The 114,151-nt window shown below is 68.7% G+C and carries 108 protein-coding genes and 5 tRNA genes (1 of these 113 cut by a window edge); 31 read left to right on the top strand and 82 right to left on the bottom strand.

The genetic code is table 11. From position 1 onward, the window contains the following. The 6 genes from KEC56_RS05825 to lnt all read left to right on the top strand — a co-directional run. On the top strand, positions 1–332 hold the 3' portion of the coding sequence (locus KEC56_RS05825) for a helix-turn-helix transcriptional regulator (RefSeq protein ID WP_227530212.1). Its footprint begins 655 nt before the window's first position; 332 of the gene's 987 nt are visible here — the last part of the coding sequence; its start codon lies off the left edge, out of view; its stop codon occupies positions 330–332. Further along, on the top strand, positions 332–1,294 hold the full coding sequence (locus KEC56_RS05820) for a helix-turn-helix transcriptional regulator (protein WP_227530211.1): 963 nt from the start codon (positions 332–334) through the stop codon (positions 1,292–1,294). Before KEC56_RS05825 ends, KEC56_RS05820 begins: the two co-directional genes overlap by 1 nt. A gap of 59 nt (positions 1,295–1,353) precedes the next feature. Beyond that, positions 1,354–1,611 carry a Sec-independent protein translocase subunit TatA gene (gene tatA, locus KEC56_RS05815; RefSeq protein WP_175986353.1) on the top strand — a complete coding sequence of 86 codons (258 nt, stop codon included), beginning with the start codon at positions 1,354–1,356 and terminating at the stop codon, positions 1,609–1,611. Between the two features lie 62 nt (positions 1,612–1,673). Then, positions 1,674–2,435 (top strand): twin-arginine translocase subunit TatC, encoded by a 762-nt coding sequence (tatC, locus tag KEC56_RS05810; RefSeq protein ID WP_175986627.1) that lies wholly within the window; start codon positions 1,674–1,676, stop codon positions 2,433–2,435. Next, positions 2,432–4,906: a DEAD/DEAH box helicase gene (locus tag KEC56_RS05805; RefSeq protein WP_227530210.1), complete on the top strand. Its 2,475-nt coding sequence runs from the start codon at positions 2,432–2,434 to the stop codon at positions 4,904–4,906. The genes tatC and KEC56_RS05805 overlap by 4 nt, the downstream gene beginning before the upstream one ends. An 11-nt stretch (positions 4,907–4,917) precedes the next feature. After that, positions 4,918–6,453 carry an apolipoprotein N-acyltransferase gene (gene lnt, locus KEC56_RS05800; RefSeq protein WP_227530209.1) on the top strand — a complete coding sequence of 512 codons (1,536 nt, stop codon included), beginning with the start codon at positions 4,918–4,920 and terminating at the stop codon, positions 6,451–6,453. Here the strand turns inward: lnt and KEC56_RS05795 are convergent. The 4 genes from KEC56_RS05795 to KEC56_RS05780 form a co-directional block, all read right to left on the bottom strand. After that, a complete protein-coding gene (locus KEC56_RS05795; RefSeq protein WP_175986347.1) occupies positions 6,450–6,833 on the bottom strand; it encodes an RNA polymerase-binding protein RbpA in 384 nt (127 codons plus the stop codon). The genes lnt and KEC56_RS05795 overlap by 4 nt on opposite strands. Before the next feature lie 113 nt (positions 6,834–6,946). After that, the gene (locus KEC56_RS05790) at positions 6,947–7,717 is read right to left on the bottom strand and encodes a glycerophosphodiester phosphodiesterase family protein (protein WP_175986345.1); all 771 of its coding nucleotides are present in this window, start codon (positions 7,715–7,717) and stop codon (positions 6,947–6,949) included. Then, positions 7,714–8,637, bottom strand: a complete 924-nt coding sequence (locus KEC56_RS05785) for an SPFH domain-containing protein (protein ID WP_175986343.1) — start codon at positions 8,635–8,637, stop codon at positions 7,714–7,716. The genes KEC56_RS05790 and KEC56_RS05785 overlap by 4 nt, the downstream gene beginning before the upstream one ends. Before the next feature lie 25 nt (positions 8,638–8,662). Next, positions 8,663–9,136, bottom strand: coding sequence for an NfeD family protein (locus tag KEC56_RS05780; RefSeq protein WP_175986340.1), 474 nt, complete (start codon positions 9,134–9,136; stop codon positions 8,663–8,665). A 121-nt stretch (positions 9,137–9,257) separates the two neighbouring features. Between KEC56_RS05780 and KEC56_RS05775 the strand changes: the two genes are divergently transcribed. Next, positions 9,258–10,022 carry an SDR family oxidoreductase gene (locus KEC56_RS05775; protein ID WP_175986337.1) on the top strand — a complete coding sequence of 255 codons (765 nt, stop codon included), beginning with the start codon at positions 9,258–9,260 and terminating at the stop codon, positions 10,020–10,022. A gap of 61 nt (positions 10,023–10,083) precedes the next feature. On the opposite strand, the gene KEC56_RS05770 is transcribed toward KEC56_RS05775, so the two are convergent. Next, a complete protein-coding gene (locus KEC56_RS05770) occupies positions 10,084–10,695 on the bottom strand; it encodes an HdeD family acid-resistance protein (RefSeq protein WP_175986334.1) in 612 nt (203 codons plus the stop codon). 95 nt (positions 10,696–10,790) lie between these two features. Between KEC56_RS05770 and KEC56_RS05765 the strand changes: the two genes are divergently transcribed. The 3 genes from KEC56_RS05765 (at position 10,791) to KEC56_RS05755 (ending at position 15,009) form a co-directional block, all read left to right on the top strand. Next, on the top strand, positions 10,791–13,148 hold the full coding sequence (locus KEC56_RS05765; RefSeq protein WP_227530208.1) for an ATP-binding cassette domain-containing protein: 2,358 nt from the start codon (positions 10,791–10,793) through the stop codon (positions 13,146–13,148). A 238-nt stretch (positions 13,149–13,386) separates the two neighbouring features. Continuing rightward, the gene (locus KEC56_RS05760) at positions 13,387–13,665 is read left to right on the top strand and encodes a hypothetical protein (protein WP_227530207.1); all 279 of its coding nucleotides are present in this window, start codon (positions 13,387–13,389) and stop codon (positions 13,663–13,665) included. Between the two features lie 9 nt (positions 13,666–13,674). Next, a complete protein-coding gene (locus KEC56_RS05755) occupies positions 13,675–15,009 on the top strand; it encodes an MFS transporter (RefSeq protein ID WP_227530206.1) in 1,335 nt (444 codons plus the stop codon). A 6-nt stretch (positions 15,010–15,015) separates the two neighbouring features. Here KEC56_RS05755 and KEC56_RS05750 read toward each other — a convergent pair whose 3' ends face one another. The 8 genes from KEC56_RS05750 to polA form a co-directional block, all read right to left on the bottom strand. Further along, positions 15,016–15,279, bottom strand: coding sequence for a DUF6458 family protein (locus tag KEC56_RS05750; protein WP_175986327.1), 264 nt, complete (start codon positions 15,277–15,279; stop codon positions 15,016–15,018). 118 nt (positions 15,280–15,397) lie between these two features. Next, positions 15,398–16,207: an arginase family protein gene (locus KEC56_RS05745; protein WP_227530205.1), complete on the bottom strand. Its 810-nt coding sequence runs from the start codon at positions 16,205–16,207 to the stop codon at positions 15,398–15,400. A 24-nt stretch (positions 16,208–16,231) separates the two neighbouring features. Next, positions 16,232–16,978, bottom strand: a complete 747-nt coding sequence (locus tag KEC56_RS05740) for a formylglycine-generating enzyme family protein (RefSeq protein WP_227530204.1) — start codon at positions 16,976–16,978, stop codon at positions 16,232–16,234. Continuing rightward, a complete protein-coding gene (gene yczE, locus KEC56_RS05735) occupies positions 16,975–17,598 on the bottom strand; it encodes a membrane protein YczE (protein WP_227530698.1) in 624 nt (207 codons plus the stop codon). Before yczE ends, KEC56_RS05740 begins: the two co-directional genes overlap by 4 nt. Then, positions 17,598–18,350 (bottom strand): SGNH/GDSL hydrolase family protein, encoded by a 753-nt coding sequence (locus tag KEC56_RS05730; protein WP_227530203.1) that lies wholly within the window; start codon positions 18,348–18,350, stop codon positions 17,598–17,600. Before KEC56_RS05730 ends, yczE begins: the two co-directional genes overlap by 1 nt. Before the next feature lie 34 nt (positions 18,351–18,384). After that, positions 18,385–19,731: an MFS transporter gene (locus KEC56_RS05725; protein ID WP_227530202.1), complete on the bottom strand. Its 1,347-nt coding sequence runs from the start codon at positions 19,729–19,731 to the stop codon at positions 18,385–18,387. Between the two features lie 3 nt (positions 19,732–19,734). Next, positions 19,735–21,411, bottom strand: coding sequence for a DUF885 domain-containing protein (locus KEC56_RS05720; RefSeq protein WP_227530201.1), 1,677 nt, complete (start codon positions 21,409–21,411; stop codon positions 19,735–19,737). Positions 21,412–21,443: 32 nt separating this feature from the next. Further along, positions 21,444–24,095, bottom strand: a complete 2,652-nt coding sequence (gene polA, locus KEC56_RS05715) for a DNA polymerase I (protein WP_227530200.1) — start codon at positions 24,093–24,095, stop codon at positions 21,444–21,446. 60 nt (positions 24,096–24,155) lie between these two features. Here polA and KEC56_RS05710 point away from each other — a divergent pair, with 60 nt between their 5' ends. After that, the gene (locus KEC56_RS05710; protein ID WP_227530697.1) at positions 24,156–24,563 is read left to right on the top strand and encodes a hotdog fold thioesterase; all 408 of its coding nucleotides are present in this window, start codon (positions 24,156–24,158) and stop codon (positions 24,561–24,563) included. A 31-nt stretch (positions 24,564–24,594) separates the two neighbouring features. On the opposite strand, the gene KEC56_RS05705 is transcribed toward KEC56_RS05710, so the two are convergent. Beyond that, the gene (locus KEC56_RS05705) at positions 24,595–25,221 is read right to left on the bottom strand and encodes an ANTAR domain-containing response regulator (RefSeq protein WP_175986310.1); all 627 of its coding nucleotides are present in this window, start codon (positions 25,219–25,221) and stop codon (positions 24,595–24,597) included. A gap of 95 nt (positions 25,222–25,316) precedes the next feature. Between KEC56_RS05705 and KEC56_RS05700 the strand changes: the two genes are divergently transcribed. Further along, a tRNA-Leu gene (locus KEC56_RS05700) sits at positions 25,317–25,399 on the top strand. A gap of 69 nt (positions 25,400–25,468) precedes the next feature. Next, entirely contained in the window at positions 25,469–26,572 is a 1,104-nt protein-coding gene (locus tag KEC56_RS05695) for a magnesium and cobalt transport protein CorA (RefSeq protein ID WP_227530199.1), read from the top strand. A gap of 45 nt (positions 26,573–26,617) precedes the next feature. On the opposite strand, the gene pyk is transcribed toward KEC56_RS05695, so the two are convergent. The 42 genes from pyk to KEC56_RS05485 all read right to left on the bottom strand — a co-directional run bounded on the left by pyk (position 26,618) and on the right by KEC56_RS05485 (position 74,325). Then, entirely contained in the window at positions 26,618–28,066 is a 1,449-nt protein-coding gene (gene pyk / locus KEC56_RS05690) for a pyruvate kinase (protein ID WP_175986306.1), read from the bottom strand. A gap of 58 nt (positions 28,067–28,124) precedes the next feature. Beyond that, positions 28,125–29,591, bottom strand: a complete 1,467-nt coding sequence (locus tag KEC56_RS05685; protein WP_175986303.1) for a glutamate synthase subunit beta — start codon at positions 29,589–29,591, stop codon at positions 28,125–28,127. After that, complete coding sequence (gene gltB, locus KEC56_RS05680; protein WP_227530198.1) at positions 29,584–34,149, bottom strand: glutamate synthase large subunit; 4,566 nt, start codon at positions 34,147–34,149, stop codon at positions 29,584–29,586. Before gltB ends, KEC56_RS05685 begins: the two co-directional genes overlap by 8 nt. 87 nt (positions 34,150–34,236) lie before the next feature. Then, the gene (lgt, locus tag KEC56_RS05675; protein WP_227530197.1) at positions 34,237–35,256 is read right to left on the bottom strand and encodes a prolipoprotein diacylglyceryl transferase; all 1,020 of its coding nucleotides are present in this window, start codon (positions 35,254–35,256) and stop codon (positions 34,237–34,239) included. Between the two features lie 10 nt (positions 35,257–35,266). Further along, positions 35,267–36,070: a tryptophan synthase subunit alpha gene (gene trpA, locus KEC56_RS05670; protein WP_175986299.1), complete on the bottom strand. Its 804-nt coding sequence runs from the start codon at positions 36,068–36,070 to the stop codon at positions 35,267–35,269. Beyond that, positions 36,067–37,287, bottom strand: coding sequence for a tryptophan synthase subunit beta (gene trpB / locus KEC56_RS05665; protein ID WP_227530696.1), 1,221 nt, complete (start codon positions 37,285–37,287; stop codon positions 36,067–36,069). Before trpB ends, trpA begins: the two co-directional genes overlap by 4 nt. Then, entirely contained in the window at positions 37,281–38,075 is a 795-nt protein-coding gene (gene trpC, locus KEC56_RS05660) for an indole-3-glycerol phosphate synthase TrpC (RefSeq protein WP_175986297.1), read from the bottom strand. The genes trpB and trpC overlap by 7 nt, the downstream gene beginning before the upstream one ends. Beyond that, positions 38,075–38,305: an HGxxPAAW family protein gene (locus KEC56_RS05655; RefSeq protein WP_175986296.1), complete on the bottom strand. Its 231-nt coding sequence runs from the start codon at positions 38,303–38,305 to the stop codon at positions 38,075–38,077. The genes trpC and KEC56_RS05655 overlap by 1 nt, the downstream gene beginning before the upstream one ends. Positions 38,306–38,351: 46 nt before the next feature. After that, the gene (locus KEC56_RS05650; RefSeq protein ID WP_175986295.1) at positions 38,352–38,957 is read right to left on the bottom strand and encodes a Trp biosynthesis-associated membrane protein; all 606 of its coding nucleotides are present in this window, start codon (positions 38,955–38,957) and stop codon (positions 38,352–38,354) included. Next, entirely contained in the window at positions 38,954–39,310 is a 357-nt protein-coding gene (gene hisI, locus KEC56_RS05645) for a phosphoribosyl-AMP cyclohydrolase (RefSeq protein WP_175986294.1), read from the bottom strand. The genes KEC56_RS05650 and hisI overlap by 4 nt, the downstream gene beginning before the upstream one ends. Beyond that, entirely contained in the window at positions 39,307–40,068 is a 762-nt protein-coding gene (hisF, locus tag KEC56_RS05640; protein WP_175986293.1) for an imidazole glycerol phosphate synthase subunit HisF, read from the bottom strand. The genes hisI and hisF overlap by 4 nt, the downstream gene beginning before the upstream one ends. A gap of 14 nt (positions 40,069–40,082) precedes the next feature. Beyond that, the gene (hisG, locus tag KEC56_RS05635) at positions 40,083–40,922 is read right to left on the bottom strand and encodes an ATP phosphoribosyltransferase (protein ID WP_175986292.1); all 840 of its coding nucleotides are present in this window, start codon (positions 40,920–40,922) and stop codon (positions 40,083–40,085) included. 37 nt (positions 40,923–40,959) lie between these two features. Continuing rightward, positions 40,960–41,223, bottom strand: coding sequence for a phosphoribosyl-ATP diphosphatase (locus KEC56_RS05630; RefSeq protein ID WP_175986291.1), 264 nt, complete (start codon positions 41,221–41,223; stop codon positions 40,960–40,962). After that, entirely contained in the window at positions 41,220–41,900 is a 681-nt protein-coding gene (rpe, locus tag KEC56_RS05625) for a ribulose-phosphate 3-epimerase (RefSeq protein ID WP_227530196.1), read from the bottom strand. The genes KEC56_RS05630 and rpe overlap by 4 nt, the downstream gene beginning before the upstream one ends. Next, on the bottom strand, positions 41,897–43,366 hold the full coding sequence (locus KEC56_RS05620; RefSeq protein WP_227530195.1) for an RsmB/NOP family class I SAM-dependent RNA methyltransferase: 1,470 nt from the start codon (positions 43,364–43,366) through the stop codon (positions 41,897–41,899). The genes rpe and KEC56_RS05620 overlap by 4 nt, the downstream gene beginning before the upstream one ends. Next, a complete protein-coding gene (gene fmt / locus KEC56_RS05615) occupies positions 43,363–44,283 on the bottom strand; it encodes a methionyl-tRNA formyltransferase (protein WP_227530194.1) in 921 nt (306 codons plus the stop codon). Before fmt ends, KEC56_RS05620 begins: the two co-directional genes overlap by 4 nt. 51 nt (positions 44,284–44,334) lie before the next feature. Continuing rightward, entirely contained in the window at positions 44,335–46,275 is a 1,941-nt protein-coding gene (locus KEC56_RS05610; protein ID WP_227530193.1) for a primosomal protein N' family DNA-binding protein, read from the bottom strand. A 43-nt stretch (positions 46,276–46,318) separates the two neighbouring features. Continuing rightward, entirely contained in the window at positions 46,319–47,515 is a 1,197-nt protein-coding gene (metK, locus tag KEC56_RS05605; RefSeq protein ID WP_227530192.1) for a methionine adenosyltransferase, read from the bottom strand. Positions 47,516–47,529: 14 nt separating this feature from the next. Continuing rightward, complete coding sequence (rpoZ, locus tag KEC56_RS05600) at positions 47,530–47,787, bottom strand: DNA-directed RNA polymerase subunit omega (RefSeq protein ID WP_033107065.1); 258 nt, start codon at positions 47,785–47,787, stop codon at positions 47,530–47,532. A 66-nt stretch (positions 47,788–47,853) separates the two neighbouring features. Further along, a complete protein-coding gene (gene gmk / locus KEC56_RS05595; RefSeq protein ID WP_227530191.1) occupies positions 47,854–48,759 on the bottom strand; it encodes a guanylate kinase in 906 nt (301 codons plus the stop codon). Beyond that, entirely contained in the window at positions 48,752–49,597 is an 846-nt protein-coding gene (gene pyrF, locus KEC56_RS05590; protein ID WP_227530190.1) for an orotidine-5'-phosphate decarboxylase, read from the bottom strand. Before pyrF ends, gmk begins: the two co-directional genes overlap by 8 nt. Continuing rightward, the gene (carB, locus tag KEC56_RS05585; RefSeq protein WP_227530189.1) at positions 49,594–52,881 is read right to left on the bottom strand and encodes a carbamoyl-phosphate synthase large subunit; all 3,288 of its coding nucleotides are present in this window, start codon (positions 52,879–52,881) and stop codon (positions 49,594–49,596) included. Before carB ends, pyrF begins: the two co-directional genes overlap by 4 nt. Then, positions 52,881–54,017 carry a glutamine-hydrolyzing carbamoyl-phosphate synthase small subunit gene (carA, locus tag KEC56_RS05580; RefSeq protein WP_227530695.1) on the bottom strand — a complete coding sequence of 379 codons (1,137 nt, stop codon included), beginning with the start codon at positions 54,015–54,017 and terminating at the stop codon, positions 52,881–52,883. The genes carB and carA overlap by 1 nt, the downstream gene beginning before the upstream one ends. A gap of 26 nt (positions 54,018–54,043) precedes the next feature. Further along, positions 54,044–54,553, bottom strand: coding sequence for a PH-like domain-containing protein (locus KEC56_RS05575; RefSeq protein ID WP_227530188.1), 510 nt, complete (start codon positions 54,551–54,553; stop codon positions 54,044–54,046). Beyond that, positions 54,550–55,854, bottom strand: coding sequence for a dihydroorotase (locus KEC56_RS05570; RefSeq protein WP_227530187.1), 1,305 nt, complete (start codon positions 55,852–55,854; stop codon positions 54,550–54,552). Before KEC56_RS05570 ends, KEC56_RS05575 begins: the two co-directional genes overlap by 4 nt. Then, the gene (locus tag KEC56_RS05565) at positions 55,851–56,816 is read right to left on the bottom strand and encodes an aspartate carbamoyltransferase catalytic subunit (RefSeq protein WP_175986281.1); all 966 of its coding nucleotides are present in this window, start codon (positions 56,814–56,816) and stop codon (positions 55,851–55,853) included. Before KEC56_RS05565 ends, KEC56_RS05570 begins: the two co-directional genes overlap by 4 nt. Further along, on the bottom strand, positions 56,813–57,343 hold the full coding sequence (gene pyrR, locus KEC56_RS05560) for a bifunctional pyr operon transcriptional regulator/uracil phosphoribosyltransferase PyrR (protein WP_175986280.1): 531 nt from the start codon (positions 57,341–57,343) through the stop codon (positions 56,813–56,815). The genes KEC56_RS05565 and pyrR overlap by 4 nt, the downstream gene beginning before the upstream one ends. A gap of 64 nt (positions 57,344–57,407) precedes the next feature. Continuing rightward, entirely contained in the window at positions 57,408–58,982 is a 1,575-nt protein-coding gene (locus KEC56_RS05555; protein ID WP_227530186.1) for a Rieske 2Fe-2S domain-containing protein, read from the bottom strand. Between the two features lie 85 nt (positions 58,983–59,067). Then, positions 59,068–61,995, bottom strand: a complete 2,928-nt coding sequence (locus KEC56_RS05550; protein ID WP_227530185.1) for a DEAD/DEAH box helicase — start codon at positions 61,993–61,995, stop codon at positions 59,068–59,070. Then, complete coding sequence (gene nusB, locus KEC56_RS05545; RefSeq protein ID WP_175986277.1) at positions 61,995–62,405, bottom strand: transcription antitermination factor NusB; 411 nt, start codon at positions 62,403–62,405, stop codon at positions 61,995–61,997. The genes KEC56_RS05550 and nusB overlap by 1 nt, the downstream gene beginning before the upstream one ends. Positions 62,406–62,408: 3 nt before the next feature. Then, positions 62,409–62,969, bottom strand: a complete 561-nt coding sequence (gene efp / locus KEC56_RS05540; protein WP_175986276.1) for an elongation factor P — start codon at positions 62,967–62,969, stop codon at positions 62,409–62,411. A 75-nt stretch (positions 62,970–63,044) separates the two neighbouring features. Beyond that, complete coding sequence (locus tag KEC56_RS05535; protein WP_227530184.1) at positions 63,045–63,482, bottom strand: type II 3-dehydroquinate dehydratase; 438 nt, start codon at positions 63,480–63,482, stop codon at positions 63,045–63,047. After that, positions 63,479–64,567 (bottom strand): 3-dehydroquinate synthase, encoded by a 1,089-nt coding sequence (gene aroB, locus KEC56_RS05530; protein ID WP_175986274.1) that lies wholly within the window; start codon positions 64,565–64,567, stop codon positions 63,479–63,481. Before aroB ends, KEC56_RS05535 begins: the two co-directional genes overlap by 4 nt. Then, on the bottom strand, positions 64,564–65,082 hold the full coding sequence (locus KEC56_RS05525; RefSeq protein ID WP_227530183.1) for a shikimate kinase: 519 nt from the start codon (positions 65,080–65,082) through the stop codon (positions 64,564–64,566). Before KEC56_RS05525 ends, aroB begins: the two co-directional genes overlap by 4 nt. Beyond that, on the bottom strand, positions 65,069–66,298 hold the full coding sequence (aroC, locus tag KEC56_RS05520) for a chorismate synthase (RefSeq protein ID WP_227530182.1): 1,230 nt from the start codon (positions 66,296–66,298) through the stop codon (positions 65,069–65,071). Before aroC ends, KEC56_RS05525 begins: the two co-directional genes overlap by 14 nt. A gap of 58 nt (positions 66,299–66,356) precedes the next feature. Beyond that, entirely contained in the window at positions 66,357–67,202 is an 846-nt protein-coding gene (locus KEC56_RS05515) for a shikimate dehydrogenase family protein (RefSeq protein ID WP_227530181.1), read from the bottom strand. Further along, entirely contained in the window at positions 67,177–68,430 is a 1,254-nt protein-coding gene (gene mltG / locus KEC56_RS05510; RefSeq protein WP_227530180.1) for an endolytic transglycosylase MltG, read from the bottom strand. The genes KEC56_RS05515 and mltG overlap by 26 nt, the downstream gene beginning before the upstream one ends. Before the next feature lie 224 nt (positions 68,431–68,654). Next, complete coding sequence (ruvX, locus tag KEC56_RS05505) at positions 68,655–69,128, bottom strand: Holliday junction resolvase RuvX (RefSeq protein WP_175986269.1); 474 nt, start codon at positions 69,126–69,128, stop codon at positions 68,655–68,657. Beyond that, positions 69,125–71,785, bottom strand: coding sequence for an alanine--tRNA ligase (gene alaS, locus KEC56_RS05500; protein WP_227530179.1), 2,661 nt, complete (start codon positions 71,783–71,785; stop codon positions 69,125–69,127). Before alaS ends, ruvX begins: the two co-directional genes overlap by 4 nt. Before the next feature lie 19 nt (positions 71,786–71,804). Further along, the gene (locus KEC56_RS05495; protein WP_175986267.1) at positions 71,805–71,993 is read right to left on the bottom strand and encodes a hypothetical protein; all 189 of its coding nucleotides are present in this window, start codon (positions 71,991–71,993) and stop codon (positions 71,805–71,807) included. Positions 71,994–72,193: 200 nt separating this feature from the next. Continuing rightward, positions 72,194–72,823: a 30S ribosomal protein S4 gene (gene rpsD / locus KEC56_RS05490; protein ID WP_175986266.1), complete on the bottom strand. Its 630-nt coding sequence runs from the start codon at positions 72,821–72,823 to the stop codon at positions 72,194–72,196. A 170-nt stretch (positions 72,824–72,993) separates the two neighbouring features. After that, positions 72,994–74,325, bottom strand: a complete 1,332-nt coding sequence (locus KEC56_RS05485; protein ID WP_227530178.1) for a replication-associated recombination protein A — start codon at positions 74,323–74,325, stop codon at positions 72,994–72,996. Positions 74,326–74,375: 50 nt separating this feature from the next. On the opposite strand from KEC56_RS05485, the gene KEC56_RS05480 reads away from it, so the two are divergent. From KEC56_RS05480 to KEC56_RS05470, 3 genes are read left to right on the top strand one after another with little or no spacing between them, the layout of a single operon-like run. After that, positions 74,376–74,693, top strand: a complete 318-nt coding sequence (locus KEC56_RS05480) for a hypothetical protein (protein WP_175986265.1) — start codon at positions 74,376–74,378, stop codon at positions 74,691–74,693. A gap of 54 nt (positions 74,694–74,747) precedes the next feature. Next, entirely contained in the window at positions 74,748–76,100 is a 1,353-nt protein-coding gene (locus KEC56_RS05475) for a DUF349 domain-containing protein (RefSeq protein WP_227530177.1), read from the top strand. Positions 76,101–76,150: 50 nt separating this feature from the next. Beyond that, complete coding sequence (locus tag KEC56_RS05470; RefSeq protein ID WP_227530176.1) at positions 76,151–76,717, top strand: type IV toxin-antitoxin system AbiEi family antitoxin; 567 nt, start codon at positions 76,151–76,153, stop codon at positions 76,715–76,717. On the opposite strand, the gene KEC56_RS05465 is transcribed toward KEC56_RS05470, so the two are convergent. The 11 genes from KEC56_RS05465 to pdxS all read right to left on the bottom strand — a co-directional run bounded on the left by KEC56_RS05465 (position 76,696) and on the right by pdxS (position 87,201). Beyond that, complete coding sequence (locus tag KEC56_RS05465; protein ID WP_227530175.1) at positions 76,696–78,945, bottom strand: RelA/SpoT family protein; 2,250 nt, start codon at positions 78,943–78,945, stop codon at positions 76,696–76,698. The two genes, KEC56_RS05470 and KEC56_RS05465, sit on opposite strands and share 22 nt — an antisense overlap. A 64-nt stretch (positions 78,946–79,009) precedes the next feature. Next, a complete protein-coding gene (secF, locus tag KEC56_RS05460; RefSeq protein WP_227530174.1) occupies positions 79,010–79,999 on the bottom strand; it encodes a protein translocase subunit SecF in 990 nt (329 codons plus the stop codon). Next, the gene (gene secD, locus KEC56_RS05455; RefSeq protein WP_227530173.1) at positions 79,999–81,729 is read right to left on the bottom strand and encodes a protein translocase subunit SecD; all 1,731 of its coding nucleotides are present in this window, start codon (positions 81,727–81,729) and stop codon (positions 79,999–80,001) included. The genes secF and secD overlap by 1 nt, the downstream gene beginning before the upstream one ends. Positions 81,730–81,781: 52 nt before the next feature. After that, positions 81,782–82,183: a preprotein translocase subunit YajC gene (locus tag KEC56_RS05450; protein ID WP_227530172.1), complete on the bottom strand. Its 402-nt coding sequence runs from the start codon at positions 82,181–82,183 to the stop codon at positions 81,782–81,784. 73 nt (positions 82,184–82,256) lie between these two features. Next, a complete protein-coding gene (gene ruvB, locus KEC56_RS05445) occupies positions 82,257–83,387 on the bottom strand; it encodes a Holliday junction branch migration DNA helicase RuvB (protein WP_175986259.1) in 1,131 nt (376 codons plus the stop codon). After that, on the bottom strand, positions 83,290–83,913 hold the full coding sequence (ruvA, locus tag KEC56_RS05440) for a Holliday junction branch migration protein RuvA (protein ID WP_227530170.1): 624 nt from the start codon (positions 83,911–83,913) through the stop codon (positions 83,290–83,292). The genes ruvB and ruvA overlap by 98 nt, the downstream gene beginning before the upstream one ends. A 9-nt stretch (positions 83,914–83,922) precedes the next feature. Further along, a complete protein-coding gene (ruvC, locus tag KEC56_RS05435; protein WP_227530169.1) occupies positions 83,923–84,507 on the bottom strand; it encodes a crossover junction endodeoxyribonuclease RuvC in 585 nt (194 codons plus the stop codon). Between the two features lie 61 nt (positions 84,508–84,568). Next, entirely contained in the window at positions 84,569–85,327 is a 759-nt protein-coding gene (locus KEC56_RS05430) for a YebC/PmpR family DNA-binding transcriptional regulator (protein ID WP_227530694.1), read from the bottom strand. 93 nt (positions 85,328–85,420) lie between these two features. Continuing rightward, positions 85,421–85,717: a hypothetical protein gene (locus KEC56_RS05425; RefSeq protein WP_227530168.1), complete on the bottom strand. Its 297-nt coding sequence runs from the start codon at positions 85,715–85,717 to the stop codon at positions 85,421–85,423. A gap of 10 nt (positions 85,718–85,727) precedes the next feature. Then, a complete protein-coding gene (pdxT, locus tag KEC56_RS05420) occupies positions 85,728–86,312 on the bottom strand; it encodes a pyridoxal 5'-phosphate synthase glutaminase subunit PdxT (protein ID WP_227530167.1) in 585 nt (194 codons plus the stop codon). Next, positions 86,302–87,201, bottom strand: a complete 900-nt coding sequence (gene pdxS / locus KEC56_RS05415; protein ID WP_227530166.1) for a pyridoxal 5'-phosphate synthase lyase subunit PdxS — start codon at positions 87,199–87,201, stop codon at positions 86,302–86,304. The genes pdxT and pdxS overlap by 11 nt, the downstream gene beginning before the upstream one ends. Before the next feature lie 79 nt (positions 87,202–87,280). Here pdxS and KEC56_RS05410 point away from each other — a divergent pair, with 79 nt between their 5' ends. Further along, positions 87,281–88,603 (top strand): aminotransferase class I/II-fold pyridoxal phosphate-dependent enzyme, encoded by a 1,323-nt coding sequence (locus tag KEC56_RS05410; RefSeq protein WP_175986254.1) that lies wholly within the window; start codon positions 87,281–87,283, stop codon positions 88,601–88,603. 29 nt (positions 88,604–88,632) lie between these two features. Further along, positions 88,633–89,484 (top strand): pyridoxal kinase PdxY, encoded by an 852-nt coding sequence (pdxY, locus tag KEC56_RS05405; RefSeq protein ID WP_227530165.1) that lies wholly within the window; start codon positions 88,633–88,635, stop codon positions 89,482–89,484. Here the strand turns inward: pdxY and KEC56_RS05400 are convergent. Both KEC56_RS05400 and thrS read right to left on the bottom strand, forming a co-directional pair. Continuing rightward, positions 89,477–90,013, bottom strand: coding sequence for an HIT family protein (locus KEC56_RS05400; protein WP_227530164.1), 537 nt, complete (start codon positions 90,011–90,013; stop codon positions 89,477–89,479). The genes pdxY and KEC56_RS05400 overlap by 8 nt on opposite strands. A 27-nt stretch (positions 90,014–90,040) precedes the next feature. Next, entirely contained in the window at positions 90,041–91,978 is a 1,938-nt protein-coding gene (gene thrS / locus KEC56_RS05395; protein WP_227530693.1) for a threonine--tRNA ligase, read from the bottom strand. A gap of 218 nt (positions 91,979–92,196) precedes the next feature. Here thrS and KEC56_RS05390 point away from each other — a divergent pair, with 218 nt between their 5' ends. Beyond that, entirely contained in the window at positions 92,197–93,552 is a 1,356-nt protein-coding gene (locus KEC56_RS05390) for a cryptochrome/photolyase family protein (RefSeq protein WP_227530163.1), read from the top strand. Between the two features lie 81 nt (positions 93,553–93,633). Here the strand turns inward: KEC56_RS05390 and KEC56_RS05385 are convergent. From KEC56_RS05385 to KEC56_RS05375, 3 genes are all read right to left on the bottom strand, one after another. After that, a tRNA-Val gene (locus tag KEC56_RS05385) sits at positions 93,634–93,705 on the bottom strand. Positions 93,706–93,732: 27 nt separating this feature from the next. Continuing rightward, a tRNA-Cys gene (locus KEC56_RS05380) sits at positions 93,733–93,803 on the bottom strand. A 57-nt stretch (positions 93,804–93,860) separates the two neighbouring features. Further along, positions 93,861–93,932, bottom strand: a tRNA-Gly gene (locus KEC56_RS05375). A gap of 150 nt (positions 93,933–94,082) precedes the next feature. On the opposite strand from KEC56_RS05375, the gene KEC56_RS05370 reads away from it, so the two are divergent. The 3 genes from KEC56_RS05370 (at position 94,083) to KEC56_RS05360 (ending at position 95,452) form a co-directional block, all read left to right on the top strand. After that, positions 94,083–94,158, top strand: a tRNA-Val gene (locus tag KEC56_RS05370). 353 nt (positions 94,159–94,511) lie between these two features. Then, on the top strand, positions 94,512–94,883 hold the full coding sequence (locus KEC56_RS05365) for a hypothetical protein (protein WP_308013000.1): 372 nt from the start codon (positions 94,512–94,514) through the stop codon (positions 94,881–94,883). Between the two features lie 152 nt (positions 94,884–95,035). Continuing rightward, on the top strand, positions 95,036–95,452 hold the full coding sequence (locus tag KEC56_RS05360; RefSeq protein WP_227530162.1) for a hypothetical protein: 417 nt from the start codon (positions 95,036–95,038) through the stop codon (positions 95,450–95,452). 76 nt (positions 95,453–95,528) lie between these two features. Here the strand turns inward: KEC56_RS05360 and KEC56_RS05355 are convergent, their stop codons facing one another. From KEC56_RS05355 to KEC56_RS05335, 5 genes are all read right to left on the bottom strand, one after another. Then, positions 95,529–97,862 (bottom strand): SIR2 family protein, encoded by a 2,334-nt coding sequence (locus KEC56_RS05355; protein ID WP_227530161.1) that lies wholly within the window; start codon positions 97,860–97,862, stop codon positions 95,529–95,531. A gap of 144 nt (positions 97,863–98,006) precedes the next feature. Next, the gene (locus KEC56_RS05350; protein ID WP_227530160.1) at positions 98,007–98,417 is read right to left on the bottom strand and encodes a hypothetical protein; all 411 of its coding nucleotides are present in this window, start codon (positions 98,415–98,417) and stop codon (positions 98,007–98,009) included. Between the two features lie 108 nt (positions 98,418–98,525). Continuing rightward, a complete protein-coding gene (locus tag KEC56_RS05345; RefSeq protein WP_227530159.1) occupies positions 98,526–99,482 on the bottom strand; it encodes a hypothetical protein in 957 nt (318 codons plus the stop codon). After that, positions 99,479–99,970, bottom strand: a complete 492-nt coding sequence (locus KEC56_RS05340; RefSeq protein WP_227530158.1) for a DUF6932 family protein — start codon at positions 99,968–99,970, stop codon at positions 99,479–99,481. The genes KEC56_RS05345 and KEC56_RS05340 overlap by 4 nt, the downstream gene beginning before the upstream one ends. A 306-nt stretch (positions 99,971–100,276) precedes the next feature. Further along, a complete protein-coding gene (locus KEC56_RS05335) occupies positions 100,277–100,906 on the bottom strand; it encodes a hypothetical protein (protein WP_227530157.1) in 630 nt (209 codons plus the stop codon). A gap of 315 nt (positions 100,907–101,221) precedes the next feature. On the opposite strand from KEC56_RS05335, the gene KEC56_RS05330 reads away from it, so the two are divergent. Together KEC56_RS05330 and KEC56_RS05325 are read left to right on the top strand one after the other, a co-directional pair. Continuing rightward, positions 101,222–101,662 (top strand): GIY-YIG nuclease family protein, encoded by a 441-nt coding sequence (locus tag KEC56_RS05330; protein ID WP_227530156.1) that lies wholly within the window; start codon positions 101,222–101,224, stop codon positions 101,660–101,662. After that, entirely contained in the window at positions 101,659–102,042 is a 384-nt protein-coding gene (locus KEC56_RS05325) for a DoxX family protein (protein WP_227530155.1), read from the top strand. Before KEC56_RS05330 ends, KEC56_RS05325 begins: the two co-directional genes overlap by 4 nt. 64 nt (positions 102,043–102,106) lie before the next feature. On the opposite strand, the gene KEC56_RS05320 is transcribed toward KEC56_RS05325, so the two are convergent. The 4 genes from KEC56_RS05320 to zapE all read right to left on the bottom strand — a co-directional run bounded on the left by KEC56_RS05320 (position 102,107) and on the right by zapE (position 105,570). After that, a complete protein-coding gene (locus KEC56_RS05320; protein ID WP_227530154.1) occupies positions 102,107–102,496 on the bottom strand; it encodes an SPW repeat domain-containing protein in 390 nt (129 codons plus the stop codon). 81 nt (positions 102,497–102,577) lie between these two features. After that, positions 102,578–103,150, bottom strand: a complete 573-nt coding sequence (locus tag KEC56_RS05315; RefSeq protein ID WP_227530153.1) for a type II toxin-antitoxin system PemK/MazF family toxin — start codon at positions 103,148–103,150, stop codon at positions 102,578–102,580. A 33-nt stretch (positions 103,151–103,183) separates the two neighbouring features. Next, positions 103,184–104,422, bottom strand: a complete 1,239-nt coding sequence (locus KEC56_RS05310; RefSeq protein ID WP_227530152.1) for an ammonium transporter — start codon at positions 104,420–104,422, stop codon at positions 103,184–103,186. Between the two features lie 116 nt (positions 104,423–104,538). After that, on the bottom strand, positions 104,539–105,570 hold the full coding sequence (zapE, locus tag KEC56_RS05305) for a cell division protein ZapE (protein ID WP_227530151.1): 1,032 nt from the start codon (positions 105,568–105,570) through the stop codon (positions 104,539–104,541). A gap of 120 nt (positions 105,571–105,690) precedes the next feature. Here zapE and KEC56_RS05300 point away from each other — a divergent pair, with 120 nt between their 5' ends. Then, positions 105,691–106,587: a sulfurtransferase gene (locus KEC56_RS05300; RefSeq protein ID WP_227530150.1), complete on the top strand. Its 897-nt coding sequence runs from the start codon at positions 105,691–105,693 to the stop codon at positions 106,585–106,587. A gap of 34 nt (positions 106,588–106,621) precedes the next feature. Continuing rightward, a complete protein-coding gene (locus KEC56_RS05295; RefSeq protein WP_175986245.1) occupies positions 106,622–107,053 on the top strand; it encodes a SufE family protein in 432 nt (143 codons plus the stop codon). Here KEC56_RS05295 and KEC56_RS05290 read toward each other — a convergent pair whose 3' ends face one another. Beyond that, complete coding sequence (locus tag KEC56_RS05290) at positions 107,054–108,208, bottom strand: alpha/beta hydrolase family protein (RefSeq protein WP_227530149.1); 1,155 nt, start codon at positions 108,206–108,208, stop codon at positions 107,054–107,056. It lies immediately after the preceding gene. A gap of 25 nt (positions 108,209–108,233) precedes the next feature. Here KEC56_RS05290 and KEC56_RS05285 point away from each other — a divergent pair, with 25 nt between their 5' ends. From KEC56_RS05285 to KEC56_RS05265, 5 genes are all read left to right on the top strand, one after another. After that, complete coding sequence (locus KEC56_RS05285) at positions 108,234–108,815, top strand: DUF3000 domain-containing protein (protein ID WP_227530148.1); 582 nt, start codon at positions 108,234–108,236, stop codon at positions 108,813–108,815. Then, positions 108,808–110,001, top strand: coding sequence for an HRDC domain-containing protein (locus KEC56_RS05280; RefSeq protein ID WP_227530147.1), 1,194 nt, complete (start codon positions 108,808–108,810; stop codon positions 109,999–110,001). The genes KEC56_RS05285 and KEC56_RS05280 overlap by 8 nt, the downstream gene beginning before the upstream one ends. 73 nt (positions 110,002–110,074) lie before the next feature. After that, entirely contained in the window at positions 110,075–111,280 is a 1,206-nt protein-coding gene (locus KEC56_RS05275) for a thiolase family protein (RefSeq protein WP_227530146.1), read from the top strand. An 11-nt stretch (positions 111,281–111,291) separates the two neighbouring features. Continuing rightward, entirely contained in the window at positions 111,292–113,439 is a 2,148-nt protein-coding gene (locus tag KEC56_RS05270; protein ID WP_175986240.1) for a 3-hydroxyacyl-CoA dehydrogenase NAD-binding domain-containing protein, read from the top strand. 141 nt (positions 113,440–113,580) lie between these two features. Next, a complete protein-coding gene (locus KEC56_RS05265) occupies positions 113,581–114,033 on the top strand; it encodes an SPFH domain-containing protein (RefSeq protein ID WP_227530145.1) in 453 nt (150 codons plus the stop codon). The last annotated feature ends 118 nt before the right edge of the window (positions 114,034–114,151 follow it).

The raw sequence follows: 114,151 nt of genomic DNA, 5'->3' as shown, positions 1-114,151 counted from the left end.
TCGGCGAGGTGTCCTCGACGCGCAAGAGCTTCGACCCTGCGTTGCGCGACGGCGCGGGCGAGCGCGCCCTCGCAGGCCTCGAAGATGTCGCCGCGCGTCATTCAGCGCTACTGGAGATCACACCGGGCACCGAGGCGGCGCTGCGGCTGGGGCGACGGGCGACCCCGGCGACACAGGGTTTCAGCATCCCCTTCGTCGACGTGCACATCCTCGCCGACGAGCTCGCGTCGTACGGTCCCGAGGTCAGGGTGGTCGATCCGCCGCAGCTGCGCGATGCGGTGGTCGAACGGCTGACGGCGATCGTCGCCGCCCATGCAGGAGAGGGGGAGTGATGGCGGACAAGCCCAAGCCCCTGCTCGCAGCGGATCGCGTGCGCGCGTACCTGACGCTCGTGCCGTATCTGCTCGAGCGCGGACAGGTCTCGCTCGAGGAGGCGGCCCGCGAGTTCGCGGTGTCCACGACGGACATGCGCGGCATGATCGAGAAGCTCACCGTCATCGGACTGCCCGGCGACAGCGGCTATTGGCAGCAGCCGCACGAGCTGTTCGACATCAACTGGGATCTTCTCGACGACGAGGACGTCATCGAGATCACGAACGACGTCGGGCTCCGCCGTGTGCCCCGCTTCACCGCACGCGAGGCGGCGGCGCTGCTCGCAGGGCTCCAGATGGTCGCGGCGGTTCCCGCCGTCTCCGACTCCGGACTGGTCGCGGGCCTGCTCGCGAAGCTCGCGCGCGCCGCGGCGAACGCTCCTGCCGAGGTCGTCATCGCCCCGGGCGCGGTTGACGAGGTGCGCGACGCGGTCGCGTCGGCGCTGAAGCAGGGCGTCGCGGTCTCGTTCCGCTATCAGGCGCCGGATGCCGCGCTCACGACGCGCACGGTCGACCCGGTCCAGGTGCTCATCACCGACGGCCAGTGGTACCTGCAGGGCTGGTGCCACCTGCGCAAGGCCATGCGCACGTTCCACCTCGACCGGGTCAGCGAGCCCGCGCTGACCGACATCCCGATCACGCACGCCGACGCGCCGGTGCCGGACGGCTTCGGGACCGGCGATGCCGAATCCGAGGTCACGGTGCGCATCCCCGGGCGCCTCGTGCCGCTGCTGGGCGACTACGTCCGCGCGGACAACGCGACAGAGGACGGCGACGACGTGATCGTCCGCATCCGTCTATCCGATCCGCGCGCCATCAAGCGGGTCGCCGCGCGCTTCGGCGGTCAGCTCGATGTCGTCGAACCCGAGATCGCGCGCACCGCGACGCGGGAATGGGCCGCGGCCGGACTCGCCCTGTACTGACGGCGCCGACCCGAGTGACGCAGGTAGACTGGACGAAACCCCGAACTTAGGAGAACGGTATGCTCGGCAACCTCACGGGCTGGCACCTGCTCGTCCTCGTCCTCGTCATCCTGCTGCTGTTCGGGGCTGCGAAACTTCCTGCGCTTGCGAAGAGCATGGGTCAGTCGGCCCGCGTGTTCCGCGGCGAGATGAAGGCGATGAAGGAAGAGGACTCCGTGGCGCAGCCGGCCGCAGATTCCACCGTCGCCGACACGCACACTGACAGCAGCACCGCGCACCGGAACGACGGCAGCGCTCCCAACAACCCGACCAGCTGACGACGGTGACCGCGATCGACAAGAAGTCGGCCGCGAGTGACAGACCACGCAATGAACGCCGGATGTCGCTCGGCGCGCACCTCGTGGAGTTGCGTCGACGGCTGATGATCTGCGCAGCGGCGCTCATCGTCGCGATGATTATCGCGTTCTTCGTGACGGATCCGATCATCCAGTTCATCACAGCACCGGTCGATCGGATCGCCCAGGAGCACCCAGAAGTCGTCGTGGGACTCACGTTCTCCTCTGTGACGGCACCGTTCGATCTGCGCATGCGCATGGCGTTCTCCATCGGAATCTTCCTCGCCGCACCGATCTGGTTGTGGCAGATCTGGGCGTACATCATGCCTGGTATGACCCGCAAGGAGATCAAGTACACGATCGGTTTCGTCGCGGCTGCGATCCCACTGTTCTTCGCAGGGTGCTACGTGGGCTCTCTCGTCGTCCCGCACGTCATCGAACTCATGGCGAACTTCACGCCGGAGGGCGCGAACAACCTGTACGAGGGCAAGCTCTACTTCGACTTCATCCTCAAGCTCATGCTCGTGCTCGGCGTCTCGTTCGTCCTCCCGGTCTTCCTCGTCGCGTTGAACGTCGCCGGCATCATCAGCGGCCGAGACATCATCAAGGGCTGGCGGGTGGCGGTTCTCATCGCAACCGTTTTCGCCGCACTGGCGACGCCGGCTGCCGATGTCGTGAGCATGCTGCTGCTCGCCGGGATCCTCGTGGTGCTCTTCTTCGCCGCTGCTGCGCTGTCGATGATCTTCGACAGACGGAGGAAGAAACAGATGAAGGCCGACGGCCTCCTCCCAGAAACGGACGCATGAGCTCTCCCGCCGAACGCTACGCGGCCGCACGCGACGCCGCAGCCCACCCGCAGACAGCCGCGTTCGCGGCGCGCCAGAAGTTCGATCTCGATCCGTTCCAGGTCGAGGGCTGCCATGCGCTCGAGCGGGGCAACAGCGTCCTCGTCGCGGCCCCGACAGGGGCGGGCAAGACGATCGTCGGCGAGTTCGCGATCCACCTCGCGATGCAGACGCCGAACGACAAGGCCTTCTACACGACGCCGATGAAGGCGCTCTCGAACCAGAAGTTCCGCGAGCTCGTCGACGTCTACGGCGCCGAGAACGTCGGGCTGCTCACCGGCGACACGAACATCAACGGCAACGCGCGGATCGTCGTGATGACGACCGAGGTGCTGCGCAACATGATCTACGCGGACTCGGCGGCGCTGGGCAGCCTGCGCTTCGTCGTGATGGACGAGGTGCACTACCTCGCCGACCGCTTCCGGGGCGCCGTGTGGGAAGAGGTGATCATCCACCTGCCCTCGTCGGTCCGGCTCGTGTCACTGAGCGCGACGGTGTCGAACGCCGAGGAGTTCGGCGACTGGCTCGACACCGTCCGCGGCGACACGGAGGTGATCGTCTCAGAGACCCGCCCCGTGCCGCTCGAGCAGCACGTGCTGGTCCGCGGCGACCTGCTGCCGCTGTTCGACGACCGCGCCGGCGTCGCGACGGCCACGGTGAACCAGGAGCTCATGCGCATCCGCTCGTTCACCGGTTCGCGGTACGAGGGCAACCGGCGGGCCCAGTCGTACAGCAGCGCGCGGCACGCCGGGCGTCAGGCGCAGCGGCGGCCGCGCGGGGGCCGCGGACCCGTGCGATCGACGAACGCGCAGCGGGTCGAACGGATCGACCGTCCCGACGTCATCCAGCTCCTCGAGCGCACGAACCTGCTTCCGGCGATCTTCTTCATCTTCAGCCGCGTGGGCTGCGACGCCGCCGTGCAGCAGGTGCGGAGATCCGGCATCCGGCTGACCACGCCCGAGGAGCGCCGCGAGATCCGCGAGTTCGTCCAGGAGAGCACACGCACGCTGCAGGATGAGGATCTGGGCGTCCTCGGCTACTTCGAATGGCTCGACAATCTCGAGCGCGGTGTGGCATCACACCACGCAGGTCTCCTGCCGGCGTTCAAGGAGGTCGTCGAGGAGCTGTTCCGGCGCAAACTCGTCAAGGTCGTCTTCGCGACGGAGACCCTGGCGCTGGGCATCAACATGCCCGCGCGAACGGTCGTCCTCGAGAAGCTGGAGAAGTTCAACGGCGAATCGCGGGTCGCCATCACGTCGGGGGAGTACACCCAGCTGACCGGCCGCGCAGGGCGCCGCGGGATCGACGTGGAAGGCCACGCGGTCGTGCAGTGGACCGAGGGCATGGACCCGCAGGCTGTCGCAGCCCTCGCCTCGCGCCGCACCTACCCGCTGAACTCCAGCTTCCGGCCGACGTACAACATGGCCGTGAACCTCATCGACATGTTCGGCCGCCCCCGCGCCAGGCAGATCCTCGAGTCGTCGTTCGCTCAGTTCCAGGCCGATCGCGCGGTCGTCGGCCTCGCCCGTGAGGTGCGAGAGGCCGAGGCCTCGCTCGAGGGCTACCTGAAGGCGATGACGTGCGAGCACGGAGACTTCCTCGATTACGCCGGGATCCGTCGCGAGCTGAGCGACCTCGAGAAGAAGAACAAGCAGGACGAGCACGGACCGCGCGCCGCGCGCGACAAGCGCCTGAAGAAGATCCAGTCGCTGCGCACGAGGATGCAGCGGCACGGATGCCACCGCTGCCCAGACCGCGAGGCGCACGCCCGCTGGGCGGAGCGTTATTGGAAGCTCAAGCGGCAGACCGATCGGACGCGGCGTCAGATCGAGAACCGCACCGGAACCGTCGCGCGCGTCTTCGACCGGGTGGTCGAGGTACTCGCCGCTCTCGACTACGTCACGGGTGACGGCGACGACACGGCCCTGACGGATGCCGGTCGCACCATGCGCCGCATCTACGGCGAACGAGACCTGCTGGTGGCCGAGTCGCTGCGTCAGGGGCTGTGGAAGGGGCTGGACGCGCCCTCGCTCGCCGCCATGGCGTGCTGCCTGGTGTACGAACCTCGACGCGACGAGGCCGGGGCGGGGGAGCGCGGGCTGCCGCGCGGAGCGTTCCGCAGCGCCTATGAGAAGACCTCTGAGCTGTGGTCGGAGCTCGACGACCTCGAGCAGGCGCACAGCCTGCCGGGCAGCGAGCCGCTCGCGACGGGCCTCGCCGGTGCGATGCACTCCTGGGCACGCGGTGCTCAGCTCGATCGCGTCCTCGTCGACGCCGACATGGCCGCTGGAGACTTCGTCCGCTGGGCGAAGCAGACCATCGACCTGCTCGATCAGCTCTCCATCGTCGCCGAGGATCTCGGCATCGCGCGCACGGCGCGGCAGGCCCTCGACGGCGTGCGCCGCGGCATCGTCGCGTACTCCTCGATGTGAGGCCGGTGGGGATGCCATCGACCTCTTCCGCTGAGCCCGTACGACGGCGCGCCCTGCTGCCGCTGTGGGCAGCCGTCCCGGTCGCGGCCCTCGCCGGCTGGCTCATGGACCTCGCGTATCCCTCGGTCGGGGCCTGGATACTCGCGTTCCCCGCCGTAGGCCTGCTGCTGCTGGCACTGATCGGACGGCGTTTCTGGGCTTCCGCGCTGGTGGGACTCGTCTACGGCGCCGTGTTCTTCTTCCTCCTCGTGTCGTGGACCTCGCGCTACCTCGGGCCGATCCCGTGGGCTGCGCTGGCGTCGCTCGAAGCAGCGCTGACAGCCGTGACCGTCACACTCATCGCCCTCGCATACCGGTGGTTGCCCCGGGCGTTCCCCGGAACCGCAGGTCGCCTGGTGCTGCTTCCGGCCGCGGTCGGCGCGTTGTGGGTGCTCCGAGAGCTGCTGCTCGGCTCGTGGCCGTACACGGGCTTCCCGTGGGCGCGTCTGGGGATGACGCAGTCCGAGAGCCCGCTCGCCGCGCTTTCGTCGTGGGTCGGCGTGAGCGGGCTGAGCTTCCTCATGGTGTTCGCCGTCGCCATGATCATCGAGACGGTGCGACTACAGCTCTGGCGGCGCCCTGTGCGCCTCGCCGTTCCGGCGGTCGCCATCCTCGTGCTGTTCGCGACACCGATGTTCCCGACGACGGATGCGGGAACCATGCGGATCGGCGCCGTGCAGGGGAACGGCCCGACGGGCTACTTCGACGATCGAGAGCCGTACGCCGTGGTCCACGCGCAGACCGATGCCACCCAGCCGCTGTACGGCCAGGACATGGACCTGCTCGTCTGGCCGGAGGGCGGCCTCGGCGGGGACCCGTTCCAGGACGAGTCCCTTGCTCGCCGCATGACCCTCATCGCCAATCGTGTCGATGCACCGCTGCTCGCCAACGCGGCGACCGCTCGCGGTGACGAGTTCTTCAACACCTCCATGCTGTGGCAGCAGGACGGCACGGCCGAGCAGACGCACGACAAGCGGTTCCCCGTGCCGTTCGGCGAGTACGTGCCCGACCGCGACTTCTACAACGCCATCGTGCCCGACCTCATCGGCCTGATCGGCCGCGAGTACTCCCATGGCACGAACGCGCCGCTGGTGGACGTGGACGGCGTGCCGGTTGGGCTTGCGATCTGCTTCGACGTGATCTACGACCAGGTGATCGCCGAGGGCGTCTCCGGCGGCGCGCAGGTGCTCGTCTTCCAGACGAACAACGCCGACTTCCGCGGCACGGACGAGAATCTGCAGCAGCTCGCCTTCGCCCGGATGAGGGCGATCGAGACCGGCCGCAGCGTCGTGAACATCTCCACGGTCGGGACGAGTCAGATGATCACCCCGAGCGGACGGACGATCGCGTCCCTGGACGCAGATGAGGCCGGAGCCCTGCTCGAAAACGTCGAGCTCCGCTCCGGCCTCACCGCTGGTGTGATCCTCGGCCCCTGGGTGCAGCAGGTGCTGCTCTGGGGCGGTCTGGGCGCGCTCCTGTTCGGGTGGTGGCGCGCCCGGCGGCGCTAGGCGCCGATCTTCTCGCGCGTGGGGTCTTCCCCTGCTCCGCGGCGGGCGCGGATGAACGCGAGGCGCTCCTCGAGGAGCTCCTCGAGCTCGGCGCGCGTGCGGCGCTCCATCAGCATGTCCCAGTGCGTGCGGGCGGTCTTCTCGTCAGCGGCGTCCGGGGTGATGGTCTTGCCGTCGATGCTGAGCACGGCCTCGGCGCCGCACGAGCGGCACTCCCAGGTCTGCGGCGGCTCGGCGTCGGCCGCGAACATCAGCGATGTCGTGCTGCCGCAGGTGTCGCACTTGTAGGTGGTCTCGCGGCGTTCCATGAACACGACGCCTTCTTCGCTCTGTAGGCTCTGGGCGCCGAGTCGGATGCCGCGCAGGCTGCGATCTGCCATTGTGTGGTCCTCTCGTCGACCTCAGGTATACCGCTGTCGCCTGTGCGCGCGCTCAACGCTCCAGCGATCACGGCGGGATTCACAGTCGAATCCCAGCCCTCGCCGAGCGGAGGTCAGTTCAGGGTCCGCAGCGCGACATCCGCCCGGTCGGTGACGATGCCATCGACGCCGAATGCGACGAGGCGCTGCATGTCGTCGGGGTCGTTCACCGTCCAGACGTGGACCTCGACATCGTGCCGGTGGGCGGCCCGCAGCAGGCTCGGTGTGAGCACACGGACGGGGCCGTAGGTCTCAGGGATCTGCAGGGCGTCGATGTCGCGCAGAACGCGCGCCGGTGAGAGCCGCAGTGCCGTGAGCAGCCGCATGAGCATCATGCTCGAACGCCCGGCGGAGGTCGCGGGCCGCAACGTCGCCCCGGCATCCAGGACGGACGCGATCGCACGCCTCCGCCGGTCATCCGAGAAGCTCGTCAGCAGCACCCGCTCCGCATGCGGGGCGACGATCCGGCCCAGGGGGGCGGCGACGGCATCCGTCTTCACGTCGATGTTGAAGCGCGTCTCCGGGAACGCCTCGAGCATCTCCGCGACCGTGAGGAGGCCGCCGTGCGGAGCGAAGATCTCGACGAGCTCCGCCGTCCGCACCTCGTCGACGCGGCGAGGATCGCCCGCGACACGCTGAAGGTCATCGTCGTGGAACAGCACGACATCGCCGTCGGCCGTCACCTGGCAGTCGGTCTCGACGTACTCGGCGCCGGCCGCGTGCGCCGCGGCGAACGCGCCTGCCGTGTTCTCCCAGACCATCGGCCCGGTACCCTCGCCCACGGCAAGACCGCGGTGGGCGAGGATGCGCGGGTGTCGTGCCTTCGTGAAGTAGGGGTGCGTCACGCGCCGGTCGGGGGCGTCTGGCCGCCGGGACGCGGCGTGAAGGCGCTGCCGATGCCCTTGAGGGCCTCGGTGAGCTCGCTCGGCACGATCCAGAGCTTGCTCGACTCGCTGTCGGCGATCTTGGGCAGCATCTGCAGGTACTGGTACGCGAGCAGCTTGTCATCCGGAGCACCCTGGTGGATGGAGGCGAACACGTTCTGGATCGCCTCTGCCTCACCCTGTGCGCGCAGCACCGCGGCTTGCTTGTCGCCCTCGGCGCGCAGGATCTCGGCCTGCCGCGCACCCTCGGCCTCGAGGATCGCGGACTGCTTCGTTCCCTCGGCGGTGAGGATCGCTGCGCGACGGTCGCGCTCGGCGCGCATCTGCTTCTCCATCGAGTCCTGGATCGACAGGGGCGGGTCGATCGCCTTGAGCTCGACGCGGCCGACGCGGATTCCCCACTTGCCGGTCGCCTCGTCGAGCACGACGCGCAGCTGACCGTTGATCTCGTCGCGGCTGGTCAGGGCCTCTTCGAGGTTCAGACCACCGACGACGTTTCGCAGGGTGGTCGTGGTCAGTTGTTCGACGGCGCCCAGGTAGTTGGCGATCTCGTAGGTCGCGGCGCGGGCGTCGGTGACCTGGAAGTAGACGACGGTGTCGATCGAGACGACGAGGTTGTCCTCGGTGATCACCGGCTGCGGCGGGAACGAGACGACCTGCTCGCGCATGTCGATGAGCGGGCGGAGCCGGTCGATGAACGGCACGAGGATGTTCAGACCGGGCGTGAGCGTCTTGTGGTAGCGGCCGAGGCGCTCCACGACGCCGGCGGTGGCCTGCGGGATGATGCGGATCGATCGTGCGACAGTCACCACCACGAAGATGATGACGGCGATCGCAAGGATCCAGCCGATCGCTGTCGGGATGAACGAAGCGTCGTTCACGGGTTTCTCCTCGTCGTAGAGCGGTCTAGTCGTTGGCAGGTCGCACGACTGCTGTCGCGCCGTTGATCGCGGTGATGAGCACGGGCGATCCGAGCGGGATTGCCACGCCGCTCTCGGCGCGCGCCGTCCAGGTGTCGCCGTTGCTCACTTTCACCTGACCGGTGATCTGGGTGATGTCGGCGAGGGCGGTGCCGCGCAGGCCGATCAGCGCGTCGACGTTGGACTTCGTCGGATCCTCGCTGCGATGCAGGCGCCGGAGCAGGGGAGGGCGGATGAAGAGGATGAACAGCGCCGCCGCGGCGGCGGCGATGATCAGCTGCGCCCACAGCGGCAGGCCGACAAGGCCCGTGATGAGTCCCACGACGCTGCCGAGAGCGAGCATGAGGAAGGTGAAGTCGAGCGTCAGCATCTCGATCACGAGGAACACGGCGATGAGCACCAGCCAGCCGATCCACGCCCATTCGGTGACCAGCTCGACGAAGACGGATGCGTCGTTCATGGCGCCCTCCTTTGCGGTCAACCTATCACGCACCGATGCCCGATCGGCGGCGTGCAGCGCCCCGTTGCTAAAATGAACTGGCCGTGCTCTCCGCGGCCTTCACCACGTACGAGGAGTCACCGTGACCGACGTTCTGCCCGCAGGTTCCCTGGCCGGAAAGGTCGCACTGGTCACCGGTTCGTCCCGAGGGATCGGAGCGGACACCGTCCGCTACTTCGCCGAGGCAGGCGCCGACGTCGTGATCAACTTCCGCAACAAGGCACCGCGCGCCGAGAAGCTGGCTTCGCAGCTGCGCGAGCTCGGCGTCCGGGCGCTGGTCGTCGGTGCCGATCTGACCGATCCGGCATCCGTCGCCTCGATGTTCGAGCAGGTCGAGCAGGAGTTCGGACGTCTCGACATTCTCGTGCTCAACGCCTCCGGCGGCATGGAGTCGGGCATGGCGGAGGACTACGCCCTGACCCTCAACCGCGACGCGCAACTGAATGTGCTGAGCGCCGCGCGCCCGGTGCTCGGCGAGGGCTCTCGCGTCGTCTTCGTGACGAGTCATCAGGCGCACTTCATCCGCACGACGCCCACGATGCCCGAGTACGAGCCGGTCGCATTGTCCAAGCGCGCAGGCGAGGACGCGCTTCGCGAGCACATCCCGTCGCTCGCTGAGCAGGGGATCGGTTTCACCGTCGTCTCGGGCGACATGATCGAGGGCACGATCACGGCGACGCTGCTCGAGCGGGCCAACCCCGGCGCGATCTCCGCACGTCGCGAGGACGCCGGGCGTCTCTACAACGTCTCCGAGTTCGCCGCCGAGGTCGCGCAGGCAGCCGTCGATCCTGTACCGGCCGACAACACGCGCCTCGTGGGCGACACGGGCGGCTTCGCCGCGGAATGATGCGGTGATATGAGAAAGGTCCTGCCGTCCGGCAGGACCTTTCTCATATCGGACCGCGCTGTCAGAGAGCGGAAGAACCGGCGTCGCTGGGCGCGGGACTCTCCGGCAGCACGACCTTCTCGTTGCGGCCGAGCGTGATGGCGCGGACGATCTGGACGACGCCGAGCACCACCAGCGTGATGCCGAGCACCAACCAGAGCGCGGCGGCGGCGAGCAGCGGCGCGAACAGCACGATGACACCGGCCGCGACGCTGAGGATCGCGTAGATGATCGTCCAGGCCCGCGAGCCGTCCTTGTTCAGAAGCGTGAGAGAAACGACCCCGTCGAAGATCCAGCTGACGCCGAGGAAGATCGCGGTGACGGCCGCGAGCGTGAGGGTCGCGGCCGCGAGGTTCGTGAAGGCGATGATGCCGGCGACGATGTAGAGGAGGCCGAGCAGGATGTGTCCCAGGCGTGCCCAGCCGCCTTTCTTGCCGGAGAAGATGCCCAGACCGATGTAGACGATTCCGGCGATGATCAGATAGGCGGCAATGATGCCGGTGACGATGACGGCTGTCTTGAGCGGCCAGATCAGCACGACGATGCCGGCGATGAGGGCGATCGCGCCGGACACGGCGAGCGTGACACGGATCGATGCGAACAGCGACTTCGGCTCGGTGAGCGATTCAGACATGATGTGCGCCTCTCTGAGAAGATCGTGTGAACGATGTGAACAGCGTAGCGCGGAGGACGTCCCCGATGGGAGAGGTGCGTGGGAGGATCTTTCGCATGACCGATGCTCTGCTGCCCGCTGACTCTCACGATCTGATCCGCGTCCAGGGGGCTCGCGAGAACAATCTGAAGGACGTCAGCGTCGACATCCCCAAGCGCAGACTGACGGTTTTCACCGGGGTCTCCGGCTCGGGGAAGAGCTCGCTCGTGTTCGACACCGTCGCCGCAGAGTCGCGGCGCATGATCGATGAGACCTACAGCGCGTTCGTGCAGGGCTTCATGCCATCGGTCCCGCGTCCGGACGTCGATGTCCTCGAAGGGCTCACCACGGCGATCATCGTCGACCAGGAGCGTCTGGGGGCGAACCCGCGCTCGACCGTCGGCACGGTGACCGACGCGAACGCGATGCTGCGCATCCTCTTCTCCAAGCTCGGACAGCCGTACATCGGCGGGCCGACGGCGTTCTCGTTCAACATCCCGACGCAGAAGGCGAGCGGCGTGATGACGGGGCCCAGCGGCGAGAAGAAGATCGTGAAGGACGCCATCTACCTCGGCGGCATGTGCCCGCGGTGCGAGGGCAGGGGTGCGGTGTCGGATCTGGATCTCGCGCAGATCGTCGACGAGTCGAAGTCGCTGGACGAAGGGGCGATCATGGTGCCCGGGTACACGGCGGACGGGTGGATGGTGAAGGGCTTCTCGCAGTCGGGTTTCTACCCGGCCGACAAGCCGATCAAGGACTTCACGGACGAGCAACGGCACCTCTTCCTCTATGGCGAGGTCACGAAGGTGAAGATCAGCGGCATCAACATGACCTACGAGGGCCTGATCCCCAAGATCACGAAGGCGATGCTGTCGAAGGATCTCGAGGCGCTGCAGCCGCACATCCGTGCTTTCGTCGAGCGCGTGGCATCCTTCGCGACCTGTCCCGAGTGCGATGGGACCCGCCTGACGGAGGGGGCGCGTTCGTCGAAGATCGCAGGCATAAGCATCGCGGACGCCTGCCGGATGCAGGTGACCGATCTCGCGGCGTGGGTGAATGGGCTCGACCTCCCCGGTGCCGGTCCGCTGCTGGACGCGCTGAAGGCGAACCTCGATGCGTTCGTGACGCTGGGCCTGGGATATCTCAGCCTGGAGCGTCCGTCCGGCACGCTCAGCGGGGGAGAGGCGCAGCGGATCAAGATGCTGCGCCATCTCGGGTCATCGCTGACCGATGTCACCTACGTCTTCGACGAGCCGACGATCGGGTTGCATCCGCACGACATCCAGCGCATGAACTCGTTGCTCCTCAAGCTGCGAGACAAGGGCAACACGGTGCTCGTCGTCGAGCACAAGCCCGAGACGATCGCGATCGCCGATCATGTCGTAGACCTGGGCCCCGTCGCCGGCAGCGGGGGAGGGGAGATCTGCTTCGAGGGCACCGTCGAGGGCCTGCGCGGCAGCGGCACCATCACGGGGCGCCATCTGGACGACCGGGCGACACTGAAGCCGTCCGTTCGCTCGGGTGCCGGCGCGATCGAAGTGCGCGGCGCATCCACGAACAACCTGCAGGAGGTCGACGTCGACATCCCGACGGGCGTGCTCACGGTCGTGACGGGTGTCGCCGGCTCCGGCAAGAGCTCGCTGATCCACGGTTCGGTAGCGGGACGCGAGGGCGTCGTGGCCATCGACCAGAGCGCGATCAAGGGCTCGCGCCGCAGCAACCCGGCGACGTACACCGGAATGCTCGAGCCGATCCGCAAGGCATTCGCCAAGGCGAACGGCGTCAAGCCCGCACTGTTCAGCGCGAACTCCGAGGGCGCCTGCCCGTCCTGCAAGGGCTCCGGCGTGATCATCACCGAACTCGGCTTCATGGATACGATCGAGACACCGTGCGAGGACTGCGGCGGCAAGCGGTTCCAGGCGTCGGTGCTGGAGTACAAGCTCGACGGCAGGGACATCACCGAGGTGCTCGATCTGCCGGTCGCCGAGGCGCGCGAGTTCTTCACGCGGCCGGAATCGACGATCCCGACCGCGGTGGCGATCCTGGAGCGCCTGGACGACGTCGGCCTCGGCTATCTCTCCCTGGGCCAGCCGCTCTCGACGCTGTCGGGCGGCGAGCGTCAGCGTGTGAAGCTCGCGATCCAGATGGGCGGCCAGGGCGACGTGTACGTGCTCGACGAGCCGACCTCGGGGCTGCATCTGGCGGACGTCGACAAGATTCTCGGGCTGCTCGACAGGCTCGTGGATGCCGGGAAGACGGTCATCGTCATCGAGCATCATCAGGCCGTCATGGCGCATGGTGACTGGATCATCGATGTCGGTCCCGGCGCGGGCCACGACGGCGGTCGAGTGGTGTTCGAGGGAACGCCCGCGGACCTCGTCGACCAGAAGAAGACGCTGACGGGGAAGCACCTCGCGGCGTACGTCGGGGCCTGAGCAGACGGAGACAGAGAGCGCTGTGACGGATCAGAGGGACCTCGACGCGCGCATCCAGGCGTACTACGCCGGTCGGGCTCGACCCTGAACTGCAGGCAACCGCAGCACGCCTGGCGGATGCTGCGTCCGAGCTCGCCGGCGACCGAGAGATGAGCGGGCACCTGATGGCGATCGGTCGCGTTCGGTAGCCTGCGCAGCGCAGGGGCACGTCGGAGTGGTAACGCCGATAATGCTCATTATGTCAGTACAGTCAACGAAACCGCTCCTGCTCACGGTTCGCGGCAGCTCACGAGCAGAAGGCGCACTCCTCGATGACGTGACGTACGCGACGGCCGTGCTGAGCGCCTACGCGGATGCCGAGAGCGCGCAGCTCTTCTACAGACAGCAGGGCTGGACGCGGTTCGCGACCGGCGTGCGGCTCGCGACCGGCGTGCGGCTCGCGACCGGCGTGCGGATCGGCGACTCCGCTGAACTGTACCTGTACGGACGGCGCTTGGTCGGTCCGGCGCGGGAGTAACGTAGAAGCGTGCCCGACGTCATCCGCTCCCCCGCTTCGACTCCCGGGTGGCGCAGCTGGCTGATCTGGTCCGTCGGCGTCGCGGCGTACGTGCTCGCGATCGCGAACCGCACCTCCTTGGGCGCCGTCGGCGTGGACGCCGCGGAGCGCTTCGACGCGGATGCCGCGACGCTGTCGCTCTTCGCCGTCGTGCAGCTCGCCGTATACGGTGGGATGCAGATCCCCATCGGCGTCTTCCTCGATCGCTACGGTGCGCGACCGATCATCACCCTCGGCATGGTGCTCATGGCAGGCGGTCAGCTCACCATGGCCCTCTCCCCCAGCATCGGCATCGCGATCATCGCCCGTGTGCTGCTCGGCGCCGGTGACGCCATGGTCTTCCCCGCTGTGCTGCGACTGGTCGCGACCTGGTTCCCCGCCCAGCGCGGCCCGCTGATGGTGCAGCTCACCGGCGTCATCGGACAGGCCGGGCAGCTCGTCGCACTCATCCCTGTCGCGGCGCTCCTGCACGCCACGACCTGGACCATCACCTTTGGAAGCATCGCCGGGCTGGGCGTCCTGTTCGCCATCCTCGTGTTCGTCGTGATCCGCAATCGCCCTCCGGAAGCCGCCGCCGACGTCAGCGTGAACACCGAGACAGGCGTCGTGCGAGTCGTCACCTCGGCCATCGACACCGGTGTCGGCATCCGGGCGGCGTGGGCCCACCCGGGAACGCGACTGGCGTTCTGGTCGCACTTCGCGACGCCCTTCGCCGGCACCGCGTTCGTGCTCCTGTGGGGAATGCCCTTCCTCACGGCAGGCGAGGGCCTCTCCCCCGCTCAGGCCGCAACGCTGATCTCTGTATATGTCGCTGTCGGAATGCTCCTGGGACCGGTGCTCGGCGAGCTCTCACGGCGTATTCCGAATCAGCGATCGATCGCGCTTGTGCTCCCGACGGTCGCCGTCCAGCTGATCGCCTGGGTGGCCGTTGTCGCGTACCCCGGACCTGCGCCGCTCTGGTTGCTATACGTCCTCGCCATCGCCCTCGCATCGGGCGGACCGGCATCCATGATCGCCTTCGACCACGCCCGCACGCATAACCCGGCCCACCGCCTCAGCACCGCGACAGGTCTGACGAATGCTGGCGGCTTCATCGCCGCCCTGTGCGCGGTCTTCCTCATCGGCGTCGCCCTCGATCTGCAGGGCGCGGGCACGCCGGCGACTTACTCCCTGGATGCGTTCCGGCTCGCGTTCCTCACCCAGGTGCCGCTGTGGCTCCTCGGAATGACCTTCATCATTGTCGAGCGCAAACGGACTCGCATCCGTATGGGACTCGATCAGGAACGTCGCCCGCGTTCGCGGTGACGCGGGTCAGAGGCCCGCAGCGTCGTCCGGTCCGCTCGTGGTGCGCCGCGTCGTCTGAGAACCCGATGCCGGGTCGACGGAGGTCTGCGTCACCGAGTTCGTCTGCCGACGACGCGCGACGAGGATGAGCCCGATGATGAACACGAGCGCGCCCGCCCCCATGAGGATGTAGCCGATCATGTCGAGGTTCGCCCATTCGACCTCGACGTTGATCGCGAACGCGAGGATCGCGCCGATCACGAACAGAACGATTCCGGAGCCGATGCTCATGGCCATTCCTTCCCGGTGCCGTCGAACGGCACATCTCTCATGGGCGTTCGCCCTGCGAGGATGATGGCAGGAACACGGGCGCGGTGCAACGGTTCACCACGGCGCGTCGCGTACCGCGTCAGTGCAGCAGGGCCTGGAACGTCTCGAGGATCAGCTCGACGCTGACGCGCTCGGGGACCTTGGGATCGCCGTACTCGAACTCCGCGAGCTCCACTCCCCTGACCTGTTCGCGCAGCGCCGAGAACAGGGCGGCGATCTGATGCGGCAGCAAGCCGTCCGGAACCCGGTACGCGGCGGGGATGTATCCGGGTTCGAGGACGTCCCAGTCGACGTGGATCCACGCATCACGACCCCCGACGAGCTCAGCGACGCTCTGTGCGACGTCGGGCGCCGGTGGGAGGACGCGCACGCCGGCCGCTGAGAGCAGCTCGGCCTCCGCCTCGTCGATGTCGCGGCCTCCGACGACAATGACCTGTTCGGGGTCGAGCCCCGCACCATGGCCGCTGTCCCAGAGACCGCATGCCGCCGCGAGCACCATCCCTCCCAGGTAGCCGGACTCGGTCGTCTCCGGGGTGTTGAAGTCGCCGTGCGCGTCGACCCAGAGCACCACGGCGTCCGGGTGCCGCGCTGCCACGGTCGGCAGCGTGCCCAGGCTCGCGGCACAGGTGTTGGTGACGAGGAGCGGGGTCTGGCCGGCATCCATCGCCGTGCCCAGTGCGTCGCGCAGGCCTCTCAGCGTGTCGTGGGCGGCGGGGAGCGCCGCGCTCCAGTCATCGGTGAGGCTCGGCGACGGCGTTCCGACGACGCGCGGTTCGATGCCCAGATAGTCGCCGAGCGCGTCGGCCGTCGCGCGTGCTCCGCGAAGCGCGCCATCCGTACGATCGGCGACCCGCCCCTGCGAGACGATCAGCCCGAAGCCTGCGTTCATGTTTCCACTCCTATCCGAGTCCTGTCATCGTCCGCGCGGAGTCCATCCGAACGGCAGCTCGCCGCCGGAGGCGGCGCGCGCAGCATCCACCGCCGCAGACCATCCCTGCGCCTCTCCCTCGGAATCGAAGCCGCCTCGGGCGAGACGCATGCCGACGTCCTCGTGGTGCATGCGGGGCGCGCCGCCGCGACGGACGGATGCGCGCACGCTCCAGGCATCATCCGCATAGCCGCCGCCGCGGAACACGCGGTACTCGTCGTAGCGGGCAGGGTCGAGCAGGTCCCAGCACCACTCCCAGACGTTGCCGAGCGTGTCGAACAGACCGTTGAGGTTCGGCATCCGTCCCCCGACGTCCTGCGGGGTCCTCACGCCGTCGGCGGCGGTCCACGCGATCTCGGGCAGCGGACCGTAATGCGGCGCGGTCGACCCCGCGCGGCAGGCGTACTCCCACTCGGCCTCGGTCGGCAGCCGATAGCCGTCGCTGTCGACGTGCCACGTGACGTCCTCGCCGTCGAAGGTGTAGGCGGGATCGAGGCCTTCCCACTCGGATGCCGCGTTGCAGAAGCGCACGGCGCGCAGCCAGCTCAGATCGGATGCCGGGCGCCGCGGATGCCGCGAAGCCACCCCGAGCACCTCCGCGAACTGCTCCTGCGTGACGGCGTAGACACCGATCTCGAACGCCTGCAGCTCGACGGTGCGATGCTCCTTGCGCCGCGCATCGTGCAGTCTCACGGAGCCGGCCGGGATCCGCGCCATCTCGAAGTCGGTCATGCGGTGACGCTCGTCCGATCAGCGGGGAGACGGATCGCGAAGATCCGCAGGAAGTACTGGCACAGCGGTCCGACGAGCAGCGCGAAGGCGAGCGTGCCCACACCGACGTTGCCTCCCAGTGCCCAGCCGACAGCGACGACGACGACTTCGATGCCCGTGCGAACCGCCCAGATCGGCCACCCGGTGCGCGTGTGCAGCCCGGTCATCAGGCCGTCGCGGGGACCGGGGCCGAAGTGCGCCCCGATGTACATTCCGGTGGCGGCGGCGAGGACGACGAGCCCGATGACGAAGAACCCGATGCGCAGCCAGAGCGGCTGCCCTGTCGGGATCAGGAGCAGTCCGATATCGGCCGATGGCCCCACGAGCAGGGCGTTGAGCAGGGTTCCGATGCCGTAACGCTGGCGCAACGGGAGCCAGAGCAGCAGCACCACGATACTCGTGAGGATCGTGATCACGCCGAACGTCAACGGCACGTGCGTGGCGATGCCCTGCGTCAGCACGTCCCACGGTGCCGCGCCGATCTCTCCGCGCACCATGAACGCGATGCCGATGCCGTAGAGGAAGAGACCGATGAGAAGCTGCGCGATCCGACGCGGGAGCCGGCGGCCGCGCACGCGCATCACTGCGGCGCCCGTTCGACCCAGGTCGGGAACTTCGGCGTGCGGCCGTCACCCGAGGAGGTGCGGGTCAGCCGGCGCCGCACCCAGGGCCCGACGTGCTGGCGGTAGTACGCCATCCCCTGCGCACCGGCGCGCTCCTCGGCCGGAGCCCACCATGCGGAGGGCGGCTCGTATCCCAGAGCGCTCAGCACGCGGCCCGCCACGCGGTGATGGCCGTTGGCGTTCATGTGCAGACGGTCCTCCGACCAGTACGCACCGCTCGACAGCTCGCGATCCGGCCAGTTCAGCGCACGGATGACGTCGGGACGGTCCGCGATCCGGCGGAGCACGGCGGCAGAGAGCTCGTCGCCACGCCGCTGGATGAGAGAACCCATCGGCAGCTGACCCGCGGGGTTCGCACCTGACAGGACGATCAGCGTGACGCTCTGCTCGTCGCAGCGGCGCAGCACCCGCGAGAACGTGTCGGCGATGTGCTCGACGTCGGTGCGGGGCCGGAGCATGTCGTTGCCGCCGCCGTTGAACGACAGATGAGTCGGTCCCAGAGCCAGAGCGGGCTCCAGCTGCTCCTCGACGATCGGCCAGGCGAGCTTCCCGCGGATGGCGAAGTTCGCGTACTGGATCGGGTGCCCTGCGGCATCCGCCCAACCCTGCGCGGCGATGTCGGCCCAGCCGCGCACGCGACCGTCGGGAAGCTCGTCCCCGACGCCCTCCGTGAACGAATCGCCGATCGCCACGAACCTCACACCACTCACCTCCCCAGCCTATTGCCGCCGGGGCGAGCGGGCGTCACCTGTCGTCGAGCGCCTGCCCGCGACGATCGACGAGGCCCCAGGCTGCACCGGCGGCCACGACGAAGAAGGCCGCGAACACCACGAACAGCAGCGGCGCTCCCCCGAGGCCGAGCAGCACGGGCACGAGCAGCGGAGCGACGATCGAGGCGATCCGGCCCACTCCGGCTGCCCAGCCGGATCCCGTGCCGCGCAGCGATGTGGGATAGATCTCCGGGGTCACGGCGTACAGCGCGCCCCATGCGCCCAGGTTGAAGAACGACAGGGCCATGCCGGAGACGATGATCGCCGCAGGTTCCCCCGCCGTGCCGAAGAGCACCGCCGAGACGGCGGAGCCTGCCAGGAAGACCGACAGGGTGATCCGACGGCCCCATAGCTCGATCAGCCAGGCGGCGACCGCGTACCCCGGCAACTGTGCCAGCGTGATGATCAGCGTGAAGCCGAACGAGCGCACGAGGTCGTAGCCGGCATCGACGAGGATGCTGGGGATCCAGATGAACGCGCCGTAGTAGGCGAAGTTCACGCAGAACCAGACCAGCCAGATGCACAGCGTCCGAACGCGGAACTCGGCCGACCACAGGGTGCCCAGGCGTGCAGCGGCCGTCGCGGCGATGACCCGGGTCGGCCCGGAGGCCGGTGCCGGGGCGGCGACGACCCCGGCATCCGCCTCGAATGTCCCGACGATCCGGTCGGCCTCGGCGAACCGACCGCGGGAGGCGAGCCACCGAGGCGATTCGGGAAGGCCCCAACGCACGAACAGCGCGTATGCCGCGGGCACGGCTCCGAGCAAGAACGCCCACCGCCAGCCGTCGTCGGATGCCGGGATGACGAAGTATCCGATCAGCGCGGCCGCGGTCCAGCCGACCGCCCAGAACGCCTCGAGGATGACGATGAGCCGGCCCCTGATGCGGGCCGGCGCGAACTCGCTGACGTAAGTCGAGGCGACGGGCAGCTCCGCGCCGAGACCGAGGCCGACGAAGAACCGGAGAACGAGCAGGATCGCCACTCCGCCCGCGAGCGCACTGGCGCCGGTCGCCAGCCCGTACACGAGCAGCGTGATCGCGAAGACCTGTCGCCGGCCGAACCTGTCGGCGAGCAGCCCGCCGAGGCTCGCACCGAGCGCCATGCCGATGAATCCGACCGAGGCGATCCATCCGCTCTCGGCCTTCGTGATGTCCCACTGCTGGGCGAGTGCCGCGAGGATGAACGAGATCAGTCCGACGTCCATCGCATCCAGCGCCCACCCGAGCCCTGAGCCGGTCAGCAGCCGGAGGTGCCGACGGGTGAAGGGCAGGTCGTCGAGCCGGTGCGCGAGCGTCGCGCGTGAAGGCACGGCCTCGGTCATCGGCTAGTTCTTCACGAGCGCGGTGCGCAGCGTGTCGAGCCCGACACCACCGAGGTCGAGCGCCCGCTTGTGGAACGTCTTGATGTCGAAGGCGTCGCCCTGCTCGGCCCGGTAGGCGTCGCGCACCTGCTCCCAGATGCGCTGGCCGACCTTGTACGACGGGGCCTGCCCCGGCCATCCGAGATAGCGGTTGACCTCGAACTGTACGAACTCGTCCGACATGTTCACGTTCTGCCGCATGAACTCGAGGGCGTAATCGGCGTCCCAGACACCGGCCCCGTCGAGCCGCTCCTTGCCGAGGTGAACACCGATGTCGAGGACGACACGGGCCGCCCGCATGCGCTGCCCGTCGAGCATGCCCAGGCGGTCGGCGGGGTCGTCGAGGTAGCCGAGCTGCTGCATGAGGCGCTCGGCGTACAGCGCCCACCCCTCGGCGTGACCGGACGTTCCGGCGAGGAGGCGGCGCCACGAGTTCAGCTCGGCGCGGTTGTACACGGCCTGCGCGATCTGCAGGTGATGCCCGGGGACGCCCTCGTGGTACACCGTCGTCAGCTCGCGCCAGGTGTCGAACTCGGTGACGCCCTCCGGCACGGACCACCACATGCGGCCAGGCCGCGAGAAGTCGTCCGTGGGACCGGTGTAGTAGATCCCGCCCTCCTGGGTGGGCGCGATCATGCACTCGATCGTGCGGATCTTCTCCGGAATGTCGAAGTGCGTTGCGGCCAGCTCGGCGACCGCGCGATCGCTGGTCTCCTGCATCCACTTCTGCAGGGCCTCCGTGCCGTGCAGCTTGCGCGACGGGTCGGCTTCGAGATGGGCGACGGCCTCTTCGACGGTCGAGCCGGGGAGGATCTCGTTCGCGATCGCGGTCTGCTCGGCGACCATGCGGGCGAGTTCTTCACGGCCCCACTCGTAGGTCTCGTCGAGATCGATCTTCGCGCCGAGGAAGCGACGCGAGTGCAGCGCGTACATGTCGCGCCCCACCGCATCGACCTCGGATGCCGCGGGAGCGAGCGTGGTCGTCAGGAATGTGCGCAGCTCGTCGTAGGCGACGCGGGCGGCCGCGGCGCTGTCCGCGAGGTCGCGGGCGAGGGATGCCGGCAGCCCGCCCTCGTCGGGTGCGGCCTCGGCGACGAACGAGGCGAAGAATCCGTCGTCGGCGGTGTAGCGCACGATCTGGGCTGCGACCTCGGTCACCTGGCGCCTGGCCGGAACGACGCCCCGGTCGATGCCCTCGCGCAGCGTTGCTGCATAGCCGCGCAGCGCAGCGGGCACAGCGGCGAGGCGCTTTGCGATGACCTCCCAGTCACCGGCGGAGGCCGTGGGCATGAGGTCGTAGACCTGGCGGACGTCCTGCGCCGCGGAAGCGATCACGTTGAGGTCCCGCAGGTGCCATCGGGCATCGTCGAACTCGAGCTCGAGGTCGAGCTCGCTCAGCAGATCCGTCTTCGTGACCTCGTCGATGGAGTCGACGGGCGAAGCCGCAGCCAGCGCAGCGCGGGTCTTCCGCACCGCTTCGACGTGGCGCTCATGCCCTTCCGGGCTCAGGTCGCCGTAGCGGTCGTTGCCGGCGTCGCGGCCGATGTACGTACCGAGCGTCGGGTCGAGGTCCGCAAGGGTGTCGACCCACTCATCGGCGATCTTGTCGATGGCGGTGGGGGTGCGCGGGGATTGCGTCATGGAGTTCAGCGTAGCGGCGTGCGCCGGAGGCGCTAGTGAGCGGCCTCGTTCCAGTCGCGCCCGCGGCCCACCTGGACATCCAGCGGCACCGACAGCTCGGCGGCGCCCGCCATCTGCGTGCGGACGATCTGTTCGGCGGCATCCCATTCGCCGGGGGCGACCTCGACGACGAGTTCGTCGTGGATCTGCAGAAGCACCCTCGAGCGCAGGTCGGCAGCGCGGAGGTCCGAGTGGATCCGGAACAGCGCGATCTTCATCACGTCGGCCGCACTCCCCTGGATCGGGGCGTTGAGCGCGGCGCGCTCGGCGTTCTCGCGCAGCACCCGGTTGGGGCTCGTCAGGTCGGGGAACGGACGACGGCGACCGAAGATCGTCTCGGTGTACCCGTCTTCCTTCGCCTTCATCACCGAGGCGCGCAGGTAGTCGCGCACCGCACCGAACCGGGCGAAGTACTCGACCATGAGCTGCTTGGCCTCGGACTGCTCGATGCGCAGCTGCTTGGAGAGACCGAATGCGGAGAGCCCGTAGACCAGGCCGTAGGACATCGCCTTGACCTTGGTGCGCATGGCCGAAGTGACATCGGACGGTTCCACGCCGAACACGCGCGCTCCCACGAACCGGTGCAGATCCTCACCGCTGTTGAACGCCTCGATCAGGCCCTCATCACCGGAGAGGTGCGCCATGATCCGCATCTCGATCTGTGAGTAGTCGGCCGTCAGCAGGGTCTCGTAGCCCTCGCCGACCTCGAATGCGCTGCGGATGCGGCGGGACTCCTCCGTGCGCACCGGGATGTTCTGCAGGTTCGGGTCGGTACTGGACAGGCGCCCGGTCTGGCTGCCCGTCTGCACGTAGGTGGTATGGATGCGGGCGTCGTCCGGAGCCATGCCGTTCTTGCCGATCGCACTGTCGAGCGACTCGATGATCTGACGGAGCTTCGTCGCCTCGCGGTGCTGGAGGAGCAGATCGAGGAAGGGATGCGGGTGGCTCTCCTGCAGATCGGCGAGCACCGCGGCATCCGTGGAGTAGCCGGTCTTGGTCTTGCGGGTCTTGGGGAGCTGCAGATCTTCGAAGAGCACCTCCTGCAGCTGCTTCGGCGACCCGAGGTTGAACTCGCGCCCGACGAGCGCGAACGCCTCGGCCGCGAGTCCGTCCGTGCGTGCTCCGAGTTCGGCGGAGAAGGTCGAGAGAACGTCGTGCGACACCGCAACGCCGGCGAGTTCCATGTCGGCGAGGGTCAGCAGCGTCGGCAGCTCGATGTCGACGAGGACGGATGCCACGGAATCGGGCAGATCCTCGCGCAGCGCCGCGGCGGCGCGGAGCGTGAACCACGCCTCCTGCGCGGGGGTCGCGCCGTCCGTCTCGGGCACGAGCTGGGTCGGATCGGCGACCGGCATCTTCTCGCCCAGGTAGCGGTCGACGAGGTGCGAGAGCGTCTTGTCGGGCAGGCTCGGGCGCAGCAGCCAGCCGGCGAGCAGGGTGTCGTAGGCGAGACCGCCGATGCGGATGCCGGCGCGCAGGAGAGCCTTGACCTGCGGCTTGGCATCGTTGAACACCTTGGGCGCGTCGGACTCGAACCACGGGCGCAGAGCGGCAGCTGCCTCCTCCGACCAGCCGGTCTCGCGGAGCTCGGTGAGCCCGGCGAAGCCGACGCGGGTCGGGGAACCACCGCGCACGACGATGGAGACGGCCACCTCGCCCTCCTGGGCATCCAACCAGGAGACGACATCGGCGACCGTGCTCTCCACCGGGGCGGGCAGTTCGACGGCCGGTTCGGAATCGGCCGGGTCCTCCCCTGTGCCGACGGCGTCGAACACCCGCGGCAGCAGCGTGCGGAACTCGAGCCGGGCGAAGATGTCGCGGATGGCCTGGACGTCGGCCGGGACCACGGCGAGCTCGGCGGGCCCCACCGGCAGCTCGACGTCGTCGAGGAGCCGGTTCAGCTTGCGGTTGCGGCGGACGTCGTCGATGTGGTCGCGCAGATTGCCGCCGACGACCCCCTTGATCTCGCCAGACCGCTCGAGGAGCTCATCGAGGGACCCGAACTGGGTGAGCCACTTGACCGCGGTCTTCTCCCCCACCTTCGGAACACCGGGGAGATTGTCGCTCGTCTCGCCCACCAGGGCGGCGATGTCGGGATACTGCTCCGGCCGTACGCCGTAGCGCTCCTGCACGGTGACCGGGTCGTAGCGCTTGAGCTGCGAAACGCCCTGCACCGACGGGTACAGCAGCGTGACCTCGTCGTTCACGAGCTGGATCGTGTCGCGGTCGCCCGAGACGACGAGCACGTCGAAGCCCTGCTCGGAGCCCTGCTTGGCGAGCGTGGCGAGGATGTCGTCGGCCTCGACACCCTCCTTGGTCAGCACCGGGATCGACATCGCGGCGAGGCAGTCCTGCAGCAGCGGGATCTGGCCCTTGAACTCCGGCGGCGTCTCGGATCGGGTCGCCTTGTACTCGGGGTACTCGTCGGTGCGGAACGAATGCCGCGACGTGTCGAAGGCGATCGCCATGTGCGTCGGCTGCTCGGCCTTGATGAGGTTCACGAGCATCGACAGGAACCCGTAGATCGCGTTCGTGTGCTGGTTGTCCTTGGTCGTGAAGTTCTCGACCGGGAGCGCGAAGAAGGCGCGGTACGCGAGCGAGTGGCCGTCGACGACCATGAGGGTAGGCTTTGCGGAGTCCGTCACTCTGACAGCCTAACGAGGACGGCAGACACCCGCCGAGGAGGACCCGTGACCGATACCCAGATGACCGGGCTGGAGTGGGCCACGCAGCGCGGTATGGGCGCCCTCGCGGAGAAGATGAGCATCGAGTTCACGGAGTTCACGATCGAGCGCAGTGTCGCGACCATGCCGGTCGAGGGCAACACGCAGCCGGTCGGTCTGCTCCACGGCGGCGCCTACGTCGTGCTCGGCGAGTCGCTGGGATCGATGTCGGCGAACCTCGCCGCCGGCCCCGGCAAGCTCGCCGTCGGCGTGGACATCAACGCGACGCACACCCGTTCGGCGACGTCCGGGATCGTCACGGGCGTGTGCACGCCCATCCACCTGGGGCGCAGCATGATGGTGCACGAGATCGTCGTGACCGACGATCAGGGTCGCCGCTGCTCGACCGTGCGCATCACGAACATGATCAAGGACCTGCCTCAGGGCTGAGACAGGTCCTCGATGCGACGGACGCGCTCCGTCAGGACTTCTTCGGTGCGAGCTGCTCGATGATCGCCTTGGCGACATCCTGCATGGTCAGGCGACGGTCCATGGATGCCTTCTGGATCCAGCGGAATGCCTCGGGCTCGCTGAGCCCCATCTTCTCGTTGAGCAGGCCCTTGGCGCGATCGACGAGCTTGCGGGTCTCGAAGCGCTCGACCATGTCGGCGACCTCGGCCTCGAGCGTGATGATCTGCTCGTGACGGGCCAGGGCGATCTCGATCGCGGGAAGGAGATCGTTCGGGGTGAAGGGCTTGACGACGTAGGCCAGGGCGCCGGCTTCGCTGGCCCGCTCGACGAGCTCCTTCTGGCTGAAGGCGGTGAGCAGCACGACCGGGGCGATGTTGGCCTTGTGCAGACGCTCGGCCGCGCTGATGCCGTCGAGCTGCGGCATCTTCACGTCCATGATGACGAGGTCGGGGCGCAACTCGGTGGCCAGCGCCACAGCGGTCTCGCCGTCACCGGCTTCACCGACCACGTCGAACCCGTTGTCGCGGAGGATCTCGACGATGTCGAGGCGGATCAGCGACTCGTCTTCGGCGACGACCACGCGTCGCGGGGCGGTTGCCGTGGGCTGCTCAGGCTGTTCTTCGGTCACGATTCCCATTCTAGGGGACGGCATGCTCCGTACTCGTAGCATCCACCCGGGAGCGTGCGGGCGAGCGCGCAGCGCTGCGCTAAAGTCGAAGACGCGACATCCGCGCCGGCGTGGCGGAATGGTAGACGCGGAGCACTCAAAATGCTTTGTCCGAAAGGACGTGTGGGTTCGAGTCCCACCGCCGGCACACGCAGAAGGGCCGTCCATCACCGGGCGGCCCTTCTGCGCAGATCCGTCTGCACCGAGAGGAGCTGTCATGGCGCAGCCGTCCCGCGAGGAATCGCACTCCCGTCGCTCCGGCGTGTTCCGGCGCCGAGCCGGGACGGGGACGGAGCCGGACTCGGTGTCCACCCGGCGCATCCGGTACATCGACGACGGGCATCTCGTCGTGGCCCCGCCCGAGACGAGCGTCGAGGACGCCCTGGCCTTCACCGAAGCGGACGAGAACCGCACGGCGCTCCTGCTGTATCCGAAGCCGACCCCGGAGGACGTCGCCGAACTGGCCAGCGCCTGGGAGCTGCATCCGCTGCTCGTCGAGGATCTGCTGCACGCTGGCCAGCGCCCGAAGCTCGAGCGGTACGAAGACGCGCTGTTCCTCGTCGTCCGCTCCGCCTGGTACGTCGACGACGCGGAGGACGTCGACTTCGCGGAGTTCCACATCCTCGTCCGGCCCAGGGCGATCGCCGTGTTCTGTCAGGACGGCCGGTGGATCGACGGCCTCGACGCCGACGACGCCTCTGGCGCCGCAGATCGCGGCGACAGAACGCTGCTCGAAGACGCGCGGCTTCTCCAGCACGCCCCGGAGTCGATCGTCTATCGGCTCCTCGACGCGATCGTCGACGGCTACGCCCCCGTCATCCGCGGACTCGCGATCGATCGCGAGCAGATCGAGCGCCAGGTGTTCGGCGGCGAGGCCTCGGTCACCGAGCGGATCTACCGGCTCAGCCAGGAGATCATCGACCTCCAGCAGGCGACGTCGGGTCTTGCAGATGTGCTCGCAGCGCTCCGTGGCGGCTTCCACCGGTATGACATCCCCGACCCGCTGCGCACCTATCTGCAGGACGTGGCCGACCATCTCAGCAGAGTGCACACCCGCGTCGGCGAGCTCCGCGACTCGCTCGCGCAGATCCTGACCGTCAACTCCACCCTCGTGGCGCAGCGGCAGAACGAGGACATGAAGAAGATCTCCGGCTGGGCGGCGATCCTGTTCGCCCCGACGCTGATCGGCGCGATCTACGGCATGAACTTCGACAACATGCCCGAACTGCACTGGGCGTTCGGCTATCCGCTCGCCGTCGGGGCGATGCTCGCCTTCGCTCTGGTCCTGTACGTGATCTTCAAACGTCAGAAGTGGATGTGACGAGGAAGGACCGCCCCGGCGGGACGGTCCTTCCTCGCGCGGCGCTTACGCTCCGGCTTTGTAGATCGGCGCTGCTCCGTTGACGGCATCCCCGACCTTGTGGACGCGGATGTCGTTGGTGGAGCCGATGATCCCGGGAGGCGATCCGGAGATCACCACGACGCGGTCGCCCTCGACGGCCATGCCGTTGCCGAGCAGGTACTCGTCGACCTGGTGGTACATGAGGTCGGTGTGCTGAACCATCTCGACGAGCGTCGAGCGGATGCCCCAGGTCAGGGCCATGCGGCGCTGGATCGTGGGCTCCGGTGTGAACGCGATCATCGGGATGCGCGAGCGCAGGCGCGACAGGCGGCGAGCGGAGTCGCCCGACTGCGTGAACACGCAGAGGAACTTCGCTTCAACGAATTCGGCGACCTCCAGGGCGGCGAGTGTGATCGCTCCGCCCTGCGTGCGCGGCTTGGTGGTCATCGGCGGGATCCGCTCCAGACCGTGTTCCTCGGTGGAGTCGATGATCCGCGCCATGGTCTCGACGACCACGATCGGGTACGCCCCCACGCTCGTCTCTCCGGAGAGCATGACGGCGTCGGCGCCGTCGAGCACGGCGTTGGCGACGTCTGAGGTCTCCGCGCGCGTCGGCACGGGGCTGGAGATCATCGACTCGAGCATCTGCGTGGCGACGATCACGGGCTTGGCCATGCGACGCGCCTCCTCGATCGCGCGCTTCTGCACGATCGGCACGGCCTCCAGCGGAAGCTCGACGCCCAGGTCGCCGCGCGCGACCATGATGCCGTCGAACGCGTCGACGATCTCCTCGAGCGCGTCGACGGCCTGCGGCTTCTCGATCTTGGCGATGACAGGCACCTTGACGCCCTCTTCGGCCATGATCTCGTGCACGCGAGTCACGTCCGAGGCGTTGCGCACGAACGACAGCGCGATGATGTCGGCGCCGGTGCGCAGACCCCAGCGGAGGTCGGCTTCATCCTTCTCGCTGAGCGCCGGAACGTTCACGGCGACTCCGGGCAGGTTGATGCCCTTGTTGTTCGAGACGGCGCCGGCGACGACGACGCGCGTGGTGACGACCGTGCCGTCGGTCTCGACGACCTCGACGCGGACCTTGCCGTCGTCGATGAGGAGGAAGTCGCCGGGCTCGACATCCTGCGGCAACCCCTTGAAGGTCGTCCCGCAGATCTCGCGGTTGCCGATGATGTCCTCGGTGGTGATCTTGAAGATGTCGCCCTCGGCGAGTTCGTACGGGCCCGCCTCGAACTTGCCGAGGCGGATCTTCGGTCCCTGCAGATCGACGAGGACTGCGACCGCGCGCCCGGCGTCGTCGGCGGCGCGGCGGACGTTGGCGTAGTTGGCGTCGTGGACGGAGTAGTCGCCGTGGCTGAGGTTCAGACGTGCGACGTCTACCCCCGCCTCGATGATCGCTCGGACTTTCTCATAGCTCGATGTTGCGGGGCCCAGTGTGGCGACGATTTTCGCGCGTCTCAAAAGCTTCTCCAGGGTGAAGAGGTGGGGGGAATCATGCGGCGACGGTGCCTTCGCCAGCCTACGCGGGCTGCAGACCGATTGCGACATCCGAGGGCGTGACAGGCGAAGGCAGCACGGTGCTGCCCATGAGGTACTCGTCGACGCCGGCTGCGGCGGCACGGCCTTCTGCGATGGCCCACACGATCAGCGACTGACCGCGCCCCGCATCGCCCGCGACGAATACGCCGGGAACGGACGACGCGTAGGCTCCGTCGCGTTCGAACGCACCGCGATCGGTGGTCTCGGGCCGGGTGTCGTCCGTGAACGATGCGGTCTCAGGCCCGGTGAAGCCCATCGCGATGAGCACGAGGTCAGCGGGGATCTCGCGCTCGGTTCCGCTCTTGGGAACACGGCGCCCGTCGACGTACTCGGTCTCCGCCACGCGCAGGGCGCGGACCTCGCCGGCGTCGTTCGAGAGGAACTCGACGGTGGATGCCAGGTACTGGCGCTCTCCGCCCTCCTCGTGCGCGGACTGCACCTCGAACACGGTCGGCATCATCGGCCACGGCTGGTGCTCGGGGCGCTCGGAGCCGGGCTGCTTGCCGATCGCGAGGTTGGTCACGCTCAGCGCGCCCTGGCGGTGGGCGGTGCCGATGCAGTCGGCACCGGTGTCGCCGCCGCCGATGACGATGACGTGCTTGCCCTCGGCCGTGATCTGGTTGGCCACGGCGTCTCCGGCCGCGACCTTGTTCGACTCCACGAGATACTCCATCGCGAAATGCACCCCGTCGAGCTCGCGGCCCGGGACCGACAGATCGCGCGGCACGGTCGCACCGGTGGCGAGCACGACGGCGTCGTAGCGGGCACGGAGGTCTGTCCAGCTGATGTCCTTGCCGATCTCGACGCCGGCGCGGAAGCGCGTGCCCTCCTCCTGCATCTGCCGCAGGCGCGCTTCGACGTGGCGCTTCTCCATCTTGAAGTCCGGGATGCCGTAGCGCAGCAGACCGCCGATGCGGTCATCGCGCTCGAACACGGCGACCGTGTGACCGGCGCGGGTGAGCTGCTGTGCGGCGGCAAGCCCGGCAGGTCCCGATCCGACGACGGCGACGGTCTTGCCCGTCAGGCGCTCCGGGGGGTGCGCCTCGACCCAGCCCTGCGCGAACGCCTCGTCGATGATCGAGACCTCGACCTGCTTGATCGTCACAGCCGGCTGATTGATCCCCAGCACGCACGCGCTCTCGCAGGGTGCGGGGCACAGACGCCCAGTGAACTCCGGGAAGTTGTTCGTGGCGTGCAGGCGCTCGATCGCCGAGCGGTCCGCGCCGCGCCAGGTCAAGTCGTTCCACTCCGGGATGAGGTTGCCCAGCGGGCAGCCCTGATGGCAGAACGGCACGCCGCAGTCCATGCACCGGCCCGCCTGACGGCGCAGTACGTTCTTGTCACCCGGCTCGTAGACCTCTTTCCAGTCCATGATGCGGACGGGCACGGGGCGGCGAGCGGGCAGCTCGCGCTCGGTCACCTTGAGAAAGCCCTTGGGATCAGCCACCGGTCACCTCCAGGATGCGGTTCCAGACGGTCTCGCCGTCCGGGTCGATGCCGGAGGCCTCTGCCTCCTGGCGCATGGTCTGCACGGCCGCGAAGTCGCGCGGCAGCACCTTGACGAACTCGGATGCGACGGTCTCGAAATCGGCCAGCATCCGGGCTGCGAGCGGCGAATCCGTGCGCTCGACGTGCTCGGCGAGCAGGCTTCGCAGCACTTCGAGGTCGGCGCGGTCGAGACTCTCGAGGCGCAGCTCTCCGCTGTCGCGGGACTGCTGGTTGACCTTGTCCTCCGACAGTCCGTGCACATAGGCGATCCCGCCCGACATCCCGGCGCCGAAGTTGCGACCTGTCGAACCCAGGATCACCGCCAGCCCGCCGGTCATGTACTCGAGCGCGTGGTCGCCCACGCCCTCGACGACCGCTGTCGCGCCGGAGTTGCGGACGAGGAACCGCTCGCCGACGACGCCCGAGATAAACATCGATCCGGAGGTGGCGCCGTAGCCGATCACGTTGCCTGCAATGACGTTCTCGTGCGGTGCGATGCTCGCGCCGCGGGCCGGCCGCACGACGATGTCGCCGCCGGAGAGGCCCTTGCCGACGTAGTCGTTGGCGTCGCCCTCCAGGCGCAGCATGATGCCGGCGGGGAGGAAAGCGCCGAGCGACTGCCCCGCGGTGCCGTGCAGGATGACGTCGATGGTCTCGCGGGCGAGTCCGCCTGCGCCGAAGCGCGACGTGACCTCGTGTCCGAGCATGGTTCCGACCGCGCGTTCGGTGTTGCGGATCGGCAGCTCGATGACGACGGGAGCCCTGTCTTCCAGCGCATCCTTCGCCATCGCGATGAGCTGCACGTCGAAGTGCTCGTCGAGCTCGTGATCCTGATCGCGGCCGTGGCGACGCGGCTCGGATGCCGGGAACTCGGGGCCCTCGAGGATCGGGGCGAGGTCGAGGCCGTCGGCCTTCCAGTGCTCGATCGCGGCATCCGCCTCGATGAGGTCGGCGCGGCCGATGATCTCGTCGAGGGAGCGGAAGCCGAGCTCGGAGAGCAGCTCCCTGACCTCTTCAGCGATGAACTCCATGAAGTTCACGACGAACTCGGGCTTGCCGGTGAAGCGCTCGCGCAGGGCGGGGTTCTGCGTCGCGACGCCGACCGGGCAGGTGTCGAGGTGGCAGACCCGCATCATGATGCAGCCGCTGACGACGAGCGGTGCCGTGGCGAAACCGAACTCCTCGGCCCCGAGCAGGGCGCCGATGATGACGTCGCGGCCGGTTTTGAGCTGTCCGTCCACCTGCACGACGACGCGGTCCCGCATGCCGTTGAGCATGAGCGTCTGCTGCGTCTCGGCGAGCCCCAGCTCCCACGGCGTCCCTGCGTGCTTGAGCGAGTTCATCGGGCTCGCGCCGGTGCCGCCGTCGTGGCCGGAGACGAGGATGACGTCGCTGAGCGCCTTCGCGACGCCCGCGGAGACCGCACCGATGCCCGACTGGCTGACGAGCTTGGTGTGGATGCGCGCGTTGGGGTTCGCGCGTTTGAGGTCGAAGATGAGCTGCTTGAGGTCTTCGATCGAGTAGATGTCGTGGTGCGGGGGCGGCGAGATGAGCCCGACGCCGGCCGTCGCGTGGCGCGTGCGCGCCACCCACGGGTACACCTTGGTCGGGGGCAGCTGGCCGCCCTCACCGGGCTTGGCGCCCTGGGCGAGTTTGATCTGGATGTCGTCCGCCTCGGTGAGGTACAGGCTCGTGACGCCGAAGCGGCCCGAGGCCACCTGCTTGATCGAGCTGCGGCGCTCGGGGTCCATGAGGCGGTCGACGTCCTCGCCGCCCTCGCCCGTGTTCGACTTGCCGCCGATGCGGTTCATCGCGATGGCCAGCGTCTCATGCGCTTCGCGCGAGATCGATCCGTAGCTCATCGCGCCCGTCGAGAACCGCTTGACGATCTCGCTGACCGGCTCGACCTCGTCGAGCGGGACGGCGGGGCGGGTGCCGGTGCGCAACGAGAACAGACCGCGCAGGGTCTTCAGCTCGGCTGCCTGATCGTCGACGAGGCGGGTGTACTCGCGGAAGATGTCGTAGCGGCGTGTCCGCGTGGAGTGCTGCAGACGGAACACCGTCTCCGGGTTGAACAGGTGCGGCGAGCCGTCCCGGCGCCACTGGTACTCCCCGCCGGTCCACAGGCGTTCGTGGGCACGGGCAGCGGCATCCTCGGGGTAGGCGTAGTCGTGACGCGCCTGGTTCTCGGCGTAGACGTGCTCGATGCCGATGCCACCGAGCTTGGTCTCGGTGCCGGTGAAGTAGGCGTCGACGAACTCCTGGCTGAGGCCGATCGCCTCGAACACCTGGGCGCCGGCGTAGGACGACACCGTGGAGATGCCCATCTTCGACATGATCTTCAGCACGCCCTTGCCGAGCGCATAGATGAGGTTGCGGACGGCCTTCTCGGGAGTGACACCGGTGATGAACCCGGTGCGCACGAGGTGCTCGACGGTCTCCATCGCCAGGTACGGATTGACGGCCGAGGCACCGTAGCCGATGAGCGTCGCCACGTGGTGGACCTCTCGCACATCGCCGGCCTCGACGAGCAGACCCACCTTCATGCGGTTCTCGCGACGGATCAGGTGGTGGTGGATGGCCGAGACCATGAGCAGCGACGGGATCGGGACGAGGTCCTTGTTCGAGTCGCGGTCGGAGAGGATGATGAACTCCGCTCCGTCCTCGATCGCGGCATCCACCTCCTCGCACATCTCCTCGAGACGCTCCTGCATCGAGTGCGCGCCGGCGTCGAAGTGGTAGAGGCCGTTCACCGTCACGGCCGAACGACCGGGCAGCGCCTTGTCGATGTGGCGGATCTTCGCGAGCTCGTCGTTGTCGATCACCGGGAAGTCGACAGCCACCGTGCGGGTGTGCTCCGGCCCCCAGGCGAGGAGATTGCGCTCCGGGCCGAGCGAGGACCGCAGGCTCGTGACGACCTCTTCGCGGATCGAGTCCAGCGGCGGGTTGGTGACCTGCGCGAACTGCTGCGTGAAGTAGTCGAAGAGCAGCCTCGGCCGCTCGCTGAGTACCGCGATCGGGGTGTCGGAGCCCATGGCGCCCAGCGGCTCGGTGCCGGTCTGACCCATCGGGGTCAGCAGCAGCCGCACCTCCTCCTCGGTGTAGCCGAAGGTGCGCTGACGGCGCGTGATGGATGCCGGCGGGTGCACGATGTGCTCGCGCTCCGGGAGGTCGGCGAGGCGGACCGCACCGTCGTCGAGCCACTCCTGCCACGGGTGCAGGTGCGCCAGCTCGCTCTTGATCTCGTCGTCCTCGACGATGCGGCGCTCGGCGGTGTCGACGAGGAACATCTTGCCCGGCTGCAGGCGCCCGCGGCGCTTGATGCGCTCCGGCTCGAACTCGAGCACACCGGTCTCGGAGCCGATGACGACGAGCCCGTCCGTCGTCTCGGTCCAGCGCCCCGGACGCAGGCCGTTGCGGTCGAGGGTCGCACCGACCAGGGTGCCGTCCGTGAAGATCAGGGCGGCAGGGCCGTCCCACGGCTCCATCTGGTTCGAGTGGTACTCGTAGAAGGCGCGCAGTTCGGGCGACAGGTCGGTCTGCTTCTCGTACGCCTCGGGAACCATCATCATGATGGCGTGGGGCAGGCTGCGCCCGGTGAGCGTCAGGAGCTCGAGCACCTCGTCGAACGAGGCCGAGTCGCTGGCGCCGGGAGTGCAGATGGGCAGGAGCGGGCGGATGTCGCCGAGCAGCTCGGACTCGAGCTGCGACTGACGGGCCCGCATCCAGTTGCGGTTGCCGCCGACGGTGTTGATCTCGCCGTTGTGGGCGAGCATGCGCAGCGGCTGCGCGAGCGGCCAGGACGGGAACGTGTTCGTCGAGTAGCGGGAGTGCACGACGGCGAGCTCGGACGCGAAGCGCTCGTCCTGCAGGTCGGGGTAGAACGGCTCGAGCTGGAGCGTGGTGACCATGCCCTTGTACCCGAGCGTCCGGCTGGACAGCGTGACGAAGTAGGCGCCGAGTTCGTGACCGGCGCGCTTGCGCAGCCGGTAGGCGACCCGGTCGAGCGCGACGCCGGAGAGCCGCTCACCCGCACCGGATGCGACGAAGAGCTGCTCGAACGCGGGGCGGGCCTCGTCGGCGAGCTTGCCGAGATTCTCGTTGGCGCTTGGGACCACTCGCCACCCGAGGACCTCGAGGCCCTCTTCGCGGGCGATCCGTTCGACGCCGGCCTTCTGGCTGCGGCGCTCAGAGGCCTGCAGCGGGAGGAACGCGAGCCCGGCGGCGTATTCGCCGGCATCGGGCAGGTCGAAGGCGGTGACCTCGCGCAGGAATGCGTCCGGCATCTGTGTGAGGATGCCCGCGCCGTCACCGGTGCCGGCGTCGGAGCCGATCGCACCGCGGTGCTCGAGGTTGCGCAACGCCTGAAGCGCGAGCGTGATGATGTCGTGTCCTGCGGTACCCCGCAGGGTGGCGACCATGGCAAGGCCGCAGGCATCCTTCTCGAACGCCGGGTTGTACATGCCCTGCTTCGGAGGGTAGGCGCCGGAGGCACCGTAAGGAGGCTGGAAGTACATCTGTTACCGCCCTCTGGTAATCAGTTGACACCGGGGACGCCGTCGGCCCGCTCGTTCAGTGGATTCCTCACTCGAAGAGTGAGGCGCTTATCGGGAGCTGGCCTCGCTCTGGGGAGCAGTGCTTGTGGCGGTGGCTCCGACGGTGACTTCGGCGGGAGGCTCGCTCACGTCGACGAAGTCATCGAGATCGTTCTGCGATTGTACAACAGCGTCCGCGTCCTTCCGCGCCCGGCCGGGGACGTAAGGGCTCGGCTCGACACCGGGGTGGCGACGGGTCTGGACGATGATGATGACGATGCCGACGACCACACCGAGGATCGCAGCCCACACGTTGCTGCGCAGCCCCAGGATGATCTCGCTGGGGTCGATGCGGATCGACTCCCAGAGGATGCGTCCGGCGCTGTACCAGATGAGGTACACGGCGAACTGCTTGCCCCACTGGAGCTTCAGGCGGTGCCCGATCCACAGGATGAACAGCACGCCGAGCGTGTTCCAGATCACCTCGTACAGGAAGGTGGGGTGGAACAGGGTCCCCTCGGCCAGCCCAGGGGGGAACGCGGCGTTGTCGGATTCGATCTCCAGGCCCCACGGCAGGTCGGTGGGCAGACCGAACAGCTCGTGGTTGAACCAGTTGCCGAACCGGCCCATGGCCTGGGCGAGCAGGAGGCCGGGGGCGAGGGCGTCGGCGAAGGTCCAGAACCGGATGCCGGTCCACCGGCAGCCGAGGTAGGCGCCGACCGCGCCGCCGATGAGCGCGCCGAAGATGGCGATGCCGCCCTCCCAGATGGCCCACACCGAGCCGGGCTCGAAGGGGTTCCAGGTGTTCTTGCCCTCGCCGAAGTAGAAGTTCGGGTGCGTCAGCACGTGGAAGATGCGCGCTCCGATGATCGCGAGCGGCACGGCCAGGATCGCGATGTCGATGACCACCCACGGCTCGGCACCGCGCTTGGTGAGGCGGTGGTTCGTCATCAGCGTGGCGACGATGATGCCGGCGATGATGCAGAGCGCGTAGAAATGGATGCGCACCGGCCCGAGATCGAAGTAGCTGACGTCGGGGCTCGGGATGCTGGTGAGCACGCCGCTGATGCTGTGAAGCGCGAGGGACATGGTTGCGATTCTAGTTCTCGTGTGAGCGGACTGCGGACGGCGTGCCCGCAGCGAGGTTCCTGGTCACCTCGGCGAGGGCGTCGAGGCCCCCGTCTCCGAGGGCCCTGACCAGCGCGGTGCCGACGATCGCGCCGTCGGCGTAGTCGGTGACGGCGGCGATCTGGTCGGCCGTGGAGATGCCGATCCCGACGCAGGCGTTCTCGGCCCCGTGCTCACGCAGGCGCGCCACGAGAGTGCGCGCGGCCTTGTCGAGCTCCTGCCGCTCACCGGTGATCCCCATGGTCGAGACGGTGTAGACGAATCCGGTCGAGGACTTCACGACGAGATCCAGCCGTTCGTCTGTCGACGAAGGCGCGGCGAGGAAGATCCGGTCCAGGCCCGTGCGCTCGCTCGCGGCGACCCACTCGGCGGCGGCGTCCGGTGTGATGTCGGGGGTGATGAGTCCTGCCCCGCCGGCGGCGAGCAGGTCGTCGGCGTAGCGGTCGACGCCGTACTGCATCACGGGGTTCCAGTACGTCATGACGACGACGGGGACGTCGGTCTCGGCGCTGATCGCCTGCACCGCCGTGAACAGATCGCGCATCCGGAACCCTCCGGCCAGCGCCGCCTGCGTCGCCTGCTGGATGACGGGGCCGTCCATCACGGGGTCGCTGTAGGGCGGGCCGAGCTCGATGATGTCGACGCCGTTCTCGGCCAGGGTGATCGCGGCACGGATGCTGGTCTGCAGGTCGGGAAATCCGACCGGGAGATACCCGACGAACGCGCCGCGCCCATCGGCCTTCGCGCGTGCGATGGCGTCGGCGACGCGGCTCATCGGGCCTCCTCCACGCCTTCGTCGTACAGCTGGAAGTACTTCGCGGCCGTGTCCATGTCCTTGTCGCCCCGGCCGGAGAGGCACACCGCGATCACAGCATCCGGGCCCATCTCGCGGCCCAGGCGCAGCGCGCCGGCGAGGGCGTGCGCAGACTCGATCGCGGGGATGATGCCCTCGGTGCGGCTGAGGAGCCTCAGCGCCTGCATCGCCTCGTCGTCGGTGGCCGGGATGTACTCGGCGCGGCCGATGTCGGCGAGCCAGGAGTGTTCGGGGCCGACGCCCGGGTAGTCGAGTCCCGCCGAGATCGAGTGCGACTCGATCGTCTGGCCGTCCTCGTCCTGCAGCACGTACGTCTTCGCGCCGTGCAGCACGCCGGGCCTGCCGCGTTCGATGGATGCCGCGTGCTTGTCGGTGTCGACGCCGTCACCGGCCGCCTCGACGCCGAAGAGCTTGACATCGGTGTCGTCGAGGAACGCGTCGAACATGCCGATCGCGTTGGAGCCGCCGCCGACGCACGCCACGACCGCATCGGGCAGTCTGCCGATCTCGTCGAGCAGCTGTGCGCGGGCCTCTTCGCCGATGATCTTCTGGAAGTCGCGGACCATCGCAGGGAACGGGTGGGGCCCTGCCGCGGTGCCGAAGATGTAGTTGGTGGTCTCGACGCTCGCGACCCAGTCGCGGTACGCGTCGTTGATCGCGTCCTTGAGCGTGCGGGCGCCCGTCGTCACGGGGACGACCTCGGCGCCGAGCAGCCGCATGCGGGCGACGTTGAGCGCCTGGCGCTCGGTGTCGACCTCGCCCATGTAGATCGTGCAGTCCATGCCGAACAGCGCGGCTGCTGTTGCCGTGGCCACACCATGCTGGCCGGCGCCCGTCTCGGCGATCACCCGGGTCTTCCCCAGTCGCCTGGTCAGCAGCGCCTGCCCGAGCACGTTGTTGATCTTGTGGCTGCCGGTGTGGTTGAGGTCCTCGCGCTTGAGGAACACTCGCGCTCCCCCGGCGTGCTCGGCGAACCGCGGCACCTCGGTCAGCGCGGACGGACGCCCGGCGTACGAGCCGAGCAGGCCCGCGAGCTCGGCGCGGAATGCCGGATCGGCGACCGCCTGCTCGTAGGCGAGGGTCAGTTCGTCGATCGCGGCGATGAGGGATTCGGGCATGTACCGCCCGCCGAACTCGCCGAAGAAGGGACCGGGCTGGTCGCGGAGGCTCGTCACGATGTGCTCCTCTCGTCACCTGCTGCCAGGAAGCTCTGCAGCGTCGCGACGGGGTCGCCCGTCACGAGCGCCTCGCCGATGAGCACGACGTCGGCGCCGGCGGCCCGGTAGTGCGCGACGTCGGCGGGAGCGAGAACGGCCGACTCGGCGACCTTCACGGTTCCGGCGGGGATGCGGTCCACGAGGCGTCCGAACAGGTCGCGGTCGAGCTCGAACGTCGACAGGTTGCGGGCGTTCACGCCGATCAGCGAGGCGCCCAGGTCGATGGCCGTCTCGAGCTCATCGGCGGTGTGCGTCTCGACCAGCGGTGTCATGCCGAGTTCGAGAACGAGGGCGTGCAGCTCTTCGAGCGTCCTGCGCTCGAGTCCCGCGACGATGAGGAGCGCGAGGTCGGCGCCCGCGGCGCGCGCCTCGAGCACCTGGTACGGCGTCGCGATGAAGTCCTTGCGCAGCACGGGCAGCGACACGCGCTCCGTCACCGCTTCGAGGTCGGCGAGGCTGCCGCCGAACCGGCGCTCCTCGGTGAGGACGCTGATGGCGGACGCGCCGCCGGTCTCGTAGAGCGAGGCCTGGTGCGCGGGGTCGGGGATCTCGGCGAGGGCTCCGCGCGACGGGCTCGCGCGCTTGACCTCGGCGATGATCTTGACGCGGGATGCCGGAGCCAGTGCTGCCAGAGCGTCCTGTGCCGCCGGGCGCGCCAGAGCGGCCTTCTCGACCTCGGCGAGCGGACGCAGAACGGCGCGCCGTTCGGCGTCGTCCACCGCGCCGGCCGTGAGGTCGGCGAGGACCATCAGTGACCCTTCGGCGAGTACTTGGGTCCGTTGACGCCGTATCCGGCCTTGGCGAGAATCCAGCCGAGCAGGAGGCCGACGACGATGATGCCGACCGAGACCCACACGAACACGGGCTGTTCGAGGCAGAACGCGACGGTGCCGGCGAAGAAGCCGAACAGCATGACGATCACAGCAGTCCAGGCCGCAGGCGAGTGTCCGTGGCCGGGGTCGGCGATCGGGTTGGTCATGTTCTCCTCCGTGGCGGTCGTGGGTGTTGCGCTCAGTCTATCGGGGTCACCGCGTGGGGTCCGTGCCACGCGACAGGTCGTCCCAGGAATCGATCGCATCGACCGGTCCTTCGTGCTCCGCGTGCGGGGCGCCATCCGTGCGGTACTTGCGTCCGCCGGTGCGCCACCGGTGCGCGGTGGCGACGGCGAATCCGGCGGCGAAGATCAGGATGACCCAGCCGACCAGGGCGATGACCGGCCACGCGGACGGTTCGATCGACGCGATCGTGTCGGCCACGGCGGTGCCGCCGGCAAGACCGGTCGCCTGCGTGACCGTCGGTGCCACGGCGGAGAGCGGGGCGGCCACGAGGATCTCCGCGGTCCACCAGGCGAGCAGCACCCCGGCGGCCAGCGCCAGCACCGCGAGCACATGGCGCAGCACGCGGCCGACGAGCGCGAGCGCCGCGCCCAGGGCGAGGACCGCGAGGCTCAGCGGCGCGAGCAGAGGCATGGCATCGGCGCCGGCCACGACGATCGGGTCACCCGCGTCCGCACGGACCACGGTCAGCCACGTCTGCGTCGACGCGATGATCCCGACGCCTCCCGCGAGCAGCAGTCCCAGGACGCCGATGCTGCGCCCGCGGCGGGCGATGCTCTTCTCCTGCCCGGTCATCCGGTCACGCCGTCCACGGCTTCGAGGTCGGACGCATCGAAGCACGTGCGCGTGCCGGTGTGGCACGCGGGGCCGGTCTGGTCGACGAGCAGCAGGATGGCGTCGCCGTCGCAGTCGAGACGCGCCTCGCGGATGCGCTGGATGTTGCCGGATGTGTCGCCCTTGCGCCAGTACTCCTGGCGGGAGCGCGACCAGTACGTCACGCGCCCGGTCGTCAGCGTGCGGCGCAGCGCCTCGGCATCGACCCACGCGAGCATGAGGACCTCGCGCGTGTCCCACTGCTGCACGATCGCCGGGGCGAGGCCGTCCGCGTTCCACACGACCTGCGCGATCCGCGTCTCGACATCGCTCATCGGACCAGCACCCCCTCCGCACGCATCGCCTGTTTCACGTCGCCGACGGTGAGAGCTCCGGAGTGGAAGACGCTCGCGGCGAGCACAGCATCCGCTCCCGCCTTGATGGCCGGTGCGAAGTCGGAGACCGCCCCTGCTCCGCCGGAGGCGATTACCGGGACGGAGGACACCTCGCGCATGAGCCGGACGAGCTCGAGATCGAAGCCGTCGCGGGTGCCGTCGGCGTCGATCGAGTTCACCAGCAGCTCCCCCGCACCGCGCTCGATCGCCTCGCGCGCCCAATCCAGGGCGTCCAGTGTCGTCTCCGTGCGCCCACCGTGGGTCGTGACGACGAAGCCGGATGCCGTGGTGGGCGCCCGCTTGACATCGAGAGAGAGCACGAGCACCTGCGCCCCGAAGCGGTCGGCGATCTCGCCGATGAGGTCGGGACGTGCGATGGCGGCGGAGTTCACGCCGATCTTGTCGGCGCCGACGCCCTGCAGGCGCGCGACGTCTTCGACGCTGCGGATGCCGCCGCCGACGGTCAGCGGGACGAACACGTTCTCGGCCGTGCGCTGGACGACCTCGTACGTGGTCGAGCGGTCGTCGACCGTCGCGGTGACATCGAGGAATGTGATCTCGTCTGCGCCCTGCTGTGCGTAGAGCGCGGCGAGTTCGACGGGATCGCCCATGTCGCGGAGGTTCTCGAAGTTCACGCCCTTGACGACCCGCCCCGCGGCGACGTCGAGGCACGGGATGACGCGGCTGGTGAGAGTCACGGGAGCCGCCGCCGTCACAGTCTCGCGGCGTGGATGGCCGTGACCAGCAGCGCCCTGGCGCCGATGGCGTACAGATCGTCCATCACCTGGTTGATCCCCTTGCGGGGCAGCATGACGCGCACGGCGACCCACTCCGGGTCCTGCAGCGGCGAGATCGTCGGGGACTCGCGACCCGGTGCGATAGCCGCCGCCTGGTCGACGAGCTTCGCGGGCAGGTCGAAGTCGAGCAGCACGAACCGGCGAGCGACGATCACGCCGCGCAGCCGCCGCAGCAGTCGCTCGGTGCCCTCGGCGTCGCCGGGCCTGCTGATGAGCACGGCCTCGGACTCGATGATGACGGGGCCGAAGATCTCCAGGCCCGCCTGCCGGAGCGTGGTGCCGGTCTCGACGACGTCGGCGATCGCGTCGGCGACGCCGAGCCGCACGGCGGACTCGACCGCGCCGTCGAGCGGCACCAGGGTCGCCTCGACGCCGTTCTCGCGCAGGAACGCGTCGACCAGGCCGGGATAGGCGGACGCGACCCTGACACCTGCGAGATCCTGGATCGTCGAGAAGCGGCCGGCGGGGGCCGCGAAGCGGAACGTCGACTGGGCGAAGCCGAGGGCTTCGATCTCGCGGGCCGGCTGCGGCACGTCGCGCAGCAGGTCTCGGCCCGTGATGCCGACGTCGAGGGCGCCGGATGCCACGTAGGTGGCGATGTCGCGGGGGCGGAGGAAGAAGAACTCGACGTCGTTGGCGGCGTCGACGACGTGCAGGGTCTTGGAGTCGCGGCGGCCGGCGTATCCGGCCTCGGCGAGCATCTCGGCGGCGGTCTCGGCGAGCGAGCCCTTGTTGGGAACAGCGATGCGCAGCATGGGGGGCTTTCAGATCAGAGGAACGAGACGGAGCGCATCAGAGATGTCGGTACACGTCCTCGAGGCTCAGTCCCTTCGCGAGCATGAGGACCTGCAGGTGGTACAGCAGCTGCGAGATCTCCTCGGCTGCCTCGGCATCCGATTCGTACTCGGCCGCCATCCAGACCTCGGCGGCCTCCTCGACGATCTTCTTGCCGATCGTGTGCACACCGGCGTCGAGCTCGGCGACGGTGCCCGATCCCGCAGGACGGGTCTCGGCCTTGACGCTGAGCTCGGCGAACAGCTCGTCGAAAGTCTTCACGATTCCAGGCTAGCGGCTCGCGCGCGCTCCCGGAGCCGGGTGACGGCGGCCTCGATGTCGTCCGCCCCGTACACGGCGGAGCCCGCCACGAACGTGTCGGCGCCCGCCTCGGCGGCCTGCGAGATCGTGGCATCCGAGAGGCCGCCGTCGACCTGGAACCAGGTCGACGAACCGCGACGCCGCGCCTCGTCGACGAGCGCGCGCAGCTTCGGCATCGTCTCGGGCATGAAGCTCTGACCGCCGAACCCGGGCTCCACCGTCATCACGAGCACCTGGTCGAACTCGTCGAGGATCTCGTACAGGCTCTCCCCCGCCGTGCCGGGCTTGATGGCGACGCCGGCGCGGGCGCCGATCGACCGCAGTCGGCGCGCGAGCGCCACCGGTTCGGCGGCGGCCTCGAGGTGGAACGTGACGCTGGCGGCGCCCAGCTCGGCATAGCCGGGCGCCCAGTGGTCGGGGTCGGTGATCATCAGGTGCACGTCCAGCGGGATGGGGCTGGTGGCCTGCATGCGCTCGACCATCTGCGGGCCGAACGTGAGGTTCGGGACGAAGTGGTTGTCCATGACGTCGACATGAGCGAAATCGGCGGTCGCGATCCGCGCGAGATCGCGCTGCATGTTCACGAAGTCGGCGGACAGGACGCTGGGGTTGATGCGCGGTGCTGACGGAAGACTCACTGATCTTCTCCCTTCGGGGTGCGCTGCAGGAGCGCGAGGAACATGGCGTCGGTGCCATGGCGGTGCGGCCACAGCTGCACCCGTCCGGTGCCGTCCGAGCCGAGGTCGATCGGGCTGCGGGCGACGGAAGCGAGCACGGCAGCGGCATCCAGTTCGGTCACGTCGTCACGGGTGCGCAGCACCTCGGCGACGACGCCGGTCGTCTCAGCGAGGTGCGGCGAGCACGTGACATAGGCGACGATGCCGCCGGGCACCACGGCGTCGAGGGCCCCGGCAAGGAGCTCGGTCTGCAGGCCGGTCAGCTCGGCCACATCGGCGGGCGACTTCCGCCACCGGGCCTCGGGGCGCCGGCGCAGGGCTCCGAGGCCCGTGCACGGCGCATCGACGAGGATGCGGTCGAACCGGCTCGGGTTCGCGGCGGTGAGCTCGCGGCCGTCCTGCTCGTGGACGACGACGTCGCCGGGCACGGCCTTCAGCGCGCCCCGGACGAGCCCGGCGCGCGCCGGGACGACCTCGTTGGCCTCGAGGGCCACGCCGTTCTGCTGCGCGATCGCGGCCAGCAGCGCCGTCTTGCCGCCGGGTCCGGCGCACAGGTCGAGCCACCGCTCCCCCGTCTCGATCGGCCGGGCCGCCGCCAGAGCGAGGGCGACGAGCTGCGAGCCCTCGTCCTGCACGCGGACCGTGCCGCCGGAGGCACTGATGACGGCGTGCGGGTCTCCCCCGGGCGAGGCGAAGGCCGTCGGCGCGTAGGGGCGGCGCGGCTCCCCCGCCTCGGCGAGGCCGGGCAGGGCGACCAGGGTCACTTCGGGAGAGGCGTTGTCCGCATCCAGCAGGTCTTCGAGCTCGTCCGCGCGCCCCTCGGCCGTGAGCGCCCGACGGAGTGCGCGGATGATCCACACCGGGTGGGCGGTGCGCAGGCCGAGGCGCTCGTCGTCGGAGCGCGCACCCGCCTCGATCCGCTCCTGCCACTGACCCGGCGTGTCTCGCGAGATACGCCGGAGCACGGCGTTCGCGAAGCCCGCAGGGCCTCTGCCGACGGCGCCGGCCACGAGGTTCACGGATTCGTTGACGGCCGCGTGGGAGGCGACGCGGGTCGCGAGCAGTTGATGCGCTGCGAGCCGTAGGGCATCGAGCACCGCCGGGTCGATGTCGGAGACCGGTCGTCCCGCAGCCTCCGAGATCACGGCGTCGTAGGTTCCACGACGGCGCAGCGCGCCGTACGTGAGCTCCGTCGCCAGCGCCGCATCCTGCGGGCTGAGGCCGGCCTCGGCGATCGCGGACGGCAGCAGCAGGTTGGCGTAGGCATCGGAGTCGCTCACGGCCCGCAGGACGTCGTACGCGACGCGCCTGGCCGGCTGCACGCGCCTGGCCGACTGCACCAGGCGGGGCGGCTGCCCCTGCCGGGTGCGCGAGCCCTGCTCGCCGTCCTGTCGACGACGCGGGCGCCGATCCTGCGGCGCGCTCATGCGCCCGCTCGCACGGCGTCGTCGGCGCGCAGCCCGCGCCACCAGTCCGTTGCGCTCATGGCGGCCTTCCCGGCCGGCTGCACACGCGTCACGGCGAGCGGCCTGGTCGCAGTGCCGATGAGGACGGCATGCTTCGTTGCGGTGATCCGGCCGGGGTCCAGTGCGTCGGCTTCTGCCGCCGGGGCGGCCTCGAGCACCTTCACGCGAAGACCGCCGATGGTCGTGTGCGCGCCGGGTTCGGGGGTGACGCCGCGGAAGCGGGAATACACCGCCTCGAGCGGCAGGTGCCAGTCCAACGCCCCGTCATCGATCGTGAGCTTCGGCGCGGTCGTCGGTACGCCCTCCTGAGGCACGGCGCGCGCCGTGCCGTCGGCGATGCCGGCCACGACCTCGGCGGTGAGGGCCGCACCGTCTTCGGCGAGCACGTGCAGGGCGACGTCGGCCGTGGCGTCTGCCGGGATATCGACCGTCCGCATCGCGAACACGTCACCGGCGTCCAGCGCGGGGACGAGCTGGAACACGCTGGCGCCGAGCTCGGCGTCGCCGGCGATGAGCGCGCGCTGCACCGGAGCCGCGCCCCGCCACTGCGGCAGGAGTGAGAAGTGCAGGTTGATCCAGCCGTGCGCCGGAGTCTGGAGCAGCGGTTCGCGCACCAGCCCGCCGTAGGCGACGATCACGCCGAGCTCGGGGCGCAGAGCGGCGATCCGTGAGGTGACGTCATCGTCGAGACGCGCGGCCTTGATGACGGGCAGGCCCAGGTCGTCTGCGACCTGGGCGACCGGCGACGGCGTGAGCACGCGCTTGCGGCCGAGCGGCGCATCGGGGCGCGTGATAACGGCCGCGATGTCGTGGGAGCCGGCGAGGGCGCGCAGGGTGGGAATGGCGGCCGCCGGTGTGCCGGCGAAGACGAGTCGCATGAAGGTGCTCCGGAAGGATGGGTTCTCACGTGGGGTGGATCGCCACGGCGATCACAGCTCGGGATCGAGCATATCGAGGCGCACCGAGAGCGGCACGCGGTTGCTCTGACCGCGTCCGCGTCGTCGCTTGACCGCCTCCGCGACGACGGCGGCGCGCAGCGTCGTCGCCACGGACGGGCCCGCGGCGTACTCGAACCTCACGAGGGCGCGTACGCGGCCGTCCTCGCCCTCGACGGGCACGGGACCGAGCACGGCATCGGTCGGCAGGGGCAATCTGCGCAGATCCTCGAGTGCGCGCGCCACGGATGCCGGTACGCCTTCGACGAGGGCGACGCGGGTCGCGGGCGGCAGGTGCAGGGGTGCTCTGCTCTCGAGCTCGGAACGCGCGTACGCCGGTTGCGTCCACGTCGCCAGAGCCCGTCCGACGGGTCCGTCGACGCCGACGAGGTGGATCGGGGCCCCGGGAGCTGCGAGGGCGGCCGCATTCGACCACCACCGCAGGCAGGATTCGCCGATCCGCAGGTCGGGCGCCTGCAGCATGCGCGAGCCGTCCAGCAGCAGCACAGCCCGGTATCCGCCCGCGGCGATCGGCTCCGCCCCGCGGGTGGCGATGACGAGGGCGGGCTTGTCGGAGACGTGCTCCACGGGGTGCGCGCCATCGGCGACGATCACGCGTACGCCGGGGAACGCCCGGCCGAGCTCATCGGCGGTGCGCTCGCTGCCGGATGCCGCCAGGCGCAGCTGCGTGGAGGAGCAGGACGGGCAATGCCAGGCGAGCCCCGCGCGGCCGCACCACCCGCACACCGGCACCGCGCCGCGATGCGACGCCCCCAGCGGGCCGCCGCAATGGGCGCAGCGGGCCGGTGCCCGGCAGTCCGCGCACACCAGCGTCGGTGCGAAGCCGGGACGCGCGACCTGGACGAGGACAGGTCCCTCCGCGATCGCGGCTCGAGCCGCGGTGAAGGCGCCGGAGTGCACGCGCTGAGCCGGCTGCTCCATCTCCTGCGGGCTGCTCAGCACGATGCGCGGCGTCACCCGCCGCTCGGCGCGGACATCGGCGAGCCAGCCGCGCTGCACGAGGCGCTCGACATCGCTCGTGCGCGTGTGCCCGGCGAACAGCAGCGCCGATCCCTCCTGCTCCTGGCGGACGAGCACGGCGTCCCGCGCGTGCACGTACGGGGCGAGCGGTTCGCTGTAGAGCGGGTCGCCGTCGTCCCAGACGGCGACGAGTCCGGCCTGCACCGGCGCGTACACGGCGGACCGGTTGCCGACGACGATGCACGGCGCGTCCTCGAGCGTGCGCAGGAACCCCCGGTATCGCTCGGGATTGGTCTGCCGGGAGTCGTGGCGGACGATCGCGTCTTCGGGGACGAAGTCCGAAAGCGCCGTCAGCAGCCGGTCGAGGTCGCGGTGATCGGGTACCGCGAGGATGACGGATGCGCCGGATGCCAGCACCGCGGACGCCGCGGCCGAGAGCAGGCGGGCCCACGGCAGCGCGTCGCCTGTGACCCCGGGTACAGCCTCGACCGCACCGCGGCCGCGTTCGTCGAGCAGCGCTGCGAGTCCGGCGTACTCGGCGAGGACCGCATCCGCCCGCTCGCGTGCCTCATCGGACGGCGTCCCGGCGACGGCATCCGCCTTCCACGCCTTCTCGACGCGGACCTGACGCTTGGGGATGACCAGGCGCAGAACGTCGGATGCCGAACCGGCCGCGCGATCCGCGACGCGGCGCGCCAGCCGGTACAGGCGCTCGGGGAGCACGGGAACCGTTGAAACCACGCTCTCGACGGTGGACAGCGCGCGTTCGGTGTCGCTCTCGGTGTCCAGTTCGACGACGAACGCGTCGACCATGCGGCCGGCTGTGCGCAGCGGCACGCGGACGCGGGCACCGATGGGCACCTCGCCGAGCTCGTCCAGGAGGACGTAGTCGAACAGGCGATCGAGCTGCGGCAGCGGCGAGTCGAGCAGCACCCTCGCGATTCGCCGGCTCACCGCAGCCCCTGGTGCCGGTGCGTGCGCTCCCCGCGCTCGAGCATTACAGCCCCGCGGCGCGGCGCAGGTCGGAGGCTCTGTCCGTGCGCTCCCAGGTGAACTCGGGCAGTTCGCGGCCGAAGTGACCGTACGCGGCCGTCTGACGGTAGATCGGACGCAGCAGATCGAGCTCTTCGATGATCGCCTGCGGCCGCAGGTCGAAGACTTCGCGGATCGCATTCGTGATCACCTCGTCCGACACCTTGCCGGTGCCGAACGTCTCGACGTAGAGCCCGACGGGCCGCGCGACGCCGATGGCGTAGGCGACCTGCACCTCGAGCCGATCGGCGAGACCTGCGGCCACCGCGTTCTTGGCCACCCAGCGCATGGCGTAGGCGCCGGAGCGGTCGACCTTCGACGGGTCCTTGCCGCTGAACGCGCCGCCGCCGTGACGGGCGGCTCCCCCGTAGGTGTCGATGATGATCTTGCGGCCCGTGAGACCGGCATCCCCCTTCGGACCGCCCGTGACGAAGGGCCCGGCGGGGTTGATGAAGTAGCGGTCGGACGACGGCATCTCGAGTCCGGTGTTCTCGAGCACAGGATCGATCACGAGTCGCCGGACCTGCTCCTTGAGCTCGTCCTGCGAGATGTCGGGGTGATGCTGCGTCGAGAGCACGACTGCGTCGATCGTCTTCGGCATGAAGCCCTCGTAGCCGAGTGTGACCTGGGTCTTGCCGTCGGGGCGCAGGAACCCGAGCTCACCGGAGCGACGCACCTCGGTGAGACGCTCGGCGATGCGGTGCGCCGTGTGGCCGGCCATCGGCATGAGCTCGGGCGTCTCGACCGTCGCGAACCCGAACATGATGCCCTGGTCGCCGGCACCGAGGCCGTCCAGGGCGTCGCTGGACGATCCGTCGCGGTGCTCCTGTGCGAGGTCGACGCCGTGCGCGATGTCGCTGGACTGCTCCCCCACCGAGACGCTCACGCCGCACGAGTCGCCGTCGAAGCCGGTCTCGCTCGAGGTGTAGCCGATGCCGCTCACGACCTCGCGGACGATGGTCGGGATGTCGACGTACGCCTCGGTGCGGATCTCGCCCGCGACGTGCACGAGCCCGGTGGTGACGAGCGTCTCCACCGCGACGCGCGACGCCGGGTCCTTGGCGATCAGTCCGTCGAGGATGCTGTCCGAGATCTGGTCGCAGATCTTGTCGGGGTGCCCCTCGGTGACGGATTCAGACGTGAAAAGGCGCAGCGCGCTCATCGAGGAGGGCGCCTTCACTCAGCGTGGCGAAGGCGCAGCTTGTCCTCGTTGATCTCGTGCAGCGCGATGGTCAGCGGCTTGTCCTCGACGGACGAGTCGACGAGAGGGCCCACGTTGTCGAACAGGTTGCCCTCGTGGAGGTCTGCGTAGTAGTCGTTGATCTGGCGCGCGCGCTTGGACGCGTAGATGACCAGCTCGTACTTCGACTCGACGCGGTCGAGCAGGTTGTCGATGGGCGGGTCGATGATGCCCTTGGTGTGGTGTCCGGCCATGGTGGGACCTCCAGATCAGGCGACGGGTTCGTCGCGAAAGTCGAATCGGCGGGCGCGCGCGAGCGATCAGCGCGCTGGTGCCTCAGACAATTCTACGACCTCGCGCGCGGCGGCGGCGACATCCTCGTTCACGATGCGGTAATCGAACTCGCTCTGAGCGGCCAGTTCGACCTTCGCCGTGCGCAGGCGACGGGCGCGCTCCTCCTCGTTCTCCGTGCCCCGGCCGACGAGTCGGTGCACCAGCTCGTCCCAGGTCGGCGGCAGGAGGAAGATCAGCGTCGCCGAGGGTTCCGCGGCGCGCACCTGGCGCGCCCCCTGCAGATCGATTTCGAGGAGCACCGTCCGGCCCTCGGCGAGGGCGGCGTCGATGGGTGCACGCGGCGTGCCGTAGCGCGACTTGTTGTGCACGACGGCGTACTCCAGGAGCTCGCCTTCCGCGATGAGCCGGTCGAACTCGGCGTCGTCGACGAAGTAGTAGTGCACGCCGTCGATCTCGCCGGGGCGCGGTGCGCGGGTCGTCGCCGACACCGACAGGTGGATCTCGGGGTGATTCTCGCGGATGTGCGCGGCGACCGTGCCCTTGCCCACGGCCGTGGGTCCGGCCAGAACGAGCAGCCGGCTGCGCCCCGTGCGCGGCTCCGGTGCGGGGAAACGCTCGTCCAGCCAGTGCAGGAGGCTGGCTCGCTGGCGCACGCCGAGCCCGCCCAGTCGCTTCACCGGCGAGATGTCGAGCTCCGTGAGGATCCGGTCGCGCTTGCCGACGCCGATCGCCGGGAGGGCGAGGAGGAAGTCGGTCACCCGCATGGAGCCGGCGACGGAGTCCGCATCGGCGAAGGCCAGCTCGGCGACCGCCTGCGGCGTCGTGACCCGCATGCCGAGGTCGCGCTTGAGGGATGCTCGGGCCTGACGGCGTTCGACCGCCCTGCGCGCGGCGGCCGCGCGGTCGACCTCGGGGACGCTGCGCTCAGGCATCGGCCCTCCTGCGGTATTCGTCGACGCGGGCGTCGATCGCTGCGGCGATGCCGGCGGGACCCGCCTGGAGGATGCTGCGGCTCTCGGATGCGATGACCAGCGGTGCGCTCGTGCCGAAGCGAGAGACGAGGTCGTCGGGTCCCGCACCCTGCGCGCCGAATCCTGGTGCCAGGATCGGGGCCGGCGGCGTGAACGGCGACAGACCCGCGTGCGCCCAGTCGACGGTGGCGCCGATGACGAGGCCGAGGCTCGCCCACTCCCCCTCGGCCGTTGTGCCCGCGTTGCGAGCGCTGACCTCGGCCACGACGGCGGCGGAGATCGTGTTGCCGGACCCGGAACGGGCGCGCTGTACCGTGCCGGCATCCGGGTTGCTCGTCGCGGCGAGGACGAATGCGCCCTTTCCGTGCTCCTCCGCCAGCGCGAACGTGCTCTCCAGCGCGCCGACGCCGAGATACGGGTTGACCGTCACGGCGTCTGCTTCGAGCGGCGAACCGGGCGTGAGCCAGGCCTCGGCGTACGCGTCCATCGTGGTGCCGATGTCGCCGCGCTTGGCGTCCGCGATCACGAGGAGTCCGGCATCCCGTGCCGCCCGCAGAACGTCCTCGAGGGCGGCGAAGCCGGCCGATCCGAAGCGCTCGAAGAACGACACCTGCGGCTTGACGACGCCGACGCGGTCGGCCGCGGCATCCACCGCGCGTAGTCCGAACGCGCGCGCGCCGGCGGCGGTGTCGCCGACGCCCCACGCCGACAGGAGTGCCGCATGCGGGTCGATGCCGACGCACAGCGGACCGCGCGCGGCCAGCGCCGCACGGGTCCGCTCTCCGAAGCTCGCTGTCACAGCGCCGCCTGACGGTCGAGCGCGTACTCCTGCAGGCTCCTGACCTCGAAGCCCTCATCGGCGGCATCCATTCCGCTCACGGCGGCGCCGAGCACCGCCATGGTCGTGAACAGGGCCTTGTCGGCCGCGACGGCCGCGGCGCGGATCTCGTAGCCGTCGGCGCGTGCAGCACCGCCGGAGGGCGTGTTCACCACGATGTCGATCCGGCCGTCGTTGATGAGGTCGACGATGTTCTCGCCGCCCGACGACTGCGTCTCGCTGAACTTCGAGACGACCGTCACAGGGATGCCGTTGCGGGAGAGGATCTCGGCCGTGCCCTCGGTCGCCACCAGCGTGAAGCCGAGCTGCTGCAGGCGGTGCGCCGGCAGGATCACGGCGCGCTTGTCGGCATCGGCGACCGAGATGAACACGGTGCCCGAGGTCGGCATGCCGCCGTAGGCCGCGGCCTGGCTCTTCGCGAACGCTGTCGGGAAGTCCTTGTCGATGCCCATGACCTCGCCGGTCGAGCGCATCTCCGGGCCGAGGACCGAGTCGACGATCTTGCCGTCCTTGGTGCGGAACCGCTTGAACGGGAGCACGGCCTCCTTGACGGAAACGGGCGCGTCCATCGGCACCCGCGATCCGTCGGCGGCGGGGAGCAGCCCCTCGGTCTTGAGCTCGGCGATCGTGGCGCCGGCCATGATGCGGCTGGCGGCCTTCGCCATCGGGATGCCCAGGGCCTTCGACACGAACGGCACCGTGCGACTGGCGCGCGGGTTGGCCTCGATCACGTAGAGCACGCCGGCGCTGATCGCGAACTGCACGTTCAGCAGGCCCCGCACGCCCACGCCCTCGGCGATCGCCAGGGTCGCCTCGCGGACCCGGTCGACGTCGCTGCGGCCGAGCGAGACCGGCGGCAGGGTGCAGCTGGAGTCGCCGGAGTGGATGCCGGCCTCTTCGAGATGCTCCATGACGCCGCCGATGTACAGCTCGGTGCCGTCGTACAGCGTATCGACGTCCAGCTCGATCGCGTCATCGAGGAAGCGGTCGACGAGCAGCGGCGTGCCAGGACCGACGATGACCTCGCCGGCGGTGCGCACGAAGTAGTCGCGCAGGCTCGGGGTGTCGTAGACGATCTCCATGCCGCGCCCGCCGAGGACGAAGCTCGGGCGGACGAGCACCGGGTACCCGATGTCCTCCGCGATCGCGACGGCGCCCTCGACATCGATCGCCGTGCCGTGTCGGGGTGCCACGAGGCCGGCCGAGGCGAGCAGCTGCGAGAACAGCTCGCGCTCCTCGGCGATGTCGATGGCTGCCGGGCTCGTGCCGAGCACCGTGTAGCCGGCCGCCTCGATGCCCTTGGCGAGTCCGAGCGGGGTCTGACCGCCCAGCTGGCAGACGACGCCGAGGATGGTTCCGCTGGCGGCCTCCGCGTCGAGCACCTCGAGCACGTCCTCGAGCGTCAGCGGCTCGAAGTACAGGCGGTCAGAGGTGTCGTAGTCGGTGGACACCGTCTCGGGGTTGCAGTTGACCATGACGGTCTCGTACCCGGCATCCGACAGTGCGAACGACGCGTGCACGCACGAGTAGTCGAACTCGACGCCCTGCCCGATGCGGTTGGGGCCCGAGCCGATGATGACGACCTTGGTGCGCTCTGACGGCGACACCTCGGTCTCGAAGTCGTAGCTCGAGTAGTGGTACGGGGTCAGCGCCGGGAACTCGCCCGCGCACGTGTCCACCGTCTTGTAGACCGGGCGGATGCCCAGCGCGTGCCGGACGCCGCGGATCTCCGCCTCGTCCTCGCCCCGGAGCTGCGCGATCTGCGCGTCGGAGAAGCCGTGCTCCTTGGCGTAGCGCAGCACGTCGGCGCTGAGTTCCTCGGCGGCGCGGACCGTCTCTGCGACCTCGTTGATCAGCACGATCTGGTCGAGGAACCACGGGTCGATCGCCGTGGCCTCGAAGGCCTGCTCGATCGTCGCGCCCTTGCGCAGCGCCTGCTGCAGCGTGACGATGCGGCCGTCTGTCGGGGTCTTCGAGATCTCGAGCAGCTCGTCGACGCTCCGGGTCTCCTCGCCCCAGTGGAAGCTCGAACCGCGCTTCTCGAGCGAGCGGAGCGCCTTCTGCAGCGCGGTGGCGTAGTTGCGGCCGATCGCCATGGCTTCGCCGACGGACTTCATGGTGGTCGTGAGCGTGGCATCCGCCGCGGGGAACTTCTCGAAGGCGAAGCGGGGCACCTTGACCACGACGTAGTCGAGGGTCGGCTCGAAGCTCGCCGGCGTCACGCCCGTGATGTCGTTCGGGATCTCGTCGAGACGGTAGCCGAGTGCGAGCTTGGCGGCGAGCTTGGCGATCGGGAAGCCGGTGGCCTTCGACGCCAGCGCCGAGGACCGAGAGACGCGCGGGTTCATCTCGATGACGATGATGCGACCGTTCTCGGGGTTGACTGCGAACTGGATGTTGCATCCGCCGGTGTCCACGCCGACGGCGCGGATGATGTCGATGCCGATGTCGCGCATCTTCTGGTACTCGCGGTCGGTCAGCGTGAGCGCCGGTGCGACCGTGATCGAGTCGCCGGTGTGCACGCCGACGGGGTCCACGTTCTCGATGGAGCAGACGACGACCGTGTTGTCGGCCGTGTCGCGCATGAGCTCGAGCTCGTACTCCTTCCACCCGAGGATCGACTCCTCGAGCAGCACCTCGTTCGTCGGCGAGTCGTGGAGGCCAGCGCCGCCGATGCGACGGAGGTCCTCCTCGTCGTAGGCGAAGCCGGATCCGAGCCCGCCCATGGTGAAGCTCGGGCGGACGACGAGCGGGTAGCCGAGCTTCTCGGCGCCCGCGAGCAGCTCGTCCATGCTGTGGCAGATGACGGATGCCGCGACATCCGCTCCCGCTTCGAGGACGAGCTCCTTGAAGATCTGGCGGTCCTCGCCCTTCTCGATCGCCTCGACCTTCGCGCCGATGAGCTCGACGTCGTACTTGGCGAGGATGCCCTGCTTGTCGAGGGCCATCGCCGCGTTCAGCGCGGTCTGACCGCCCAGGGTCGGCAGGATCGCGTCGGGCTTCTCCTTGGCGATGATCGTCTCGATGACCTCGGGGGTGATCGGCTCGATGTAGGTCGCGTCGGCGAAGTCCGGGTCGGTCATGATCGTGGCCGGGTTGGAGTTGACGAGGATGACGCGAACGCCCTCCTCGCGGAGCACACGGCACGCCTGGGTGCCGGAGTAGTCGAACTCGCAGGCCTGACCGATGACGATCGGGCCCGACCCGATGACGAGGACGGAGTTGATGTCGTCGCGCTTCGGCATTACTTGGTGTCTCCCTGCTGTGCGACGACCATGTCCTTGAACCGGTCGAAGAGGTAGTTTGCGTCGTGGGGTCCGGCGGCGGCTTCGGGGTGGTACTGCACCGAGAAGGCCGGGATGTCGAGGGCGCGAAGTCCCTCGACGACGTTGTCGTTGAGGCCCACGTGGCTGACCTCGACCTTGCCGTATCCGTTGGGGCTGTCGAACGCGCCTTCCAGCGGCGCGTCGACGGCGAAGCCGTGGTTGTGAGCCGTGATCTCGACCTTGCCCGTGCTCTTGTCGAGCACGGGCTGGTTGATGCCGCGGTGACCGAACGGCAGCTTGTAGGTGCCAAGGCCCAGGGCGCGCCCGAGCAGCTGGTTGCCGAAGCAGATGCCGAAGAACGGCAGCCCCTCGTCGAGGACGGCGCGCAGGAGCGCGACGTGGTCGCCGGACGCCGCCGGGTCGCCGGGGCCGTTCGAGTAGAACACCGCGACAGGGTCGACCGCCCGGATGTCGTCGATCGTCGACGTCTGCGGCAGGACGTGCACATCGAACCCGCGAGCGGCGAGGTTGTCGATCGTGGCCTGCTTGACGCCGAGGTCGAGGACGGCGAGGTTGCCGATGCGCTCCCCGATCGCCGTGGTGATGGTCGCGACGTCGACCGACACCTGCGAGGAGAGGTTCTGCCCTGCCATCTGCGGCGCCTCGACGACCTGCCGCAGCTGCTCCTCGGGGTCGAGGTCTGCATCGGCGCCCGAGAAGATGCCACCGCGCATGGAGCCCGCGGAGCGGATATGCCTGGTGACCGCGCGGGTGTCGATGCCGCTGATGCCGACGATGCCGTCGCGGACGAGGGCCTCGTCGAGCGATGCGTTGGCCCGCCAGTTCGACACGACCCGCGAAGGGTCGCGGACGATGTAGCCGGCCACCCAGATGCGTCGGGACTCAGGGTCCTCGTCGTTCATGCCGGTGTTGCCGATGTGCGGCGCGGTCTGCAGCAGGATCTGGCCGGCGTAGGACGGGTCGGTGATCGTCTCCTGGTAGCCGGACATGCCGGTCGCGAAGACGACTTCGCCGAGCGTGGTCCCCTCGGCGCCGTACGCGCGGCCGGTGTGACGGGTGCCGTCTTCGAGGACGAGGACGGCCGGGGCCGGCATCCGGCGCGCTGTGCTGTTCGAGCTGGTCAAGACGTGGCTCCTGTGTGGTTGGCGGGGATGACCCGCTGAATCTCTGAGATGAGGGTGTCCGGCGCCCCGGAGGTGGACCGCAGATAGGAGTCGACGATGGTGTCGGCATCCACGTTCCAGGACAGGCGGACGAGACCGCCGGGTTCGACGACCCGGTCGATCGTGACGGTGGCGCGGTCGACGCCGACGAGCTTGTCCTTCGACAGGAACACCGTGGGCGCCCCGTCGAGGCACAGCGCCGCTCCGCGGTCGGTGACGGCGAGCTCGCCGCGTGCGCGGTACGCGAGCGGCGCGATCGCCAGTCGCTCGAGCGGCTCGTCATGGCGCGTCGTCGACACGTACAGCACCTCGTGCCGGCTGAGGACCTCGGCGTGCTCGGGCACGCCCAGCGGCGCGGTGTAGACCGCGTCGCGCCGCATTCGTCGTCGCCAGGCGAAGACCATCGACAGCAGGATCAGAACGGCGACGCCGATCGTTATCGCGACGGCGAGGTCGCGCATGCTCATCGGACCAGCTCCTCTGCGACGGCGCCTTCGGCGAGGGTGACGACGCCGTTGTGGATCGTCCACTCCACGCGGCCGGGCAGCTCACGGCCCAGGTACGGCGAGTTCTCGCTGCGGCCGTGCAGATCGGCCTGGGTGAACGTGCCGGCGACGGCGGAGTCGTACAGCGTGATGTTCGCCGGACGGCCGACCTCGAGGGGCTCACCGTGCCCGTCGAGCATCCCGATGCGCGCCGGGGCCGAACTCATCACGCGTGCGACGTCGTCCCACTCGAGCAGCCCCGTCTGCACCATCGACTGGTGCACGACGCGCAGGGCGCTCTCGAGCCCCACCATGCCGTTCGCGGCTGCCTGCCACTCGCACGCCTTGCTCTCGCCCGGGTGCGGGGCGTGGTCGGTGGCGACGATGTCGATCGTGCCGTCCGCGAGGCCCTCGCGCACGGCCAGGACGTCTTCCTCGCGGCGCAACGGAGGGTTGACCTTGTAGCGGGCGTCGTAGCCGCGGACGAGCTCGTCGGTCAGGAGCAGGTGATGCGGGGTGACCTCGGCGGTCACCTGGATGCCGCGCTTCTTGGCCCATCGGATGATGTCGACCGAGCCTGCCGTGGAGAGGTGGCACACGTGCAGACGGGAGCCGACGTGCTCGGCGAGGAGCACGTCTCTGGCGATGATCGACTCCTCTGCGACGGCGGGCCAGCCGGCGAGGCCGAGTTCGGCCGAGACGACGCCCTCGTTCATCTGCGCGTCCTCGGTCAGGCGCGGGTCCTGCGCGTGCTGCGCGATGACGCCGCCGAAGGACTTCACGTACTCGAGCGCACGGCGCATGATCAGCGGATCGAACACGCAGAACCCGTCGTCGCTGAACACCCGGACCTTCGCTCGGGACCCGGCCATGGCGCCGAGCTCGGCCAGGCGCTCGCCCTTCTGCCCCACCGTGACCGCACCGATCGGCTGGACGGTGGCGTAGCCGGCGGCCTCGGCGAGGGCGAGCTCCTGCTCGACGACGCCGGCCGAGTCGGCGACCGGAGAGGTGTTCGGCATGGCGAAGACGGCGGTGAAGCCGCCGGCCGCCGCAGCACGGGTACCGGTGAGGATCGTCTCTGATGCCTCGTATCCGGGTTCGCGCAGGTGGGTGTGCAGGTCCACGAGGCCGGGAAGCGCGACGAGTCCGTCGGCGTCGATCACGCGGGCGCCGTCACGGCTGAGTCCCGTGCCGATCCCGGTGATGACTCCGTCTTCGACGAGGATGTCGGCGCCGCCGGCGCCCAGGACACTGGCTCCTGCGATCAAGAGGGTCTCTGTCACAGGTCTCTCCCTCGTTCGTCGTCTCGTTCTCCTGCCAGCAGCAGGTACAGCACGGCCATCCGCACGGACACGCCGTTCGCGACCTGCTCGAGCACCGTCGAACGCGGCGAATCCGCCGCCTCCGATGAGATCTCGAGGCCGCGGTTCATGGGTCCGGGGTGCATCACAATGCTATCGCCCGGAAGCGCCGCCGCGCGCACGGCGTCGAGCCCCCAGGTGCGGGAATACTCCCGCTCACTCGGGAAATACGCCGCGTTCATGCGTTCGAGCTGGATGCGCAGCATCATCACGGCGTCCGGGCCCTCTGCGAGCGCCTCGTCGAGCGAGTAGAGCACGCGCACCGGCCACGCCGACACGTTCTGCGGGACCAGCGTCGGGGGCGACACGAGCGTGACATCGGCGCCGAGCGTCGTGAGCAGCCAGACGTTCGAGCGGGCGACCCGCGAGTGCAGCACATCGCCGACGATCACGACGCGGACGCCGGCGAGGTCGCGGCCCCGGCTGGCTGCACCGTAGCGGCGCTTGCGGATCGTGAAGGCGTCGAGAAGCGCCTGGGTCGGGTGCTCGTGCGTCCCGTCTCCGGCGTTGACCACACCGGCCGAGATCCAGCCACTCGTGGCGAGAGTGCGCGGCGCGCCGGATGCCGCATGGCGGATGACGACGGCATCCGCCCCCATCGCCTGGAGCGTCTGGGCGGTGTCCTTCAGGCTCTCGCCCTTCGAGACGCTCGATCCCTTCGCGGCGAAGTTGATGACGTCGGCCGAGAGCCGCTTGGCCGCGGCCTCGAACGAGATGCGCGTGCGCGTGGAGTCCTCGAAGAACAGGTTGACCACGGTCTTGCCGCGCAGCGTCGGCAGCTTCTTGATCTCGCGCGACTGCGTGTCCGCCATGTCCTCGGCGACGTCGAGGATGCGCAGGGCCGCTGCCCGCTCGAGGCTGTGAGTGTCGAGGAGGTGCCTCATGCTCCGATCGTCACCTCGTCCGCGCCGTCGTTCTCCGTCAGGCGCACGTTGACGCGCTCCGTCCTGGCGGAGGGGATGTTCTTGCCGACGAAGTCCGGGCGGATCGGCAGTTCGCGGTGGCCGCGGTCGACGAGGATCGCGAGGCGCACGATCGCGGGGCGTCCGATCGACCCGAGCGCGTCGAGGGCGGCGCGGATGCTGCGTCCCGAGAAGAGCACGTCGTCCACGAGCACGACGGTCTTGCCGTCGATGCCGCCCGCGGGGATCTCGGTGGGCTGCGGGGACCGCGTCGGGTGCTTGGCGAGGTCGTCGCGGTACATCGTGACATCGAGCGATCCGACGGGCACGGCGGTGCCGGTGATCTGTTCGATCAGCGCGCCGAGGCGCTGCGCGAGGGCGACGCCGCGCGTGGGGATCCCCAGCAGCACCAGGTCAGCCGCACCCTTGTTGGATTCGAGGATCTCATGGGCGATGCGGGTCAGAGCCCGCGAGATATCGGCTTGCTGCAGCACAGTGCGTGCGCTCATCAGCCGCTCCCTTCTCCGCCTCTCCGGACGGTGTTAAAGGTTGCTTGCAGGCACCACTCTACCCTCAGCCGAGCTTCAGGGCGTCCTCGGTGACGGGGCAGCGCTCGGCGCGGATCGCGTGTCCCGTCGTCGTCAGGCACTTCCCCGTCTTCAGGTCCCACTTCCAGTCGTGCATGCTGCAGGTGAGGATGCCGTCCTCGTCGACCTTGCCGGTCTTGGTGAGGTCCGCACGCAGGTGCGGGCACCGCCGCTGCACGACCCAGTCGCCGATCTCGGCGTCCTCGGTCTGGTCGGTCTGCTCGGAGTACCAGTTCTCGACGTACTCGATGCGGTCGACCGACAGGCACTTGAGGAACGTGGTGAGGAACTCGTTGAACTTTCCGCTGCGGCCGACCGAGAACTGCATCGACAGGAAGATCGAGTTCGACCAGTCGATCTCGCGGTCGCGGATGTTGGTGGAGACGAGGTCGGCGGGGATCGTGTACCAGTAGATGCACTCCTCCCCCGCGTACTCGCGCACCTTGGCGCGGGGGAAGTCGACGACCATGTCGAGGTCGCCGATGCGGAAGCGCACATTGCCACCGACGCCGAGGCGGATCGTGCGCGACTTCTTCAGCAGCGGCTCCCACCAGGCCTTGAGCTCGGCGAGGATCTCCTCCGCCGGCAGCTCGGGAGCGCGGGACGTCTCCTCGTCGCGGATCTCCTGCTGACGCTGGGCTCGCTGCTCCTCGAGGTAGTCCCACTTCTCATCGAAGATGTGGTCGATCTCGTCCTGCGTGTACAGCGTCTGCTCGACGCCGACCAGTTCGCGGTTCTCGAGGGTCACCACCGTGCCCGGCACGAACAGCTGCCCGTCGTACTGCGGAGCCTGCTCTTTCATGTGGGCGAGGAACTGCTTCTGGTCGGTGAAGATCGACTCGCCGTTGCGGCCGGTGCCGTTGAAGTCGAACAGGTCGTCGCGCAGGAACATCGGGGGGCCCGCCATCGGGAACACGTGGGGGGCATCGACTTTCTCGATGTAGAACATCGCCCGCTTGTTCTGCGCATCGCGCTTGAGCCGCGCGAAGTTCTGCTTGGCATCCAGCGGCAGGTCGTAGACCATCGGCCACCAGATGGCGCCGGAGACCTGCGTGAAGTACGCGTCCGGCTTGCCGAAGTCGAGGAGCTTGTCGAGGTCGAGAGGGTGCGAGTCGTTCTGGTTGAGGACCGAACCCGTGCCGTCGTCGACGCTGAGCGAGGAGTCGCCGATCGGGCCGTCGCTGGGCGCCCGGAGCGGGGTGATCATGATCTTCAGGTCGCCGCGCTCGATCACCCGCCCGGCGGGGGCGTAGGTGATGTTCGTGTAGCCGAGTGCGCGGATGTCCTGCTCGAGGTCATCGATCGGGTACTCCGGGAGGAGCACCTCGATGTCCTTGCGGATGTAGCGCTGGAGCAGCTTCGGGTCGAAGTGGTCGCGGTGACGGTGCGAGATGTACAGGAAGTCCGCCTCGCGGCCGAACCGCTCCCAGTCGAGGCCCCGGTTGTCGGGGAACGGGAACCAGGAGCCGAAGAACGAGGGGCCGAGCACCGGGTCGCAGATGATGTTCCCGCCGGCCGTCTCGATGAACATCCCGGCGTGGCCGAGTCCCGTGATCCGCATTGCGCTCCTCCTGTGGTGGACTGCACGATTCTACCGGCGGGATGCTGTGCGCGCCGGGTGCCCGGCCGGGGAAAAGCCACAGGGCTCAAGGTTCGAGCAGGCCGCGGATGTCGTCGGCGGTCAGCGAGCGGGCGAAGAGCTCGTCGTCGTCCATGACCGCGGTGAACAGGCGCGCCTTGCGCTGCTGCAGGGCGAGCACCTTCTCCTCGATCGTCCCCTCGGAGATCATGCGGTAGACCATGACGGGGTTCTGCTGGCCGATCCGGTGCGCCCGGTCGACGGCCTGGGCCTCGGCGGCAGGGTTCCACCACGGATCGAGCAGGAAGACGTAGTCGGCCTCGGTCAGCGTCAGCCCGAATCCGCCGGACTTCAGGCTGATGAGGAACACGGGCTGCGAGCCGTCCCGGAACCCGTCGATGACCCGCTGGCGGTCGCGGGTGGAGCCGTCGAGATGAGCGTAGGGGATGCCGGCCCGATCGAGCCTCGCTGCGGCGAGCTCCAGGAACGAGGTGAACTGACTGAAGACGAGCGCACGGTGCCCCTCGGCGTGCAGTTCGATCACGCGCTCGGCGAGGACCTCGAGCTTGCGCGAGGCGATGCGCGCATCCCCCTCGTCGATGAGTCCGGGGGCGAGAGCCAGCATCCGGAGCATCGTGAGCGATCGGAAGACGATGAACCGATTGCGGTCGAGGTCCTGCAGCAGGCCCAGCACCTTCTGGCGCTCGCGCTGCAGCACCGTGTCGTACAGTCCGCGGTGCGCAGGCCCCAGTTCGACGTGCAGCAGCTGTTCCTGCTTGGCCGGCAGCTCCGGGGCCACGAGGTCCTTGGTGCGGCGGAGGACGAGGGGCCGGATCCGCCGGCGCAGGCGCTCCAGACGCCGCCGGCGGTATTCGCCGCCCTCCTCGTTCTCGGGCACCTTGCCCTGTTCGATCGGCTGGATGTAGTCCTGCCTGAACCGGCGGGCGGAGGCGAACAGCCCCGGGGCTGTGAGCTTCAGAAGCGCCCAGAGGTCGGCGAGGCTGTTCTCGAGCGGCGTGCCGGTGACGGCGATGGTGACGTCCGCGGGCACGGCGGCGACGGCGATGTGCTGTTTGGCTTCCGGGTTCTTCACGAACTGAGCCTCGTCGAGGACGAGCATGGCCCATTCGCGCGCGTTGTACTCGTCGCCACCCAGGCGGATGAGCGTGTACGAGGTCACCACGACGTCCGCATCCTCTGCGATCTCGTCGACCGACGCGTCGCGACGCGCGCGCGTGCCGTCGACCACGCTCACCCGCAGCCCCGGCGCGAATCTCGATGCCTCCTCGCGCCAGGTCTGCAGCACCGAAGTGGGTGCGACGACGAGGAACGGGCGCCGCTCACCGTTCTCGCGGGCGTGCAGCATGAGCGTCAGCAGCTGGATCGTCTTGCCGAGACCCATGTCATCGGCGAGCACGCCGCCGAGGCGGTGGCTCCACAAGAAGGCGAGCCAGTCGAAACCCTGGCGCTGATACGGGCGCAGTTCGGCGCGCAGACCGGCAGGGACGGGCACCGGGGGAACGGTCGTCGCCTCGCGGAGGCCGTCCGCCGTCTCCCGCCAGGCCACCGCGGGTCGAGCCTCGTCGGCGAGGTCTTCGAAGTCCTCCCAGAGCGCGGTCTGGTAGCGGCTGATCCGGGGGCCGGTCTCCCATTCGGCGAGTTCCGTAGCCTCGTCGATGAGCTCGCGCAGCGCGTCGAGCGCAGGGTGCGCGAGCGAGAACCAGCTGCCGTCGACGAGGAGGAGTTTGGTGCGGCGCATCGAAAGGGCGGTGAACAGCGGGGCGAATGGGATGCTGCGCCCGTCGATCCTGACGAGCACGCCGAGATCGAACCAGTCCGGGTCGGTGGTCTCCACGGTCGAGACCGTGATCTCGGGTGCACCGCTGAGTTCGCGGTACGTGCGCGGGCGTCCGGCGACGACGACATCGACGCCGCGCTCCTTCAACGCCGGGACGACGTGCGTGACGAACTCGGCCGCGTCGACGTCGTGGAGGCTTCCTCCACCGGTGAACCGCTCCCCCGTCACCTCCTCCCACAGCCGCGCGAGCGCCTCACCGGCCATCGCTTCGGCATCGGCATCCCGGATCGCGTCGGGCGTCGGTGCGGCGCCGAACCGCCCGTAGCCGCGGTAGGTCCACTCGAACGCGTAGTCGACCGTGTCGCGCGGACGGTGCGTGACGACCAGCGTGGCGACCGGTGGCGGGACCGCCGGCAGTTCGACGGCGCCGACTGCCCGGACCTCGACGCGGCGGGCGATCGCGGGATAGGCATCGCGCAGGAACGCGTTCTCCTCCGCCGCGGGCACGGAGAGCGCCGCCCGCGCGCCCAGCAGCGCGTGCACGGCCGGGCTGAGCGGGATCTCGGCGAGCGTCACGCGCGCGCGGGCACCGAGCGGCGTCACGGCGTAGACACCGGTTCGACCGATCGTGCGCACCTCGCGGACGTCGACCGCGCGCCCGTCGAGGGTCACGTCGGCTGCGACCGAGAGGCCGGACTCGGTGCGCTCGACAGCTGCGGTGACCACTCCGCTGTCGGCGAAGACCACCTCGAAGCTCTTCTGGATCGTCAGGATCGGGATGCCGCACGCCGCGGCTGCGCGCAGGTGCGACCAGAGCAGCCCCGACTCGACGGTGTCCAGGATGAGCCAGTCGCCCGCCGTCCCCGACAACAGCGAGTCGCGGGCGATGCTGAGAAGCTCGCCGAACCAGCGGGCCTGCTCCGGCGTGAACGCCGAGCCCGGGCGGCGCACGGCATCCCACGATGCCGTCCCCTGCACCCACGCCCCGGTCGATTCGCTGCGCATGAGCGGGCGGATGCCCAGGAGCAGATCGCCCTCGCCTCGCACCACGTCGCGGACCGTCGCGGTGCGCACCGGGCGCGGGGCCCACTGGTGGGCGCCGACCGACGCACGCTGCCGCACCTCGATGCCGAGAGCGAGCGGTGTGCCGCCCTTCGGCGCGGCGGCGTCCGCCAGGAGCAGGCGCCAGTCGGCCATCAGCTGGAGCGCGCCACCCGGGCCAGGACGCCGTGCACGAACGCGCCGGAGTCCTCGGTCGAGAGCTCCTTGGCGAGCTCGACGGCCTCATCGATCGCGACGGCCGTCGGGATCTCGTCGTTGTAGAGGATCTCCCAGACGCCGATGCGCAGCAGTGCGCGGTCGACCGCAGGCATGCGCTCGAGCTTCCAGTCACGGCTGTGCGTGACGATGCTCTCGTCGATGTCGCCGCGGTGGTCGATGATCCCGTCCACGATCTCGCGGGCGTAGAGCCATGACGCTTCGCGAGCGGGTTCGCTGGCCGCGCGCTTCGCCTCGGCGGCGAGCGTGACGGCGATCTCGTCTCCGCGGACGTCCGAGGAGAAGAGGATGTCGAGTGCGCGCTTGCGCGCCTTCGTGCGGGCGCTCACGCCTTACTTCTCGCGGCCGAGGTAGTCGCCCGAACGGGTGTCGACCTTGATCTTCGTGCCGGTCTCGACGAACAGCGGAACCTGCATCTCGTAGCCGGTCTCGACGGTGGCGGGCTTGGTGCCGGCCGAGGAGCGGTCGCCCTGCAGGCCCGGCTCGGTGTAGGTCACCTCGAGGATGACGGACGCGGGCAGGTCGATGTAGAGCGGGTTGCCGTTGTTGAGGGCGATGGTGACCTGCTGGTTCTCGAGCAGGAAGTTCTTCGCCTCCCCGACGACGACGTCGCTGAGCGTGATCTGGTCGTAATCCGTGGTGTCCATGAACACGAAACCGTCGCCGTCGGCGTACAGGTACGTGAAGTCGCGGCGGTCGACGTTCTCGATGTCGACCTTGGCGCCGGCGTTGTACGTGCGGTCGACGACCTTGCCCGTGACCACGTTCTTGAGCTTGGTCCGCACGAACGCGCCGCCCTTGCCCGGCTTGACGTGCTGGAACTCGATGACGCTCCAGAGCTGTCCGTCGATGTTCAGGACGACGCCGTTCTTGATGTCTGCGGTGGATGCCATGCGGGGAAGTTCCGTTCGTTAGAAGTAAGGGGGCCGGTCGCCGAGCAGGTCGAAGCGCGCGGCCGACAGTAGATTCTACGGGATGAGCGCCGTCAGCTGTGCGACGGCGCTCGCATAGCCGTCGACCCCCTCGCCGATCACCCGGACGGCGGCGACGTCGTGCAGGTACGAGAAGCGGCGGAACTCCTCCCGCGCGTTGACGTCGGAGATGTGCACCTCGGCGAACGGCAGGCTCACGCCGGTCAGGGCGTCGCGCAGAGCCACGGAGGTGTGGGTGAGGCCGCCGGGATTGATCACGACGCCTGCGCAGTCCTCGCGGGCGTCGTGGATGGCGTCGATCAGCACGCCCTCATGGTTCGACTGGATGCTGCGCACCTCGAACCCGGCCGCAGCGGCGGCCTCGGCTGTGATCCGCTCGACGTCGGCCAGGGTGGACGTGCCGTAGACCGCGGGGTCGCGGACACCGAGCAGATTGAGGTTCGGGCCGTTCACGAGCAGCAGCCGGCGGGTCATGCCCCCACCTCCTGGTAGGCGGCGAACAGGAGCGACTCGTCCGGTGCCTGCAGCACGGTGGGCTTGGCGATGTCGTCGAGCAGGATGAAGCGGAGCATCCCGCCGCGGGCCTTCTTGTCGCGCTGCATGGTCGCGAGCAGGGTCGCCCATGCACCCGCGCGGTAAGTGGTCGGAAGGCCCAACGACTCGAGGATGGACCGGTGCCGGTCGACGGCCGCGTCGGAGAGCCGGCCGGCCAGCCGCGACAGCTCGGCCGCGTACATCATGCCGATCGAGATCGCGGCGCCGTGCCGCCAGCGGTAGCGCTCGGCGTGCTCGATGGCGTGGCCGAGCGTGTGGCCGTAGTTGAGGATCTCGCGCTGCCCCGCCTCGCGGAAGTCCTCGGACACGACACGTGCCTTCATGTCGACGGCGAGCTCGACCGCGCGGCGGAATCCGTCGGTCGTGGTGTCGACGGCCGCTGCCGGGTCCGCCTCGATGATGTCGAGGATCTCGGGTGCCCAGATGAAGCCGGCCTTCACGACCTCGGCGAACCCGGCCGTGGCCTCGTGGGCGCTGAGGCTGCCGAGCTCGTCCAGGTCTCCGATCACCGCGCGCGGCGCCCAGAAGGCGCCGACGAGGTTCTTGCCCTCGTTCGTGTTGACGCCGGTTTTGCCTCCGACCGAGGCGTCGACGAGTCCGAGGACGGTCGTCGGCACCTGCACGACCTGCACGCCGCGCAGCCAGGTGGCCGCGACGAAGCCCGCGACGTCGGTGACCGCTCCCCCGCCGTAGCCGATGACCGCGTCCGTGCGGGTGAAGTCGGACTGCCCCATGATCTGCCAGCAGAAGGCCGCCACCTCGATGCGCTTGCCCTGCTCGGCATCCGGGATCTCGGCCAGCAGCACCTCGCGCTGTCCGTTCGTCGTGTCGGCGAGCAGGCGGTCGCGCAGCTCCGCGGCGCGTGCCGCGAGCGTCGGGGGGTGGACGACGAGGATCTTGCGGACGGCTGGATCGAGCGCACCGGACACCTGGTCCAGGATGCCCCGGCCGATGCTGATGTCGTAGGACGCCTGTCCGGTGACGCTGATGGTCGTCGTGCTCATGCCTGCTCTCTCCTCCATGCCGCGATCTCTTCGGCGATGCGGTGCATCGGCCGTCGAGACGTGTCGAAGGTCGCATCGGCGACCTCCTCGTACCAGCCGCGGCGCTGCTCGTAGATCTCGTTCCACCGCACCATCGGGTCCTCGCCCCCGGCGAGCATTGGCCGCCCTCCGCCGCTGATACGGCGGGCGACCGTCTCGGGCGAGACGGTGAGGAGGACGACCGGATGCCGTCTCAGCAGCTCCCGCGTCTCGGCCGAGGTCACGGCTCCTCCGCCGACGGAGACCACACCGCCCTCGGCGAGGGCCTGCGCGACCGCTGCGCGCTCGAGCGCGCGGAAGTGCTCCTCGCCGTAGGCCGTGAACAGTTCGGGGATCGGTCCGTGCTCGACGACGATCCGCCTGTCGGTGTCGATGAACGGCACCTGCAGCTTCTTGGCGACCCGGCGCCCCACACTCGTCTTCCCTGCGCCCATGGGTCCCACGAGCGCGAGCGTCAGAGGCTCAGGACCGCTCATCGTGGGCGATCAGGGCCGCCTCGGAAGCGGGGGCTGTGCGCAGCTCCGCCGGGATGGCGGCGAGGTAGCTCTCGAGGTTGCGGCGGGTCTCGCCGATGCTGTCGCCGCCGAACTTCTCGAGCACGGCGTTCGCCAGCTCGATGGCGACCATGGCCTCGGCGACGACGCCGGCTGCGGGAACCGCGCTGATGTCGGAGCGCTGGTGGTGGGCGGTCGCGGCGTCGCCGGTTGCGACGTCGATCGTCCGCAGCGAGTGCGGCACCGTCGCGATCGGCTTCATGCCGGCGCGGACGCGCAGCACGGTACCGGTGGACATGCCGCCCTCCGTGCCTCCGGCGCGGTCGGAGGACCGCGTGATCCCGTCATCGGCGGCGAAGAGCTCGTCATGGGCTGCGGAGCCCCGGCGGCGCGTGGTCTCGAAGCCGTCACCGATCTCGACGCCCTTGATGGCCTGGATGCTCATGACGGCCTGCGCGAGACGACCGTCCAGGCGCCGGTCCCAATGCACGTGCGAGCCGAGCCCTGGGGGCAGTCCGTACGCGAGCACCTCGACGATGCCGCCGAGGGTGTCGCCCGCTTTGCGGGCGTCGTCGATCTCGTCGACCATGCGCGCGGACGTCTCGGCATCGAAGCAGCGCAGCGGATCGGCATCCAGCACGTCGACGTCGTCGGGCGTCGGCAGGGCGCGCCCCTCGGGAACCTGGACGGGTCCGATGGAGAGCGTGTGGCTGACCAGGCGGATGCCGAGTTCGCCGAGGAATGAACGGGCCACGGCGCCGAGCGCGACACGGGCCGCGGTCTCGCGGGCGCTCGCGCGCTCGAGGATCGGACGGGCCTCGTCGAAGTCGTACTTCTGCATGCCGACGAGGTCGGCGTGCCCCGGCCGCGGGCGGGTCAGCGGTGCCGAGCGGCCGCGCGACTTCTCGGTGATCTCGACCGGCTCGGGGTTCATCACCTCGACCCACTTGGGCCACTCGGTGTTGCCGATGCGCAGGGCGACCGGGCTGCCGAGCGTCCTGCCGTGGCGGACGCCGCCGGAGATCGTCAGTTCGTCCTGCTCGAACTTCATGCGCGAGCCGCGGCCGTAGCCGAGCTTGCGGCGCGCGAGGTCTGCCTGGATCGCCTCGGAGGAGATCGGGACGCCGGAGGGCAGCCCCTCCATGACGGCGATGAGTTCGGGGCCGTGCGATTCGCCGGCGGTGAGCACGCGGAGCATTGCTCCAGTCTCCCATGGCTTCAGACCCTGCTCGGTCCGTATGTCGCAGACCGCCTCGTCAGAGCGCGTCGCGCATCGCGGTCAGCACGGCGCGCTCATCCGGGAGCGGTGCCGCCGGGTCGCCGTTCACGAAGATCCGCACCTGGCGGACGGCCTGGTGCAGGAGCATCCCGAGTCCGGAGATCACCGGCCGCTGCTGCCAGACGGCGCCGAGCGCCGACGGCCACGGCGCGTAGGCGACGTCGAACAGTGCTCCGCCGTCCGCGGAGAGCGCCCGTGCGACGCTCTCGTCCAGATCGGCGCCGCCCGGAAGCGTGGAGACGGTCAGATCGACGGCAGTCGGCGCGGCGTCGAGGAGGTCGACGTCGACCTGAACACCCAGGCGCCGGCCCAGGGCGATGAGCGCCGCGGCGCGCTCGGGCCTCCGGGCGCGGACCTCGACGTGCTCGGAACCGAGTTCGGCGGACGCGACCAGGGCGGATGCCGCGGTCGCCCCGGCGCCGAGGATGCGGACGGACCGCACCCCGGTGATGCCGTCATCGCCGAGCGCGTCGACGATGCCGCCGACGTCGGTGTTGAAACCCGCCGGCCGCTCCCCTAGCAGCAGCGTGTTCACGACCCCCGTGAGCTCGGCATGCCGATCGACGCTCGCGGCCGCCGCGAAGGCGCGTTCCTTGAGCGGCATCGTGAGCGACAGCCCGCGCCAACCGCCGTCGAGTCCGGCCAGAGCGTCATCGAACGCTTCGGCCGTCACCTGGCGACGGTCGTACACCCAGTCGAGGCCGAGCACGCGGTAGGCCGCGGTGTGGAGCTGCGGCGACCTCGAATGCGCGATCGGGTCGCCCCATACCGCGAGGCGGGGGCTCGTCGTCATCGTCTCAGCAGCCCTGGTCGGGGTTGTCACGGCACCACTGCTGCCATGTTCCGATCGCGGCCTGGTGCTCCTCGTACGTCGTCGAGAAGACCGTCTCACCGGTCTGCGGGTTGATCGTGACGAAGTAGAGCCACGGTCCGTCTGCCGGATGCATGGCCGCGTCGATCGCAGCGTCGCTGGCTGTCGCGATCGGGCCCTTCGGAAGCCCGTCGATCACATAGGTGTTCCACGGGTTGTCGTCGAACTGCGCCTCCTCCGAGGTGCTGACGACCCCTGCGTGCAGTTCTCCGTAGCCGAACTGCGCGGTGGAGTCCATCTGCAGCTTCATCCCATCGTCGAGACGGTTCTGGATGACCCGCGACACCTTGTCGAAGTCGTCTGCCCTGCCTTCGCGCTGGATGATCGAAGCGATCGTCAGGATGCGCTGGGCATCGGCCTCGGGAACATCCGCGGCCGCGAGCGACTCCCGCGTCCGGTCGACCATCCGCTGGATCACCTGCTCGGCGGTGACGTCCGGATCGAAGGTGTAGACGGCAGGGAACAGCCAGCCCTCCAGGCTGTCCGCTGCCACGCCGTAGGTGCTCGGGTTCTCGACGGCCGCCTGGAAGTCCTCCACGGGCATCGCCAGCCCGTCGGCGATCAGCGGGAGCATCTGCTCGAGCGTGGACCCCTCCGGAACGGATGCCGTGTTCTCGGCCTTGCTCGCAGGGTCCTGGATCGCCTCGAGTGCGGCCTGCGCCGTCATCTTCTCCTGCAGCTTGTACACGCCGGGGTAGAACGTCACGGCGATGTTCTCGTCGACCAGGTAGTCGTAGAAGACGTTCTCCGTGCGCGTGACGCCCGCCTCGTACAGCGCGGTGGACACGGGCGCGCCGGTGTCGCCGTCACGGATCGTGACGAAGACCTCGCCGGTCGCGATGCCGGGCTCCCAGTCCTCGGGCGGGCCCCAGCCCATGACGTCGCTGATCTTGTCGCCGTAGGTGTTCCAGACCCAGAATCCGCCCGCGGTCAGACCGCCGAGGATGGCGAGGAGGATCACGAGGGCGACGAGGCACCCGGTGCGGCGCTTCTTCTTCTCCTTCTTGGAGTGGACGACCTCGCTGTGGTCGGCTTCGAACAGGTCGTCGAGCGTCGCCGCACGGGGCTGCGCGGCCTGCGCCGGAGCGGCAGGCTCTTCGTTCACGTCCGCGTTCTGCTCGTGTGCTGCCGCCGGTGCGGATTCCTCCGAACGCGCAGGCACGGCGGGTGGCTCGCTCACGATCGTACGAGTGCGTGTCGCGTCGTCGTCACCGGATTGCGCGTCGTCACCGGATTGCGCGGAGTCTCCGGACCGCGCGGCCTCGCGACGGGCCCGGCGCGAACCGGGAGCCGGCGGAGACGATTCGGACGACGGCGCACGGTGCGACGGTTCCGGCAGCTTCGAGAAGAGCTCGTCGGACAGACTGTGCGAACTCGACTCTGCGTTCTCACGATCGGGCATGGTCAGGCGGGCTCCTCGGGGGTCGGGGCCACGGAACCGGCCGGGCTGCCGGTGCTCTTCTCCGTGTCGATCGCGTGCTGCAGCAGGACCACAGCGGCGACCTGATCGACAATGCTACGAGAGTTCCGCTGGGTTCTTCCAGAGGAGCGGAGCGCGGCATGCGCCGAGACCGTGCTCAGACGCTCGTCGACGAGCCGTACCGGGATGGACGTCAGAGCGGTCAGCGCAGAGGCGAAATCTCTGGCATCGGTCGTCGACGGGGTGTCCTCGCCATGCATGTTCACGGGGAGGCCGACGACGAACTCGAGAGGCTCGTACTCCTCCGCGATCTCGGCGAGACGCTGGAGCGAGGCATCCGAGCGCGGCACCGTCTCCACCGGGACCGCCAGCATCCCGTCGGGGTCGCAGCGCGAGACGCCGACGCGGGCCCTGCCCACGTCCACGCCGAGTCGCACGCCGCGACGGAAACCGGTCACGCGCTCCGCAGCTCGGTCGTGATGGCGTCGAAGGCCGCCGGAAGGGCTGCGGCATCCGTTCCGCCGCCCTGGGCGACGTCATCGCGTCCGCCGCCACCGCCGCCGAGCACGCCCGCGGCGCGCTTCGCGAGCGCCCCGGCCTTGGCGCCGGCCGCACGGGCGGCCTCGTTCGTCGCGACCACCACGACGGGCCGCCCGCCGGCCACGCCGCCGAGCGCGACGACCGCGGGGTCGGACCCGAGGCGTTCGCGCACGCTCAGCGCGAGGCCGCGCAGGTCATCCCCCGAGGCGACCTCGCCGATCGACACTGCGGCCACGCGGAAGGCGCCGATGCGCTCGGCGGCGTCGGCGATCGCCGGAACCCGGCCTTCGCGCTCCTTCGCCTCGAACTGCGCGATGCGCTTCTCGGCCGCCTTGAGGTTCGCGGCGATCTCGGCGATCCGATCGGGCAGCTGCTCGCGCGGTGTCTTCAGCGCCGACGTGAGCTGCGAGACGATCGCACGCTCGGCGGCGAGTTCGCGGAAGGCATCCTGGCCGACCAGGGCCTCGATGCGTCGGTTGGATGCGCCGACGGAGGACTCCCCGACCACGCTGACCAGACCGATCTCGGCGCTCGAGCGCACGTGCGTGCCGGCGCACAGTTCGCGCGACCACGGTCCGCCGATGTCGACCATCCGCACGACGTCGCCGTACTTCTCGCCGAACAGGGCCATGGCGCCCGCCTCCTTCGCCTCGTCGAGCGAGACGATGCGCGTGGTCACCTCGAGGGCATCATGCACGGCGCGGTTGGTGATCTCCTCGATCTCGGTGCGCGTATCGGTCGACAGCGGCTGCGACCACGAGAAGTCGAAGCGCATGTAGCCGGCGCGGTTCAGGGATCCGGCCTGGGTGGCACCCTGGCCGAGCGTGTCGCGCAGCGCGGCGTGCACAAGGTGCGTCGCGGAGTGGGCCTGCTGGGCGGCACGACGGTTCGCCGCGTCCACGACGGTCGTCGCGCGGTCGTCGACCACGACCGTGCCCGTGCTCACCTGCACGGTGTGGCTGATGAGGCCGGGAACCGGCTTCTGGACGTCGAGGACCTCGAGCTCATAGCCCGGTCCCACGATCATGCCCTTGTCGGCGACCTGGCCGCCGGACTCGGCGTACAGCGTCGTCTCGGCGAGGACGATCTCGGCGACCTGGCCTTCGCTCGCCGACACCGCCGGCTGGCCGTCGACGAGGATGCCCAGCACCCGCGACTCCGTCTCGAGATCGTCGTAGCCGGCGAACGTCGTCTCGCCGAGCGCACGCAGGTCGCGGTAGACCGAGACATCTGCGAGCTGGCGCTTGCGGTTGCGGGCGTCCTCCTTGGCGCGCTGGCGCTGCTCCTGCATGAGCGCGTCGAAGGCCGAGCGATCCACGGACAGACCCGCTTCCTCCGCCACTTCGAGGGTCAGATCGATCGGGAACCCGTACGTGTCGTGGAGCAGGAAGGCCTCGGGGCCACTGAGAGTGCTCCCTCCGGCGCTCTTGGTCTGATCCAGCGCGAGGTCGAGGATCGTCGACCCCTGCGCGAGCGTGCGGCGGAAGGTCTCCTCCTCGGCGAAGGCGGCGGACGACAGCACCGACCAGTCCGTCTCCAGTTCCGGGTAGGTCGCCTTCATCGCATCGCGCGACGCGGAGAACAGCTCGGGGAAGGACGGCTCATCGACGCCGAGCAGACGCATCGCCCGGACCGTGCGACGCATGAGTCGGCGAAGGATGTACCCGCGCCCCTCGTTCGACGGCCGGACGCCATCGGAGAGCAGCATGAGAGAGGAGCGCACGTGGTCGGCGATGACGCGGAAACGGACATCGTCCTCGTGGGCTGCGCCGTAGCGACGACCGGACAGCTCGATCGCGCGGTCGAGAACCGGACGCACCTGGTCCGTCTCGTACATGTTCTCGACGCCCTGCTTGAGGAAGGCGACGCGCTCGAGCCCCATGCCGGTGTCGATGTTCTTCATCGGCAGTTCGCCGACGATGTCGAAATCGGTCTTCCCGCGGATGTTCTCGATGAAGTCCTGCATGAACACGAGATTCCAGATCTCCAGGAACCTCGAGTCGTCGACCGCGGGTCCGCCGTCCTTGCCGTAAGCGGGACCGCGGTCGAAGAAGATCTCCGAATCCGGGCCGCCGGGGCCGGGCTGCCCGGTGTTCCAGTAGTTGTCGGCCCGGCCGAGCCGCTGGATCCGCTCGGGCTTCAACCCGATGATGTCGCGCCAGATCGCTTCGGCTTCGTCGTCGGTCTCGTAGACGGTGACCCAGAGATCCTTCTCGTCGAAGCCGAGACCGCCGTCGGACTCGGAGGAGGTCAGCAGCTCCCACGCGTAGCGGATCGCGCCCTCTTTGAAGTAGTCACCGAAGGACCAATTGCCCAGCATCTGGAAGAAGGTGCCATGACGGGCGGTCCGGCCCACTTCCTCGATGTCGTTGGTGCGAATGCACTTCTGGACGTCGGCGATCCGCGGATGCGGCGCGGGAACGACTCCGGTCAGGTACGGGATCATCGGCACCATGCCGGCGACGGTGAACAGCAGCGACGGATCGTCGCTGACCAGGGATGCCGAGGGAACGATCAGGTGGTCGTTCTTCTCGAAGTAGGTGAGGTAGCGCTGCGCGATGTCCGCGGTTTTCATCAGGGTGTTGCTGTCCTTGTCAGTTCTCACGGGGCTCGACGAGCCGCGCCTCCTGGTCGCGATACGCGTCGCCGAGAATCGCGGTGAACTCGGTGATGCGGGCGTCGACGTCGGCCAGCAGGTCGTGGCCGCGGGGGTCCTTGTTCATGAAGTGCGCGGCGACGAAGCCGCCGATCACGCCGATCAGGAACCACAGCACGTTCTTCATGTCGTCATCCTCGCGATTGGGTCCGCAGAGCGCGGTCTTTCCATCGTAGGCGGAAACGGAAGGAGGCGCCGGGATCTCCCCCGACGCCTCCTTCTGCTGTAACGCTGTATCAGCGAGCCGCGTACACGACACCCGCTGACGCGGGCACCGCGAACCAGTGCTTGTCTGGTCGCTGCGCGACTCGAGTACTGCGCACCTCGCTAGCGAGCCGCGTAGTACTCGACGACGAGCTGCACTTCACAGGTCACGGGAACCTCGGCGCGCTTCGGACGACGGACCAGGCGTGCCTGCAGCTTGTCGAGCTCGACCTCGAGGTAGCCGGGAACGGGAGGCAGGACCTCGGCGTGACCGCCGGCGGCTGCGACCTGGAAGGGCTCGGTACCCTCGCTGCGCGGCTTGACGTGGATGAGCTGACCCGGCTTCACGCGGAAGGACGGGCGGTCGACGAGCTGACCGTCGACCATGATGTGACGGTGCACGACCATCTGGCGGGCCTGTGCAGTCGTGCGGGCGAAGCCCGAACGCAGCACGAGGGCGTCGAGGCGCATCTCGAGCAGCTCGACCAGGTTCTCACCGGTCAGGCCGTCGACGCGGCGCGCCTCGTTGAACGCGATGCGCAGCTGCTTCTCGCGGATGCCGTACTGCTCGCGCAGACGCTGCTTCTCGCGGAGGCGGACGGCGTAGTCGCTGTCGGCCTTGCGCTTGGTGCGGCCGTGCTCGCCCGGAGCGTAGGGACGCTTCTCGAGGTAGCGGGCGGCCTTCGGGGTGAGTGCCACGCCGAGGGCGCGGGACAGACGGACCTTGCGGCGGTCCTGGGACTTCGTGACCACGAAGCATTCCTTCCGATGACGTGGACGTGTCTTTCACGTCGCACGGACGTATCTCCCGCGCTCTGCCTGGATCGCGCACGCCGGGGCGCGAAGAAGGTGGGGTGTGAACGTAGGGATGCCCGAAAACTCGGTTTCGAGCCGATCAAGTCTAACAGACGCGCCGCGCGCCCTCAGCGACCGTCGAGGATGCGGCGGATGCGCTCGAGGCGGGACGAGATGTCGCGCTCTGCGCCGAGGTTCTTGGGCCGGTAGTAGCGACGGCCGTCGAGCTCGTCCGGCAGATACTGCTGCGGCACGATGCCGTGCTCGTTGTCGTGCGGGTACGCGTAACCCTTGCCGTGGCCCAGGCGCTTGGCGCCCGGGTAGTGCGCGTCGCGCAGGTGCGGGGGCACCCGCCCGAAGCTGCCGGCGCGAACATCGGCGATCGCCGCGTCGATGCCGGCGTAGGCCGCGTTGGATTTCGCCGTCGTCGCGAGGTACACGGTCGCCTCGGCGAGCGGGATCCGGCCCTCCGGCATCCCGATGAAGGCGACGGCGTCGGCGGCCGCCGTCGCGATCACCAGGCCCTGCGGATCGGCGAGCCCGACGTCCTCGGCGGCCGAGATCACCAGCCGGCGGGCGATGAACCGCGGGTCCTCCCCCGCCTCGATCATGCGCGCCAGGTAGTGCAGCGCGGCATCCGGGTCGGAGCCGCGGATCGACTTGATGAACGCACTGATCACGTCGTAATGCTCGTCGCCCTGCCTGTCGTATCGCAGGAGGGCCCGATCGACGGCCTGGGCGACGTCGTCGGCCGTGACGGACGGCAGCGCATCGTCGCCGGCGGCCCGCGACGCCGCGACGGCGGCTGCGGCCTCCAGCCCGGTCAGCGCGCGGCGCGCGTCGCCGGATGCCAGACGCACGAGCGCGCCGCGTGCCGCCTCATCGATCTCGACCGCGCCGCCCAGACCCCGCGCATCCGCGACCGCACGGTCGATGAGCAGGGCGATGTCGTCGTCGGTGAGCGGCTGCAGGGTGAGCAGAAGCGAGCGCGACAGCAGCGGCGAGATCACCGAGAACGAGGGGTTCTCCGTGGTCGCGGCGATGAGGATCACCCAGCCGTTCTCGACACCGGGAAGAAGGGCATCCTGCTGAGCCTTCGTGAACCGGTGGATCTCATCGAGGAAGAGGATCGTCGTCTGGCCGTACAGATCGCGCTGCGTGATCGCCTCCTGCATCACCTCGCGGACGTCCTTGACGCCGGCGGTGATGGCCGACAGCTCGACGAAGCGCCGCCCCGACGACCGCGCGATCGCCTGCGCGAGAGTGGTCTTTCCCGTACCGGGCGGCCCCCACAGGATGATCGAGACCGCCCCGGGAGAGGCGGCGTCCGGGTCGGCGAGGGCCACGATCGGCGAACCGGCGCGGAGCAGGTGCTGCTGCCCGGCGACCTCGTCGAGCGAGACGGGACGCATGCGGACGGCCAGCGGAGTCTGTCCCGAGAGCAGCGGCGCGGATGTCATCCATCCAGGCTAATGCGCACCGCGGACAGGGCACGCCGGTAGGCTCGCCTGTGGCGCGGGCAGCCAGCGCCGAGGGAAGGAACACGATGGCCGGTCGCGGATCGAAGAGCGCACAGCGCACGAGGGCATCGAGCGAGCGCGCGCGGCTGTACGCGGCGCGGACGTCCTGGCACGAGAGGCAGATCAGCCGCCGAGTCCGCGACAACACCGCGGCCGTGATCATCGGAGCGCTGATCGTCATCGGAGCGATCGTCAGCCAGTCCGTGCACGCGGTCGTGACCGCCCCCGCGCCCGAGCCCTCCGGCTCATCGACACCCCTGGAGAACCCGTTCAGCGACCTGTTCTCCCCGGCGCCGTCCGCCCAGTAGGCTGAACGAAGTCCTTTCCACCCTCACGCGGGCTGACCGCGCAAGGAGCACATCGTGTCTGCAGACGAGACCCCGAAGCCGACCCCGCCCGTCCCCGCGCCCCCGCGCGTGCCGATGCCTTCGCGCACTCCGGCACCGGCGGCTGCGCCTGCCGCACCGGCATCTCCTGTCGCGGCCGCCGACTCCGCCGACTGGGGTCGTGTCACCGAGGACGGAACCGTCGAGGTCCGCGAGGGCGATGACTGGCGCGTCGTCGGCCAGTACCCGGATGGAACGCACGAGGAGGCGCTCGCCTACTACGTGCGCAAGTTCGACGACCTGGCCTTCAAGGTGCACACGCTCGAGCAGCGGCACCAGTCCGGCGGTGCGTCCGCGAGCGACCTGACCTCACAGGCGCAGAAGCTCGTCACCGAGATCACCGGTGCCGCAGCGGTCGGCGACCTCGCCTCGCTGCACGCACGACTGACCGCGCTCACCGAGACGCTCTCCGAGGCCCGCGAGGCCGAGGCCCGCGAGGCCAAGGAACTCGTCGAGAAGGCGATCGCCGACCGCACCGTCGTCGTCGAAGCCATCGAGGCCGTCGCCGCGCGCGACCTCGGCAAGGTGCAGTGGAAGCAGGTCACCGAAGAGGTGAGCGCGCTCTTCGACACCTGGCAGTCCCAGCAGCAGAACGGTCCGCGGCTGCCCAAGGGCATTTCGCAAAAGCTCTGGAAGCGGTTCCGCGATGCGCGTGCCGTGGTCGACAAGGGCCGTCGCGCGTTCTACGCCGAACTCGACGAGACCCACAAGGCCGCCCGCGATCGCAAGAACGCCCTGATCGAGCGGGCCGAGGCGCTCGCCCCCAAGGGCGTCGACGGCATCCCCGCGTACCGCGGGCTTCTGGATGACTGGAAGGCCGCCGGTCGCGCAGGTCGCAAGGCCGACGACGCGCTGTGGGCCCGGTTCAAGGCCGCCGGTGACGCGCTCTACGCCGCACGTGCCGAGCAGTCCGCCGCGGAAGAGGCCGAGTCGGCGCCGAAGATCGAGGCTCGCAAGGCGCTGCTCGAAGAGGCGAAGGCCGTCGCCGACGAGCCGAACATCAAGCAGGCGCGAGCACTGCTGACACGGATCCAGCGTCAGTGGGACGAGGTCGGCCGCATCTTCCCGCGCGAGCAGGAGCGGGCGCTCGACGACAAGCTCCGCGTCATCGAGCAGGCGCTCAAGTCGCGCGAAGAGGTCGACTGGAAGCGCAACAACCCCGAGACCAAGGCACGCGCGAACGACATGAGCCAGCAGCTCCAGGACGCGATCGAGAAGCTCGAGTCCGAGCTCGCCGCGGCCGAGAAGTCAGGGAACAAGAAGGCTGCCAAGGAGGCCGCAGACGCCCTCGAGGCGCGTCGGGCCTGGCTGAACGCCCTCGGCGGCTGAGCTTATCCACACACGCCCCGGGGCGCGGACCCGCCGGGCACACTGAGAGTGTGCATCCGACGTTGTTCTACCGCCCCGGGGCGCTGCTGTCCGCCTCGGAACTCAGCGCCGCGCGCATCGACGGCGTGCTGATCGAGGTCGGCGAGGGCTACATGCCCCCAGACGTCCCCGAGGACGCCGCTGCGCGTGCCGCGTCCCTGCGCCCGGTCCTCGCAGAGGGGTACGCGCTGTGCGGCCCGACAGCCGCCTGGGTGCACGGGGTCGGGGATGCTCCCCCGGCGTGCCACCACCTGCAGCGCATCGTCGAGCGCCGGCAGCGCGTCGCCAGGGAGCGCACGGTGATTCTGCACGAGCGCAGGATCGAGGCATCCGACATCCAGCGCCTCGGCGGCGTGCCGGTGACGACGCCGGCGCGCACCCTCACCGACCTCGTGCTCGGCTCCGACCCGCTGCACTCCGAATGGACGCGCGGGCTGGCAGCTCTGTCACCCGGCCTCGTCGGACAGGCGCGAGAGCTCATCGGCGCGCGGCATCGGATGCCGGGCAAGCGCGCCGCGCTGCACCGGTTGGCTGCGCTCGCAGAGCAGACGCCGGGCTACGAGGAGGTCACGCGGTAGACGTCGTAGACCGCGTCGATGCGGCGGACCGCGTTGAGCACCCGGTCGAGGTGCACGGAGTCGCCCATCTCGAACACGAACCGGCTGATCGCGAGACGGTCGTCGTTCGTGTTCACGGTGGCGGAGAGGATATTCACGTGGTGCTCGCTGAGCACCCGCGTCACGTCCGAGAGGAGTCCCGAGCGATCCAGCGCCTCGACCTGGATCTGCACGCGGAACACGCTCTTTGTCGTCGGCGCCCACTCCACCTCGATGAAGCGCTGCTCCTGGTCGCCGAGGGCCTTGACGTTCACGCAGTCCGCGCGGTGGACCGAGACGCCGCTGCCGCGGGTCACGAAACCCACGATGGGGTCGCCAGGAACGGGCGTGCAGCACTTGGCGAGCTTGACGAGGATGTCGGCGGCCCCGCGGACGAGGATGCCGGAGTCCCCTGCGCGCGGCGCATGCGTGCGCGGCTGCGTGGGCAGGTCGATCGCGCCGGTGCTCGTGTCGTTCGCCGCGACCAGAGCGGTGACCTTCTCGATCACGGACTGGGTCGACACGTGCCCTTCGCCGACCGCCGCGTACAGCGCCGAGACGTCTTCGTAGCGCAACTGGTGCGCGACATCGGCGAACGAGTCCTGACTCATCAGGCGCTGCAGCGGAAGGTTCTGACGGCGCATCGCGCGCGCGATCGACTCCTTGCCCTGCTCGATCGCCTCTTCGCGGCGCTCCTTGGTGAACCAGCCCTTGATCTTGTTGCGGGCTCTGGTGCTCTTGACGAAGGTGAGCCAGTCCTGGCTGGGGCCGGCGTCGGGGTTCTTCGACGTGAACACCTCGACGACGTCGCCGGTGCGTACCTCGGTCTCGAGCGGGACCAGGCGACCGTTGACCTTCGCGCCCATGGTGCGGTGGCCGATCTCGGTGTGCACGGCGTAGGCGAAGTCGACGGTGGTGGCTCCCGCCGGCAGACCGATCACGCGGCCCTTCGGGGTGAAGACGTAGACCTCCTTGGCGCCGATCTCGAACCGCAGCGAGTCGAGGAACTCGCTGGGATCGGCGGTCTCGGCCTGCCAGTCCGAGATGTGCGCGAGCCAGGTCATGTCGGTGTCGGTCGGACCGTCGACGGCCTTGCCGCCGGCCATCCGCTCCTTGTACATCCAGTGCGCCGCGACGCCGAACTCGGCCTGCTGGTGCATCTCGTGCGTGCGGATCTGGATCTCGACCGTCCGCCCGCTCGGCCCGATCACGGTCGTGTGCAGCGACTGGTACAGGTTGAACTTCGGCGTGGCGATGTAGTCCTTGAACCGGCCGGGCAGCGGCGTCCATCGCGCGTGGATGGCACCGAGGACCGCGTAGCAGTCCCGGACCGAGTTCACGATCACGCGGATGCCGATGAGGTCGTAGATGTCGTCGAACTCGCGGCCCCGGATCACCATCTTCTGGTAGACGGAGTACAGCTGCTTGGGGCGGCCGCCGACCTTGCCGCGGATGCGCAGGTCGTGCAGATCCTCATTGATCGACTCGATGACCTGCTTCAGGTACTTCTCGCGCTGCGGCGTGCGCTGCGCGATGAGGCTGTTGATCTCGGCGTAGATCTTCGGGTGCAGGACCGCGAAGGACAGGTCCTCCAGCTCCGACTTGATCGCCTGGATGCCGAGCCGATTGGCCAGCGGCGCGTAGATCTCGAGCGTCTCTCGGGCCTTCGGCTCGGCCTTCTCGGGCGGCACGAAGCCCCACGTGCGGGCGTTGTGCAGCCGATCGGCGAGTTTGATGAGCAGGACGCGGATGTCCTTGGACATCGCGACGATCATCTTGCGGACCGTCTCGGCCTGCGCGCTCTCGCCGTACTTGACCTTGTCGAGCTTGGTCACCCCGTCGACGAGCATCGCGACCTCGTCGCCGAACTCGGAGCTCAGCTCCGAGAGGGCGTAGCCGGTGTCCTCGACCGTGTCGTGCAGGAGCGCCGCTGCGATCGCGCGGGGACCCAGCCCCATCTCGGCGAGGATCTGCGCGACTGCGAGCGGATGCGTGATGTAGGGCTCGCCGCTGCGGCGCCTCTGCCCCTCGTGCTTGTCCTTGGCGACCTGGTAGGCGCGCTCGATGATCGCGAGGTCGCCCTTGGGGTGGTTCACCCGGACCGACCGGATGAGGTTGTCGAGGTCGTTGATGCGGGGGGCGCGCGAGAAGATGCGGGGCACGAGCCTTCTCAGACTCGAGCCCTGCGCCTGTGTGGTCGGCTCCGCCATTCCATCTCCTCCGGGTCAGATCATCCTACGCGTCCGGCGGCGGGCTCGGACCGCCCGGAATGCCTCAGGAGTCAACCGTTGCGCGCTCCCGCAGCTCGAGGACGCGACGGTCGCGCTCGACGATCTGCGGCTCGCGTTCGCGGAACAGCGAGTACAGCGGCGCCGCGACGAACAGCGTCGAGTACGTCGCCACCAGGATGCCGACGAAGATCGACAGCGAGATGTCGGTGAGGGTCTCGGCGCCCAGCCAGAACGACCCGATGAACAGGATCGCTCCGACCGGAAGGGCCGCGACGATCGACGTGTTGATCGAGCGCACCAGCGTCTGGTTCACAGCGAGGTTGACGGATTCACCGAACGTGCGGGCGGAGTTCTCCCCGTCCTCCGTCGTGTTCTCCCTCACCTTGTCGAAGACGACGGTGGTGTCGTACAGGGAATACGCGAGGATCGTCAGGAAACCGATCACGGCGGCCGGCGAGATCTCGAAACCGGCGAGGGCGTACACGCCGATGGTGATGACGAGCACATCGAGCAGACCGAGGATGGCCGCGACGGACATCTTCCAGGTGCGGAAGTAGATGGCGAGGATCAGGAAGGTCAGTGCGAGGAAGATCGCCAGGCCCCACAGCGACTGCCGGGTGACGTTCTCCCCCCACACCGGGCCGATGAACGACGAGGTGACCTCGTCGGCGGGCACGTCGTAAGCCTCGGCGAGGGCGGCGGCGACCGCCTGCGTCTGCTCCGGCGTCATCTGCGAGGTCTGCACGCGCACATCCGTGCCGTTGACGATCGCGACCTTCGCCGCGGCGTCGGGGACGACGGACTCGACCGCTCCGGCCGCGATGGACTGGTCCGTGGACTTCGGCCCGACCACGGTGAACTGCGAACCGCCGGTGAACTCGATGGAGAACTGGACCGGACGCAGCAGCGGGACGAGGGCCGATGCGAGCACCAGCGCGATCGCGATGATGAACCACAGGCGGCGCTTCGCGACGAACGGGAAGGAGGTCTTGCCCGTGTAGAGGTTGTTGCCGAACTCATTCATGGAGGCCATCAGCGCTCTCCCTCGCTTCCGGCGTCGGTGGATCTGTCGCCCGCGAGCGCCTGGGCCCGCTTGCGCTCGGCAATGGTCTGGCGGCGCTCGGCCTCGCCTCGCGAACGCGCGTTCTTCGCTGCCCGTCCGCCCTTCGCCGGCGTGAGCTGCCGGAACTGCGAGCGGGTGTGGTAGACGGCGCCGAGCGCGTCGGGGTCGAGGCCGGAGAGCTTGTGGCCGCCGCCGAAGAACTTCGTCCTGGCGAGGATCTGCATCACCGGGTGCGTGAAGATCACGAAGATGAAGACGTCGATCAGCGTGGTCAGTCCGAGCGTGAACGCGAAGCCCTTGACCGTGGAGTCGGCGAGGATGTAGAGCACCACGGCGGCGAGGATGTTGATCGACTTCGAGATGTAGATCGTCCGCTTCGCTCTGCCCCAGCCGTCCTCGACGGCTCCGGTGATGGACTTCCCGTCGCGCAGTTCGTCGCGTATGCGCTCGAAGTACACGATGAACGAGTCCGCCGTGAATCCGATCGAGACGATCAGGCCGGCGACACCCGCGAGCGACAGACGGAAGCCCATGCGCCACGCGAGGATGCAGATGATGATGTAGGTCAGCACGCCCATCACGGCGATCGAGGCGATGATCACAGTGCCGAGGGCCCGATAGCTGAGCAGCGAGTAGACCGCGACGAGCGCGAGACCGATGAGGCCGGCGATGAGACCGACCTGCAGCTGCTGGCTGCCGAGGGTGGCCGAGACCGTATCCGAGCTCTCGGTGGTGAAGCTCAGCGGAAGCGCGCCGTACTTGAGCTGGTCGGCGAGCGTCTGCGCGGTCTCCTGCGTGAACGATCCGGAGATGCTCGGGCGACCGTCGAGGATCTGCGCGTTCATCTGCGGGGCCGAGATGACCTTGCCGTCGAGGACGAAGGCGAACTGGTCGCGGGGGCTCAGCCCGTCGAGCTTGTTCTGGTACAGGCGCTGGCTGATCTTGCCGAAGACCTCGGTGCCGTGGCCGTCGAGGGTCAGGTTGACCGTCCACGCGCCGGACTGCTGGTCGCGGCCGCTCGTGGCGTCATCGATGGCGTCGCCGGTGAGTTCAGTCGGCCCGAGGATGTACTTGATCGGCTGCTCGGCGTCGCACGTAATCAGCGGCTGATCCGCCGGCGCGCGGGACGGGTCGTTATCCGGATCGTCGCAGTTGTAGGCGAGGAACTCGGCCTGCAGCTTCGGCGTGATCCACGACATGTCGCTGCCGTCGGTCGGCTCGGCCGTCGGCGTGGCCTCGAGCGTGGGGTCGGGCGTCGGGTACGGCGTCTCGTTGCCGTCCTCGCCGATGAACTGCGTGGCGGGTTCTCCCGCGTAGAGCACGGACCGAAACTCCAGCTGCGCGCTGGCCTGGATGCGCGCCCGCGTCTCGTCGTCGGCGACACCGGGGATCTGCACGACGATGTTGCGCCCGCCCTCGGTGGTGATGTCGGCCTCGGCGACACCAGACGCGTCCACGCGCTGGCGGATGATCGACACCGCCTGAGCGAGCTGTTCCGGCGTCGGGTCTGCGCCGTCCTCGGTCACGGCGCTCAGGACGATCTGTGTTCCGCCCTGCAGGTCGAGGGCGAGCTCAGGCGTCCAGGAGCTCTTCTGGAAGCCGTACACCCCTAGCGCGTTGATGCCGAACAGGGCGGCCGTCACGAGGAGCAGACCGAGGAGCACCTTCCACGCATGGCGGACAGGAGAGGATGAGGCCACGTACGTTCAGCTTTCTGAGAGTCCGATCGAACCGGGTCGGTGCAGCGCAGGACTACTTGCCGTCGGAGTCGCGGTCGAGGCGCGCGCGCGTCTCTTCCGGGGTCTCGAGCGCGATCTCGGGTGCGGTCTCCTCGACGACGGAGTCGTGCGGAGCGGCTGCGAGGTCGGCGTCCGCGACGGTGTCGGTCGGCTCGACGACGCGGAGGATCGCCTGGCTGTGCACCTCGATCACGGTTCCGGGCGCGATCTGGACGAGCGCCGGGGAGTCGAGGTCGTCGTGGTCGTAGGCGGCGATCGTGCCGTACAGGCCGCCCTGCAGCAGCACCTTGGCGCCGGGGACGGTCTTGGTCGCCTTCTCCTCCTGCTCGGCCTTCATCTGCTTCTGACGCTTGCGCGTGTTGAAGAACATGAAGACGAGAAGAACGGCGAGGAGGCCGAAGAGGACGATTTCCATCAGGCGGAGCCTTTCACAGAGCGCACGCCGACGATGGACGCGCTGAGGGTTCGGGGGGTGAAGTCTTCAGCGATTATAGGTCATCGAACAATGCGGCCCCGTCGGGGTGCGGGAGCCCGAGGTGCCGGTAGGCATCGGGCATCGCGACGCGTCCGCGCGGCGTGCGGCCGAGGAACCCGATGCGCACCAGGTACGGCTCGACGACGCTCTCGACGGTCTCCGCCTCTTCGCCGACGGCGACGGCGAGTGTGCTCAGACCCACCGGGCCGCCGCGGAACCGGCGCACCAGGATGTCGAGGACGGCGCGGTCGAGGCGGTCGAGGCCGATGGGGTCCACATCGTAGAGCTCGAGGGCCGCGTTGACATCGGCGACCGCGGCACTCCCCTGCGCGCCGTGCACCAGCGCGTAATCGCGCACGCGTCGGAGCAGCCGGTTCGCAATCCGGGGCGTCCCGCGCGAGCGCCGCGCGATCTCATGACGCGCGTCATCGGGCAGTTCGACGCCGAGCACGCGCGAGGAGCGGTGGATCACCTTCTCGAGATCCGTGTCCTCGTAGAACTCCAGGTGGCCGGTGAACCCGAACCTGTCGCGGAGCGGATTCGGGAGGAGCCCGGAGCGCGTCGTCGCGCCGACGAGAGTGAAGGGCGCGAGATCCAGCGGGATGCTGGTGGCACCGGCGCCCTTGCCGACCATGATGTCGATGCGGAAGTCCTCCATGGCGAGATAGAGCATCTCCTCCGCGGAGCGCGCCATGCGGTGGATCTCGTCGATGAACAGCACCTCGCCGGGCACGAGACTCGACAGCAGGGCGGCGAGGTCGCCAGCGTGCTGGATCGCCGGCCCACTCGACAGCCGCAGCGGCCGCTCGCTCTCATGCGCCACGATCATCGCGAGTGTCGTCTTGCCGAGGCCGGGGGGCCCTGCGAGGAGGATGTGGTCGGGCGGACGGTTCTGGATGCGGGCAGCGTCCAGGAGCAGCTGCAGCTGCCCGCGCACCTTGGGCTGGCCGACGAACTCGCCGAGGCTCGCAGGGCGCAGCGCGCCCTCGATCGCGAGCTCGGTCTCGTCGATGGCCTCGGCGGGATTGCGCCCGCCCTCGTACTCGTCAGCCACGCGCCCCGCCCGTCTTCGCGGGCCCCAGGGCGGCGAGCGTCTGCCGCAGCAGCGCGGGCACCGACGCGCGGTCGGCGTTGCTCGCGGCATCCGCGGTCTCGGCGGCAGCATCCGTGGCCACCTTCTCCGACCAGCCGAGCCCGACCAAAGCCGCGGTGACCTGAGCGATCACGGCGTCCGCCGCAGGGCCGGAGCGGCCCGTGGGCGTCGCCGTCGGCGGCTGCAGCTTGCCGGCGAGCTGCACGACGATGAGCTTCGCCGTCTTGGGGCCGATGCCCGACACTCGCCGGAATGGAGCGTCGTCGTCGTCGGCGACCGCAGCGGCGATCTGATCGACCGTGAGGTGGCCGAGGACGCCGAGAGCGGACTTCGGACCGACACCGGTGACGCTGAGCAACTGGGTGAACACGTCGAGCTCTGCGCGCTCAGTGAATCCGAACAGCGTGAGCGCGTCCTCTCGCACGATCAGGCTCGTGTGCAGTCGCAGCTCGGAACCCGCGCGCGCCGTGTGCGCCACGTCGCCGGGCACGAACACGAAGAAGCCCACGCCGCCGACCTCGACGATCACGTGGTCGGCACCGGTGGACAGCACGGTGCCGCGCAGGGAGGAGATCATTCCCCCACCCTATGTCGTGGATCGTATGTATGTTCGAGCGACACGCTCCGCCTCGGCCCACGCGCGCTGCGCGGGGGTCTGGGCGCCACCGTCCTGCCGCGGGCCCGCGCCGCGGCGCCAGGCGTGGCACAGGGCGATCGCGAGAGCATCGGCGGCGTCGGCGGGCTGCGGCGGAGCATCCAGCCGCAGGATGCGGGCGATCATCGCCTGCACCTGCTTCTTGTCGGCCGAACCGTAACCGGTCACGGCCGCCTTGACCTCGCTGGGCGTGTGGGTCGCCGCGGGCAGACCCGCCTCTGCCGCCAGCAGCAGGGCCACGCCGCTCGCCTGGGCCGTTCCCATGACAGTGTGGCTGTTGTGCTGCGCGAAGACACGCTCCACGGCGACGGCGTCCGGCCGGTGCTCGACGAGGACGGAGCGGATGCCATCGGCCACGGCGGCCAGCCGCTCTCCGATCGGCGCGTCGACGGGCGTGCGGATCACGCCGACGTGCACGAGGTCGGCGCGCCGGGATCGATCCACGTCGACGATGCCGACGCCGCACCGGGTCAGGCCGGGGTCGATCCCGAGCACCCGGAGAGAAGAAGCCGCCACTCCCCCAGGCTATGCGCGCGGGGAGCGGCGGCTTCGCAGACTCGCAGGTGTCGGGTGCGACTTACTCGTCGTCCTCGAGCTCGGCCTGGACCTCGGCCGACAGGTCGAAGTTGCTGAAGACGTTCTGCACGTCCTCGCTGTCCTCGAGGGCGTCGATGAGACGGAAGACCTTGCGCGCGGTATCGGCGTCGATCTCGACCTTGAGGTTGGGCACGAACTCCACATCGGCCGAGTTGTAGTCGATGCCGGCATCCACAAGAGCGGAGCGCACCGCGACCACGGAGGAGGCGTCGGTGATGACCTCGAACCCGTCGGCGTGGGGCTCGATCTCCTCGGCGCCCGCCTCGAGCGCCGCCATCATGACGTCGTCCTCGGTGGTTCCCTCGCCGCTCACGACGATGACGCCCTTGCGCTCGAAGTTGTAGGCCACGCTGCCGGGGTCCGCGAGGTTGCCGCCGTTGCGGCTGAGAGCCGTGCGCACCTCGGCAGCAGCACGGTTCTTGTTGTCGGTCAGGCACTCGATCATGAGCGCCACGCCGTTCGGGCCGTAGCCTTCGTACATGATCGAGGTGTACTCGACGGCCTCGCCGCCGATGCCTGCGCCGCGCTTGATCGCGCGGTCGATGTTGTCTTTGGGGACAGAGGTCTTCTTGGCCTTGAGCACCGCGTCGTAGAGCGTCGGGTTGCCCGCCAAGTCAGCGCCGCCGAGCTTCGCGGCGACTTCGATGTTCTTGATGAGCTTGGCCCACGACTTCGCACGGCGCGCGTCGATGACGGCCTTCTTGTGCTTGGTCGTCGCCCATTTGGAGTGCCCGGACATATGTCTCCGCTCGTCGAATCCGCCCGAGGCTTCGCCAAGGGCATCGTCCATTCTAACGAACGGCGTCGTCGGGGCGTGCGCCGCCCTCCCGCGTCAGCCCTCGTCGTCGTCGCGGACGACGCGCACTGCTTCGATGTGACGCCCGTAGCGCCACAGGATCTCCTGACCCGGCGCGAACCGCGGCACGTCGTCGCCCGCGGAGAGGACGGCTGCCTCGAACGCGGGGTCGTCGTGCGCCGGTCCCTGCTCCGCCTCCCCGAGAACCGCCACGGCCTCAGCCAGCGGCATGCCGTGCGCCGCGATCCGCTGCCATCCGTCGCCTCGTCGGCCTATCAGCTCGACGCTGCCGCCGCTCGCACTGACATCCGTGGATCCGATCGGCAGGCGCATGGGTCACACGCTACAGGGCGGCGAGCAGTCTCCTGTGGAAGCGATCCTCGCCGCTGATCTCGGGATGGAAGCTCAGCCCGATGAGACCGCCCTGCTCCACGCCGACGATGCGTCCGTCCGGGAGCGAGGCGAGGACAGAGGCCGAACCGCCCACCGTTTCGATCACGGGACCGCGGATGAAAGCGGCGCGCACGGCATCGCCGTCGATGCCCGGCGCGACCAGCTCCGCCTCGAAGGACTCGACCTGCCGCCCGAAGGCATTGCGTCGGACGACGGCGTCGAGCCCGCCGAACGACTCCTGCCCGTCGATCGCATCGATCACGGTGTCCGCGAGCATGATGAGTCCGGCGCACGTGCCGAGCATCGGCATGCCGTCCGCGATGGCCGCGCGGATCGGATCACGGAGCCCGAACGTGCGCGATAGCTTGTCGATCACGGTCGATTCGCCGCCGGGGATCACCAGAGCGTCGACCTGTGCGAGCTCTTCCGGGCGCCGGACGCGCAGAGTGTCGGCTCCGAGCGCCTGCAGGACGTGCTCGTGCTCTCGCACGTCGCCCTGCAGGGCCAGGATGCCGACGCGCGGACTACCAGCCACGCTCGGCGAGGCGGTGCGGGGCCGGCAGGTCCGTCACGTTGATGCCGACCATGGCTTCGCCGAGGCCGCGCGAGACGTCGGCGATCACCTTGGCGTCGTCGTAGAAGGTCGTCGCCTTCACGATGGCGGCGGCACGAGCCGCGGGGTTGCCGGACTTGAAGATGCCCGAGCCGACGAACACGCCATCCGCACCGAGCTGCATCATCATCGCGGCATCCGCGGCGGTCGCCACGCCGCCGGCGACGAACAGCACGACGGGGAGCTCGCCGTTCTCGGCGATCTCGGCGACGAGCTCGTAGGGCGCCTGCAGCTCCTTGGCGGCGACGTAGAGCTCATCCTTGGACAGTGCGCCGAGGGCCGCGATCTCGCCGCGGATCTTGCGGATGTGCTTCATCGCCTCCGAGACGTCGCCGGTGCCCGCCTCGCCCTTGGAGCGGATCATCGCCGCCCCCTCGTTGATGCGCCGCAGCGCCTCGCCGAGGTTCGTGGCGCCGCACACGAACGGAACGGTGAAGTCGTACTTGTCGATGTGGTTGACGTAGTCGGCGGGCGAGAGCACCTCGGACTCGTCGATGTAGTCGACGCCGAGCTCCTGCAGCACCTGCGCTTCGACGAAGTGCCCGATGCGCGCCTTCGCCATCACGGGGATCGAGACGGCATCGATGATGCTGTCGATCATGTCGGGGTCGCTCATGCGCGAGACCCCGCCCTGTGCGCGGATGTCGGCGGGCACGCGCTCGAGCGCCATGACCGCGACGGCTCCCGCGTCCTCGGCGATCTTCGCCTGCTCGGCGGTGACGACGTCCATGATCACGCCGCCCTTGAGCATCTCGGCGAGTCCGCGCTTGACGCGGGCCGACCCGGTGGTGGTGTTCTTCTCTGCGGCCATGGTGGATCCCTCCGTGCATCCAAACGTGCTTTTGATCTATGCCAAAAGATACCACCGCGCGGCCGCACCCTAGACTCGGATGACGGGAGGTGTCGTGAACGAGCAGATCACCGGGCGGACGGCCAGCGAGATCGCCACCAGCGTGCGCGAGCTGCGGGAACGCGGTGTGCTCTCCCCCGGCACAGTGCTGCCCCCGGTCCGCGAGCTCGCGGCACGCCTCGGCGTCAACCGCAACACCGCGGTCGCCGCCTACCGACAGCTCTCCCAGGCCGGACTCGTGGTCACCCGCGGCCGCGCAGGGACGATGCTCGTCGAGCACGACGCCGTCGCGCAGGAGGGATACGCGCAGGACACCGTGCTGCGCGACGTCGGAACCGGCAACCCGGACCCCGCTCTCATCCCCGATCCGTCGAACGTGCTCAGTCGTGTGCTCGGCCGTCCCGTCCTTTACGGCGAGCCCGTCATCGATCCGGCGCTCGACGCGTGGGCGCGCGAGTGGGTCGCACCCGATCTCCCGACGCCGGAATTCCGCGTGACGATCACGAGCGGGGCGGTGGATGCTGTCGAGCGACTGCTCGCGCAGGCTCTCATGCGCGACGACGCGGTCGCGCTGGAGGACCCGTGCTTCCTCGCCAGCATCCACACGGTGCGCCTGGGCGGTTACCGCGCCGTGCCCGTGCCCGTCGACGACGAGGGCATGACCGTCGACGGGCTGCGAGCGGCATTGGATGCCGGCGTGCGGGCCGTCATCTCCACACCGCGCGCTCAGAACCCGACCGGTGTCAGCCTCTCCCCCGAGCGGGCTGCCGCTCTGCGCGCACTGCTCACGGAGCATCCGTACGTCCTGATCATCGAGGACGACCATTTCTCGATGCTGTCCGAGCGGCCGTACGAGAGCCTGATCGGCCCCGGACACCGACGGTTCGCGCTGCTGCGATCGGTGTCGAAGTTCCTCGGGCCCGACATGTGCCTGGCGATCGCGGCGACCGATCCCGAGACGGCCGAGCGCCTCGCGATGCGCCTCAGCCCCGGCACCACCTGGGTGAGTCATCTGCTGCAGCGGTTGACGATCGGGATGCTCACCGACGAGACGTCCACCGCGACCATCCGCGCCGCCGGCGCCCACTACGCGGAGCGCAACCGCGCGTTCGCGGCTCGCCTCCGAGACCACGACATCGACGCCGAGTACGTCGACGGCATGAATCTGTGGGTGCGGCTTCCGCGTCCGGCCCGCGCTGTCTCGGAGCAGCTGATGCGTCGCGGATGGCTGGCGCGCACCGGCGACGAGTTCCTTCTCGACGAGGATGCAGGCCCCTCCCATCACATGCGCCTCACGGTTCATGCACTGAGCGATCAGGACGCCGATCAGCTGGCCGCTGACATCAGCGCCGCTGTGCGGTGATCATGCGGCGCAGGTGAGAGGATCGAGGGATGAAGATCCTCTCGATCCAGTCCGCTGTCGCCTACGGCCACGTCGGCAACTCCGCCGCCGTCTTCCCGCTGCAGCGCATCGGCGTCGACGTTCTGCCGGTCTACACCGTGAACTTCTCCAACCACACCGGTTACGGCGCCTGGCGCGGACCGCTCATCGACCCGGCGGATGTCCGCGACGTCATCACCGGCATCGAGGAGCGCGGCGTCTTCGGGCAGGTCGACGCCATCCTCTCCGGATACCAGGGCGGCGAGGGCATCGGCGATGTCATCATCGACGCCGTCGCGCGCGTGAAGGCCGCGAATCCGGACGCCGTGTACGCGTGCGACCCGGTGATGGGCAATGCGAAAAGCGGATGCTTCGTGGCGCCGGCGATCCCCGAACTCCTGCGCGAGAAGGTCGTCCCCGTCGCCGACATCATCACCCCGAACCAGTTCGAGCTGGGCTTCCTCACCCGCACGGAGCCGGACACGCTCGAGTCCACCCTCGAGTCCGTGGATCTCGCCCGCGCCATGGGCCCCCGGACCGTGCTGGTCACGAGCGTCGAGCGCCCAGACCGCGAAGAGGGCACGATCGAGATGCTCGCGGTCGACGACGACAGCGCCTGGATCGTCCAGACGCCCTTCCTGCCCATGAAGGCGAACGGCTCGGGCGATGTGACCGCAGCGCTGTTCACGGCGCACTACGTGTCGACGGGCAGCGCTCAGACCGCGCTCGAGCGCACGGCGTCGAGCGTGTTCGACCTGCTGAAGCTGACGCTGGAGTCGGGCGAGCGCGAACTGCAGCTCATCGAGGCGCAGGAGTCCTACGCGCACCCGAAGATGCAGTTCGCAGCGCGTCAGGTCAGGTAGCCGGCCACGCGTTCGCGACGGCCTCGCGGACGTCACCGAGCAGCTGCGGCAGCGCCTTGGTCTTCGCGATGATCGGGAAGAAGTTCGCATCCGAGCGCCAGCGCGGCACGATGTGCTGGTGCAGATGCGCGTCGACACCGGCGCCGGCCACCGCGCCCTGATTCATGCCCAGGTTGAACCCGTCGCACTTCGACACCTCGCGCAGCACCCGCATGCCGGTCTGAGTCAGCGCGCCGATCTCGGCGACCTCCTCGGGGCTCGCCTCGTCGTAGGTCGCGATGTGCCGATACGGGCACACGAGCAGGTGTCCCGAGTTGTACGGGAACAGGTTCAGCAGCACGTACGCCGTCTCGCCGCGCGCGACGATCAGGCGCTCCGCATCAGGATGCTTCGGCGCCTCGCAGAACGGGCACTCCTCGCGCAGCGGCTCGGGGCCCGCCTGGATGTACGCCATCCGGTGCGGAGTCCACAGGCGCTGGAACTCGTCGGGGACGCCGGCGAGATGCCCGGCATCCTCTGCCTCACTCACGAATCGGTCCCTGAGCCTGTCGAAGGGTCACGCGAGGTCCTCGACCGTGTGCACGAGCGCGTGCGAGTCGATCGCCGCTCGGATGCGGGCCACGGCATCCGAGATCGGCACGCCGTTCTGCTGCGTGCCGTCGCGGAAGCGGAACGAGACCGTCCCGGCGTCCCGGTCCTTCTCCCCCGCGATGAGCATGAGCGGCACCTTGCCGGTGGTGTGGTTGCGGATCTTCTTCTGCATCCGGTCATCGGACGTGTCGAGCTCGGCGCGCACGCCGCTCTCGCGCAGCGTGCGGATCACGTCGCCGAGGTAGTCGGCGAAGTCCTCGGCGACGGGGATGCCGACGACCTGCACCGGCGAGAGCCAGACCGGGAAGTCTCCGGCATAGTGCTCGAGCAGGATGGCGAAGAAGCGCTCGATCGAGCCGAACAGCGCGCGGTGGATCATGATCGGCCGCTTCTTCTGACCGTCGCGGTCCATGAACTCGAGGTCGAAGCGGTCAGGCAGGTTCGGGTCGACCTGGACGGTCGAGAGCTGCCAGGTGCGACCGATGGCGTCACGGGTCTTCAGGTCGATCTTGGGCCCGTAGAAGGCGGCTTCGCCCGGTACCTCAGTCAGCTTCAGTCCGGATGCCACGGCCACCCGGCGCAGCGCATCGGTCGAGCTCTCCCAGAACTCGTCCGTGCCGATCCACTTGGACTTCTCGTCGTCCTTCATCGAGAGCTCGAGCTCGAAGTCGGTCAGGCCGAAGTCGCGGAGCATCGACAGGATGAACTCCAGAACCTTGCCGACCTCCTCCTCGAGCTGGTCCGGGGTGACGAACAGGTGCGAATCGTCCTGGGTGAAGCCGCGGACGCGGGTGAGGCCGTGCAGAGCGCCGGAGAGCTCGTTGCGGTACACCGTGCCGTTCTCGGCCAGACGCAGCGGCAGATCGCGGTAGCTGCGCGCGCGCTCCTTGTAGATGAGGATGTGCATCGGGCAGTTCATGGGCTTGAGGTAGTAGTCCTGGCCCTGCTTGGTGATGTTGCCCTCGTCGTCGCGCTCCTCGTCCATCACGATCGGCGGGAACATCCCGTCCTTGTAGGTGATGAGGTGGTTCGAGGTGAGGAAGAGGTCCTCCTTCGAGATGTGCGGCGTGTACACGTAGGTGTAGCCGCCCTCGATGTGGCGCTTGCGGGCGTGCTGCTCCATCTCACCGCGGACGACGCCGCCGCGGGGGTGCCAGACGCTCAGGCCCGAGCCGATCTCCTCGGGGAACGAGAACAGGTCGAGCTCCTTGCCGAGCCGGCGGTGGTCGCGCTTGGCGGCCTCCTCGAGGCGGTGCTGGTACGCACGCAGCTCGTCCTTCGACGGCCACGCGGTGCCGTAGATGCGCTGCAGCTGCGGGTTCTTCTCGCTGCCCCGCCAGTAGGCGGCGGCGATGCGAGTGAGATCCCAGCCGTTGCCGATCATGCGGGTGTTCGGCAGGTGCGGGCCGCGGCAGAGGTCCTTCCAGGCGACCTCGCCGTCGCGGGTGGTGTTCTCGTAGATCGTCAGGTCGCCGGCGCCGATCTCCGCCGATGCACCCTCGGCCGCATTCGCGCCAGAGCCGGGGCCGCCGGCCAGGTCGATGAGCTCGAGCTTGAACGGCTCGTCGGCCATCGCCGCTCGTGCCTCGTCCTCGGTGACCACGCGGCGGACGAACCGCTGGCCCTCGCGGATGATACGCTGCATCTCCTTCGAGATCGCCTTGATGTCCTCGGGCGTGAACGGGGTGTCGACGCCGAAGTCGTAGTAGAAGCCGTCGGTGACCGGCGGTCCGATGCCGAGGTTCGCCTGCGGGTTGATGCGCTGCACCGCCTGAGCGAGGACGTGAGCGGTCGAGTGCCGCAGGATCGCGAGCCCGTCCTCGCTGTCGATCGTGACCGGCTCGACGTCGTCGGTTTCGGTCAGGGTCGTCGCGAGATCCTTGAGTTCGCCGTTCACGCGCATCGCGACGACGGATCGGTCAGAGAACAGGGCGAAGCCGTCGCGGGCGGCGCCGGCGGGCTCGTCGATTTCAGGCACAGGTCACTCCATCTGGGTCGCCCTCTAGGCTACTCGCCCTGCGAGGGCGGACCGCGCGCCCGCGCCCCTGGCGGATCACCGCGAAGAGTCGGGATTTCGCGTGGGTTCCCGGACTCAGCCGCGGCGTTCGCAACAATGGGGAGATGTCTTCCGCATCGCTTGTCTGGCTCCGCGACGATCTTCGTCTGGCCGACAACCCCGCGCTCAGGGCAGCGATCGACAGGAACGAGCCGGTCGTCGTGTTGTTCATCCTCGACGAGGAGTCCCCCGGTTTTCGCCCCTTGGGGGGCGCCGCCCGGTGGTGGCTCCACTACTCGCTCGCCTCCCTGACCGAGCGGCTGAAGAGTGTCGGCGCGTCTCTGGTGCTGCGTCGAGGACCCGCCGCCCGTGTGCTGCATGAGACGGTGACGGACACCGACGCCGGTGCGGTGTTCTGGAATCGGCGGTACGGCGGTGCAGAGCGCGCCGTGGATGCCGCGCTCAAGGATGCTCTGCGGGCGGAAGGGCGAGAAGTCACATCGTTCGCGGCCTCGCTGCTGCACGAGCCGTGGACGGTGAGGACCGGAGGCGGCACGCACTTCTCGGTGTTCACTCCGTTCTGGCGCGCCTGTCTTGCGCTGCCCGCGCCACGCGCGCCATTGCCGGAGCCACGGGCCATCGACGGGGTTCGTCGCTCACCGGCATCCGACGATCTGGATGACTGGAAACTGCTCCCGACCCGCCCCGACTGGGCCGAGGGTCTCCGCGAGACGTGGGAGCCCGGCGAACCCGCGGCACGCGCGCGGCTACGGTCTTTCCTCACCGAGGATCTGGCCGCATACGACGACGCTCGAGACGTACCGTCTGCCGGCTCCACCTCGATGCTGTCACCCCGCCTGCGCTGGGGCGAGATCAGCCCGCACACCGTGTGGCAGGAGGCGATCGCAGCTGAGGGCGCCGGCGGGTTCCTGTCCGAACTCGGATGGCGCGAGTTCGCCTGGCACACGGCATACCACCGTCCGGACCTCGCAACCCGCAACCTGCGCCGGGAGTTCGACGCGTTCCCGTGGCCGAGGATGAAACCGACGCACCTGTCCGCGTGGCAGCGCGGCGAGACCGGCATCCCCTTCGTCGACGCCGGTATGCGCGAGCTCTGGCGAACCGGGTTCATGCACAATCGCGTGCGCATGGTCGCCGCCTCGTTCCTCACGAAGAACCTGCTCATCGACTGGCGGCACGGCGAGCAGTGGTTCTGGGACACTCTGGTTGACGCCGACGGGGCGAACAACCCGTTCAATTGGCAATGGGTCGCCGGTTCAGGTGTCGACGCCGCCCCGTACTTCCGCATCTTCAATCCGGAGCTGCAGGCTAAGAAGTTCGACCCGCAGGGGCTGTACACGACGCAGTGGGCGCCGGACACTCCCCGGACGCCGATCGTCGATCTCGGTGAGACCCGCAAAGCCGCGCTCGCTGCGTATGACATCGTGAAACGGGTCCGCAGAGCTGACGCTCCCGACTGAGGACGAGCCTGATGAACGCGCGGGCGGATTCACCGCCCCGTCAGACGAAGAAACCCTCGGCGAACCGAGGGTTTCAGAGTGTGCGCGATACTGGGATCGAACCAGTGACCTCTTCCGTGTCAGGGAAGCGCGCTACCGCTGCGCCAATCGCGCCCGTTGGGGCTTGTTCAATTGTATGAGAGGTGGCGACGGGATTCGAACCCGTGTAAACGGCTTTGCAGGCCGGTGCCTAGCCTCTCGGCCACGCCACCGCGAGGTGGATTCGAACCCACATGCCGAAACCCCCTTTGCGGGGGCTCCTGCACTCGAGCGGATGACGAGATTCGAACTCGCGACCCTCACCTTGGCAAGGTGATGCGCTACCACTGCGCTACATCCGCATTTCGTGTTCCGGCGTCCCGGGCACTTGTAAAACATTAGCCGATGATTCCCGACCTGCAAAACCGGACACGGATCTCGCGCGTGTCCGGCGGAATGGTCCGGAGCGGCTCGAACGTTCCGGTAGTATCGATTCTCGACCCCAGGTCATCGGGCGATTGGCGCAGTTGGTAGCGCGCTTCCTTCACACGGAAGAGGTCGTCGGTTCGAGTCCGGCATCGCCCACCACAGGGAACCGCGTAATCACGCGGAAGTCCCTACTCCCCCAGTGCTGACGGCCAGGTCGACGAGTGGGCGCGTCGTCTCGATCTCGCGTAACCGCGAGCGGCGTAGTCGTATCGGTCATCCGCGACGACGCCGCGAGGGGCGGGCGGCCGTATCTCGCCCGCCCCTCGTTCCCATCACACAAGCAAAGTTAGAGAGGCACCGGAGCATAAACGCTCACACCGACACCACCGCAGCAGCGCTCGCGGCAGGCCCTCACGCACGCCGCGCGCACAGCCGACACCGTCAAGATCGTCCCGAGTGAACTGCTCCTGCCCGCGCTGAAGGCCGCATGGGAGGGGCGCTACCTGCGTCGCATGGTCGATGCCGCCGTCGAGGCGGGCAGGATCACCGCCGACGAAGCCGATCGCATCTTCGCCGACTACGACGAAACCGGAGACTGGGTGGAGGCCAACGGGGCAATCAGCGCCCGCATCCGCTGGTGGCCGCATGATCTGGCCGCGCACATGCCGCTGACAAGCATCGACGTCGTGCTCTGCCGGAACGTGCCGCCGACGATCACGCGGCAGGATCGGGCGGGCGTGGTCGACCGACGCGCGCATATGGGCGTTCCGGTCGTTCTCGGTGCGTCCGATCTGTTGCACACGGGCCGCGACTGGCTGCGACGCTTCAGGCCTGCTGTGTCGCCGTTCGTGTTTCGCTCGACGGCGGCGCGCCGGAACGCTTGACCGCGAGAGAAGAGAGCACTCGCTCTGATCTGCAGTTTCTCGACCTGCTGGCACAGCGATAGTGCAGTGGCACACGTGCCGTGCCCTCGCACGACGCTCGCCAAGCCTGACGGTGTGTCCGGTAGCGTCGGAGGTCACGAAAGGAAGGCACTGTGGTCGAGGTCATCGTCGGTGGCTTAATCAGCGGAGTAGTCGTGCTCATCATCGCGGGACTCTGGAAGCGCCGCCATGCTCCTCGTCGTTGGGTGCGGGAGCAGGACAAGATCGCCACCACAATCGAGCAGAAAGATGCTCGCCAGGAACTGACGGTGCTTCGAGAGCAGGTCGTCGAGGTTGCACGTGCCCGCAACGTCGTAATCCCCGCCTCGTCGACGGGCATCAACCCAACCATCGTGACTTTCTCGGATGGATCGGTGTGGTGCTACTTCAATGACCACGCGAGGTATGTGCACGCCATACGTGCGGGGCAGGTTCCGCCCACGCGATCGTCTCGCGGCACGCCGTCTGTACCCGTCTCGCGGTGGAAGAAAGAGACCTTGGAGCGGTGGCTCGCGGAGAACGCCGACTAAGCCGGACTCGTGACACTGGGATCGCGGCGCCTCAGCGCTGCACGCGGCGATGCGTGCCTTCCGGAGCGCTCGAGTGTCAGGAGAGATCGCGCAGTCGGTTTCGCACCTCACGTATCACGAATCTCGGACGCTCGAGCCAGGATTCGTCGCCAGCCATAACGTCCCGGAGCATTTCTTCCGCTCGTTCGAGATAGCCGCGGACCAGATCCGCTTCGAGCGCGCGGCTCATGCGCAGGCTGCAGTCGGCGAACACAAGCGCGTGAAGTCCCTTTCGCTGGTCGGATTCGAAGGCGTTCTCAAGTCCATCGAGTGCACGAAAACATAGCGCCTGCGCCTCGGGGATAGTGCCGGCCTTCTCCACATTCGCGCGGAAGAGAATGCGGTTGTAGGTGTTCTCGATTGTCCAGTTGACGCGCTTTCGGGCACCCCTCGCGTGATCGATCTCACGAAATGCTGCGTCGAACTGACGGTGCTCCGCCAAGAACAGGGCCTTCTGCTGCTCAACGTAGTACTGGGGCCCAACATTCTGGACCTCCAGTTTGCTCTTGATCTTGTCGTACTCATCGGCGCCATCCTGCCAAGACGAGAACGCGCGAGAGTATAGGCGGTGGTCATAGCCGCGACGGCGGAACACGTCGTACGAAGGGATGCGAAGTGGTGAGACGTTCGCCTGAAAGCGCTGAAGCATCGTACGCAACGCCGATCCGGGCACTCCGGACAGCACGTTCTCCGCGACCTGCATCGATCTGGCGGCGAAGTAGTCCTGGTCCTCCGCTGCATGCTGGCCTTCGTACTCGCTCAGCAGTTCCCCGACTGACTCGACCATCTGGTAGAGAGTGCGGTAATCGTCGATTGACTCACGGAAGAACGCGACGGCGACGTCCATCGACAATGGCACTCGACCGTAATGCAGATAGCAGGCCAAGATGAGCATCAGCGCATCTTCTGGCTCGGATCTGTAGATGGAGCCGATGTACTCCACCAGACGCTCATCGATCGTCTTCTCCGAGAGATTCGCTCGCACCATCTCGCTTACCGTTGGCGTCAGCGAGTACGAGGTTTCGGGCCATTCCATGAGGCGGCGCTTGATGCGGACTGGAATCGAGTACCAAACGCGTTGAAGGTCTTCCTTCGACACAGAACTCACTGCGACACGCGCCCCGATCCGGGCATCCGCTATACGGTGCGACACCGAACTGAGGTTGTAATCGCGATCCGCGGCCACCACGACGGCGTGGCGCAGATGCGTGAGTCGCACGAGCGACTCGATGTCCCCGGCGACGTTGTCAATGAGGATGAGCGCACGCCCGTCGCCAACCTGTCTACTGATCAGTTCCGCTTCGGGGAGCGAGGGGCTGTCAAGGAGGATCCGTGGGCCATCGAACGGCGCGTGTGCCGCTACCTGCATCAGCAGCGTCGTCTTGCCACTGCCGGGGATGCCCGACAGCAAGGTGTTCGCACCCGCAGCAACGTTGTTCAGAATGGTCGCGAAGTGTGAAGTTCGCACGACCTGCGTCGAATAGACGTCGCTCCAGGAAGGCGCCGCCCCAAGGTAGAAATCTTCGAGGGGTCGGGATGCCGTCTGAGTCGAGTTCGGCACATTTCCCAGATGCTGGTCAGCAGCATCCGCACTTGGGGCCGCTGCGATGTTCTCGTCGATGTACCGAAGAAGATGCTCAGTGTCCGCCACGATGATCTGAAATCCAAGCGCGCGGAAGTACTCGATCATTGCGGGGTCATCACTGCCCGGGCGGACCTGAATCCAGGCGCTTCCGGGCAGCTCGTTGCCAGCAGTCCCACTTCGAAGCACCTGAAGGGTGCCCGCGTCTCTCAAGGAGTAGCCAGCGAACAGTGTTGGAGAATCACGAAGGCGTTGACGCAGCAACATCCACCGATCGGGGTCGGCCGTCGCCGCGGCGGCCAAGTCGAGTGGTCCGAAGATGTACGGGCGATTGGGATCGCGAACCGATCCGTGCAACTTGACGATATCGATTGCCGACCCCGACGCCGCTGCACCGCGGGAATACACGTCGTTTAGGAAGTGAACATCCGACTCACCGAGCACCGCCTCGAACAAGTCATCGATGTTTGTTGTGAAAATCGATCTGATCGCAATCTTCTCAAGTACGCGATAACTCGGGTCGAACTCACTGACAGTGAAACGCTTGCGGAGGAACTCCTCGAGGCCAGGAGCGTCGCGGGCGGCGATCACTGTGCTCAACTGGGGAAGATCCAGGCTGCCGTTCGGATCGACGCCGAACTCTGCTCGCAGTTCGTTGGACAGGACATCGCCTACGGGCAATGGTCCAATGGCGGATTCCGCCATTGCGCTCCAGCCGGCACCGGTGAAGATGTTGATCCCGGTTCTCGCGGCTTGCAAAAAACTAGCCGCGTTCTCGACTTCGATCATTCCGCCCCCTTGTCCATCTGAAAGTCAGCATGCCACAGACCGCGCGCAGACCATCGCGAGACGCCGCCGTATGCACATCGACTGTGCCTGCAGATGCAGGAGCCGCTGATCGGAATGCTTGGTCGCTTCCCATGGGATGAAGCGCTAGCGCGTGGGGATGAACAGGCCGCACGCTTCAGCCAACTGGTCGGGCCAGAAGACAGGCTGAAGCGGCGAGGGTTTCCAGCCGGTCGCCTCTTGGATGAATCCGCCCTTGTCGGCTCGGTTCTCGTTCCACAACTTGTCTTCGACGGGCAGCCGCGTCCACTGGATCGGCTCGCCGGTCGTAACGTCGATCGGCGTCGTGAACGAGTCGAGGAACGTCTCGGGGTCGTAGTCGCTGAGGTTGATCGCGTGCGGTGCCGCTTCGAAGACCTCGCCGCCGACGAACCAGGAGATGCGCACTGCGCCCTCGCCCCAGCGCTCTTCGGCTCGCTCGTCGACGGGGTAGCGCTTGCGCCAGATGCGCCACAGTTCGCGTGCTGACGTATCGTCGCTGTCGTAGTCGTCACTCACCGGGTCGCCATTGGCCTCCCAGACCAGCGTGAGATCACCGATGCGTTCGACGTCGTGATTCGCAAGTTCCAGGGGTACATCGCAGGCTCGCTCTCGGCTCGTGTGCGGTCAGATCAGCGTCGGGGCAGCGGGCAGCGGCTCGATCGAGCGCAGCGTGTAGACCTGTCGACGTCGTGGGTTTGCACCCTTGCCGACGATCGTCACGACGTCGAACACGGCGCGCACGCGCTCATTCGCGGCGTCGTGCTGCACAACCTGTTCCATGAGTTCAGCGCTCGGCACCGCAGCCTCGATCGCGCCCGCGCCGTCCGGTGCGAACCACAAGGCGCCAACCGACCGCCGCTGACCGTCGATCGCGCCGACCAGCACGACTTCGGTCGCGCTCTCCTGCCGCTCGTCGAGCACTCGCAGCAGCGCCTTCGCGCCGTCCGGCCCGACGTGCACGCGCTGGAAACCGTGCTGCGACCGCAACTCGCCGTCGATGTCCCAGTCCTGCGCGTCGATCGCCTTCGCGGCACGCTTCAGACCGGCGTGCGCCTTCTGCGGCAGATCAGCGGCGAGACCAGACAGCACGTCGTCGGTGACGTTCGCGCCTTCGGCCTGAGATCGAGCGAGCAGCACGGCGACCGTGTCGAGCGACTTCGAGTCGACGGACGGCGTGCGCGTGTTCTGCGCGGTGCGGCCCGCTGCCTCTTCGGGCGTCGCGGCCTTCAGCACGACGCGGACAGAGCCGGGGCTGGGCGCAAGGATGCGCAGCGTCGACGCTCGCCGCTGATAGCCAAGGAAGTGCTTCGCGACTTCCTTCGTCGCGTCGGCTACGCCCCGCACGAACTGAGCGAACGACTCGGCGTTGGCATCGTGGCCGTGCACCGTGTCGCCTGTCAGATGCAGGTCGAGTTCAGATTGCGCGCGGCTGGTGAGTTCGAAGAGCACGTGACGGAGCGCGTCATTCTCGGCAGCGAGGGCTTCGAGCGACTGCCGCTGTAGTCGGCTCGCGAAGTCGTCGCCCTCGGCGGCGTGCCAGGCGTCGCGGAACTCGTCGAGTGCCTGTTCTGTCAGCGTCATGGCTTCACCTCCAAGAAGCCCTTGCGGGTGCCCGTCACCTTCTCGCGGTTCTGGTCGAGCACCGTAGACCAATGCTCGCGCCAGTAGAGCGTGTTGTCCACGTTGCCGCGAAGGCAGATGAACGCGTCGACCAGGCCCGACATCGGTTGCTGTCGCGGCGGCCCTGGTGCGGTGAACATCGGGGCGAGCCGCTGCTGCTCGTCGTCGGTGAGGTTGTTGAGATCATCCGGCCTGAGCATGACCGTAACATCGACGTCGGACGGTGCGGCCCACGGCTTGTGCGTGACGAAGCCGCCGTCGACCCAGAACCGGGCGTCAGGGACGATGCTCGTGATGATCTCGTGCCAGAGCCGGAAGCCGTCGAAGACGACGCGTCGGCGGTCGCTGAACGGCGCAGCGACGACGAAGCGCTCTTCGATCTCGTCGAGCGTCGCCGCGTGCAGGCCTTGTGGCAGGTACCAAGCCCCGTCTTCGAAGGCCGGGATCACGCGTCGTTCCCCATGCGCGTGAGTATATCCATCGCGCTCGCCGCTTCGTTGTTCCCATGACGGGAGCATGCGCCGGGCCGCGCTCGTCGAGATGCCCCGCCCGCGTGGACGCCGAGCACCGGCGCGGGCGAGCGCGCGCTCGGGAACTGGATACCGCGTATGCGATTCTTCCTATGGCTTGACAGACCTGCTACTGCTGCGCGCGCCTGGCGGTTCCTACAGGTGTCTCCCCGCGCCTCGCTCGCGTCGGCGGCGTCTCGACGAGCAGCGCGAGCGCGCGGCGTCGGTGGTGCTTGACGTCGACCGTCACGCCTCGCTCGGCGCGGGCGTCTGAAGCGTCTGCCCCGTAGACGTCGCGAGGAACGCCGCACCGCGATCGCGCGCGTCGAGATCGAAACTGAGCGGCGAGCGTCGGCTCGTGCCGTCGCCGAGTTCGACAGCGCCCCTGAACCGGCGACGACCCTCACGACGAGCGAACGCCTCGACGTTCGTCAACATGCACTCGCGCGACGCGCTCGCGCCCGGTTCCAGTCGCTGCGGCAGAGGTGGATCATCGTCGTACGTCCACGACATGTTCTTGTTCTGAGCGGGCTTGCCGACCGAGAAGTAGAAGCGCTCGATGTCGACAGTGGCTCGCCCCACGTTGCGCGCCGTGATCTTCACGAAGACGACCGAGTACAGCACATGGCTCGGCGGCACCGACGTAGCAGCCCAGCCACGCCGACCGCGACGACCGACCCAGGACGCCGAGCGGCCCGGATTCCGCACGACGGCCTCGATCTCGACCACAACGCGATGACCGGATCGCACCCACGCGATGATGTTCCAGATCAGGGCGCTCAGACCGACCAGAGCGGCGAAGATCGAAATGCAGAGAGCGACGAGCGCGAGGGGATCGACAACCGGATCGCCGGTCGGTTCAGGTGCGGGGGTCACGACGCTGAGACTATCGCTCTGCGTGTCCGTTGAGAGAGCCGGGCGACCGGCAACGATAGGTCATGCAACGTCAGATCGTTGTGCATTCCGTTGTGCACGCTGCCCACCATCGACCGGCACGGGGCAATACGGGATGCGGTGTTCAAGTGCTGGGGCGGCTATAAATCAGCACGTCCCAGCACTCGACACCACGCGGCAACATGCCGCGATCGTCATTCACACGGAAGAGGTCGTCGGTTCGAGTCCGGCATCGCCCACCACATCTTCTCATCGATCGACCAGTCGGTTGTCCCTGCCTCCGCGTAATCTCGGCGTATGCCGAACGACACCGCGCTTCCCGGTCCGTGCCGGCTCTGCGGCGGCATCCGCGGTGCGCGTCGGCGCGACCGATGGTTCTGCGTCGACTGCGCGTGGCGGTACGGCGATGCTCCGGATGCCGACCTGCCGCTCCCCCGCATCGACGTCGTCTACTACCTGCGCTACGACCAGCGCGTGAAGATCGGCACGAGCAGGCGCCCGCGCCAGCGTCTCGCCAGCATCCGGCACGACGAACTCCTCGCGTTCGAACGAGGCGACCGCAGGATCGAACAGCGGCGCCACCGCGAATTCGCATCCCTCCGCGAGGGCGGCGAGTGGTTCACCTTCACGCCAGACCTCGAGGCTCATATCAACGGGCTGCGACGAAACGGTGAACCCTGGATCCTCTACGGCCGCTGGCTCAGCGCCGCGCTGCAAGCGGGTACCGTGAACGGATGATCCGATACATCGCACGGTGGGCTCTTGCGCTCGGTCTCGCTTTCATGGGCGTCATGCACTTCGTGCAGACGCGCGGGTTCCGAGGACTCATCCCGGACTGGGCCACCCGTTTCACCGGGCTCGACAAGGACGGTGTCGTGGTCGCATCCGGTGCGGCTGAGCTCGCGCTCGCGGCAGGGCTCGTCGCGCTGCCGAAGGAGCGCCGACGCATCGGATGGGCGACCGCGGCATTCTTCGTCGCCGTGTTCCCCGGCAACGTTCAGCAGTGGCGCGCCGGCTGGTCCGCCCCCGGACTCGACACGGACACGAAGCGGCTCGTCCGCCTCCTCCTGCAGCCGGTGCTCATTCTGTGGGCCCTCTGGAGCACGCGGGCTCGCTGACACACCACGGCGCGCACCTCACCCGTCTCATCGACGGGGGAGATGCGCGCAGGGGCCCCGTTTCTCAGGCGCGCGCGGCGGTCCGCGACGCGCTCCCCTCCGGCTGAGGCTTCGAGAAGATCACGACGACGATGACGGCGGCACCGACGACGACGTGCGGCAGCCAGACGTTCGCCGCTTCGCCCCCGAACCCGAAGATCCACGGCGACAGAGCCAGGAACAGACTCGCCACGATGTCGAAGACGAGATGGACCGACATCGGGATGAACCCGAACGGGCCCCACTCGTACTTCGTGAACAGGCTGTAGACGATGAGCCCGACGCCGAGGACGATCGGGATGACGACGGCCGGTCCGCCGACGCCGGCGAACCCGAAAAGCCACGGAGCGGCGATCAGGGCGATGCCGACGAGGTAGTCGAGGACACCGTGGACCTTGGTGGGGATGAAGCGCATGATTCTCCTCCTTGCATGAGGCCGCGGGAAGCGGCTGACACAGAAGGTTCGGAGCACTCCGGGAATCGGATCGGAACGCGTTCAGCGGTGCGCCCAGCCGTAGCGATGCACGAGAGCCTCGGCGACCCGCTCGTAACGGGATCGGTCGAGGATCGCGGCCTCGCGGCGCATCCCGGATTCGTGCACGCTGTACAGCTGCTCGATGTCGACCCACGATTCGCGGCCCTGCGAGTCCCAGTCGCCGGCGCCGACCCCGAGGTAATCACGATCGCGCTCGTGAGGCTTGCTGGTCATCCGCACCGCGTACACGCGCTGCGCCGACTGCCGCCCGATCACCAGGACGGGGCGGTCCTTGCCGCGCCCGTCGTTCTCCTCGTACGGCACCCATGTCCAGATCACTTCACCGGCGTCCGGTGCACCGTCCCTGGACGGCGCGTACTCCACGCGCAGATCGCGTATGCCACCGGGGTCGATACGCACCGTCTCGCTCCCCCGCTGTGCTCCAGCGCCGGATTCCTCGTCGCGCAGGCGGGCACGGGGTCCGGACGCACCAGGACGCCCCGGCTCCGACTGCGGAGTCCGGGGCGTCCTGGTGCTGAATGACTTCAGAAGGAGGTCGAGGAGCCGACCGAGGATGCTCTGGGAGGAACTCACCCCGTCACTGTATCGATCAGCATCCGGTCGCGCTCAGGCGTCGACCAGCGCGTAGCCCTCCTCGCCGTGGACGACCGAATCGACACCGGCGATCTCGTCCTCGTTGGCGATGCGGAATCCGATCGTCTTCTGGATCACGAAGCCGATGATGAAGGCGACGACGAAGGAGTAGATCAGCACACCGAGGGCCGCGATCACCTGGACGACCAGCTGGCGGGCGTCGCCGCCCACGAACAGGCCGGTGCCGGTGGCGAAGAAGCCCAGGTACACGGTTCCGATGAGGCCGCCGACCAGGTGGATGCCGACCACGTCGAGCGAGTCGTCGAAGCCGAGGCGGAACTTCAGCTCGACGGCGAGGGCGCACACGATGCCGGAGATCGCTCCGAGCAGCAGCGCCCAGCCGGGGGTCAGGTTGGCGCAGGCGGGGGTGATCGCGACGAGACCGGCGACGGCACCGGATGCGGCGCCGACCGAGGTGGGCTTGCCGTCCTTGATCTTCTCGATGAGGATCCAGCCGAGGATGGCCGCCGCGGTGGCACCCAGGGTGTTCAGACCGATCAGGCCGACACCGCCCATGTCCTCCGCGAGCCACTCCGCACCGGCGTTGAAGCCGAACCAGCCGAACCACAGCAGGGCTGCACCCAGGAGCGTCAGCGGCACGTTGTGCGGCTTGAGGATGCCCTTCTGGAAGCCGATGCGCTTGCCCAGGACGAGGGCGAGTGCGAGAGCCGCTGCACCGGCGTTGATGTGCACCGCGGTACCACCGGCGTAGTCGATGACGCCGATGCCGCTGTCGGCGCCGAACATCGTCGTGCCGAGCTCCATGATCCAGCCGCCGCCCCAGACCCATGCCGCGATCGGGAAGTAGCCGACCGTCGCGAAGACGCCCGCGAAGATCAGCCAGCTGCCGAACTTCGCACGATCCGCGATGGCACCGGAGATCAGGGCCACGGTGATGATCGCGAACGTGGCGCCGTACGCGACGCCGATGAGCGCGACGTTCGAGCCTTCACCCGAGGCGAGTCCGCTCAGGCCGAAGTCGGCGAATGGGTTGCCGGCGAACGCGGTCGGGCTGTCGACGGCACTCATCGAGAAGCCGTACAGGATCCACAGCACGGCGACGAGGCCGATCGACCCGAAGCTCATCATCATCATGCTGACGACGCTCTTCGCCTTGACGAGACCGCCGTAGAAGAACGCGACGCCGGGCGTCATGAGCAGCACGAGCGCCGTGGCGGTAATACCCCAGGAGATGTTGCCGGGAGCATCCATAGGAAAACCTCACATCCGAAGTAGTTGAGAGCTTCAGTGTGACGAGGCTCCGTTTCCGGAATGCGCGCTCCCTGTTTCGAGGGTGTTACAGCGCAGGCGCTCGTGTGAACATCGCGTTACGGCGCGCTTTGCAGCTGCGCAGAATGAGTCAGCGCGTTCAGCCGCGATATGGCGCGAAGATACTTCTTGCGGTATCCGCCGCCGAGCATCTCCTCCGCGAAGACCTGGTCAAGGGATGTGCCGGTGGCGATGATCGGCACCTGTGCGTCGTACACGCGGTCGACGAACGCCACGAACCGCAGCGCCTCGGACTGGTCGGTCAGAACCTGGACGTCGCGCAGTCCCACCATCGAGACGCCGTCGATGAGGCGGATGTACCGCGAAGGGTGCACCTTGGCGAGGTGTCGGATGACGTCGGCGAACGCGTCGTCCGACGCCGTGCCCTCGATCGCCGCGAGCTCGCGCTGATACGCGGCGTCGTCGAGGACCACGGCCTTGCCGTCGAGCGCGCGCTGGCGGAAGTCGACGCCGTCGATGCGGATCGTCTGGAAGCTGTCCGACATCGCGTGGATCTCGCGGAGGAAGTCCTGCGCGGCGAACCGCCCCTCGCCGAGCGCGTTCGGCGGCGTGTTCGAGGTCGCCGCCAGGCGCGTGCCCGACGTGACGAGCTCGCCGAGCAACCGGGTCATGACCATGGTGTCGCCCGGATCGTCGAGCTCGAACTCGTCGATGCAGAGCAGATCCGAGCCGCGCAGCAGATCGACCGTGTTCTTGTAGCCCAGCGCGCCGACGAGCGCCGTGTACTCGATGAACGAGCCGAAGTACTTCCGCCGTGCAGGCATCGCGTGATAGATCGACGCGAGCAGGTGCGTCTTGCCCACGCCGAATCCGCCGTCGAGGTAGACGCCGGGCTTCATGTCCGGCTCCTTCTTCGCGCGGCTGAAGAATCCGGTCTTCTTCGCGGGGGCGCCCCGGCCGGCGAACCGCTGCAGCAGCTCCTTCGCCTCGGCCTGCGACGGATAGGCGTCATCGGATCGATAGCTGTCGAAGGTGGCGCCGTCGAACTGCGGCGGCGGCACGAGGCTCGCCAGCATCTCGGGTCCCGTGACGACGGGTTCGCGCGAGGTGAGGTGGATCGGTGCGGTCATGCGATTCCTGTGTCGAAGTCTTACGGATCCGGCGCCGGGCGCACCGAAGGGCTCTAGGGTCGAGGGGACGGGTCAACACTACGCCGTCCTGCACCCCTGCCACCCACCCGAGGAGCACCCATGACCATCGAGTCCGACACGAGTGTCGCGAAGTTCGCCGAGTACGCCGAACCGGGGCGCCTGGTGAGCACCGAGTGGCTGGCCGCGCACCTCGGCGATCCCGGCCTCGTCGTCGTCGAATCCGATGAGGACGTGCTTCTCTACGAGACGGGCCACATCCCCGGAGCCGTCAAGGTCGACTGGCACACCGAGCTCAACGACCCCGTCGTCCGCGACTACGTCGACGGGGAGGGCTTCGCCGACCTGCTCGGCCGCAAGGGCATCGAACGCTCCGACACCGTCGTCATCTACGGCGACAAGAACAACTGGTGGGCCGCGTACGCCCTGTGGGTGTTCTCGCTGTTCGGGCACGAGGACGTGCGCCTGCTCGACGGCGGACGCGATCGCTGGATCGCGGAGGGCCGTGAGATCACGACCGCGCCCGCAGACCGCCCCGTGACCGAATACCCGGTCGTCGACCGCGACGATTCCGTCCTCCGCGCGTACAAGGACGATGTGGTCGCCTTCATCGGCACCGGCCCCCTCATCGACGTCCGCTCCCCCGAGGAGTACAGCGGCGAGCGGACGACAGCGCCGGCCTACCCGGAGGAGGGCGCGCTGCGCGCCGGACACATCCCCACAGCGCAGAGTGTTCCGTGGGCGAAGGCGGTCGCCGAGAACGGCGGGTTCAAGAGCCGTGCCGAGCTCGATGCGATCTACCGAGAGGGCGCCGGCATCGCGGACGGCGACGATGTGATCGCCTACTGCCGGATCGGCGAGCGCTCCAGCCACACCTGGTTCGTGCTCAAGCACCTGCTCGGTATCGAGAACGTGCGCAACTACGACGGCTCGTGGACGGAGTGGGGCAGCGCCGTTCGCGTCCCGATCGTCACGGGAGCGGAGCCCGGCACGCTGTGAGTCGCGATCGCGCGGCCGTGGGAGGATTGAGGGGATGAGCACCACGCACGTTCCCGAGACTCTCGCAGAGATCCGCGACGACTTCCTCGAGCTGCCGGAGGCCGAGCGCCTGCAGTTGCTGCTGGAGTTCTCGAATGAGCTGCCCGCTGTCTCCGACGAGGTGGCGAGCCATCCCGAGATGTACGAGCGCGTCGCGGAGTGCCAGTCGCCGGTGTACATCCACGTCGACGTCCAGGACGATGTCGTCACGATGCACGCGACCGCACCTCCCGAGGCGCCGACGACCCGCGGGTTCGCGAGCATCCTCGTCCAGGGCATCACCGGCCTGAGCGCGGACGAGGTCATCGCGATCCCGGACGACTATCCGCAGTCGATCGGCCTGACGCGTGCTGTCTCTCCCCTGCGCATCGCCGGGATGACGGGCATGCTCCTGCGGGTCAAGCGGCAGGTCGCGCAGAAGCGCTGATCAGCCGGCGTCGGTGAATCCGTTCGCGCTCATCCACTCGGTGATGGCGGCCGTCCAGCCGACCTGGTCGTAGTTCCAGAGCTTGGTGTGACGGGCGACCGAGAAAGCCGGCATCGTGACGAGGTCGGGGCGCGCCGCGGCGAGAGCGTGCGATGCGTCGGCCGGGACGAAGCCGTCGTCGTCGCTGTGCAGGATCAGGGTCGGAACCGTCAGCTCGCCCGCCCGGGCCACCATGTCCAGCCGGTCGAAGGGGATCGCATCCTCCGCGCCGCTCAGCCGTGCCGTGAGCGGCGCGGACAGCGCGTTCATGGCCAGGGCAGGCAGCGGATCGACGATGCCGGACTCGTGCGCCTGGAACTTCAGCACGGTGCGCCAGTCGACGACAGGCGAATCGAGGATGAGACCGGCGATCGCCTGACGGTTGCCGGAGGACAGGGCGGTCTGCAACGCGATCGCGCCGCCCATCGACCAGCCCATCAGCAGCACGCGCACGGCCCCATGCCGCAGCGCGTACGCGATCGCGGCGTCCACATCCCGCCATTCCGAGGCGCCCAGAGCGTAGGATCCTCCGCGGCTGCGCGGAGCCTCGCCGTCGTTGCGGTACGAGACCACGAGGTTCGGCAGACCCAGGGCGTGGAAGACCGGGACCGCCCGGAGGCACTCGGCCCTGGTGACGCCGCGGCCGTGCACCTGGATCACCCAGGTCGACGATTCCGCCGGGAAGAACCAGGCGGGGCACGGTCCTGCCGGCGATCCGATCAGCACCGGCTCCCAGGGCAGATGCAGTTCCGTCGGCGAGGCGTAGTACCACCCGCTGAATCCGGCGGCGCGATCGATCTTCGCGCCCGGCTCGATCTGCGTGAGCAGCTTGCGCCGGACGCTCTTGGCGTCCGCGCTGAGCACCGCGCCGAGCTTGACGTATCCGTACGTCCCCGTCGTGAACAGACCGTAGCGGCCGGGAAGCTCGGTGTCGGGATTGCGGGTCAGCTCGATCGTCTGCGCGCCGGTGTCGACCGACAGGATCTCGGTGTCGGCGACGCGCGAGCGCGGGGTGACGACCCGGCGGCCGATCGAGAACACGAGCAGCGCCGCGCCGGTCGCGAACGCGAGCAGCGCGGGCACCAGGAATGCAACGGCGTGCCTGAGACTCTTCATCGCCTCCTGACTCTAGCCTGACACCGTGAGCGCACACCCTGACGCCGGAGCGTGGTTCGACCGCGTCGCCGACGATCTGCGTGCGACGACCTTCCGCAGCGACGTCGTCGTGCACGAGATCGCCGCGCCTCAGGGCCTGGCGCCGTTCTCGATCGCTCTCGCCGCCGAGGTCAGGCCTGACGAGCACGGCACCTCGATCTACGGCAGCGGACGCTTCGTGCTGCTGCACGATCCGGACCAGCCCGGAGCATGGGGCGGCCCGTGGCGCATCGTCGTTTTCGCCCAGGCCCCGCTCGAGCCCGAGATCGGCACGGACCCGCTCCTCGCCGACGTCACCTGGTCGTGGCTCGTCGATGCCCTCGACTCGCGGGATGCCGGGTATCACTCGGCATCCGGAACCTCGACGAAAACCCTCTCGAAGGGATTCGGATCTCTCGCGTCGGAAGGCGACGGCGCCCAGATCGAACTACGCTCTTCTTGGACGCCGGAAGAGCCGTTCCGGCCGCACGTCGAAGCATGGGCCGAACTGGTCGGCATGCTCGCCGGTCTCCCGCCCGGCTCAGAGAACATCGCCGTGTTCGGCGCGCGAAAGGCAGGTCGTGACTGAGTACTCCGTCATCGACGAATTCTCCCGTTTCGAAGAGGCATGCCGGATCCTGGCCGCGGGCACGGGCCCGGTCGCCGTGGACGTCGAACGCGCGTCCGGCTTCCGCTACTCGCAGCGTGCGTACCTGGTTCAGGTGTACCGCCGCGACGCCGGGGTGTTCCTTTTCGATGCCCCGTCCCTGGGCGACTTCTCCCCGCTGCAGGCGGCGATCGGCGATGCCGAATGGGTGTTCCACGCCGCCAGCCAGGACCTTCCCTCGCTGCGCGAACTCGGACTCGAGCCGTCCGTCATCTTCGACACGGAGCTCGCGGCGCGTCTGCTCGGCCACGAGCGGGTCGGCCTCGCGGCGGTCGTCGAGGACACCATCGGCATCACGCTGAAGAAGGAGCACTCCGCGGCGGACTGGTCGACCCGCCCGCTCCCCGCCTCCTGGCTGGAGTACGCGGCCCTCGACGTCCTGCACCTCGTCGACGTGCGCGACCGGATCGCCGAGGAGCTCGAGGAGCAGCAGAAGGTCGAATTCGCCGCCCAGGAGTTCTCCGCCACCCTCGCCCAGCCCCCGCGTCCGCCTCGTGAGGATCCATGGCGCCGGCTGAGCGGCCTGCACCAGGTGAAGGGTGCGCGCAATCTGGCCGTGGCACGGTCGCTGTGGGAAGCGCGCGAGGCATACGCGCAGCAGCAGGACACCTCGCCCGGTCGGCTGGTACCTGACCGCGCGCTCGTCGCCGCCGTTCTCGCCGGACCCCAGTCCAAGCAGGCGCTGGCGGGCGTATCCGCGTTCACCGGACGCGCCAGCCGCACCGAGCTCGACCGCTGGTGGAAGGCGATCGTCCGCGGGCGCGAGACCGAGGATCTCCCCAAGACCCGAGTGCCGAGCGACGCACTCCCCCCGCCGCGCGCCTGGGTGGACCGCAACCCGGAGGCAGACGCGCGCCTCAAGCTTGCTCGTCCGGCGATCGAGGAGGTCGCAGAGGGCCTGCACATGCCGACGGAGAACCTTCTGAAGCCGGAATCGCTGCGCAGACTCGCCTGGGCTCCCCCGGCGCTGACGACGGATGCGGTCGGCGCGGAGCTCGCGGCGCTGGGCGCTCGCCCCTGGCAGATTGAGCAGACTGCACAGAAGATCGTGGATGCCTTTGTAGAAGCCGCGCAATCGCCCGACCCGGCCATCGCTCCCGGCTCGTAGGTTCGATCCAACCGATTCCTGCCGCCCCGCACCCGCTCCTAGGCTGAGATCAATCCCAACCCTTGGAGGCAGAGTGGCCGAGATCTCGGACGTCTACTTCGTCGATGGAATGCGCACGCCCTTCGGCCGCGCCGGCGAAAAAGGCATGTACTGGAACACCCGCGCGGACGACCTCGCCGTAAAGGCGACGATCGGCCTGATGGAGCGGAACACCGCGGTCCCCGCCGACCGCATCGATGACGTCGCGATCGCCGCGACCTCGCAGACCGGCGACCAGGGCCTCACGCTCGGACGCTCCGTCGCGATCCTCGCCGGTCTCCCGAACACCGTGCCCGGCCTCGCCGTGGAGCGCATGTGCGCCGGCGCGATGACGAGCGTGACGACCATGGCAGCGTCGATCGGCGTCGGCATGTACGACTTCGCCCTCGCCGGCGGCGTCGAGCACATGGGCCACCACCCGATCGGCGGCAACGCGGACCCGAACCCCCGCTTCGTCGCGGAGAAGATGGTCGACGCCGGAGCGCTCAACATGGGCGTCACCGCCGAGCGCATCTTCGACCGCTTCCCGCACCTGACCAAGGAACGCTCGGACCGCTTCGGCATGCTCAGCCAGCACAAGGTGCAGGCCGCATACGACGCCGGCAAGATCCAGCCCGACCTCGTCCCCGTCGCCGTGAAGGACGCTGACGGTGCCTGGGGCCTCGCCACCGAGGATGAGGGCCGTCGCCCGCAGACCACCATGGAGGACCTCGCGGCTCTCAAGACGCCGTTCCGTCCCCACGGGCGCGTCACGGCCGGAACCTCCTCGCCGCTCACCGACGGCGCGACCATGTCGCTGCTCGCCGGCGGAGGCGCCGTGAAGGAGTTCGGCCTGCAGCCGAAGATGAAACTCGTCTCGTTCGCCTTCGCGGGCGTGCAGCCGGAGATCATGGGCATCGGTCCGATCCCGTCGACGGAGAAGGCCCTGAAGAAGGCCGGGCTCACCATCGACGACATCGGACTGTTCGAGCTCAACGAGGCGTTCGCCATCCAGGTGATCTCGCTGCTCGACCACTTCGGCATCGCTGACGACGACCCTCGGGTCAACCAGTGGGGCGGTGCGATCGCGGTGGGCCACCCGCTCGCGGCATCCGGCGTCCGCCTGATGATCCAGCTGGCGGCTCAGTTCGCCGAGCGTCCCGACGTCCGCTACGGCCTGACCGCGATGTGCGTCGGTCTCGGGCAGGGCGGTTCGGTCATCTGGGAGAACCCGTTCTACGACGGCAAGAAGCGCAAGTGAGGGATGCAGGAATGACCGACTACGACAAGATCGACTTCTCGTCCATCGTCGACCCGGCCGAGGGCGTCGAGGTCGTCACGCACTCCACCGTGCGCGACGTCCGCCTGCCTTCGGGCAAGGTCCTCGCTCTGATCACGCTCGACAACGGGCGCGACCACACCCGGCCGAACACGCTGGGTCCTGCGACGCTCACGGAACTCGGCAAGACGCTCGAGACCGTGAAGACGCGCGCGGCGGCCGGCGAGATCCAGGCCGTCGGCATCACCGGCAAGCAGTACATCCTCGCCGCCGGAGCCGACCTGTCCGACATCTCGATGCTGAAGTCCAAGGAGCAGGCGCAGCTCATCGCGCAGCTGGGCCACAAGGTCATCGGATCGCTGGGCGACCTCGGCGTGCCCTCCTTCGCCTTCGTCAACGGGCTGGCGCTGGGCGGTGGTCTCGAGATCGCACTGAACTCGACCTATCGCACGGTGGATGCCTCGGCCGCGGCCATCGCGCTGCCCGAGGTGTTCCTCGGCATCATCCCCGGCTGGGGCGGTGCCTACCTGCTGCCGAACCTCATCGGCATCGAGAACGCGCTCGAGGTCGTGATCTCGAACCCGCTCAAGCAGAACCGCATGCTGAAGCCTCAGCAGGCGTTCGACCTGGGCATCATGGACGCGATCTTCCCCGCCGCGAACTACCTCGAGAACTCGCTCGCATGGGCCGACAGCGTGCTCAGCGGCAAGACCAAGGTCGAGCGCAAGAACGAGCCGGGCAAGATCGAGCGCCTGACGAAGTGGCCGATCGCGATCAAGGTCGCGCGCGGCATGCTCGAGTCGAAGATCGGCACCATGCCCAAGGCTCCGTACGCGGCTCTCGACCTGCTCGACAAGGCCAAGAGCGGCACGAAGGCCGAGGGCTTCGCCCGCGAGGACGAAGCCCTCGCCGAACTCGTCACGGGCGATCAGTTCGCGGCATCCATGTACGCGTTCGATCTCGTGCAGAAGCGGGCGAAGCGTCCGGTCGGGGCCCCCGACAAGGCGCTGGCGAAGAAGGTCACGAAGGTCGGCATCATCGGTGCAGGTCTCATGGCCAGCCAGTTCGCGCTCCTGTTCGTGCGCAAGCTGCAGGTGCCGGTGCTCATCACCGACCTCGACCAGGCGCGCGTCGACAAGGGTGTCGCCTACATCCACGACGAGATCGGCAAGCTCGAGCAGAAGGGCCGCCTCGACTCCGATTCGGCCAACAAGCTGCGGGCTCTCGTGACCGGCACGACGGACAAGACGCAGTACGCGGATTGCGACTTCGTGATCGAGGCCGTGTTCGAGGAGGTCGGCGTCAAGCAGCAGGTCTTCGGCGAGATCGAGAAGATCGTCGCCGAGGACGCGATCCTCGCCACGAACACGTCGTCGCTGTCCGTCGAGGAGATCGGCGCGAAGCTCGCCCATCCCGAGCGCCTCGTCGGCTTCCATTTCTTCAACCCGGTCGCGGTCATGCCGCTGATCGAGATCGTGAAGACTCCGACCACCGATGAGCAGACGCTGTCGACCGCGTTCGTCGTCGCGAAGGGACTCGGCAAGAACGCCGTCCTCACCGCCGACGCTCCCGGTTTCGTCGTGAACCGCCTGCTCGCGAAGGTGATGGGCGAGGCTGCGCGCGCCGTGTACGAGGGAACGCCGGTCGCCGACGTCGAGAAGGCGTTCGGGCCGCTCGGCCTGCCGATGGGCCCGTTCCAGCTCATCGACCTGGTCGGCTGGAAGGTCGCAGCCCACGTGCAGGACACCATGGTCCGCCACTTCCCCGACCGGTTCTACGCGAACGAGAACTTCCACGCTCTCGCCGAGCTCGACCAGGTCGTGGAGAAGGACAAGGGCGGCCGCGTGACCGGCTGGACGAAGGCCGCGGAGAAGGCTCTCAAGGGGCACGTCGGCTCGTCGCCGGCATCGGCGCAGACGATCCTGCAGCGTGTGCAGGACGGTCTCGCACAGGAGATCAAGCTCATGCTCGACGAGAAGGTCGTCCCCGAGGTCGAGGACATCGACCTGTGCCTGATCCTCGGCGCCGGCTGGCCGTTCATCGACGGCGGCGCTTCGCCGTACCTCGACCGCGAGGGCGCATCGGAGCGGGTGTTCGGCGCGAGCTTCCACACCCCGCAGATCCGCGGCATCGGAGGCTGACGCTCACACCGAGAGGGCGGGGTCGGGCGTTTCGCCCGGCGCCGCCCTTTTTGCGTAACACCGAGGAAAATCATGGTGAACACCTCGTCGTGAAGGCGCTCGTCGACATCAGCGCACCGCGGAATGGGCGAAGGTGGAGCCATGGACGCGTTCTTGTCGATCTTCAGCAACGCCGGGATGTCCACGCTCGTGAAGAGCGGAACCGCGGTTCTCACCACATTGCTGGTGGTCCCGATGCTGCTCAAGCTCTTCCTCGTCACGGTTGACGAGGGGTGGGCTGCGATCCGAACGCGCAACGGCAAGCCGATCATCCGGCGGGCGAACTCCCGTGCGGTGCGCACCGGGCGCGGCACGGCCGGTGAGGTCGTGGCCCTGCAGCCGGGCACGCACGGCGCGTTCCCGATGTTCTACTGGTACAAGCTGATCGACGTGCGGGTGCGATCGACCGACCTGCCGGCCAGGCAGCTCACCGGCGCGACCGGCCACCAGCACCTCGTGCACGCCTCCTTCGAGTGGCGGCCGATCGCCACGGGTCGCGACCTTCGCGTGTTCGAGCTCGACGTCGTCAACGTCAAGGAGCGCGCGGCGAACTGAAGCGCCCTGGGTCTGATGGAGACTCGCGCTATTTGATTCCCACCAGGTGGTCGGTGGTGGTTTGGCCAGCATAGAACGTCTGCTCGAACTCGGCGGGTGGGACGTCGCTGAGGTAGCC

Source organism: Microbacterium tenebrionis (assembly GCF_020682665.1).
Classification (GTDB): domain Bacteria; phylum Actinomycetota; class Actinomycetes; order Actinomycetales; family Microbacteriaceae; genus Microbacterium; species Microbacterium tenebrionis.
The sequence above is the reverse complement of the archived record's forward strand: the minus strand, read 5'-3'. Positions and strand labels throughout refer to the sequence as shown.

What these genes read in the sequence shown, in the direction of transcription:
- KEC56_RS05355 (WP_227530161.1), bottom strand. Translation starts at nt 97,862, where the DNA reads ATGATCGAAGTCGAGAACGCGGCTAGTTTTTTGCAAGCCGCGAGAACC.
- KEC56_RS05525 (WP_227530183.1), bottom strand. Translation starts at nt 65,082, where the DNA reads ATGAGCGGTCCTGAGCCTCTGACGCTCGCGCTCGTGGGACCCATGGGC.
- trpC (WP_175986297.1), bottom strand. Translation starts at nt 38,075, where the DNA reads ATGGTCCTCGCCGACCTCACGGCCGGCGCGGTGGACGACGCCGAACGG.
- efp (WP_175986276.1), bottom strand. Translation starts at nt 62,969, where the DNA reads ATGGCATCCACCGCAGACATCAAGAACGGCGTCGTCCTGAACATCGAC.
- KEC56_RS05795 (WP_175986347.1), bottom strand. Translation starts at nt 6,833, where the DNA reads ATGGCAGATCGCAGCCTGCGCGGCATCCGACTCGGCGCCCAGAGCCTA.
- KEC56_RS05575 (WP_227530188.1), bottom strand. Translation starts at nt 54,553, where the DNA reads ATGAGCATGCGCGACCTCGCCGTCGCGATAACGATCGGCGTCGCCGTT.
- KEC56_RS05555 (WP_227530186.1), bottom strand. Translation starts at nt 58,982, where the DNA reads ATGCGGATCACGGGACTCGGCCACGCCGGGATGTTCATCGAGACGGCC.
- tatA (WP_175986353.1), top strand. Translation starts at nt 1,354, where the DNA reads ATGCTCGGCAACCTCACGGGCTGGCACCTGCTCGTCCTCGTCCTCGTC.
- fmt (WP_227530194.1), bottom strand. Translation starts at nt 44,283, where the DNA reads ATGCGACTCGTCTTCGCCGGCACACCGGCGGCCGCCATTCCCACCCTG.
- gltB (WP_227530198.1), bottom strand. Translation starts at nt 34,149, where the DNA reads ATGTACTTCCAGCCTCCTTACGGTGCCTCCGGCGCCTACCCTCCGAAG.
- KEC56_RS05450 (WP_227530172.1), bottom strand. Translation starts at nt 82,183, where the DNA reads ATGGAAATCGTCCTCTTCGGCCTCCTCGCCGTTCTTCTCGTCTTCATG.
- KEC56_RS05740 (WP_227530204.1), bottom strand. Translation starts at nt 16,978, where the DNA reads ATGACCGACTTCGAGATGGCGCGGATCCCGGCCGGCTCCGTGAGACTG.
- KEC56_RS05765 (WP_227530208.1), top strand. Translation starts at nt 10,791, where the DNA reads ATGACCGATGCTCTGCTGCCCGCTGACTCTCACGATCTGATCCGCGTC.
- KEC56_RS05290 (WP_227530149.1), bottom strand. Translation starts at nt 108,208, where the DNA reads ATGAAGAGTCTCAGGCACGCCGTTGCATTCCTGGTGCCCGCGCTGCTC.
- KEC56_RS05725 (WP_227530202.1), bottom strand. Translation starts at nt 19,731, where the DNA reads ATGACCGAGGCCGTGCCTTCACGCGCGACGCTCGCGCACCGGCTCGAC.
- KEC56_RS05745 (WP_227530205.1), bottom strand. Translation starts at nt 16,207, where the DNA reads ATGAACGCAGGCTTCGGGCTGATCGTCTCGCAGGGGCGGGTCGCCGAT.
- KEC56_RS05780 (WP_175986340.1), bottom strand. Translation starts at nt 9,136, where the DNA reads ATGAACGACGCATCCGTCTTCGTCGAGCTGGTCACCGAATGGGCGTGG.
- KEC56_RS05300 (WP_227530150.1), top strand. Translation starts at nt 105,691, where the DNA reads ATGACCATCGAGTCCGACACGAGTGTCGCGAAGTTCGCCGAGTACGCC.
- KEC56_RS05390 (WP_227530163.1), top strand. Translation starts at nt 92,197, where the DNA reads ATGTCTTCCGCATCGCTTGTCTGGCTCCGCGACGATCTTCGTCTGGCC.
- KEC56_RS05760 (WP_227530207.1), top strand. Translation starts at nt 13,387, where the DNA reads ATGTCAGTACAGTCAACGAAACCGCTCCTGCTCACGGTTCGCGGCAGC.
- carB (WP_227530189.1), bottom strand. Translation starts at nt 52,881, where the DNA reads ATGCCGAAGCGCGACGACATCAACTCCGTCCTCGTCATCGGGTCGGGC.
- KEC56_RS05695 (WP_227530199.1), top strand. Translation starts at nt 25,469, where the DNA reads ATGGCGCAGCCGTCCCGCGAGGAATCGCACTCCCGTCGCTCCGGCGTG.
- hisG (WP_175986292.1), bottom strand. Translation starts at nt 40,922, where the DNA reads ATGCTGCGCATCGCTGTTCCCAACAAGGGCTCGCTCGCCGAGACCGCC.
- KEC56_RS05365 (WP_308013000.1), top strand. Translation starts at nt 94,512, where the DNA reads ATGGTCGATGCCGCCGTCGAGGCGGGCAGGATCACCGCCGACGAAGCC.
- trpA (WP_175986299.1), bottom strand. Translation starts at nt 36,070, where the DNA reads ATGAGCCGCGTCGCCGACGCCATCGCACGCGCGAAGGCCGATGGGCGC.
- KEC56_RS05620 (WP_227530195.1), bottom strand. Translation starts at nt 43,366, where the DNA reads ATGAGCGCGCCGCAGGATCGGCGCCCGCGTCGTCGACAGGACGGCGAG.
- gmk (WP_227530191.1), bottom strand. Translation starts at nt 48,759, where the DNA reads ATGCCTGAGCGCAGCGTCCCCGAGGTCGACCGCGCGGCCGCCGCGCGC.
- KEC56_RS05345 (WP_227530159.1), bottom strand. Translation starts at nt 99,482, where the DNA reads ATGACGCTGACAGAACAGGCACTCGACGAGTTCCGCGACGCCTGGCAC.
- KEC56_RS05410 (WP_175986254.1), top strand. Translation starts at nt 87,281, where the DNA reads ATGACGGGAGGTGTCGTGAACGAGCAGATCACCGGGCGGACGGCCAGC.
- KEC56_RS05565 (WP_175986281.1), bottom strand. Translation starts at nt 56,816, where the DNA reads ATGAGGCACCTCCTCGACACTCACAGCCTCGAGCGGGCAGCGGCCCTG.
- KEC56_RS05320 (WP_227530154.1), bottom strand. Translation starts at nt 102,496, where the DNA reads ATGCGCTTCATCCCCACCAAGGTCCACGGTGTCCTCGACTACCTCGTC.
- KEC56_RS05430 (WP_227530694.1), bottom strand. Translation starts at nt 85,327, where the DNA reads ATGTCCGGGCACTCCAAATGGGCGACGACCAAGCACAAGAAGGCCGTC.
- hisI (WP_175986294.1), bottom strand. Translation starts at nt 39,310, where the DNA reads ATGAGCGATGTCGAGACGCGGATCGCGCAGGTCGTGTGGAACGCGGAC.
- KEC56_RS05330 (WP_227530156.1), top strand. Translation starts at nt 101,222, where the DNA reads ATGCCGAACGACACCGCGCTTCCCGGTCCGTGCCGGCTCTGCGGCGGC.
- pdxS (WP_227530166.1), bottom strand. Translation starts at nt 87,201, where the DNA reads ATGGCCGCAGAGAAGAACACCACCACCGGGTCGGCCCGCGTCAAGCGC.
- KEC56_RS05805 (WP_227530210.1), top strand. Translation starts at nt 2,432, where the DNA reads ATGAGCTCTCCCGCCGAACGCTACGCGGCCGCACGCGACGCCGCAGCC.
- KEC56_RS05295 (WP_175986245.1), top strand. Translation starts at nt 106,622, where the DNA reads ATGAGCACCACGCACGTTCCCGAGACTCTCGCAGAGATCCGCGACGAC.
- pyrR (WP_175986280.1), bottom strand. Translation starts at nt 57,343, where the DNA reads ATGAGCGCACGCACTGTGCTGCAGCAAGCCGATATCTCGCGGGCTCTG.
- metK (WP_227530192.1), bottom strand. Translation starts at nt 47,515, where the DNA reads ATGAGCGCGCTGCGCCTTTTCACGTCTGAATCCGTCACCGAGGGGCAC.
- rpoZ (WP_033107065.1), bottom strand. Translation starts at nt 47,787, where the DNA reads ATGGCCGGACACCACACCAAGGGCATCATCGACCCGCCCATCGACAAC.
- KEC56_RS05495 (WP_175986267.1), bottom strand. Translation starts at nt 71,993, where the DNA reads ATGAAGAACGTGCTGTGGTTCCTGATCGGCGTGATCGGCGGCTTCGTC.
- KEC56_RS05750 (WP_175986327.1), bottom strand. Translation starts at nt 15,279, where the DNA reads ATGAGCATCGGCTCCGGAATCGTTCTGTTCGTGATCGGCGCGATCCTC.
- KEC56_RS05720 (WP_227530201.1), bottom strand. Translation starts at nt 21,411, where the DNA reads ATGACGCAATCCCCGCGCACCCCCACCGCCATCGACAAGATCGCCGAT.
- KEC56_RS05465 (WP_227530175.1), bottom strand. Translation starts at nt 78,945, where the DNA reads ATGGCGGAGCCGACCACACAGGCGCAGGGCTCGAGTCTGAGAAGGCTC.
- lgt (WP_227530197.1), bottom strand. Translation starts at nt 35,256, where the DNA reads ATGTCCCTCGCGCTTCACAGCATCAGCGGCGTGCTCACCAGCATCCCG.
- KEC56_RS05550 (WP_227530185.1), bottom strand. Translation starts at nt 61,995, where the DNA reads ATGGCCGACTGGCGCCTGCTCCTGGCGGACGCCGCCGCGCCGAAGGGC.
- aroC (WP_227530182.1), bottom strand. Translation starts at nt 66,298, where the DNA reads ATGCTCCGCGTGCTCACCGCCGGCGAATCGCACGGCCCCGAACTCATC.
- lnt (WP_227530209.1), top strand. Translation starts at nt 4,918, where the DNA reads ATGCCATCGACCTCTTCCGCTGAGCCCGTACGACGGCGCGCCCTGCTG.
- alaS (WP_227530179.1), bottom strand. Translation starts at nt 71,785, where the DNA reads ATGAAAACCGCGGACATCGCGCAGCGCTACCTCACCTACTTCGAGAAG.
- KEC56_RS05650 (WP_175986295.1), bottom strand. Translation starts at nt 38,957, where the DNA reads ATGACCGGGCAGGAGAAGAGCATCGCCCGCCGCGGGCGCAGCATCGGC.
- pdxY (WP_227530165.1), top strand. Translation starts at nt 88,633, where the DNA reads ATGAAGATCCTCTCGATCCAGTCCGCTGTCGCCTACGGCCACGTCGGC.
- tatC (WP_175986627.1), top strand. Translation starts at nt 1,674, where the DNA reads ATGTCGCTCGGCGCGCACCTCGTGGAGTTGCGTCGACGGCTGATGATC.
- KEC56_RS05425 (WP_227530168.1), bottom strand. Translation starts at nt 85,717, where the DNA reads ATGCGCCTGCCGATCGGATCCACGGATGTCAGTGCGAGCGGCGGCAGC.
- ruvA (WP_227530170.1), bottom strand. Translation starts at nt 83,913, where the DNA reads ATGATCTCCTCCCTGCGCGGCACCGTGCTGTCCACCGGTGCCGACCAC.
- KEC56_RS05655 (WP_175986296.1), bottom strand. Translation starts at nt 38,305, where the DNA reads ATGACCAACCCGATCGCCGACCCCGGCCACGGACACTCGCCTGCGGCC.
- KEC56_RS05535 (WP_227530184.1), bottom strand. Translation starts at nt 63,482, where the DNA reads ATGACCCGCCGGCTGCTGCTCGTGAACGGCCCGAACCTCAATCTGCTC.
- KEC56_RS05310 (WP_227530152.1), bottom strand. Translation starts at nt 104,422, where the DNA reads ATGGATGCTCCCGGCAACATCTCCTGGGGTATTACCGCCACGGCGCTC.
- ruvB (WP_175986259.1), bottom strand. Translation starts at nt 83,387, where the DNA reads ATGCCGCGAGCAACGCCGACCGCGCGTCGGTGCCCGCGCTGCTGCGGC.
- thrS (WP_227530693.1), bottom strand. Translation starts at nt 91,978, where the DNA reads ATGCGCGTGAACGGCGAACTCAAGGATCTCGCGACGACCCTGACCGAA.
- yczE (WP_227530698.1), bottom strand. Translation starts at nt 17,598, where the DNA reads ATGCGCGTGCGCGGCCGCCGGCTCCCGCGTCGGATCGCGCAGCTTCTC.
- KEC56_RS05265 (WP_227530145.1), top strand. Translation starts at nt 113,581, where the DNA reads ATGGACGCGTTCTTGTCGATCTTCAGCAACGCCGGGATGTCCACGCTC.
- KEC56_RS05820 (WP_227530211.1), top strand. Translation starts at nt 332, where the DNA reads ATGGCGGACAAGCCCAAGCCCCTGCTCGCAGCGGATCGCGTGCGCGCG.
- carA (WP_227530695.1), bottom strand. Translation starts at nt 54,017, where the DNA reads ATGCCGGCCCCGGCCGTCCTCGTCCTCGAAGACGGCACCCGTCACACC.
- secF (WP_227530174.1), bottom strand. Translation starts at nt 79,999, where the DNA reads ATGGCCTCCATGAATGAGTTCGGCAACAACCTCTACACGGGCAAGACC.
- KEC56_RS05770 (WP_175986334.1), bottom strand. Translation starts at nt 10,695, where the DNA reads ATGTCTGAATCGCTCACCGAGCCGAAGTCGCTGTTCGCATCGATCCGT.
- KEC56_RS05485 (WP_227530178.1), bottom strand. Translation starts at nt 74,325, where the DNA reads ATGACATCCGCGCCGCTGCTCTCGGGACAGACTCCGCTGGCCGTCCGC.
- KEC56_RS05325 (WP_227530155.1), top strand. Translation starts at nt 101,659, where the DNA reads ATGATCCGATACATCGCACGGTGGGCTCTTGCGCTCGGTCTCGCTTTC.
- KEC56_RS05710 (WP_227530697.1), top strand. Translation starts at nt 24,156, where the DNA reads ATGACCGGGCTGGAGTGGGCCACGCAGCGCGGTATGGGCGCCCTCGCG.
- aroB (WP_175986274.1), bottom strand. Translation starts at nt 64,567, where the DNA reads ATGAGCACGACGACCATCAGCGTCACCGGACAGGCGTCCTACGACATC.
- zapE (WP_227530151.1), bottom strand. Translation starts at nt 105,570, where the DNA reads ATGACCGCACCGATCCACCTCACCTCGCGCGAACCCGTCGTCACGGGA.
- KEC56_RS05705 (WP_175986310.1), bottom strand. Translation starts at nt 25,221, where the DNA reads ATGGGAATCGTGACCGAAGAACAGCCTGAGCAGCCCACGGCAACCGCC.
- KEC56_RS05270 (WP_175986240.1), top strand. Translation starts at nt 111,292, where the DNA reads ATGACCGACTACGACAAGATCGACTTCTCGTCCATCGTCGACCCGGCC.